98 protein-coding genes (2 of these 98 only partly in view) are annotated in these 115343 nt (G+C 42.9%); 37 read left to right on the forward strand and 61 right to left on the reverse strand.

Features of this window, described 5'->3' with window-relative positions; all coding sequences use genetic code 11:
* Both WAE59_RS19140 and WAE59_RS19145 read left to right on the forward strand, forming a co-directional pair.
* A protein-coding gene (locus tag WAE59_RS19140) for an REP-associated tyrosine transposase (RefSeq protein ID WP_337857587.1) crosses the window boundary here: on the forward strand, positions 1–266 show its final stretch. It extends 289 nt beyond the left edge of the window; the window shows 266 of its 555 coding nt (coding positions 290–555); its start codon lies off the left edge, out of view; it ends in the stop codon at positions 264–266.
* A gap of 587 nt (positions 267–853) precedes the next feature.
* Entirely contained in the window at positions 854–1954 is a 1101-nt protein-coding gene (locus tag WAE59_RS19145) for a PKD domain-containing protein (RefSeq protein ID WP_337857588.1), read from the forward strand.
* A gap of 267 nt (positions 1955–2221) precedes the next feature.
* Here the strand turns inward: WAE59_RS19145 and WAE59_RS19150 are convergent, their stop codons facing one another.
* The 7 genes from WAE59_RS19150 to WAE59_RS19180 form a co-directional block, all read right to left on the reverse strand.
* Positions 2222–2866 carry a hypothetical protein gene (locus WAE59_RS19150; protein WP_337857589.1) on the reverse strand — a complete coding sequence of 215 codons (645 nt, stop codon included), beginning with the start codon at positions 2864–2866 and terminating at the stop codon, positions 2222–2224.
* A gap of 43 nt (positions 2867–2909) precedes the next feature.
* On the reverse strand, positions 2910–3626 hold the full coding sequence (locus WAE59_RS19155; protein ID WP_337857590.1) for a PAS domain-containing protein: 717 nt from the start codon (positions 3624–3626) through the stop codon (positions 2910–2912).
* Positions 3627–3766: 140 nt separating this feature from the next.
* Positions 3767–4531, reverse strand: coding sequence for a nucleoside-diphosphate sugar epimerase/dehydratase (locus WAE59_RS19160; protein ID WP_337857591.1), 765 nt, complete (start codon positions 4529–4531; stop codon positions 3767–3769).
* Positions 4532–4667: 136 nt separating this feature from the next.
* A complete protein-coding gene (locus tag WAE59_RS19165; protein WP_337857592.1) occupies positions 4668–5291 on the reverse strand; it encodes a response regulator transcription factor in 624 nt (207 codons plus the stop codon).
* 4 nt (positions 5292–5295) lie between these two features.
* A complete protein-coding gene (locus WAE59_RS19170; protein WP_337857593.1) occupies positions 5296–6231 on the reverse strand; it encodes a sensor histidine kinase in 936 nt (311 codons plus the stop codon).
* Positions 6232–6239: 8 nt separating this feature from the next.
* Positions 6240–6539: a hypothetical protein gene (locus WAE59_RS19175; protein WP_337857594.1), complete on the reverse strand. Its 300-nt coding sequence runs from the start codon at positions 6537–6539 to the stop codon at positions 6240–6242.
* Positions 6540–6608: 69 nt separating this feature from the next.
* Entirely contained in the window at positions 6609–7778 is a 1170-nt protein-coding gene (locus WAE59_RS19180; protein WP_337857595.1) for a carboxypeptidase-like regulatory domain-containing protein, read from the reverse strand.
* Between the two features lie 76 nt (positions 7779–7854).
* On the opposite strand from WAE59_RS19180, the gene WAE59_RS19185 reads away from it, so the two are divergent.
* From WAE59_RS19185 to WAE59_RS19205, 5 genes are all read left to right on the forward strand, one after another.
* Positions 7855–8229: a hypothetical protein gene (locus WAE59_RS19185; protein ID WP_337857596.1), complete on the forward strand. Its 375-nt coding sequence runs from the start codon at positions 7855–7857 to the stop codon at positions 8227–8229.
* Positions 8226–8510: a hypothetical protein gene (locus tag WAE59_RS19190; protein WP_337857597.1), complete on the forward strand. Its 285-nt coding sequence runs from the start codon at positions 8226–8228 to the stop codon at positions 8508–8510. The genes WAE59_RS19185 and WAE59_RS19190 overlap by 4 nt, the downstream gene beginning before the upstream one ends.
* Positions 8511–8777: 267 nt before the next feature.
* Positions 8778–9974 (forward strand): ATP-binding protein, encoded by a 1197-nt coding sequence (locus WAE59_RS19195; RefSeq protein WP_337857598.1) that lies wholly within the window; start codon positions 8778–8780, stop codon positions 9972–9974.
* Positions 9975–10346: 372 nt separating this feature from the next.
* The gene (locus WAE59_RS19200) at positions 10347–11606 is read left to right on the forward strand and encodes an ATP-binding protein (RefSeq protein ID WP_337857599.1); all 1260 of its coding nucleotides are present in this window, start codon (positions 10347–10349) and stop codon (positions 11604–11606) included.
* Positions 11607–11821: 215 nt separating this feature from the next.
* Entirely contained in the window at positions 11822–12235 is a 414-nt protein-coding gene (locus tag WAE59_RS19205) for a DUF1398 domain-containing protein (protein WP_337857600.1), read from the forward strand.
* Positions 12236–12270: 35 nt separating this feature from the next.
* Here WAE59_RS19205 and rfbA read toward each other — a convergent pair whose 3' ends face one another.
* From rfbA to WAE59_RS19240, 7 genes are all read right to left on the reverse strand, one after another.
* Positions 12271–13131 (reverse strand): glucose-1-phosphate thymidylyltransferase RfbA, encoded by an 861-nt coding sequence (gene rfbA / locus WAE59_RS19210; protein ID WP_337857601.1) that lies wholly within the window; start codon positions 13129–13131, stop codon positions 12271–12273.
* Between the two features lie 66 nt (positions 13132–13197).
* Positions 13198–14073: a dTDP-4-dehydrorhamnose reductase gene (rfbD, locus tag WAE59_RS19215; RefSeq protein WP_337857602.1), complete on the reverse strand. Its 876-nt coding sequence runs from the start codon at positions 14071–14073 to the stop codon at positions 13198–13200.
* A gap of 2 nt (positions 14074–14075) precedes the next feature.
* Entirely contained in the window at positions 14076–14609 is a 534-nt protein-coding gene (rfbC, locus tag WAE59_RS19220; RefSeq protein ID WP_337857603.1) for a dTDP-4-dehydrorhamnose 3,5-epimerase, read from the reverse strand.
* A 114-nt stretch (positions 14610–14723) separates the two neighbouring features.
* The gene (locus WAE59_RS19225; RefSeq protein WP_337857604.1) at positions 14724–16118 is read right to left on the reverse strand and encodes a C1 family peptidase; all 1395 of its coding nucleotides are present in this window, start codon (positions 16116–16118) and stop codon (positions 14724–14726) included.
* Positions 16119–16227: 109 nt separating this feature from the next.
* Positions 16228–17598: an undecaprenyl-phosphate glucose phosphotransferase gene (locus tag WAE59_RS19230; protein ID WP_337857605.1), complete on the reverse strand. Its 1371-nt coding sequence runs from the start codon at positions 17596–17598 to the stop codon at positions 16228–16230.
* Between the two features lie 27 nt (positions 17599–17625).
* Positions 17626–18537 (reverse strand): nucleotidyltransferase family protein, encoded by a 912-nt coding sequence (locus WAE59_RS19235; protein WP_337857606.1) that lies wholly within the window; start codon positions 18535–18537, stop codon positions 17626–17628.
* 13 nt (positions 18538–18550) lie between these two features.
* The gene (locus tag WAE59_RS19240; protein ID WP_337857607.1) at positions 18551–19948 is read right to left on the reverse strand and encodes a UDP-glucose 6-dehydrogenase; all 1398 of its coding nucleotides are present in this window, start codon (positions 19946–19948) and stop codon (positions 18551–18553) included.
* A 298-nt stretch (positions 19949–20246) separates the two neighbouring features.
* Here WAE59_RS19240 and cmk point away from each other — a divergent pair, with 298 nt between their 5' ends.
* The 7 genes from cmk (at position 20247) to WAE59_RS19275 (ending at position 28007) form a co-directional block, all read left to right on the forward strand.
* Positions 20247–20939 carry a (d)CMP kinase gene (gene cmk, locus WAE59_RS19245; protein WP_337857608.1) on the forward strand — a complete coding sequence of 231 codons (693 nt, stop codon included), beginning with the start codon at positions 20247–20249 and terminating at the stop codon, positions 20937–20939.
* 140 nt (positions 20940–21079) lie between these two features.
* Positions 21080–22192 (forward strand): GDP-mannose 4,6-dehydratase, encoded by a 1113-nt coding sequence (gene gmd, locus WAE59_RS19250; protein WP_337857609.1) that lies wholly within the window; start codon positions 21080–21082, stop codon positions 22190–22192.
* A 3-nt stretch (positions 22193–22195) separates the two neighbouring features.
* Complete coding sequence (locus tag WAE59_RS19255) at positions 22196–22939, forward strand: WecB/TagA/CpsF family glycosyltransferase (RefSeq protein WP_337857610.1); 744 nt, start codon at positions 22196–22198, stop codon at positions 22937–22939.
* 1 nt (position 22940) lies between these two features.
* Complete coding sequence (fcl, locus tag WAE59_RS19260) at positions 22941–23873, forward strand: GDP-L-fucose synthase (protein ID WP_337857611.1); 933 nt, start codon at positions 22941–22943, stop codon at positions 23871–23873.
* Positions 23873–24952 carry a mannose-1-phosphate guanylyltransferase gene (locus WAE59_RS19265; protein WP_337857612.1) on the forward strand — a complete coding sequence of 360 codons (1080 nt, stop codon included), beginning with the start codon at positions 23873–23875 and terminating at the stop codon, positions 24950–24952. Before fcl ends, WAE59_RS19265 begins: the two co-directional genes overlap by 1 nt.
* Positions 24953–25044: 92 nt before the next feature.
* Positions 25045–26565 (forward strand): capsule assembly Wzi family protein, encoded by a 1521-nt coding sequence (locus tag WAE59_RS19270; RefSeq protein WP_337857613.1) that lies wholly within the window; start codon positions 25045–25047, stop codon positions 26563–26565.
* A 158-nt stretch (positions 26566–26723) separates the two neighbouring features.
* The gene (locus WAE59_RS19275; protein WP_337857614.1) at positions 26724–28007 is read left to right on the forward strand and encodes a sialidase family protein; all 1284 of its coding nucleotides are present in this window, start codon (positions 26724–26726) and stop codon (positions 28005–28007) included.
* Here WAE59_RS19275 and WAE59_RS19280 read toward each other — a convergent pair.
* From WAE59_RS19280 to WAE59_RS19335, 12 genes are all read right to left on the reverse strand, one after another.
* On the reverse strand, positions 27991–29157 hold the full coding sequence (locus WAE59_RS19280; protein ID WP_337857615.1) for an O-antigen ligase family protein: 1167 nt from the start codon (positions 29155–29157) through the stop codon (positions 27991–27993). The two genes, WAE59_RS19275 and WAE59_RS19280, sit on opposite strands and share 17 nt — an antisense overlap.
* Positions 29158–29165: 8 nt before the next feature.
* Positions 29166–30092, reverse strand: a complete 927-nt coding sequence (locus WAE59_RS19285) for a glycosyltransferase family 2 protein (protein ID WP_337857616.1) — start codon at positions 30090–30092, stop codon at positions 29166–29168.
* Between the two features lie 11 nt (positions 30093–30103).
* Positions 30104–31102, reverse strand: coding sequence for a glycosyltransferase (locus WAE59_RS19290; protein WP_337857617.1), 999 nt, complete (start codon positions 31100–31102; stop codon positions 30104–30106).
* Between the two features lies 1 nt (position 31103).
* Complete coding sequence (locus WAE59_RS19295; RefSeq protein ID WP_337857618.1) at positions 31104–31613, reverse strand: serine acetyltransferase; 510 nt, start codon at positions 31611–31613, stop codon at positions 31104–31106.
* Between the two features lie 3 nt (positions 31614–31616).
* Complete coding sequence (locus WAE59_RS19300) at positions 31617–32891, reverse strand: hypothetical protein (protein ID WP_337857619.1); 1275 nt, start codon at positions 32889–32891, stop codon at positions 31617–31619.
* A gap of 8 nt (positions 32892–32899) precedes the next feature.
* Entirely contained in the window at positions 32900–34351 is a 1452-nt protein-coding gene (locus tag WAE59_RS19305; protein WP_337857620.1) for a hypothetical protein, read from the reverse strand.
* Positions 34344–34988, reverse strand: a complete 645-nt coding sequence (locus WAE59_RS19310; protein WP_337857621.1) for an HAD family hydrolase — start codon at positions 34986–34988, stop codon at positions 34344–34346. Before WAE59_RS19310 ends, WAE59_RS19305 begins: the two co-directional genes overlap by 8 nt.
* Positions 34966–35661: an acylneuraminate cytidylyltransferase family protein gene (locus tag WAE59_RS19315; protein WP_337857622.1), complete on the reverse strand. Its 696-nt coding sequence runs from the start codon at positions 35659–35661 to the stop codon at positions 34966–34968. Before WAE59_RS19315 ends, WAE59_RS19310 begins: the two co-directional genes overlap by 23 nt.
* Positions 35651–37198, reverse strand: coding sequence for an aldolase catalytic domain-containing protein (locus WAE59_RS19320; RefSeq protein ID WP_337857623.1), 1548 nt, complete (start codon positions 37196–37198; stop codon positions 35651–35653). Before WAE59_RS19320 ends, WAE59_RS19315 begins: the two co-directional genes overlap by 11 nt.
* 12 nt (positions 37199–37210) lie before the next feature.
* On the reverse strand, positions 37211–39592 hold the full coding sequence (locus WAE59_RS19325; protein ID WP_337857624.1) for a GumC family protein: 2382 nt from the start codon (positions 39590–39592) through the stop codon (positions 37211–37213).
* Between the two features lie 20 nt (positions 39593–39612).
* Complete coding sequence (locus WAE59_RS19330) at positions 39613–40422, reverse strand: polysaccharide biosynthesis/export family protein (protein WP_337857625.1); 810 nt, start codon at positions 40420–40422, stop codon at positions 39613–39615.
* Positions 40423–40528: 106 nt separating this feature from the next.
* The gene (locus tag WAE59_RS19335; RefSeq protein WP_337857626.1) at positions 40529–41260 is read right to left on the reverse strand and encodes a tyrosine-protein phosphatase; all 732 of its coding nucleotides are present in this window, start codon (positions 41258–41260) and stop codon (positions 40529–40531) included.
* 263 nt (positions 41261–41523) lie between these two features.
* Here WAE59_RS19335 and WAE59_RS19340 point away from each other — a divergent pair, with 263 nt between their 5' ends.
* Both WAE59_RS19340 and WAE59_RS19345 read left to right on the forward strand, forming a co-directional pair.
* Complete coding sequence (locus WAE59_RS19340; protein ID WP_337857627.1) at positions 41524–41733, forward strand: hypothetical protein; 210 nt, start codon at positions 41524–41526, stop codon at positions 41731–41733.
* A 97-nt stretch (positions 41734–41830) separates the two neighbouring features.
* A complete protein-coding gene (locus tag WAE59_RS19345) occupies positions 41831–42634 on the forward strand; it encodes a glycoside hydrolase family 16 protein (RefSeq protein ID WP_337857628.1) in 804 nt (267 codons plus the stop codon).
* Positions 42635–42895: 261 nt separating this feature from the next.
* On the opposite strand, the gene WAE59_RS19350 is transcribed toward WAE59_RS19345, so the two are convergent.
* The gene (locus WAE59_RS19350; protein WP_337857629.1) at positions 42896–43327 is read right to left on the reverse strand and encodes a hypothetical protein; all 432 of its coding nucleotides are present in this window, start codon (positions 43325–43327) and stop codon (positions 42896–42898) included.
* A gap of 34 nt (positions 43328–43361) precedes the next feature.
* On the reverse strand, positions 43362–44012 hold the full coding sequence (locus tag WAE59_RS19355; RefSeq protein WP_337857630.1) for a hypothetical protein: 651 nt from the start codon (positions 44010–44012) through the stop codon (positions 43362–43364).
* A gap of 635 nt (positions 44013–44647) precedes the next feature.
* On the opposite strand from WAE59_RS19355, the gene WAE59_RS19360 reads away from it, so the two are divergent.
* From WAE59_RS19360 to WAE59_RS19380, 5 genes are all read left to right on the forward strand, one after another.
* Positions 44648–45259: an RNA polymerase sigma factor gene (locus WAE59_RS19360; protein WP_337857631.1), complete on the forward strand. Its 612-nt coding sequence runs from the start codon at positions 44648–44650 to the stop codon at positions 45257–45259.
* Positions 45260–45294: 35 nt separating this feature from the next.
* The gene (locus WAE59_RS19365; protein ID WP_337857632.1) at positions 45295–46476 is read left to right on the forward strand and encodes a FecR family protein; all 1182 of its coding nucleotides are present in this window, start codon (positions 45295–45297) and stop codon (positions 46474–46476) included.
* Positions 46477–46820: 344 nt separating this feature from the next.
* Positions 46821–50108, forward strand: coding sequence for a SusC/RagA family TonB-linked outer membrane protein (locus WAE59_RS19370; protein ID WP_337857633.1), 3288 nt, complete (start codon positions 46821–46823; stop codon positions 50106–50108).
* 26 nt (positions 50109–50134) lie between these two features.
* Entirely contained in the window at positions 50135–51628 is a 1494-nt protein-coding gene (locus WAE59_RS19375) for a RagB/SusD family nutrient uptake outer membrane protein (protein ID WP_337857634.1), read from the forward strand.
* Between the two features lie 30 nt (positions 51629–51658).
* Complete coding sequence (locus tag WAE59_RS19380) at positions 51659–52372, forward strand: hypothetical protein (RefSeq protein ID WP_337857635.1); 714 nt, start codon at positions 51659–51661, stop codon at positions 52370–52372.
* A 69-nt stretch (positions 52373–52441) separates the two neighbouring features.
* On the opposite strand, the gene WAE59_RS19385 is transcribed toward WAE59_RS19380, so the two are convergent.
* Positions 52442–52660 carry a hypothetical protein gene (locus tag WAE59_RS19385; RefSeq protein WP_337857636.1) on the reverse strand — a complete coding sequence of 73 codons (219 nt, stop codon included), beginning with the start codon at positions 52658–52660 and terminating at the stop codon, positions 52442–52444.
* 314 nt (positions 52661–52974) lie between these two features.
* On the opposite strand from WAE59_RS19385, the gene WAE59_RS19390 reads away from it, so the two are divergent.
* From WAE59_RS19390 to WAE59_RS19415, 6 genes are all read left to right on the forward strand, one after another.
* Positions 52975–54576, forward strand: a complete 1602-nt coding sequence (locus WAE59_RS19390) for a DUF6377 domain-containing protein (protein WP_337857637.1) — start codon at positions 52975–52977, stop codon at positions 54574–54576.
* A gap of 186 nt (positions 54577–54762) precedes the next feature.
* Positions 54763–55785, forward strand: a complete 1023-nt coding sequence (locus WAE59_RS19395; RefSeq protein ID WP_337857638.1) for a glycoside hydrolase family 43 protein — start codon at positions 54763–54765, stop codon at positions 55783–55785.
* A 194-nt stretch (positions 55786–55979) separates the two neighbouring features.
* The gene (locus WAE59_RS19400) at positions 55980–59120 is read left to right on the forward strand and encodes a SusC/RagA family TonB-linked outer membrane protein (RefSeq protein WP_337857639.1); all 3141 of its coding nucleotides are present in this window, start codon (positions 55980–55982) and stop codon (positions 59118–59120) included.
* Between the two features lie 25 nt (positions 59121–59145).
* The gene (locus tag WAE59_RS19405) at positions 59146–60939 is read left to right on the forward strand and encodes a RagB/SusD family nutrient uptake outer membrane protein (RefSeq protein WP_337857640.1); all 1794 of its coding nucleotides are present in this window, start codon (positions 59146–59148) and stop codon (positions 60937–60939) included.
* A gap of 17 nt (positions 60940–60956) precedes the next feature.
* Positions 60957–61925 carry a discoidin domain-containing protein gene (locus WAE59_RS19410; RefSeq protein WP_337857641.1) on the forward strand — a complete coding sequence of 323 codons (969 nt, stop codon included), beginning with the start codon at positions 60957–60959 and terminating at the stop codon, positions 61923–61925.
* A gap of 28 nt (positions 61926–61953) precedes the next feature.
* Positions 61954–63912, forward strand: a complete 1959-nt coding sequence (locus tag WAE59_RS19415; protein WP_337857642.1) for a glycoside hydrolase family 97 protein — start codon at positions 61954–61956, stop codon at positions 63910–63912.
* A gap of 345 nt (positions 63913–64257) precedes the next feature.
* On the opposite strand, the gene WAE59_RS19420 is transcribed toward WAE59_RS19415, so the two are convergent.
* From WAE59_RS19420 to WAE59_RS19435, 4 genes are all read right to left on the reverse strand, one after another.
* Positions 64258–65385: an FAD-dependent monooxygenase gene (locus tag WAE59_RS19420; protein WP_337857643.1), complete on the reverse strand. Its 1128-nt coding sequence runs from the start codon at positions 65383–65385 to the stop codon at positions 64258–64260.
* A 33-nt stretch (positions 65386–65418) separates the two neighbouring features.
* On the reverse strand, positions 65419–66249 hold the full coding sequence (locus WAE59_RS19425; RefSeq protein ID WP_337857644.1) for an AraC family transcriptional regulator: 831 nt from the start codon (positions 66247–66249) through the stop codon (positions 65419–65421).
* 30 nt (positions 66250–66279) lie between these two features.
* Positions 66280–67821 carry an ATP-binding protein gene (locus WAE59_RS19430; RefSeq protein WP_337857645.1) on the reverse strand — a complete coding sequence of 514 codons (1542 nt, stop codon included), beginning with the start codon at positions 67819–67821 and terminating at the stop codon, positions 66280–66282.
* A 157-nt stretch (positions 67822–67978) separates the two neighbouring features.
* Positions 67979–68287 carry an ORF6N domain-containing protein gene (locus tag WAE59_RS19435; protein ID WP_337857646.1) on the reverse strand — a complete coding sequence of 103 codons (309 nt, stop codon included), beginning with the start codon at positions 68285–68287 and terminating at the stop codon, positions 67979–67981.
* A 328-nt stretch (positions 68288–68615) separates the two neighbouring features.
* Between WAE59_RS19435 and WAE59_RS19440 the strand changes: the two genes are divergently transcribed.
* Positions 68616–69113, forward strand: a complete 498-nt coding sequence (locus tag WAE59_RS19440) for a hypothetical protein (RefSeq protein WP_337857647.1) — start codon at positions 68616–68618, stop codon at positions 69111–69113.
* Between the two features lie 17 nt (positions 69114–69130).
* Here WAE59_RS19440 and WAE59_RS19445 read toward each other — a convergent pair whose 3' ends face one another.
* From WAE59_RS19445 to WAE59_RS19510, 14 genes are all read right to left on the reverse strand, one after another.
* Positions 69131–70000 carry an Rpn family recombination-promoting nuclease/putative transposase gene (locus tag WAE59_RS19445; protein ID WP_337857648.1) on the reverse strand — a complete coding sequence of 290 codons (870 nt, stop codon included), beginning with the start codon at positions 69998–70000 and terminating at the stop codon, positions 69131–69133.
* 123 nt (positions 70001–70123) lie between these two features.
* On the reverse strand, positions 70124–71089 hold the full coding sequence (locus tag WAE59_RS19450) for a phosphatidylinositol-specific phospholipase C (RefSeq protein WP_337857649.1): 966 nt from the start codon (positions 71087–71089) through the stop codon (positions 70124–70126).
* 81 nt (positions 71090–71170) lie between these two features.
* Positions 71171–72691 carry a RagB/SusD family nutrient uptake outer membrane protein gene (locus WAE59_RS19455; RefSeq protein WP_337857650.1) on the reverse strand — a complete coding sequence of 507 codons (1521 nt, stop codon included), beginning with the start codon at positions 72689–72691 and terminating at the stop codon, positions 71171–71173.
* A gap of 10 nt (positions 72692–72701) precedes the next feature.
* Positions 72702–76013, reverse strand: a complete 3312-nt coding sequence (locus WAE59_RS19460; RefSeq protein ID WP_337857651.1) for a SusC/RagA family TonB-linked outer membrane protein — start codon at positions 76011–76013, stop codon at positions 72702–72704.
* Between the two features lie 25 nt (positions 76014–76038).
* Positions 76039–76968, reverse strand: a complete 930-nt coding sequence (locus WAE59_RS19465) for a FecR family protein (protein ID WP_337857652.1) — start codon at positions 76966–76968, stop codon at positions 76039–76041.
* Positions 76969–77024: 56 nt separating this feature from the next.
* Positions 77025–77591: an RNA polymerase sigma-70 factor gene (locus WAE59_RS19470; RefSeq protein ID WP_337857653.1), complete on the reverse strand. Its 567-nt coding sequence runs from the start codon at positions 77589–77591 to the stop codon at positions 77025–77027.
* Positions 77592–78195: 604 nt separating this feature from the next.
* Positions 78196–79140: a HipA domain-containing protein gene (locus WAE59_RS19475; RefSeq protein ID WP_337857654.1), complete on the reverse strand. Its 945-nt coding sequence runs from the start codon at positions 79138–79140 to the stop codon at positions 78196–78198.
* Positions 79133–79471, reverse strand: a complete 339-nt coding sequence (locus WAE59_RS19480; RefSeq protein WP_337857655.1) for a HipA N-terminal domain-containing protein — start codon at positions 79469–79471, stop codon at positions 79133–79135. The genes WAE59_RS19475 and WAE59_RS19480 overlap by 8 nt, the downstream gene beginning before the upstream one ends.
* Entirely contained in the window at positions 79461–79673 is a 213-nt protein-coding gene (locus WAE59_RS19485) for a type II toxin-antitoxin system Y4mF family antitoxin (RefSeq protein ID WP_337857656.1), read from the reverse strand. Before WAE59_RS19485 ends, WAE59_RS19480 begins: the two co-directional genes overlap by 11 nt.
* 106 nt (positions 79674–79779) lie before the next feature.
* Positions 79780–80874 carry a glycoside hydrolase family 16 protein gene (locus tag WAE59_RS19490; RefSeq protein WP_337857657.1) on the reverse strand — a complete coding sequence of 365 codons (1095 nt, stop codon included), beginning with the start codon at positions 80872–80874 and terminating at the stop codon, positions 79780–79782.
* Between the two features lie 10 nt (positions 80875–80884).
* On the reverse strand, positions 80885–82186 hold the full coding sequence (locus WAE59_RS19495) for a glycoside hydrolase family 2 TIM barrel-domain containing protein (protein WP_337857658.1): 1302 nt from the start codon (positions 82184–82186) through the stop codon (positions 80885–80887).
* Between the two features lie 10 nt (positions 82187–82196).
* The gene (locus WAE59_RS19500; RefSeq protein ID WP_337857659.1) at positions 82197–83882 is read right to left on the reverse strand and encodes a RagB/SusD family nutrient uptake outer membrane protein; all 1686 of its coding nucleotides are present in this window, start codon (positions 83880–83882) and stop codon (positions 82197–82199) included.
* Between the two features lie 36 nt (positions 83883–83918).
* Complete coding sequence (locus tag WAE59_RS19505; RefSeq protein WP_337857660.1) at positions 83919–86966, reverse strand: SusC/RagA family TonB-linked outer membrane protein; 3048 nt, start codon at positions 86964–86966, stop codon at positions 83919–83921.
* A 37-nt stretch (positions 86967–87003) separates the two neighbouring features.
* A complete protein-coding gene (locus WAE59_RS19510; RefSeq protein WP_337857661.1) occupies positions 87004–87837 on the reverse strand; it encodes a hypothetical protein in 834 nt (277 codons plus the stop codon).
* A gap of 172 nt (positions 87838–88009) precedes the next feature.
* Here WAE59_RS19510 and WAE59_RS19515 point away from each other — a divergent pair, with 172 nt between their 5' ends.
* The 6 genes from WAE59_RS19515 to WAE59_RS19540 all read left to right on the forward strand — a co-directional run bounded on the left by WAE59_RS19515 (position 88010) and on the right by WAE59_RS19540 (position 95758).
* A complete protein-coding gene (locus WAE59_RS19515; RefSeq protein ID WP_337857662.1) occupies positions 88010–90886 on the forward strand; it encodes a ligand-binding sensor domain-containing protein in 2877 nt (958 codons plus the stop codon).
* Between the two features lie 231 nt (positions 90887–91117).
* The gene (locus WAE59_RS19520) at positions 91118–92866 is read left to right on the forward strand and encodes a hypothetical protein (protein WP_337857663.1); all 1749 of its coding nucleotides are present in this window, start codon (positions 91118–91120) and stop codon (positions 92864–92866) included.
* Positions 92867–92878: 12 nt separating this feature from the next.
* Positions 92879–93340 (forward strand): hypothetical protein, encoded by a 462-nt coding sequence (locus WAE59_RS19525; protein ID WP_337857664.1) that lies wholly within the window; start codon positions 92879–92881, stop codon positions 93338–93340.
* A gap of 11 nt (positions 93341–93351) precedes the next feature.
* On the forward strand, positions 93352–93840 hold the full coding sequence (locus tag WAE59_RS19530) for a hypothetical protein (protein ID WP_337857665.1): 489 nt from the start codon (positions 93352–93354) through the stop codon (positions 93838–93840).
* Between the two features lie 12 nt (positions 93841–93852).
* Positions 93853–94812 (forward strand): DUF6175 family protein, encoded by a 960-nt coding sequence (locus WAE59_RS19535; RefSeq protein ID WP_337857666.1) that lies wholly within the window; start codon positions 93853–93855, stop codon positions 94810–94812.
* Between the two features lie 7 nt (positions 94813–94819).
* On the forward strand, positions 94820–95758 hold the full coding sequence (locus WAE59_RS19540; protein ID WP_337857667.1) for a hypothetical protein: 939 nt from the start codon (positions 94820–94822) through the stop codon (positions 95756–95758).
* Positions 95759–95893: 135 nt separating this feature from the next.
* On the opposite strand, the gene WAE59_RS19545 is transcribed toward WAE59_RS19540, so the two are convergent.
* From WAE59_RS19545 to WAE59_RS19585, 9 genes are all read right to left on the reverse strand, one after another.
* Entirely contained in the window at positions 95894–96796 is a 903-nt protein-coding gene (locus WAE59_RS19545) for a S1 family peptidase (protein WP_337857668.1), read from the reverse strand.
* 6 nt (positions 96797–96802) lie between these two features.
* Entirely contained in the window at positions 96803–97894 is a 1092-nt protein-coding gene (locus WAE59_RS19550) for a thioredoxin family protein (RefSeq protein ID WP_337857669.1), read from the reverse strand.
* A 21-nt stretch (positions 97895–97915) separates the two neighbouring features.
* The gene (locus tag WAE59_RS19555; RefSeq protein ID WP_337857670.1) at positions 97916–99265 is read right to left on the reverse strand and encodes a TlpA family protein disulfide reductase; all 1350 of its coding nucleotides are present in this window, start codon (positions 99263–99265) and stop codon (positions 97916–97918) included.
* Positions 99266–99323: 58 nt separating this feature from the next.
* Positions 99324–100247 carry a hypothetical protein gene (locus tag WAE59_RS19560; RefSeq protein ID WP_337857671.1) on the reverse strand — a complete coding sequence of 308 codons (924 nt, stop codon included), beginning with the start codon at positions 100245–100247 and terminating at the stop codon, positions 99324–99326.
* An 11-nt stretch (positions 100248–100258) separates the two neighbouring features.
* Positions 100259–101839 carry a RagB/SusD family nutrient uptake outer membrane protein gene (locus tag WAE59_RS19565; protein ID WP_337857672.1) on the reverse strand — a complete coding sequence of 527 codons (1581 nt, stop codon included), beginning with the start codon at positions 101837–101839 and terminating at the stop codon, positions 100259–100261.
* Positions 101840–101851: 12 nt separating this feature from the next.
* Positions 101852–105526, reverse strand: a complete 3675-nt coding sequence (locus WAE59_RS19570) for a SusC/RagA family TonB-linked outer membrane protein (protein WP_337857673.1) — start codon at positions 105524–105526, stop codon at positions 101852–101854.
* 123 nt (positions 105527–105649) lie between these two features.
* The gene (locus tag WAE59_RS19575) at positions 105650–106810 is read right to left on the reverse strand and encodes a FecR family protein (protein ID WP_337857674.1); all 1161 of its coding nucleotides are present in this window, start codon (positions 106808–106810) and stop codon (positions 105650–105652) included.
* Positions 106811–106880: 70 nt separating this feature from the next.
* On the reverse strand, positions 106881–107471 hold the full coding sequence (locus WAE59_RS19580) for an RNA polymerase sigma factor (protein ID WP_337857675.1): 591 nt from the start codon (positions 107469–107471) through the stop codon (positions 106881–106883).
* Between the two features lie 22 nt (positions 107472–107493).
* Positions 107494–107790 (reverse strand): hypothetical protein, encoded by a 297-nt coding sequence (locus WAE59_RS19585; RefSeq protein ID WP_337857676.1) that lies wholly within the window; start codon positions 107788–107790, stop codon positions 107494–107496.
* Positions 107791–108014: 224 nt separating this feature from the next.
* Between WAE59_RS19585 and WAE59_RS19590 the strand changes: the two genes are divergently transcribed.
* The gene (locus WAE59_RS19590) at positions 108015–108986 is read left to right on the forward strand and encodes a PAS domain S-box protein (protein ID WP_337857677.1); all 972 of its coding nucleotides are present in this window, start codon (positions 108015–108017) and stop codon (positions 108984–108986) included.
* A gap of 199 nt (positions 108987–109185) precedes the next feature.
* A complete protein-coding gene (nhaA, locus tag WAE59_RS19595) occupies positions 109186–110514 on the forward strand; it encodes a Na+/H+ antiporter NhaA (RefSeq protein ID WP_337857678.1) in 1329 nt (442 codons plus the stop codon).
* A gap of 52 nt (positions 110515–110566) precedes the next feature.
* Here the strand turns inward: nhaA and WAE59_RS19600 are convergent, their stop codons facing one another.
* Genes WAE59_RS19600 through WAE59_RS19615 form a run of 4 tightly spaced genes read right to left on the reverse strand, consistent with a single transcriptional unit; the run spans position 110567 to position 113912 of the window.
* Positions 110567–112105 (reverse strand): sensor histidine kinase, encoded by a 1539-nt coding sequence (locus WAE59_RS19600; protein WP_337857679.1) that lies wholly within the window; start codon positions 112103–112105, stop codon positions 110567–110569.
* 52 nt (positions 112106–112157) lie between these two features.
* On the reverse strand, positions 112158–112688 hold the full coding sequence (locus WAE59_RS19605; RefSeq protein WP_337857680.1) for a DUF892 family protein: 531 nt from the start codon (positions 112686–112688) through the stop codon (positions 112158–112160).
* A 17-nt stretch (positions 112689–112705) separates the two neighbouring features.
* Positions 112706–113068: a response regulator gene (locus WAE59_RS19610; RefSeq protein ID WP_337857681.1), complete on the reverse strand. Its 363-nt coding sequence runs from the start codon at positions 113066–113068 to the stop codon at positions 112706–112708.
* Positions 113069–113108: 40 nt separating this feature from the next.
* Positions 113109–113912 carry a PAS domain S-box protein gene (locus WAE59_RS19615; protein WP_337857682.1) on the reverse strand — a complete coding sequence of 268 codons (804 nt, stop codon included), beginning with the start codon at positions 113910–113912 and terminating at the stop codon, positions 113109–113111.
* 346 nt (positions 113913–114258) lie between these two features.
* Between WAE59_RS19615 and WAE59_RS19620 the strand changes: the two genes are divergently transcribed.
* Positions 114259–114816: a PAS domain-containing protein gene (locus WAE59_RS19620; protein WP_337857683.1), complete on the forward strand. Its 558-nt coding sequence runs from the start codon at positions 114259–114261 to the stop codon at positions 114814–114816.
* Positions 114817–115029: 213 nt separating this feature from the next.
* On the opposite strand, the gene WAE59_RS19625 is transcribed toward WAE59_RS19620, so the two are convergent.
* Positions 115030–115343, reverse strand: partial view of an Hsp20/alpha crystallin family protein gene (locus WAE59_RS19625; protein ID WP_337857684.1) — the 3' portion only. The gene runs 127 nt beyond the window's last position; the window shows 314 of its 441 coding nt (coding positions 128–441); its start codon lies off the right edge, out of view; its stop codon occupies positions 115030–115032.

A 115343-nucleotide genomic window follows, 5' to 3' on the forward strand; every position in this document is an offset into this window, starting at 1 on the left:
AGGAAAGCAGAAAAAAATGGATGATTGACTTATTCCGGGAAAATGGTAACCGAAACAGTAACAATACTAATTTTCAATTTTGGCAACAGGACAACCATCCCATCGAACTCGACAGCAATACTGATCAGTTCACGCGGGCACTGAATTACATTCATTACAATCCGGTCAAAGCAGGCATAGTAGCAGAACCTGCAGATTACCTATACAGCAGTGCCCGAGACTACCAGGGAGAAAAAGGCCTGCTAGAAATAGAAGTTTTACATTAAGCTAGGGGCTAAGCTAAGTCTGACACCACAAGGCGATAACCTAAGTCTGAAGACTTAGCCTAGTGTCCGTTATTTAAAAAGAAAGCTTAGGTTAAGTCTGAAGACTTAACCTAGTTACAAAACAAAAAGATCAATTGTCCAGCCCCCACGCCGCATATAACGCTGAATAAAATGCCAATTAAGCATAACCTCCAAAAAAGGCCTTAAAAAGCCTAGCGAAGGCGCTTCCCAGTTTTTAAGCAATGGAAAAACCTCATTTAAACGTCACTAAAACGCTTTACCACTACAACGTTTGCGTAGAAAAACAGGCAATTTTTCCAGGCTTTTTTCTCCCAATAAGCTTTAAAACAATAATTTAGCATCACCAAATAAAATCTGTAAACTTAATCGAACGCCAATGCTCTACGATCATACCTCAATTCAAAATTAATTATCCCAATCGATAGGCTCAGGAAGTAATTCCAATAGCACTGTATGCTATTGCGCCAACAATGCGGTTTCCCGCCTTGAACGGAACCCTTTTGCCTGATATGAAGCTAGATATCTCCAAAAAAATAACCAAATAAAAACACCCTTTGAACAAAAAAATGAAAAAGCTAACATCAATTCATGCAACTAAATCCTGGTTGAAAACCAGTACGCTCCTCCTGGGTCTGCTTATTCTTGCCTCCTGCGAACAAACAGAAAAAGAAATCCAGCCTGATCCACCCATCATCAATCCCCTAACCAGCTTCGAATACACGCAGGACCCGGAAAATGCCTTCAAATTTACATTCAAAAATAAATCAGACAAATATGTCCGCCAGGAATGGAGGTTTGGAGACGATACTTTAAGGACTGAAAAAGAACCTGTACACATCTATAAAGCGCCAGGAAATTACCTAATCGACCTAAAAAGCTTTTCCGAAACCGGGCACGTTTCCAGAAGTCAGGTTAAACTGACCATCCATCCCGACAGTGTTGCCCAGATAGTCGGCAACAGAGTTGGTCTGCAAAATGAAGTTAAATTCAAAATCATCTTAAAAGCACCAATTGCTTCTGTACTGTGGACCTTCAATGACCTGAAACCTGTAGGTACCAGCACTGAAATGGAGCCGGTAAAGCCTTATCTACCCGGCACCCTAAATAAGGTTACCGCCAGGGTCACGTCTACAGATGGCTCGGTAGTCACGGTATCTCAGGCCAATGCAACCATTCACGGTATTGTGAAAGACATTACCCGGGAACGTGAAGGCTATACCATTACTGCTGAAAACAATTACAGTACCGGAGAAAACTCTACAAAATTGCTGGATGGCGACATCAACAGTAAATTCGTAATGGGGGGGAGAGATGAACGTAAATTTACCTATCCGCTCGCTACTTCCATTACTTACAAAAAAGCCAGAATTGCCAAAATGTATGCTGTCGGCAGTGCCGAAAACTTACAAACCAGGGATCCAAAATCATGGGAGCTCCACGGATCTAATGATGGAGTGACCTGGGAACTGCTGGACACCAGAACCATGCCTAAAAACTTCTATGACATGATGGTCGATAAAGGTGCTACCGGAGATGCCCAACGGTACAGGCAGTTGTTCTATTTCAGCCTGGTCAATACGAAAGCATTCACTAAATATCGCTTCTCTATCACCTCCAACTGGGGCGACGCTGCTTTGCAGATCAACGAGTTCCGTTTGTTTGAATAAGAAGAAGCTGGGTCTTCTAGCTTAGGCTAAGTCTTCAGACTTAGCTTGTGTTAGGATGAGGATGTCCGAAAAGGTACGTACGTCATCCTGAATTTATTTCAGGATCTACGGACATGCTATTTAAACTATGCTCAAGCGGGGATCCTGAACTAAATTCAGGATGACGAGAAACATAGAATAGTAAATTGCACCTTTTCGGACACCCTCTTGTATTAGGCTTAGGCTAAGTCTTCAGACTTAGCCTATTTTCTTTTGCAGCAAAGCATGCTAGCCCGCAATCACCATCCGATCAAAAGTCAAGCCTTTCTCTTCCCAGTGAAATAGATAGATGATGTTGTACTCCCCCTCACTTACATAATTACCTTCCTCATCTTCAGCGCCAAAAAAGGCAACATTCAGGCTCAGCGACTGACTGTCCTTGTCAAAACCCACATGAAACTGGAAAGGTCTGGCCGCTTCCTTAAACTCCTTCGAAGACCAGATGCCTTCAGTAAAGCGCGCCTCTGGCTTCATTGATTTCAAACCCATCAGCAATTCCGGCAAGAAGAACCTGGAATAAAACTTTTCAAAATCCTTCCGGTCAAATTGAGCAGTATCTCTCTTTCCCGCCTTCCATGCCTTCAGCTCAGTTTCAGTTGGCTCAATCGAGGTCCAAACACTGGCGCTATCTACATTCAATGGGAAATCAAAAAAGGTCTCTACCCTATTCCTGTCCTGGTCCAGCAATGCCTTCTTCAGCACTTTAAAATCTTCCATCCAGCCTCCTGCAGGCTCCACATGCGGCACTACCGAATTGGTATCAGCCGCCATAGCCGTAGCTGTGCTGTCCTCTACAGTCGAAGTTTGAGTTTGCTCCTTGTCCCTGCAGGCCGACAAGACAGAAATGACCAGTATGAAATATAAAAAGCGCATGTTAGAAAATGTTTGTTTTGTACCTATACAAAACACCTGCCAACTAACCTTTTCCTACGGAAAGTACCTGCAAAACGTCGCTTCCGTACACTTCTTTAAACAATTTATTGAAATATGCCGCAGTTTTAAATCCCGCAAAATGTGCGATTTCCGAAACCGTACGGTATTTGCCGGTATCTATGGCTTCCGAGGCCACCTGTAGGCGGATGCTCCTCACCAGGTGATTGGGCGTAGTTCCCAGCAGCTGCTTCACTTCCCTGAACAATTGACGTTCACTTATGCCTAGTTCGTCGCTCAGGAGCGTGATGTTCAGATGGTTGTTCCAAAGGTTTGCCCTTACTATAGCTTCAAACTTCCGAAGCCATGGGTTCTCCGGCCTGGGCCTGTACAGCTCTGTTTTTTTACGGTGGGAGATGTTCTGTGCAGTGGCGAAGATCAGTTGATCCCGCACTACCGGAACCAAGGTCCAGGAAAGCCAGATTGCCTCTCCAGTCTTAGTCAAATGCCTGTTTTCGAAATTCACCACCTCCTCCGCAGCCAAAGCACAACCGACCCTTTCGTCCGTAGATCGCTGATCTTCAGGATGTACAAAAGAAGTGATCGGCCTGGAGAGCAATTCCTGTTCCGTATATCCCAGCGTTTTCGAAACTGCCGCGTTTACTTTTTTGAAAAAACCATCATATCCACCGACACATACCAGATCAGGAGATAGCTCTATGAAATAGTCATAATCAAATTTGCCTTTGGTTGAGCGTAACATATCATTTGTCGTTTAGTTCAGCTATATTTAGGGAGGAACTGATCAATAATACTCAAAAAACACGCACAGGCCAGGATTACTGCTCGGGAATGGCCAAATAAGGCATCCAAATGAGCAAAAATGCATTTGAATTGGAATGGTCAATCCTCATCCAAAGTAATCACCGGAAACTCTCCACCCATAGAACTGATGGTGTAGGGCCCAGCCAGGGAACCGGCGAAATCGGGCACAAACTTCAACCTTAAACACTGCCGGTCGGCCTCCCGCATCAGGCTCGGAATTTTTGCGAGTTCCCCCGGAGATATTGCCACGTAAACATCTACCACACCCGCCGCCGCAGCTTTTCTCATTTCAGACACTACCAAATCGGAGAGCTGTCCGCTCAGGTCGCTCCTGTTCTCTGCATCATAATTGATAAAACCATAAAAAGCAAGGTGTTTCTGATGGCGTACATAAGCCGCCAAACGTTTTCCAGTACGGTTATTGCCCATCACAGCGATCTTTTTCTTCCTGTAAAAACGCCTGATGAACAAGACCTGCACATAAGTACGGATGAACCGGGCACTGCTGAACACCAGCGATAGGATCAGGTAAAAACAGATCACAAAGCTTTTCGGAAAATAGCCGGCTCCTGTCAGGCCGAAGTAAGCACAGACCAGCAGGAGGTGCAGTGCAACAGTACCTATCGTCCCCAGGTAAAAATGCCGCAGGCTCCGGTGTGCGTATTGCCTGTACATGCCAAAGAGCAAGGCAGCAAACAGCCAGAGCAGGTTTCCCACCACCATGTACTGCCGGTTGAGTTCCGTGCCGGATAAAGAAAAGGAAATGACATACACCAGGTTCAACAACAAAATGTCTACCACTGGCACCAGGTATCTGGTCAGGTACAAAAAACGAGTTTGCATATTTGGTTAGGTCTGTTTTATCCCTAAGTACAGACAGACAATGATAGCGAAAAAAATAAAGATATAGTTAAACCGCTTTCTCCGTCTGAACAAATAGCTGCCCGAAATGTACCAGAAATCAAATGAAATGACAGCATCAATCAATCCACTTATTACTGCCCGCCACTTTCAGCGCTGCGGCCTTATTGTTCACGGCCAGCTTCTGATAGATATTTTTAATGTGGCTGCGGACGGTCTCTTTGCTGATGAACAGGTCAATCGCAATTTTACTATAACTCTTACCTTCGGCAATACCCTTCAGCACTTCGCGCTCCCGTTCCGACAAAGGAGAATCCTGAGGACGGTTGAAGGACTGCACCACCATCCGGGCGATGTGAAAACTCATGGGCGCACCTCCGGAAAAAGCCTCTCCGATATTCCTGATGATGTCATCGGTATCCGAATTTTTAATGATATAACCGCCCGCTCCTGCACACAAAGACTGAAACACCTTATCGCTGTCTTCCACTACCGTAATGATCAGCACAATGCATTCCGGAAACAATTTTTTGATCTTCAGTGTACCTGCTATGCCATTCATCCCCGGCAGGTCGATATCCATCAGCACCAGGTCAGGCATATCTGCCTGAAGGGATTTCAGCGCCTCTTCACAACTTCCGTACTGACCCGCTACCCGGTAGTCCCCGCTTGCATCTATGAGGGAAGCGAAACCTTCCCTGATCACGCTGTTGTCTTCTATAATTACGATGTTCTTGGTCATGCGATCAGGTTAAAGGGCTCAAAGGCACCCTAAGTTCTATACGTGTGCCCCGCTCCAGGGGCACTAATTTAAATTCAAAACGGTTTTTCTGACTGCGGCGTTCCATATTGCCCAACCCATAATGGGGCTGCCCCGGCGATACAGCTTTCCAGGTTCCATCATCTTCCAGCGCATAGGTTATGCTTCCATCCGTACATGTCATTTCCAGCCTCACCTCTCTGGCCTCCGCATGTTTAATCACATTGGTCATGGCTTCTTTAAAGATATAAATGATGTTCAATGCTGCCATCGGCTCCAGCTGCTGCTGATCGCGACATTCCTCCGCCCTGGAAGAAAAAGGCATGTCAAACTGATTATAATACACCTGTCCATAACCGGTAAGGTATTCAAACAGCTCCTGAGGGTCATCACTATTGTGGTTCAGGTTCCATAAGAAATCCTTACTTGCCGCATAGAGGTTCTTGCTGTTTCGGATGATGCTTTCTACAATCGGGTTCACTTCACGGTGACCCTTTAGTTTTTGCTGCAACAAAATCGCCTGCCTGGTGATGGCCGAAAGCGTATTGCCCGTCTCATCATGGAAATCTGTAGCTATGGTCTCCCGCATGGTGTTCAGCTGTTCGGTGCGCTTCTTCACGGCTTCATCCAGCATACTGATCTTTTGATCCTGCAGGGCCTTGATCTTGTTGCGGTCGCGGTCCTGATCCAGTTGCAGGTAGGCCAGAAAGCCCCCGAAGAAAACGCTGATCAGGCAATGCATCACCAGGGGATACAGCGGATCTCCCAGCTCCGCTTTTAGTCCGCCCAGTCCGGGCGCATGCAAGGTTTGGTAATAGATAAACCCAAACATCAGCAGATTGCTAAAGATGGCATAGGTTCCGTATTTCCTGTCGGCCCAGATGGCCCCTGCCAGGTACATGTGCAATATACTGGTGTTCACAGAGAAGATCAGTCCCGGATCCAGTCATAGATGATGAAATAGGTGACGATGGCCGTCACGGTCATCGGGATCCGGTAGTGTGCGAAATACTTAATCGAGAACAGCATGATAACAATCAGCGTCCCATTAAGCAGGTAGCCGCCAACCGGCTTTCCAATTAAAAGCAATAGCATAGGAAAAAGCAGCACGAGGGGTACCGCTACAACCGAAGCACTCACAATCACACGGAGTTCCTGATACTGCGGATGTGTTTTGTCTGCCCGGATGTGCTGAGGCAGAAAATAATCGATGATCTGGTAAATGTGCATGATTTTAAAAATCCCGTAATAAAAGTACGCAATTCGGCCAGACCATCAATTATGCCCCCCTATCAATATTTATAAAGTCCCCTTAGTAATGGTCTTATTGCCCTTGGCCAATGCATTTTCCGGCACCAGTGTGGCGCTAAAACTTCCGCTGATGGTCCTGTTTACAGGATCTATGGCAGTAATGCTGATCGTGGCAGTACCTTCAGCACCGGTAGTACTCCAGATCATGGGCGGACCGTAACCCATCCCCATAAACTTTCGCTGGGTGATTTTGATGTTCGATTCTGCCGTTCCCTTGCAAACATAGGTCCCAAGGCCTTTTACATCGTCCAGCAACAGATCCAATCGGTCTACTACTACAAAAGTCCGCACGCTCATAGTACCCGACATCTTCGACATGCTCTGTTGCGTACCTTCGCTATAGGTATACAGATGGAACTTTGAATTGTCGTATTCCGCCCCCACTTTGCTTTTTCTATATTGCTGCAGCCCATCCAGTTCATAAGAGATAAAGTAGGCACTGGCAGGATCTGCATTACTGGAAAAAAGTACCGGACTCAGGCTTTTGGCTTCACCTGCGGCCAGCGTAACCGAAAATCCCGTCGCAGTAAGGGCGGTATAGCCCAATCCCCGGCCTACCGATACAGAATACGTTCCGGCAGGTAAATCCCTGATCAGAAATGCACCTGAAGCATCTATCGTAGCATCGTACCGCTGGTTGGTCTCCACACTGTAAGCAGCAGCTGCTGCACCTGGACCGGCCGGACTGATGGTACCTGAAATACTGCCTGTTCCCTTCATCGCCGGAATTGATGGATGCCCCTGGTAATTAAAATTGATAACTTTGGCAGTCCCGGCAGTGATCTGGATGGGTACAGTGATGGGGATCAGGGTAGTTTGTTCGAGCTGAATGCTGATCTGATAGTTTCCCGGTGGCAGGGCAGTCAACTGATACTGCCCCTTCGCGTCCGGTTTTACTGAGAAAGCGCGATCTGTTTCCGTATTTTTTAGTGTAAGCGTAAAGGAGCTGTAAGCAAATGCCGGGAATATAAAGCCAGCAATGGTGCCCGTTCCAGGTACAATTACCGGCGGATTGACCGTCGGATTGCCCGATCCATCCTTTTGCGGCGTCAGCACCGTATCCGGCTTAGCCTCAGCTTCTGCTTCCGGGACGTTTTTGCTGCATGCTGCCATAACGGTAATGGCAATCAGCAATAGGTAGTAGTAAGGTCTTTTCATGTGAGCTATATTTCAGCACAAATCTAAAGACCGCAGAAACAGCACACAATCCCGCAAATTGGGGGATTTTTAAAGGATGACGGCCACAAATGAATCCCGAATCAAGAATTTTGCTGGTTACAACCAGCAAAAACATATTGATTTTGTACATCACAACCAGCAATTTGCCTTAGACATCTACCGTGTAGAAGCGGATCTGAGCAGACGCGTAATCAGCTATACGCTTGCTGGATTATCATTCAGAGAATACCTTGCCTTTACAGAAAACATGGTTTTTGATCCTATTGACCTAAAAGAAATCACAACCAATCACAGAGAAATAAGCCTCAGCGTCCTCGAAAAGATTCAACCCCTTTCTCCTTTTTACAATTATCTAAAGAATGGATATTTACCTACAACCGTGAAAGTCTTTATGAATACGTTTACCAACTCCGGGATGCCAAACTATTGAACATCCTGTCTGCAGAGGGAAAAGGCATCTCCAGACTCCAAAAACCCGACAAGATCTTTTTAGAGAACACCAACTTAGCTTATGCAATAGATCCTAATCCAGACAAAGGGAATATGAGAGATGGAGACTTCTTTATCTCGGGTCTGACCATAGAGGCGGGGGGTAAGTCAAAAACAGGCAAACAAGTTCAGCATACAGGAAATTATCTGGTAGCAGCTGACGACATTGAAACAGGCCTCGGCACTAAAGTTCCGCTCTGGTTATTCAGCTTTCTTTATTAAAGAAAAAACTGCCGAAGGAGCCGATTCGATGAATTCCTTGATCGCTCCAACACCCCATCTTCCTTCAGAAAAATGTAAGCAACAACAAAAGTTCCTTTGTAAAAGTGTAATATATAACAAAAGTTCCTTCGAATTTATGTAATTTTGAATCTGATACTAAAAGCTATGCATAGAATCGAGATTGAAGATTTATTAAAGTGGAAGCATAAATCCAACCGTAAACCACTGATTATTAGAGGTGCTAGGCAAGTAGGAAAAACCTGGTTAATGAAAACTTTTGGAAAACAGGAATATGAGCAAACTGTCTATATCAATTTTGAAAGCAATAAACTGCTTAAAGGTGTTTTCGAAGAAGATTTCAATACCAAAAGAATCCTTACTGCTTTACAGATCGAAACCGGAATAACGATACAACCAGAAAACACATTAATCATTTTCGACGAAATCCAGGAAGCACCGGGAGCGCTCACCTCTCTAAAATATTTTTACGAAAACTCACCCGAATTACATATCATTTCTGCGGGATCACTTCTTGGCGTAGCATTGAACAGACATACCTCCTTCCCAGTCGGGAAAGTAGAATTCCTGGATCTTTATCCACTAAATTTTATAGAATTTCTCATCGCCAAAGGTCAGGGAGACTTGGTGAATCTTTTAAGGAATAGCGATTGGAGCCTCATAAAGGTCTATAAAAACAGGTACATCGAACTACTAAGGCAATACTATTACATCGGCGGAATGCCCGAAGCCGTCCTCAGCTTCGTACTGGAGGAAAATTTTACTGAGGTGAGGGCTATACAAAAACGCATTTTAGAGGCTTATGAGCAAGATTTCTCTAAACATGCTCCCCATGAAATTGTACCAAGAATCCGGATGCTTTGGAATTCCATCCCGGCGCAACTGGCGAAAGAAAACAAAAAATTCATCTACGGGATCATCAAAGAAGGTGCCCGGGCCAAAGAATATGAAATGGCCATGTCCTGGTTAATTGATTGTGGCTTGGTACACAAAGTATATCGTGCAAGTAAGCCTGCCATGCCCTTGAAAGCCTACGAAGATCATAGCGCTTTTAAATTGTTCCTGTTAGATGTCGGCTTGCTGGCAGCGATGGGTGATATTGACGTCACCACACTCCTGGAAGGAAACGCCATATTTCAGGAATTTAAAGGTGCGCTTACAGAACAATATGTGCTTCAACAATTAAAGACCAACAAAGCAGTCATTACCTACTACTGGTCCGCGGAAAATGCTACCGCAGAGATCGATTTCCTCATACAGCATTCAGGCAATATCATTCCTATAGAAGTGAAGGCAGAGGAAAACCTCCGGGCCAAAAGCCTGAAGAGTTTTGTAGATAAATACGCCCCCGGCCTTGCAATCAGGACTTCAATGTCCGACTTTAGAAAAGAAGAATGGTTGACCAATATCCCCCTCTATGCACTTTCTGAATTGCTACAACAATGATTCTAATTGCTTGCGCGCACACTGGGTTAAGTCTTCAGACTTAACCAAACCCATGTCAAAGGCAACGATTAACCATGAAAAACGGAAATGGCATTTCCGTTTTTCATGGTTAATCAGTAAATCTGAGCTATGATTAAACGTGAAATACAAAAAGAAGTAGCAACTCTGCTGGATGTATTTCCAGCTATCGCGTTATTAGGTCCAAGGCAAGTGGGCAAAACTACGCTTACACGTGAACTCTTAAAAGACACTCCACACTGAGCTAAGTCTTCAGACTTAGGCCAAAGCAAACTGACGTGTTTTTTTTTGCAAAAATAAAGGTTGTCTTTTGATTTTATAAAGGCTAACTTTACTTTTACAAGAGATAAAACAATGCAAACTACACCTCGATTCATCACCAATAAATTAACTAATGCATTAAAGATAAGCCCAGTAGTATTCTTAAATGGTGCCAGACAATCCGGAAAAAGTACCCTTGTGCAAAGTCGCACGGAAGAAATTTGGCCGGGAGGCGGATTGGTAAACTACGTCACATTTGACCGTCCGACACAAATGGCAGCTGCGAGTGCAGCGCCCGAAGCTTTCCTTTCGGCTTTTGATGGCCACCTGATCATCGACGAGGTACAAATGGTGCCGGAACTTTTCCGAACACTAAAAGTTGTGGTCGACGAACTGCGGATCAGCGACAAAGCCAACATAAACGGTAAGTACCTACTTACTGGTTCTGCAAACATTCTTGCTTTACCAAAATTAGCTGATCCATTGGTCGGCCGGATGACCATACTGACGCTATACCCATTTTGTACGGCGGAAAGCTCCGGAGGAAAGGGAGATGGCCTTGAGCGCTTGCTCAAAATGGACTTTTCAGGAATTGATAATCGCGGGCTCAACTTAATTGATGCCATTAAAATCGCCAGCTACCCGGAAACGGCAACTATGGACACCAGCTCCCGCAACATCTGGTTTGACGGATATGTCAGCACCATACTTCAACGTGACGTCAAACTTCTGGCAGATCTCGAAAAAATCTCAGTACTGCCAAACTTACTCAGAATATTAGCTTCACGTGCCGGTAACCTGATTAACGATGCAGACATTGCCAGGGATGCGGGGCTCAATGCCGTAACCGGAAAGTTCTACCGCAACATCCTAAAAATGATGTTCTTAAATTTTGACGTAGAACCCTGGTTTAGAAACATCAATAAAAGACTGGTGAAATCTGCTAAAAATTACCTATCCGACACCATGATGCTTTGCTATATGCTCGACCTGAATTTGGAAGACATCTATAAAAACAAACCTGACTTATTTGGACATGTACTCGAAAATTACGTCGCAACTGAACTCACCAAGCTATTGAGTTTTAGCGAAACCAAAGCCAAACTATTCCACATGAGAACCAGCGATGGCAAAGAAGTAGACTTTTTATTGGAACAACCCGACGGCTCTGTATTTGCCATCGAAGTTAAAAAATCCGACTCCGTAGACATTCATGATTTCAAGGGGATAAAACTGCTGGCAGAAATGATACCCGAACACTTTACCGGAGGTGTAGTGCTATATTCAGGAAAAGAAGCCGTTCCTTTTGGTAAAAACCTCTGGGCAGTACCATACCACATACTTTGGCAATAATCTTCCCGCATAAAACCTAACCCAGTCACTAAATCCTTATCTTCATCTTATGAAATTTGAGAAACATTTTCCGGATGAAAAACTGAGACCTTACATTAAATATTTTGTGATCTCGGAGCATGAACAGGAAAAGCGCTGTTCAATCAAACGATTTTTTACAATTAGAGGTCGCAGGAAGATGGCAATTTTGCATCATGACCTTAAAATAAAAAGCAATGAAAACAAATCAGGAAAAAATCTTTACAGCAGTACAAATCCAATCGGCACACAGCAAAGTAAAATCAGGAGCAGACTTCCCTGCTTACATCAAAGCGATTAAAGAACTGGGCGTTACCCACTATGAAGCCTATGTAGCCGACGGACACATTGACTATCACGGCGCAGATCATCATACCGCAACAACACCTGCGAAATATGAAACGCTGACCATTGCCGATACTGCAAAAATCGAAACATTTAAAGCAGAACTGCTTGCCCACCAACAAGGGAAAACGGACTACCTGACTTTCATAAAAATGTGTGCAACATGCGGAATTGAAAAATGGGAAATCTGCATGGAACAAATGACCTGTACTTATTTCGATAAAACGGGAAATGAAATTTTGATTGAAAAAATCCCCGGAGCATAATCGCTCCGGGGATCCAGTACGTATTGAACCTGGGCCTATTTAACCAATTTCAACAAATACTGACCATAGCCGCTTTTCACCAAAGGTGTAGCGATTTTTTTCAGCTGTTCCGCATCGATGAAACCCATGCGGTAAGCAACTTCTTCGATGGCGCCGATCTTCAGACCCTGACGCTCTTCGATCACCTGTACAAACTGACCAGCCTGCATCAATGAATTGAACGTACCGGTATCCAACCAAGCCGTACCACGGCTCAGCACACCTACTTTAAGTTTACCCTGCTCCAGGTATACTTTGTTCACATCCGTGATCTCGTATTCCCCGCGAGGCGAAGGCTGTATATTTTTGGCAATTTCCACTACCGAGTTGTCATAGAAATACAGTCCTGGAACCGCATAATCAGATTTAGGACTGGCGGGTTTCTCTTCAATAGAGATCGCTTTCTTATTTGCATCAAATTCTACTACACCATAGCGTTCCGGATCAGACACCTGGTAAGCAAATACCACGCCTCCCTCAGGATCTGCACTGTCCTGAAGCAATTTAGACATCCCTTCACCATAGAAGATATTGTCGCCCAGCACCAGGGCTACTTTATCATCACCGATGAAATCAGCACCGATCACAAAAGCCTGCGCCAGACCATTTGGCAGTTCCTGTACGGCGTAAGAAAACTTACAGCCCAGGCTGCTGCCATCGCCCAATAGCTTCTCAAAATTGGGAAGGTCATGAGGGGTAGAAATGATCAGGATCTCATTGATCCCCGCCAGCATTAAAGTCGACAGCGGATAATAGATCATTGGTTTATCATAAACCGGCATCATTTGTTTACTCATGGCCAGCGTCAAGGGATGCAACCTTGTTCCGCTACCGCCTGCTAAAATAATTCCTTTCATATCGTTAATTTTTTTAAACGTTTTTATTAAGCTAAGTCTGAAGACTTAGCCTATTGTAAACCTTTACTAGGCTAAGTCTTCAGACTTAGCTTTTATCTCCCCAATACACTTTACTAAACTATCTCTCCAGTACGGCACTTCAATACCAAACGTACTTTTGATCTTGCTTTTATCCATTACTGAAAACTTCGGTCTCATGGCTTTCGTAGGATAAGCAGAAGTCGGGATTGGCCCAACCTTTACCTCTACCCCACCAATCTCAAAAATCGCTTTCGCAAAATCATACCAGGAAACTGAGCCCTCATTACTATAATGGTAGACACCATAGGCAGCATTATCAGCCGCAATGATGTCCAGAATGGCTCCGGCCAAGTCTATCGCATAAGTTGGCGAACCGATCTGATCCGCAATCACCCCCAAAGAATCCCGCTCAGCACCTAGCCTCAACATCGTCTTCACAAAGTTGTTGGCAAACTCAGAATACAACCAACTTGTACGGATGATATAATGTTCCGGCAAAGTATCGATAATATCTATTTCACCTTCCAGCTTCGTCAAACCATATACACTGATGGGTTCAGCAAGGTCATCCTCTTTCAGCAGTTCAACGATATCCCCCTGGAAAACAAAATCCGTAGAGACGTGGATCAGCTTAGCACTATGCGCCTTACAAACCGAAGCCACATTCAAGGCACCAGTTTTGTTCACCAGTCTGCAAGTATCTACCTCGTCTTCCGCTTTATCTACTGCTGTGTAGGCAGCGCAGTTGATCACATAGTCCGGTTGCTCAGCAGCAAACAGGTTATGTAAACCTTCCAGGTTCAGGATATTCCCTGTAACCTCATCCGGAAAAATCAGCCCTTCGATATTTCTTTTGGCAGCTACAGCTTTCAGGCATTGCCCCAACTGTCCACCTGCACCAAGTATTAATGTCTTCATCATAATTATTTAAAAAACGGCAATACCGCATCCTTCTCTGAGATGTTCTCATCACCTGCAGGAATGCCCCAGTCGATGCCCAAAGTTGGGTCATTGTACCTGATGCCCCCTTCAGACTCCTTATTATAACCGTTGTCACATTTGTAAGCAAACACTGCCGTTTCGCTCAGTACCGAAAAGCCATGCGCAAAGCCACGGGGGATGTACAGCTGCAGGTTATTTTCCGCAGTCAGTTCCACAGAAACCCATTGACCATAAGTCTCCGAACCTTCGCGCACATCTACTGCCACATCCAGCACACGCCCTTCAATCACGCGTACCAGTTTCGCCTGGGCATGCTCCCCTTTCTGCAAATGCAGGCCACGGACCACGCCATAGGTAGAAGCACTTTGGTTGTCCTGAACAAAATGTCCCGAAGCTCCCGTCAATGCCTCAAATTTAGGTTGATTGAAGCTCTCAAAAAAATACCCACGAGCATCCTTGAATACTGTGGGTTCTATAATAAAACAGCCTTTCAGCTTAGTTTCGGTAACTTTCATCTATTGTCTCTAGTAATGGAAGCTAAAGATACAAGAATCTTTAATAATCAACCAATGCGATGACGTTGTTGAGACATGAACCTATCATCTGTTAAAATTTTACTCCCGAAAAAGTTAATGCGTTATTGTGAATTGAAATGGCTGCCCCTTCCTAATAGGATAACCATCTAATAGCAAAGCAGGTTCCGCGATAATGGAATAGACTATGGGCTGAAAGCTAAAAGGAGGGTTAAATCCTCTGGGTAAGTCAAATGCTACATATCTGATATCCGCAAACCAATCACCGTTTACAATAGACGTATTATTGAGACTGACTTGGGGAGTATAAGATATGATATTACCATTTGGCAGGCTCATGCTACGATCTAATGATCTAATAGCCCGACCGCGAGATCCGTCTGGATTCATCAAATAATAATAAATAACTACGGAGGCATTGCTTCCGCTATTGGTTGGAATGGATACTTTCCCTGTCACACGCATAAACCTGTCATTGAAAGATATCTGAGGATGTGTAATACTATTCATATGGTTTACGCTTGTTAAGTAAAGGTCCAGTCCATTTACACGGTCAGTATTATCTATTGAACTTTTCTCGCTATATACTACAGTATTTACTGGTGTATTGTTGCTGGATGATGGAATAATGATCCAGGACTGGGGTACTACAGAGTTATAGATATTATAACTAATCCAGCCGTATCCCTGGTCCCCCCACTGTGTACCCCAAGAATTTATAAACTTGAAAGCGCCAACACTATCATCATACCCCACAAGAAGCAATGCATGGTTCATCTGTCCGTCTATATTACCCACGCTACTCCATATATGAGGTGACGATCTCTGTTGAGAAAAACCTCTATCGAAGTATGTCAAATCCGTCCTTGCGTTTATGATTACAGGATGCCCCTTGGCCAATTGATCCTTCGCATCAAGGATCGGATTCATCATTTGCCCTAGCCTCCTAAAAGATTTAATCTTGTAATTAGCAGCCTCATTGCGGGCATTTTGTGATGGCGATTGAAGGTAGTTGACATATCCCATAGTTGCCATCGTGGCCACACCTTGTTCTTTTATCAGGGAAAGTGCGTCTTCATAGTTACTTCCTTGATCTTGACTTCTATTAATTTGATTATATACATAACTTGGCGAAAATAAATTACCAAAATTCAGCCCACCTGACGACGTGAAATATGACCAGTTGGGATTCTCGGTCTTGGCATAATATCCGTGGGCGGCATATGCAATTGCCCAAGCTACACAGGAATTTTGTGGCGACTGATTACCGACGGGCGGCATCCTTGAAGATAAATCCACGCTAGACGGTAATTTATCTGCAGTTGTACTGGGTAGATTGCCGGGAAACCCCGCATAAGCAGATGCATCCATGGAACGCAACCCGGTATAAATTTGCTGCGCACGTAGTTCACCGACTAATAAAATAAATATGAAAAGCAGGAATCTCGATCTTACTTTGAGAGAAGTTCTATTAGATATGGTATAATGCATAACTTCGTATTTAACAACCAGTTAAAGCTACCCCACCTGCACACAAAAAAAAATACCCACTTTCGGGTATTTTTACAATATTTTTAACTCAAAATATCATTAGTTTACACTAATACGCATTCTCTTCACCCCTAACCGCATTGATCACCGTCATGAACACAATCTGCACATCCAACATCACCGTCCAGTTCTCCATGTACCAGATGTCATGCTCCACACGTTTCTCCATTGAGCCGTCCTCTTTGGTCTCCCCCCTGAACCCGTTCACTTGTGCCCAGCCAGTAATGCCCGGCTTCACAAAATGACGCACCATGAACTTCTCTATGATGGCACGGTATTCTTCCGTATGGCTCAGCATGTGCGGCCTTGGGCCTACTACACTCATATCGCCCATAAACACATTAAAGAACTGCGGCATTTCATCCAAACTGCTTTTACGCAGAAATGCACCGATCTTAGTAATGCGGGAATCGCCTTTCGTCGCCTGCACCTTATCGCTGTCTTTATTGACCGTCATGCTCCTAAACTTCAGGCACCAGAAAGGTTCGTCGTTGCGGCCACTTCTCAGTTGCTTGAACAATACCGGCCCAGGACTCTGCAATTTGATTAAAATGGCAATGATCGGATACAGCCAGCTCAGCACAAAAAGGATTACCAGACTGCTAAAGACCAAGTCAAAGGCCCGCTTCTTGAAACGTCCACTCATGTTTTCCAGCGGATCTTTACGCAGGGCGATCACCGGAAACTCACCACCCAAATAACTAATGGTATAGGGTGTAGCCAGTGAACCTGCAAAATCCGGAACAAATTTTACACGCAGCAATTGCTTATCAGCCTCCTGTACCAGTCGAGGAATACTTCCCAACCTGTTTGGCGATACAGACACATACATATCCACTACACCTGCAGCTGCTGCGGCTTTCATTTCAGAGACCACCAGATCGGAAAGCTGTCCGCTCAGGTCACTCTTATTTTCCTCATCATAATTGATGAAACCATAAAATTGCAAGTGTTTCTGGTTGCGCACATAAGCGGCCAGGCGTTTACCCGTACGGTTATTGCCCAATACGGCAATCTTCTTTTTTACATAGAAACGCTTGATGAAGGTCAACTGGATTACCGTTCCAATGAAACGTGTCGTGATAAAGATAACCGACAAAATCCCATAAAAATAAAGGATAAAGCTCCTGGGAAAATCCACATTCTTGGTAAACAAGATATAGATACAAAACAGGATGAAATGCAAAATCGTGGTACGGGCCGTACCACGATAAAAGTTTTGCAGTCTTTTGGAGGTAAACTCCGAATATACATCGAAGAGCGCAGCGCCAAACAACCACAGCAGGTTACCTACTATGATGTACTGACGGTTAGGCTCCAGGCCACTAATGGAAAAAGAAAGTAAATATACCAGGTTGAGCAGCAGTATGTCTACTACCGGCACCACATACCTGATCAAATACAATAAGCGCGTCTGCATATTTTTAGAACTATTTCTTATCCAAGATTAAGCCCAAAGATTCTCAGGATACGCCCCTTCTGCTACTAATTTTTTCAATTCTTCTTTCACCACAGGCGCATCTTCTTTAAAAGTTACACCAAACCATTTCGCCTTCGTTGGAATCATTTTGATCTCTCCGTTACCAGAGTTGATGCAGATGTCTGCTACTTCCGGAATCAGAAATTCCGCTTTCAAATCTGTCGTCAGATTAGCATCCAAAAACTTGCCATATTCCCCTTCAGACCAGTTTACAAAAGCTGGTGTAAAGCAGAAGAAGTTCATGCTCACTTTAGTATCCAAAGGCAATTCTTTTTCAGTATCTCCTTCTTCGGTGATGGCTTTGCCTTCTCTTTTGAAGATCGACTTGCGTTCAATGATACCTGTTACGTTGCCAGACTCATTCGTGCTGATCTCACCACGCGTTACCGAACCATTATCACTCAAAGTGTTTTTCAGTTCGTAGCCTAAGCTTGCATATTTACCATCGGCCACATCAGTAGTCAGGAAAGCATAAGCCAATTCGAAAGCTTCCAAACCATAGAAATCATCTGCATTGATTACTGCAAATGGGCCATCCAGCGCCTCTTTAGTACAAAGCAAGGCATGTTGCGTTCCAAAAGGTTTCACACGTTCCGCTGGGATCTCGCGACCTCCACTAAAACGCTCAGGACTCTGATATACATAGTCCAGTTCAATTTTGCCTGCTAATTTTGGCTCAATCGCTGCTTTGAAAGCTTCAGCGAACTCTTCGCGGATGATGAAGATCACCTTACCAAAACCAGCTTTAATGGCATCATAGATCGAATATTCCATGATGGTCTCGCCAGAAGGGCCAAACGATTCTGTTTGCTTGTTTCCACCGTACCTGCTGGCCATTCCGGCTGCCAGGATCACAAGAGAGGGTTTCTTTGTCGACATTTCTTTATTTTATTTATTTAACTCCAATTGAGGTTACTTTAAATCCTATTGCCCTGAGCTTTTCTGCGTCAAGGATATTACGGCCATCAAAAACCTTAGCCGGTTTCAGCATGCTGTCGTAAATGCGCTGCCAATCGTATTCCTTAAACTCATCCCATTCTGTGAGTACGGCAATCGCATGTGCATTTTCACAAGCTGCATATGGGTCTTCAAAAACATTTACAAACTCCCTGTTTTGCTCAGGTTTACGAGTCGCCAGGTAATCCAGATCGGCTAGGATCTGCGGTTCTTTTACCTTAGGATCGTAGACCTGAATATTGGCTTCTTCGTTCAGCAGTTCATCTGCTACATAGATTGCAGCCGACTCACGCGTATCATTCGTATCCTTTTTGAATGCCCAGCCCAGAAAAGCAATCTTCTTGCCAGAAACGGTATTGTACAGGTCTTTTACGATATTTAAAGCAAAACGTTTCTTCTGGTGGTCGTTCATGATGATCACCTGCTCCCAATAGTCTGCCACTTCCTGCAGGCCAAATGAACGGGAAATATACACCAGGTTTAATATGTCTTTCTGGAAACATGATCCCCCAAAACCTACAGAAGCTTTTAAGAATTTAGGACCAATGCGGCTGTCTGTACCAATGGCCCTTGCCACTTCGTTTACATTCGCTTCCGTTTTTTCGCAGAGCTCAGAAATGGAGTTGATCGAAGAAATCCTTTGTGCCAGGTAAGCGTTTGCTACGAGTTTAGACAATTCAGAAGACCAAAGATTGGTCGTCAGGATACGCTCTCTCGGGATCCAGTGCGCATAGATGTCTACCAATGCCTGAATCGCCTCTTTACCTTCTTCCGTCTGGTCGCCACCGATCAATACACGGTCAGGCGCTAAAAGATCTTCTACCGCGGTACCTTCTGCCAGGAACTCCGGGTTGGAAAGAATTTGGAAATTGACACCAGTACCAGTGTTCAGTAAGATATCTTTCACCGCTTCAGCAGTACGTACCGGAAGCGTAGATTTTTCTACTATAATTTTATCTGTTTTAGAAACGCGGGCAATTTGGCGTGCGCAAAGCTCTATCCATTTCAGATCGGCGCCCATTCCTTTTCCAGCACCATAAGTTTTGGTTGGGGTATTTACAGAAATGAATACCATGTCAGCTTCCTCTATTGCCTGATCTACATTGGTAGAGAAGAAGAGATTTCTTCCTCTTGCTTCTGCAACAACATCACTTAGACCCGGCTCATATACCGGAATATTTTCTGTATTTTCATCATTCCAAGCCGCAATGCGCGCCTCATTTAAATCCACAACGGTCACCTTTATTTCTGGGCATTGCTTCGCAATTACAGCCATGGTAGGGCCACCCACATATCCGGCACCGATGCAACAAATACTGCTAATTTTCTTCATTTCAATATGTTATAGGGTTAGAACGTACAATTTAGCATTAATACCGCAAATTCTAATATTACTACAATCTTAATTAAATATTAAACTAATGGACAACAACTCTAAAATTCACTTCTTTTAGCGAATTATTGCACAATAATATTGAAACGGACTGACATTTTACAGGCAAAAACCAACATTATTTAATTCGAGGATAAAAATAAGCAAAAGCTTAGTGTAAAAGATACACTAGTTAAGATTTTTTTTATCTTTGCTATCAGAGTTTCTACTTAAATACAGTTAGTTAAAAGCAAATCTTATGAATAAACTAAATACTGTGATCGCGATAGATGGCTTTTCCTCCTGTGGAAAGAGCACATTGGCCAAACAACTGGCCAAAACTTTGAAATTTGCGTATGTAGACAGCGGGGCCATGTACCGGGCCATGACCTACCATTTCATTCAAAACAATATTGATTTGCACGATTTAGATGCGATTGCCGGCTGTGTAGATACCGCCCATATCGAATTCCGCTATATCAATGAGGAGAACCGGATTTTCTTAAATGACCAGGATGTTTCAGAAGAAATCCGCAAGATGTACATTTCTGAGAAGGTCAGTAAGGTAAGCCCTATTGCTTGCGTTAGAAAGGCATTGGTGAACATCCAACAGCGCCTGGGATCGGAACACAATATTGTCATGGACGGCAGGGACATCGGCACACAAGTTTTTCCATATGCTACAGTTAAATTGTTTATGACTGCAGATCCAAAAAAAAGAGCAGAACGCAGACATGCAGAGTTATGCGCAAAGAATGAGGCCGTAAGTTTCGATGAAATCTATACCAACCTCGCTCAGCGTGACTACGACGATACCACTAGAGCCGAGAGCCCTTTGGTTTGTGCTTCAGATGCGGTGGTATTGGACAATACTGACCTAAGTATGGAAGAACAGTTTAATTTGGCACTGGAAATTATACAAACAAATGCCAAAATCAACCTTCATCAGTAAGCTTTTAACTAGAAATGAATATATTTACAAAGTTTTCACAGCAAAACTGCAAGGTTATTAATAAAAGTTTAAGTTAAAATAAACAATAAGTTAAAACCATTAGAAATCATAAAATTAAATACTTAAAAATCCATAAATCAATGAAAAAAGCGCTAATCACTGGGATTACAGGTCAAGACGGCTCTTACTTAGCCGATCTATTATTAAAAAAAGGTTATGAAGTACACGGAATCAAACGCCGTAGTTCTTTATTCAATACTGACCGTATCGATCATTTATACCAAGATCCCCATGAAAGCAATGTACGTTTCGTATTGCACTACGGCGATTTAAGTGATTCTACAAACTTAATTCGAATCATTCAACAGGTTCAGCCCGATGAAATTTACAACTTAGGCGCAATGAGCCATGTACAGGTAAGTTTTGAAACTCCAGAATATACTGCAAATGCAGATGGTATCGGAACACTAAGAATCTTAGAAGCTATCCGTATCCTGGGTTTAGTGGAAAAAACTAAAGTTTACCAGGCATCTACCTCTGAACTTTATGGATTGGTTCAGGCAGTTCCTCAATCAGAAACTACTCCTTTTTACCCACGCTCACCTTATGCAGTAGCTAAAATGTATGCCTATTGGATTACCGTAAACTATCGTGAAGCTTACGGCATTTACGCTTGCAACGGTATATTGTTTAATCATGAGAGTCCATTGCGTGGTGAAACTTTTGTAACACGTAAGATTACCCGTGCCACGGCTAAAATCGCCTTAGGTATGCAAGACAAATTATATCTAGGTAACCTGGACGCTCGTCGTGATTGGGGTCATGCAAAAGATTATGTGGAAGCCATGTGGTTGATCTTACAACAAGAAAAACCAGAAGATTTCGTCATTGCAACAGGCGTAACGACTACCGTTCGTGATTTCATTAAAATGGCATTCGGCGAAGTTGGAATTACATTAGAGTTCAAAGGCGAGGGCGCAGAAGAAAAAGGATATGTGGTTTCTTGTGATAAACCAGAATTCCAGGTTGAAATCGGAAAAGAAGTAGTCGCAGTGGATCCACGCTACTTCCGTCCTACTGAAGTAGATCTGTTGATCGGTGATCCAACAAAATGTAAAGAAAAACTGAATTGGACACCTAAATATGACCTAGCAGGATTGGTAAATGACATGATGACTTCAGATGTTCAACACTTCCAAAAAGAAAGAATGTTGAAAGAAGCGGGTTACTCAGTGAAAAACCAATTCGAATAAGGTATGCTTCCAAAAAAGCGAATAATTTCAATTGATATATCTAATGGCACTTACGATGATTTCGTAAGTGCCATTATGAATTATGCCAGAGAGAAAATCTCTTCCTACGTTTGCGTTGCCAACGTACATATGTTGGTTGAAGCAAATGATTCCGTAGAGTTTCAAAAAATCGTCAACGATGCAGACCTTGTTACTCCAGATGGAATGCCCTTAGCCAAAAGCTTCTCCATTCTTTACAAGCAACAACAAGACAGAGTAGATGGCATGAGCCTTTTACCTAGGCTGCTAAAGGAATCAGAAAAAGAAAGCTTCTCGGTCTACTTTTACGGTGGCGCTCAAGGAACATTAGATGCAACCTCCGATTTTATCAAAAGCAATTATCCGGATTTAAAAGTAGCTGGTTTATATTCCCCTCCCTTCCGCCCTCTGACGGCTGAAGAAGATGCAGAAATTGCAAAAAAGATTACTGATTCAGGAGCTAATCTTGTTTTTGTAGTATTGGGATGTCCAAAACAGGAAAAGTGGATGGCAAGTATGAGAGGAAAAATTCCGGCAATCATGCTAGGAATAGGTGGAGCCTTACCTGTATTAGTTGGCCAGCAAAAAAGGGCTCCTAAATGGATGCAAAAAAGTAGTCTGGAATGGCTTTATCGTTTAGCTCAGGAGCCTAAGCGATTATTTAAGAGATACTTTTATACAAATAGTAAATTTTTATATTTATTGACACTGGAAAAATTAGGAAATTAAAATGGAACAATCAGCGAAAATATATGTAGCCGGTCACAACGGCATGGTGGGTTCAGCCATCGTAAGAAAACTAAAAGCCGAGGGCTTTAATAATATCATTACCCGTTCTTCCAAAGAACTAGATCTGAGAGATCAGCAAGCAGTTGCTGATTTTTTTGCTACTGAGAAACCTGAATATGTGTTTTTGGCTGCGGCTAAAGTTGGCGGTATCCTGGCCAACAACATTTATCGTGCAGACTTTTTATATGAGAACTTGATGATCCAAAACAATGTAATTCACTCAGCGTATCAAAATGATGTGACCAAGCTCATGTTCCTGGGTTCTTCGTGTATCTATCCCAAGTTAGCTCCACAACCATTAAAGGAAGATTACTTATTGACCGGGGAATTAGAACCAACCAATGAGCCTTATGCGATTGCAAAAATTGCAGGCATCAAAATGTGTGATGCTTATCGTGCTCAATATGGGTGCAATTACATTTCAGTAATGCCTACAAACCTATACGGCCCTAATGACAACTATGATTTGAACAATTCACACGTATTGCCAGCCCTGATCCGTAAAGTAATCACAGCGAAAAATAATGGAGATTCTTCAGTGACCATCTGGGGCACGGGAACTCCAAAAAGGGAATTCTTATATGTAGATGATCTGGCTGAAGCTTGCTTCTATTTAATGGAGACTTATAATGAGTCAGGATTAGTTAATATCGGTGTAGGTGAAGATGTTTCTATTTTGGAACTTGCGCAACTGGTAGTAAAGGTGGTCGGATTTGAAGGTGAAATCATCACAGACACGAGCAAGCCGGACGGAACACCAAGAAAACTAATGGACGTAGGAAAACTGAATGCCCAAGGCTGGAAAGCCAAAGTATCATTGGAAGAAGGCATCGCGAAGGTATACAACGAAGTGAAAGATTTAAATTGGAATTAATGAATTCGAATAACTACGTATTGATTATGGCAGGCGGAGTAGGCAGCCGCTTTTGGCCGAAAAGCCGCAACAATTTCCCAAAACAATTTCTGGACATCTTAGGAATAGGAAAATCACTGTTGCAGTTAACTTATGAACGTTTCTTGAAGTTATGCCCAAAAGAAAACATCTTCATCGTGACAAATAGCCAGTATGAGGATATTATCTTGCATCAGTTGAAGGGCATCACTGCCGCACAGTTGATCTGCGAGCCTAGCAGGAACAACACGGCACCTTGCATAGCATATGCCTCCTTTAAGTTAAAAGGGATAAATCCTTACGCAAACATTGTTGTTGCTCCCTCCGATCACTTTATTCTTTATGAAAATGTCTTTATTGAAAAAATCCAACAAGCACTGGATTATACAGATAAAAACGAAGCATTAGTAACTTTAGGTATAGCGCCTACCCGTCCAGATACCGGCTACGGCTATATCAAGTATGAATCTGCAGCGCAAAATGGAGTACATAAAGTAGCACAGTTCAAGGAAAAACCTTCTCTGGAAAAAGCTAAAGAATTTTTAGCGGAAGGAAACTATGTTTGGAATGCCGGTATTTTCATTTGGAAAGTTGGTTCTATAATCAACGCGCTGCAAAAACACTCTTCTGAAATTCATACTCTGTTTGAGAAAGGTAACGAATCATACAATACAAAAGCGGAACGCGCATTCATTGAAGAACATTATCCAACTTCTCCGAACATCTCTATTGACTATGCGATTATGGAGCAGGCAGATAACGTTTATACCATTCCGGCAGAATTTGGCTGGTCAGATCTAGGAACCTGGGCTTCTTTATACGAAGCTGCGCCTAAGAATGAAGAAAATAATGTGATTGCCGCACAGCAAATCAGTGTAAAAGATACAACTAACAGTATTATTCATATCAATTCAAAGAAATTAGCCGTTATTAGAGGATTAGACAACTTTATTGTCGTAGATGAGGGGAATGCCTTACTCATCTATCCTAAAGCGCAGGAGCAAGAAATTAAAGCTGTTGTAGCAGAACTCAGTAAAGAGTACGGAGAGACATTTATTTAAATCTCCATCTCTTAATGAATGGTTTTACCTAACATTGCCCTATGTATTTAAATTTCAAATGTAATGTACTATCAAAAAAGCTGTTCTTATCTATGATAACAACAGCTTTTTTTTCGACCGTCAATGCTCAATTAAAAGATGAATATAAGAGCTCGATTGAACTTCACGCAATCGGAACATCAAATAGCACTGTACCTTTTTGGATGAGATCTAATCAGTTTGGATCAACTCCATTGTGCGGCATCTCGAGTAGTGTGATAGGTAAATTCTCTAAGAAATATTCCGAACTTACCCCGAATGAAGAGATTTATGGAAAAAATAAGTTAGTAGATTGGGGATTTGGTTTTGAAGGTCGAGTAAATGGAGGAAAGAGCTCAAACCTCCAATTAATCGAAACCTATGTAAAAGCCAAAGCTTCTATCTTCCAATTGAAGGCCGGAAGAACGAAAGATGTAGTAGGTTTAAATGGAGATACAAGCCTAAGTTCAGGCAATTTCGCTGTGTCAGGTAATGCATTAGGAATACCCAAAATAGAACTATCCATTCCTGAATACTGGAGAGCACCTATCTTTGATGGACTTTTCTCAATTAAAGGCAGTTTTGCTCATGGCTGGGTTGGTCCAGCCAGAATTTTAGATAGTATTGATCTATCATCGAAAGAAAAAAGAAACGTATATTACACGATTGATAATACTCCTAATACTTACTTTCATCAAAAGTCCTTCTATGGGCGTATAGGTAGAGAGGGTTGGAAATTGAATATCTATGGTGGTTTTAATCATCAGGTCTATTGGGGAAATGAAGATTCTGCATATGGTTCTAGATTCAAGTTAAGCCCTGCGCAGACTTTTCTGTATGTTGCAACTGGAAGAGCTTATGGTTCGGACGGGATACCACGATCAAAGATCGGAAATCAAATTGGATCTATAGATTTAGGTATTGACTATGACTTCGAGTCTCTAAAAGTTATGATTTATCGGCAACAATTCTATGACGTAGGAGCATTAGCAAAATTGGCGAACATTGCAGATGGACTCACGGGTTTAAGTATTGAAAACAAGAGATTTCGCGAATCAAATCAAGTTTTCCAACTCAAGAAAATCTTAATTGAATTTTTCAGTTCCAAAAACCAAGCCGGGTATCCATGGTCTACACCAACTGCTTCAGGTGACGAAGACTACTACAACAATTATTATTATATCCAAGGTTGGACATATAAAAATATTGGTTTAGGTAACCCATTGATTACTCGTAAAGATGATGCTAAGCCTGGACAAGCTTCAAGCGAATACGATTATTTCATTAATAATCGAGTTTTAGCTTTACATATAGGGATCGATGCAGATATTAAAGATTGGGAAATGAGATCAAAGATTACTTACTCCAGAAACTACGGAACCTTCACGACAAGCAAATATGGTAAGTCAACAGGGATTAAAAGAGCCCAACCTTCCGACATACTATTTAAGCCAGTGAATCAACTTTCCTTCTATACGGAAGGTTTCAAAAGTCTAAATGAAAAGTACGACATTGGATTTTCTGGAGCTTTCGACTTAGGACAATTGCTAAAACATTCGTTTGGCTTAAGTTTAAAGATTAAACGAAATATATAATCTTAAGTATTCAACGAGTAAATAACGGACTTTTATTACTCATATTGAGAAAATTACTCACTTACCAAATGCATAGTTGATTGTTCAGGGGCTTTGTAACCAATTTTTTATAAAGGCATAAAAATTGCACATAAAGCATTACATATCAGCGCATTTATATGAGAGAACTTTACAAAAAAAAAATGTATTTAATATATTTTATATTCAGTCTATCAAGTTTACTAGGATGCAAAAAACGTAGCGTAAACGAAGAAACGATAGCGTCTGAGAATGCACAAGAATCCACTTCAGTACAGGTCGACACATCATATAATATATTCCATCAGTTGACGACTGACTCTTCTTCACAATCTGTTTTCATGCATGAAATTTCACCCAAATATGAAATAAATGCACGTGGTTGGCAAGGATGTCCTAGCATTGGCTATCTGAAAGGTAGCTTGTATGTTGGGTACTATTGTGGCACAAAGGGTGAAGAGCCTGGCAATTATATTTCTGTAGCGCTTAGTGATGATATGGGCAAGTCGTGGAAAGATAATTGTCTAATTCTAGCTCGTAAAGATGAATTAGGTCGCAATTTCGACCCTTCATTTTGGAATGACAAATATGGAGGATTGCATCTTTCTTGGACAACTTCGTCAAGCTTTTGGGATGGGGCCAAAGGAGGAACCTGGCAAGTTAAGGTTAAGCGTGCAAATAATAAAATCACTATGACTACTCCTTCATTTCTCTTTAATGGGATAATGAATGTTAAACCTACTATATCAATGACAGATAGCTCAAAAATTTTATTTCCTGTATCGGGCTGGAACTTCACGGGAAATAAAATCGGCATCTTTGACACAAGTCCAACACCCCAAGAATTAAATGGAGCATTTGTTTATGAATCAACTTATGATGCAAAAACAAAGCAAATTACGAAACCAACAAAAATTTCATTGATCAATACTATATATTCAAGAACTTTTGATGAGCATATGATTGTAGATTTAGGTTTAGGAAACATGATTTGCTTGCTAAGAACAAATACTAATGGGACGTGTATTGTAAGAAGCGCTGATGGGGGTAGAAGTTGGACAACTCAAGAGCCATTTTTATCAGTAGGATCTACGACCGATAGCAAAATCTTTTTTGGAAAACTAAAATCAGGCAATATACTGCTAGTTTTAAATAACAGCACAAAAAGGGAAAAACTAACAGCCTATCTTTCAAAAGACAACGGTAAAACGTGGCCATTTAAGGTTCTAATTGATGCTAGAAATGGTGTTTCATATCCAGATGCAACAGAAAATTCTGAAGGCGAGATATGTCTAGTTTACGATTATGGTAGATCGCCAATAGGTCACGTGATATTTGCAAAATTCAGTGAGCAAGATATTATTAACGGAGACCCATCAAAGATTTTAAAGACCATGGTAAGTCAAATTAAACCGTTGCCTTAGAACCAAATCCATCAATTAATCTCTGTTTTAGCTTTAAATTGTTCGACAAGTTATGCAGTAAAATAATAGCGACCGGCGAGTATGTAAAAAAACCATTTGTTACTATGAGAATTAAAAAAAATATTAGTGCATAGACATCTTTTTCTTTCAAATAATACCAAAAGCAAAAAACATATAATATAACTCCCAAAATCCCTAGGTTAAACATAATATCAAATAAATCATTATGCATCCAAATTTGCAATCCGAATGTTTTATAATTAAAATCCATAGAAGCATATGGGCCACGACCTACAATATTTGTGCTTGAGAAACCATCCTCTTCGACTTGGGCAAACATATTAAACCATATAATCGTCCTTGATTCGGAATACTCCTCTTGACTCTTATCTCCGAAACTGAAAGTATTCTCGAACGTTGATGAAATTCGATCAAAACTTGCTGAACTACTAAAAATGGAAAAGATGGGGAGTGCGAGAATAGCTACAACACCCAATCCTAATATCCTAGATCTATTTTTCGAATCCTTCATGTTCCTAAGAAAATAGTAGACATAAGGCACCAACATCGCCAATAGCCCTGACCTAGCTCCCACATAAGCACCAGCAGCAGAGACTACAATAGCCAACTGTAGTCTATTGGTGTATAAAAAATAAAACGTGAAGATGGCACAATAATATGCGAGCTGATGTGGAATTACGAATCCCACTAAATAATACCGATCCTCTAATAGTGATTCAACAGAAAACGTATAGTAAAAAGCTATAATAAATAAAATCAACCCAACTAAATAAGTATCGTGCTTCTTAATAATTGCGACAGATTTGTCACCGGCGAATGCTAATAGCAGACTGCATGTCAAAATTATATTTATCAAATAACTTGCATTGTTTGCTAAAGTATTTGAGTCATAAAAAATAAGTCCAAATCCAAATATCAGCAATAGAAATAATTGTTTCTTGTCGTAATTTGTTTTAAATATGATATAAAGGAAAACACCGATATACATATACGGCGTGAAGTTCTTTTCTGGACGAGTTAGCGGATTCCAGCCCTTTAGAAGAATAAATTCCAGCACCTGTATAATTGGCGTACAGGCAACTAGTAAAAGATACTCAAAAGAGCTAAAAATACTTGACTTATTCTTCATTGAAAGGGTTACTTGAACATATTTACTATTTTTGAACCAATCCTGTTGAACACTCTTTTTGGACTATACAAAGATGCCAATAATACGAAAAAATAATACCGCATCATATTTCCTTGGGTGAAAGCATGTATGCCCTTTCTATAAGTTGAAAGAGAAGCCGCGTCATATTTGAGCTTTAAATTCGTTAAGAATGAACCTCCGAATTCACGCTTAAAATCCTCTAAATATTCAACATCCAGGTCATTTTTAAATCTATGCAATGAAAACTGATAATTTATATAACATTCAGCCCATCTCGTATGGGTGATACTGTTTGGATTCATCCTCATCAAGTATAAGCACTTATTGATATTAGCTAACTTACCTTTTTTTGACATCTGTAAAAAGAAATCCAGATCCTCTCCTACCCCTTTCATCTGGTATTTTCCTGCTGCCATGACAACATCCTTTCTAAAGATAATTGACGGGTGGCAAACTGCATGCGACAAGTTTAAAAGTCCATCCACGATCTCCTCATGTATAGTGGGAAATTTTCTATAATACAATTTTTCGGTATGGATATTTTCGATAAAATAAGCTACCTCCGAACCACACATGCCAATGGTAGGATTAAGATCCATGTAATTTACCAAGATATCGAATCTATCAGGAAGTGAAATATCATCTGAGTCCATTCTGATCAAATATTCACCCAGAGACAAATCTATCCCAAAATTAAGTGTATCTCCCAAACCAGTATTTGGCTTTAGATGATATTTCAATCGAGCATCGTAGCTAAATCTAGCTACTATCTCACCGGTGTTGTCAGTACTTCCATCATCCACTATTAATAATTCAAAATCTTTAAAAGTCTGATCCAATATTGACTGGATAGCATCAGATATAAGATGAGCGCAATTATACGTGGGAAGCAAAACAGAAACTTTTGGATTCATATTTAAATATGTTAATCTTTTCTAGTAGAATAATTATATACCAATTTCAATGCATTTTGATAATTTCCTTTAGAAATCAACTTTATAGCATCAACTTTTCGATTGTTAATTAAAAAATAAAGCAGTGAACGTTCGAAAAATTTAAACATCAAATATTCCTTGCTAAGTAATTTAGAAGATATAGTCTCTTTAAGATGTCTTCCCAAAGCCAATATATCTTCCAGTCCAATATCAACTTTGAATTTTGCTCTACTAGGACTTGTTATGACACTTATTATGCTCAATTGATCTACAGATAATTTAAAGGAAAGTTTATCGCTGAGTTTAAGCATAATTTTCTGAAACAATTCAACATCCAGTTCATAGTTCCTATTATTTACGGCTCCCTCATTAAGCTCATGCCTCCTATAATTCAAAAGAACCTTTTGAATATTTGCAAACTCACAAGTACCAATCATATCTATCCATAGAGCGTAATCATCATATTTTGGAAATTCCGTAGAATAGTGCAATCCATTTTCAATTAACACCCTATTTCTTATCATCATAGTGGGATGATAAAAAGGATTTTGACAAATCAAATTAGCAACAAGATTTCTGTGAGAAACTGGAGGATACTTTAGGTAAGATTTTAGATTGTCACCAAAATATTTGACCCCGGTTCCTAATAAGCCTATTTGCGTATGATCGTCCAAAATCTTCAATTGTTCTTCCAATCTTGTCGGATAAGCTATATCATCACTATCCATTCTGGCTATATATTTTGCATCTAAAGATTCTGAAAGACCAATATTTAACGAGGATATTAGTCCAATGTTCTTTGAATTATTAATAAACCGTATTCTCTTATCTGAAAAAGATTCGATTATTTCCACTGACTTATCCGTGGAGCCATCATTGATGATCAGAAAATCGAAATCTCTAAATGTCTGATTTAAAATACTATTAATCGAATCATGTAAATAATCTTCCTGATTATAAACCGACATAATCAAATTTACTTTAGGCATCTTATATTAGTCTAGAAGTTTTGGAAATTACTTTCATTGGATTTCCATACGCTACAGAATCTGAAGGAATAGATTTTGTAACTACACTTCCCGCACCAATGCTAACGTTATCGCCGATAGAAATGTTTCCAATTAGGACCGTATTGGAGCCGATATCGACATTATTTCCGATTATAGGGCAGCTCTCGTCATTTCCCTTATTACCGATAGTTGTGGAATGTCTTAGCAATACATTACTTCCAATAACTGAATTTGCATTAATTATCAACGCTGTTCCATGCCATACTTGCAATCCTGGCCCGATGATAGTTCTATCAGGAATTTCAACTCCCATAAGCCAGATAAAAATCCAATGATAAAACTTTATAAAAGGTAACCCAACAATTCTGACCAACAAATATTTATGTTGAGAAAAATACCTAGCAATTCGATAAGTTACTACAATTGCTTTACCTTTGCTATTTCCTTTATTAACACTCAAATCCTGTCTTATAGTACTATACAATCCCATTATTTACTGTTTGAAAAGTTTAGCTTTTAATAATTTAAGTTTTAATGTAATTAGCCTCCAATTAGAAACAGACTTAACACTATTCTCTCCATTCAAAGAAGCAAGCAACTTGATAATATAATCGGAAGCTAAGCCCTCTGACGAATTACCCAAATGTTGACTCAAAGTTTTACTACTCTGAGAAAAAATATATTCTGAACTAGTAATTAACTCTAGATAGGATTTCAATTCCGTAATATTTCTTGCTACGAACAATGTCTCATTATCCGCCTCAAACTTGTAATCCATCATCTCATTGTGAGGATTATAATATATAGCTGGTCTTCCTAAGGAAATTGCCTCTAATATTAAGGCACTAAATCGAGAAACCACAACAGACGATTTAATAATAGTGTCATGAACTATTCCCGGATGGGATTTTAGTAAATTAAAATTTGTAAAGTCGCCGTTATCTCGAGGATGTTGAGAAATAATATAATCAACATTTATTTCCTTACATGTCTGAATAATATCGTTTACCCAGACCTCTCTTATTTCCTCGAAAATCCCATAAGTAAAATTTACATTAATGAAAACCTTTTTATATTGCGATTGAGGATGTATTGTTAGGTTTTCAAACCGAGGATTACCAATTACAGCACATATCATACCCTTTAAATTGATATTTTTTAAGGAATTCACCCCTTGAAAGACTGGGACTGAACAATTCCGAAGCCGACCATCCTTCTCATTCAGATCGAGTATAGATTCTTGTATGCAAACTGTATTTTTATTGGCATTCAGATATTCTGCATTTAGGACTAATTCAGCCCTTCCCCAATCATTCCCTAAAACTAACAATCCACTTCTACTCTTGTCTTGAGTACAGTTCAATATGCCTCCAGTTAGCGGAATTTTATTTTTCAGTGCTGCAGTTTCTCCATTTTCATTATCTCCCACATACAATGAGTAATTTGGAGGGCTTAGTGATTCTAAAATGTTCTTAAAGAGATAAACGTGAGTGTCGTTGGAAGCGTAAAAATTAAACATTAATGACGGCTTCCTACTATCAGGCGATTTGAAAGTAGAAATATCTGATCCAGATAACATTTCTTCATACATTTCTTGAAAATCGTTAGAAATATCTTCCTCAATTAAAACTTTTTTAATTTGGACGAATTCATTTAATGAGAAATAAGAAGACAATCCAGGTGAATACCAAAAGGCAACACTTTCCGGATTATTCTCTATATAAGAATAGACAAATTTAATATTGCTATTGTAAATTAATATCGTCAAGTTACCCATTATAGTTGTACATTAATTACCATTGCTAATAGAGAAAATAAAATAAGAATCAATAATGCAGGCAATCCCACAGTTCTTTCAAAATTTAAAAAATTTATGCCTAAAGACCTGTAGGAATGAACAGCTGCATACCACGCGTAAAATCCGACATACCCAATAAGCATCCCAATAGGTATTGCATAAATACCGACATACTGTATTAAAATCAAAGATGAAACTATATACAAAATTCCAGAGACACCATCCGCAATGTGAGATATGATGTGGTTTGTCGATAGATACACCTGGATGTGCATGGCTCCAAATCGATGCATAAAAAATGCGATCCCTAACGCAAACCACATTGTTTGAGAAACAAACGGAACATCACTATGAATCAATGCCAATATTCGGTTGGAAAAAACCGCGACTATTATGAAACTAAATACGAAAACAATATGACTCAGGAACATCCCTTTTTTAACAACTCTTACTAGTTCCTTAATATCACCCTTAACCCTAAGAATCGCCAAAATTGGAATCTTACTATAAAAAGGCGCCATAGATACCTCTCTTATTTGATTGATAATCCTTAGTGCTAGGAGATAAGAGGCGACTGCAACTGTATTGCCAACTTGAGCATAAATTAATCCAGTTAGATTAGTAAGTCCTACTGACATAAATCCAGACACTCCACTTCTCCATGCCGGTTGCCAAATACTGTTAAAAATTTTTCGATCAAATGGAAGTTTGGATGCTGCATCGACATATATATTTCCATCAAGATGTCTGCATAAATACCAATCTCTTAGTGTAACCACCATAACCCAAAACTGATTCACAATCACAAGATTAAGTAAAGATGGAAAAAATAATAGTACACCAATACTGGATAAAATACTTCCGATTGAAGTGAAAGTCTCAATTCGTCTAACTAGAGCTATCTTATTTATCCCCTCTAGAAAGTTTAAATAAATTTTGCCATAAAATCCTACACAAGATACCAATAACACCACTATCCAAGATATCCAACCTCCATTAGATGTACTGGCATCTTTAATTGGCTTAATTAGAGACCAGGTACCAAAAATTGACATGAGAATAAACAATATTAACGTCAACCATATGTAAATCGACTTCATTGTTGATACAATGTTATTGAGCAATTTATAATTTGGAACTAAATCTGAATTTCCGTCAGTGTTTGAAAAAGTATCGATGCTGGTAGCTCCACCAAAAGCATAAGAAATTAATCGTGAAAACGTTTGTCTAAAACCAAAATCAGCTATACTTTGAAGTGAAATAATAGTCGAGAATAGATACCATAATACGATATCACCTGGAGAAAATTGCTTCAAAACTAGTGGTAGTACTCCAAATAATGTGAGAGCTTTGGTGGAATAACTCATCCAAGTCATTATTGTTGGTGAATTCCAAATAGCTAATTTCAAAACTTTGATGCTGCTAGACATTCTTACTGCTACTTAAATTGGAAAAGCTATTTAAATATTCAAAATCAGCAGCCAAAAGAGGATTATTATAAGCAATGAAATCAATTCCATTAAATTCTGCTGCCTCTGCGTCATTTATAGAATCACCTATCAATAAAGTATCTTTGGAATCATATTTCCATTCCAAAAATAGGTTCTTAACCAATTGCTTTTTTGGAGTCGGAGAGCCATTTATTGATTTAAAATATCTTGTAAGATCCAGCGCGTCACAAATTTGGCGTAACTCATTTCCATCTGAACCAGAAACAATATGCATTTCATACTTATCCCAGTTATTTTCAATAAATCTTACACTGTCTTTAATCAATAAATTCTCATCAATCAACGCTTCCAACATAATCTTTGAAAAGGAATTTGCATGCTCCTGAACTTGTTCCTCAGTAATCGCCTCTCCACGAATATTCTCGAAAAAATGGCGAAATTTCACATATCGGGATAAACCTCCATTCAAATTATGAAAGTCCATCAATTCCTTCACCTGTTCTTCAGGGTAGGATTTTAATACAAGGCTAAAACCATTACTCCTAATTGGCATGGAGTCCATAATTACTCCATCGAAGTCCCAAAGTATTACTTTATAATCTAAAAAATTTTTCATATAGTGCCTCAGCAATTTTAAAATCCTCTTCCCAATCAATATCAACTGACTTCAATTTGCCCATTTCATATAAAAATGGTTTATTACCAATTCTGTTATGGTTGTTCAAATAGACAGCTCTTGATGTTAAAAAGACAGCATGGTTTAATTCATACAACTGCGGCAAATCCTGTGTGCGCGGCCAAGCTAATGACGTATTATTATTAAAGATCTTCGCGTTTTCATCTAACAAAAAGTTCTTAAAAGAGGTAACGCTAATCAACGAATCAAAACCTTCCTGAAGCTTAAGCTCATAGCTTTCAATCGCCTCGTCATAATCACTTCCATCTACAAACGGAGTAGTAGTATGACCCCAAAGTATGTGCTCAGCATCCGTTATCGTAGGCACATATTTTATTAAGTCTGTCAAACTTGTGGTATCGAGGCAAAGTTCCTCCGGACGTTCAATGATTTGAACACGACTATCTTGCTCCCTATAAGATTTTGCGATCTCTATACTTAGCTCGTCATTTGTGGATAAAATAATAGAGTCAAGCAGCTTTGAGCTAATCAACTGTTTTAGCTTCAGTTCCAAAATACCACCACTAATATCACTAAATGGTCTTGTGTTCTTGCTTAAAACCCTTTGACTACCTTTACGTGTAGGTAAAAAAAAAGCAACCTTATTTGTCATAAATTAAAGAATAGATAGATCCAATGCTTAAATTTTCATACCTCGTAGGCGTGAGTGAAATCAAATCTTTTTGATAATATTCACTAAAAGATTTAAAGGCATATTCGTTTTCATCAACTAGCATTCTTTCTATTTGCGTAATTGCTGTCTCTTGATAACCATCATAGCCCACTACATAGATATTTTCGACGCCTAAATCTGCTGCTGCTTGTAATGCTAAAACAGTATGCGAGTCTGGAGCTTTACTAGGAAACTTCACAGATTCCAATTCGAAGCTTTTATCTTTCACTGGAGCCGGAATGTAAGTTCCCATCTTTCTTGGATATGGAGGGAGTACGCATTCTCCACTAAATTGCCCAAGATCATTGAATATACTTTCAAGCCTATGCCCTTCATTTCCGACTAAGCAAAAGAACTGATCTACATTAATCTCCTTGTACAATTTGGAGTTTTTAGAGCTCGCATGAATTAGACAGATGTCATCGTATTCACTAGCAAATTCTATAACTGCCTTTGAGTGTTCAACTCCAGCAGGGCCGCCACCGATAATTATGGCAGTTTTATAGGATTTAGCCGGTTTGAAAACGGATAACTCTTCATTATCTTTTTGCTTATTTTTTTGATTTTGTAGGGCTCTAATAATGCTATTAAAAGAATAAAATCTTGCTGTAACCCAATCCATAACATCCTTCTGTGGAAGGGAATTAGAGCCTGAAATCATATAAGGCAAATTCGTTCCCCACTCGTGTTTCGCAAGTAACGGTTCAATGGCATCCACCGCATTCCCCAAAGAATTAAAATCGACATCCCAACCAAACTTAGTGTTTAGAACAGCAAGCAACAATTCCATCTTAAGGTTTCCTGCACCACGGCCCATTCCTAATATAGTGGCATCAATCATTTCTGCTCCGTGTTCTATCGCAGTAAGCGTATTGATCAATCCCAATTCCAGATTATTATGCCCATGGAATCCGATTTTACAACTAGTATTAGCTTTAACTAAACTCATTGTTGATATCACATCTTCCGGATAAACACCTCCATAGGAATCAACCATATAAAAATAATCCGCTATTCCGTCGACGTTTTTTAAGTCTTTGATGAAATCGCCGTATTGATTCCATTTTGACATATACATCACATTGAAGCCTACCTCGAAACCCATTTTTTTGATCTGCTCTGCGAGAATAATAGCACTACCCAAGTTTTGAGGATCAATGGCCATGCGAACCATGTCGACCAGCCCTACGATCGGCGAAAGCAGTTCATGTAGAAATTCAAGTTTAATATCTCTCTCATTAAGGATGATAACTAGTTTCTTATTAGACTTCTTTCTTAAATCTTCGAGTTCATAAATTGGTGAATAAAAATACTTGCCTAAATAACCCTTTTGAGGCTTACTTCTATAACCGATCTCAAGATAATCAACTGGAAGATTGTTCATTGATCTTATATATTCATCTACCAATGGCTTATCAAAATCCCAATTGGTATAGTAACCTCCGTCTCTTAAAGTACAATCTAATAGCTTAAGCATAATTATAAGGGTTTAAATTTTAAATATTCTTTTGAAAAGGCTTGTCTTTTTAACTTCATTACTACCATAACTGCCATAGCCATAGCCATACCCGTAGCCATAGCCATAACCATAACCATAACCGTAACCGCTGGTTGACTGGATATCATTTACGACGATACCTATTTTATTCATCTTCTTATTCTGATAGAGATCCTCAACAATATTCAGTTGGTGCTTAAGAGTATAATTTTGTCTAACCAAATACATACAAATATCAGCATAAGGCGAAATCAATTGAGCATCTGTTACCACTCCAACAGGTGGAGCATCAATAATAACATAATCAAACTGTTGCTTTAGCTCATCGATCAGAATAGTTGTCCTATCACTCAAAAGCATTTCAGCGGGATTTGGTGGTATCGGCCCAGAACTTACGATATAGAGATTTTTATGAAGACTTACCGGCTTTACTATATCTTTTGCTGACAAACTTAGGTCGATAATATAATTTGTAAAGCCAAGATTATTATTGATGTCTAACTTGGCAGATAAACCAGGTTTCCTCAAATCTAACTCCATAAGAAGAACTCTCTTATTAGACAAAGCTAAAATGTTGCCTAAATTTATTGCCACAAAGGACTTACCTTCTCCAGACATACTCGAGGTAACCAAAATTACCCTCTGTGTCCCATCTTTAAGGAAAAAAGACAAATTGGTTCTTAGAGCCCTGAATTGTTCAGATACTGCAGACCTTGAGCTATTAGCAACTACTAGATTGTTATTTTCTTCGTTATGGCTAATCTCACCAATAATTGGAACATCAGTAATTTTTGAAATATCATCCTTTGTCTTGATTTTATCATTCAACAAATCTTGAAGATAAATTACTCCAACAGGTATTAACAAACCAGCAATAATTCCAAATAAATAGATAATAGATTTTTTAGGACTGAAAGGCTTAACCTCCGACTTCGGCGGATCTATAGTTTTTGAATTTGATATATTTGATGTTTTCGATATTGCTGTTTCTTCACTCTTCTGCATCAAGAAAATATACAGTTCATTCTTAATTTGTTGTTGACGAAAAAGATTTAAATAAGATCGTTCTATCAAGGGAACTTCCTTTACTTGTGACTCAGCAGCTTTCATTTGACTAGTGATTTTATTTCTAGTAATAATAAATCCGTCTAATGTTGTTGCCAAATTAGATTCTATATCTGCCCTAGCATTAGCAATCTCTTTATCAATTAGAATTATCGATGGATTTGCTTCAGTAATTCCAATGAGCTTACGTGCGCGTTCTAACGTTAATTCATTATATTTTTCAACTGCACCATTGAATACCATATCGGCAGGAATTAAGGCACTAGGCAATACTCTCTTATTTTTAGAATTGTCGCTCAGGTAATCTTGCAAACTTTTTAAGATACTAATTTGGGTCTCAATCTTAGCTAATTCACTGACATACTGACTAGTAGTTTGGACCAGCAACTTCGACTGTTCTGTCATATCGGCCAAATTATTTCGCTGTTTAAAGCCTTGAATGTCACCTTCCAAATCTCCGAGTTCTTTACCAATAAAACTTAGACGATTTTGTATAAACTTCACCGTACTATCGGCAACTTCATTTTTATCCTTTAAATTTCCTTGCACATATTTTTCGATCAACTTCGCTAAAATCACCTCCCCCTTCCTTGCGATAGGCTGAACTAGAGTTAAGTCGATAATTGTAATCTGCTTATTTTTAACTTCAACAGTTAAATCTCTCATCAGTTGAGCAACTCTAGAATCAATCGACATAATGGAAAAACTACATTCTTCCATTAAATCTGATTTTGTAGGATTTCGCTCAATTTTCACTATCCCCACCTTTGGAATTAGAAAAGGCTGTCCAACTCTTACGTTGGTGTCAAGCCATTCTGTAGAGATAGCTAACTCTTGATTTTTTAGAAACTTTACATTGACATTGGCTCCTCTGATTGTATCAACTGGAGATACCACTTTAACTATAATTGGAGCCTGATAAATCTCAACATCCTTAATTCGCGCATTTTTATAGTAAGTGATATTAAGATCTAGATCCTTAACCACCTGTTCCATTAAAAATCTTGTTTTAAGAATTTCAGCTTCGTTATCAACGATACTCTTAGTCCCAAATAATCCACCGAGATTCCCGAGTAGATCATTTCCTCCCATCAAACCACCGCCTTTCTTTTCATCATTAACCAATAGTCTAGCTGATATTTTAAAATTTGGTGTAGTATACCTCGCATATAGAAAGGATATGCAAAGACAAATAAATAACGACAACCCAATCCAGTACCAATTAGCCAATAGGCGACCCAAGATCTGTCTAAAGTCTACAACGTCCTTTCTTTCACGTGATTCTTTATCTTCAAAAAGTGTATTCATCTATTTTAGAGTAGGGGATGTTAGATTCTTGTAATTAAAACAATTAATACAGACAAAGCCGTACCGATCAAAGCAAAAGTCTGAGCTCTCGCTGTATTTAAGGAAGCAGCTTTACCCTTATTAGGTTCAATGTAGAGAACGTCATTTTGCTTTAAATAGTAATATGGGCTGTTAAAAATATCTTTAGAGTTCAGATTCAATCTTGCAAACTCTTTCTTACCCCCATTATCCCTAATTATCGTGACATTTTCCCTCTTACCAAAAATGGTTAAATCACCAGCAAGTCCTAAAGCATCTAAAACACTGACCTTTTCATTAGGAATTACATAGGAGGCAGGTCTGGCAACTTCACCTAATATTGTTACTTTAAAATTTGCAAAGCGCACCTGCACATTCGGATTAGTATAGACAACAGCTGCCTTTTCTTTAATTAAATCTCTAGCTTGATAAGTCGTCAAGCCTGTGACCTTAACTCTTCCAACAACAGAAAGATCAATCTCTCCATTTTTATCTACCAAAAACCCTGAGGTAGGGGGAGTAGCACCTAAGGCTGACGTAGAACCCGTGCTTGTGCTTATTGCCTGGCTTCCTACTTGGTTCACAACCATATTTGTGGTTGGATCTATCGTAAATATAGATATTGATAAGATATCATCGGACTGGATTACCGGTTCAGTAAACTTCGCGGTATTGGACAGTTCAGATTGCTGTGCAGCGCTGATATCCTGAAAATAAGCGACTTTTTTCGTGGTCTCACACGATGCCAGCAGCAATCCTGCCACCAGTATAAAACAATTGATTAGTTTTCTGTTACTCAAACGTCTCTTCATAGGTATTGATAAGGTGTTTTTTAACTTTTTAATTTAAATTACTTTAATTGGCAAACTTACCGTTTTAAATATACATTATACATACCCGTTCCTAGGTATTTCCCGCCTAGGAATTGAACAATTTCTTATTTTTGAAGGAATAACTACCCAATTTCTCATGCAGGTACCCACTTTCTACTGCTTTAGTCAGGGCATCCAGGTGCTTATCATGGTGCAAATCTGTTCCTGCCAAATCGTAAAGCTTGTGCTCTAGCAAATAATCTGCCGTACGCTTCACTTCCTTGCCATAATATCCGGTTACCGAAAGCAAGTTCAACTGGAGCAATACGCCCATGTCCTTGTAACGGTGGAACCGCGCATGATCTTTATGATAAAAGGTATAACGCTCCGGGTGTGCCAGGATTACATTATAGCCTTTGATCTGCAGATCAAAAATAACCTTCTCTATATTTGGCGTTTCATTCAGATAGGACATCTCTATCAAAATATGCTTGTTTGGCAAGCACATCAGCTCATCCCCTATTTCAAAATTCTCATCGACCATGTGCTCTGCTGCTGCGCCGATTTCTACATTCAGCTTCGCTTTTTCCAGCGCCTCTTCAATAGATGCAAGCGCTGGATTGATCGTGTCACAAGTATTCGGATAAAGCTCTTTAAAAATGTGAGGGGTACATAAAAATTTGTTGAACCCCAAAGCATTCAGCTTTGTAATTAACGCGACGGATTGCGCTACGTCCGGTGATCCGTCATCTATCCCTGGTAGTAGGTGGGAATGCATGTCTACTCCCAACCAACTGATGTCCGTTACTTGTGGCTTTTTCTTGAAAAATGAGAACATGTGGCGATTTAAATTTGAATTGTCATTAATAAAACCTCTATTTTTCAGTGGTAGACCAATTAATATCAATTTTCGAAACGAAATTACGAAAAAGAAATGCAATAATATTAGGTTAATGTTAATTTTTCTAGCAGTTTTTTTGGTTTTTTACCACAATCAGTATCAAATACTTAGCCTAAAATTTCAAAAGTGTATTTTGTACACAAAGAACCTCCAAGGTATCAGGGGTTTAACAATAAAGATATTGAAAAGTGTTGTTACAATTGGCACTCGCTATTACAACTACAAAAGAAATACAAGAGAATAAGAATACAATAGAAACTAAAGTACTTGGACAAAATGGAATATGGAGATCGATAGCTGAAGCAGGAACTTCTGCAGCAGGTGTTGCGTATCATCCCAGCGACAAAGGCATGTACAATATTGCCGCTACACTAGCCAAATATATAATTGAGCTAAACCAACCCAAGTAGTATAAGAACATGGTTGGTTACCAAATCTCCAAGTAAAATTCATAGGTTTATATTTCATTAGCCCACGGCAATGAGTTATTAAATAAGAAAATCCAATATGGCCTACCTTTTCTACTGTTCTATTCTGATTGGCATTTTTGCCAACACGTTGTCCCTAGCACAAGGGTCATACACATCAACAAAACGAAAACTTATCTGGTCAGACGAATTTAATTATGTTGGTTTACCTGACGCTAAAAAGTGGAACTACGAAACTGGCTTTATCCGTAATCAGGAGAAGCAATACTATACAAAGGCTGACTATAAAAACGTAAATGTTAAAAATGGCAACTTAATTATTACTGCGAGGAAAGAAAGGCATAAAAATGCTGAATACACATCGGCAAGTATCAATACACTGAAAAAGGTTGATTTCGAAGGTGACTTCAGGATTGAAATAAGAGCGAAGCTTCCGTACGGCAAAGGTATTTGGCCTGCGATCTGGATGATGGGAACAAATATCCAGGAGATGAAATGGCCAAAATGTGCAGAATTTGACATCATGGAATTCGTAGGGCATACACCCAATACGATACACGCAAACATGCATTGGTGGGATGCTATATCAACTAAACCCGATAGACACAGTACTAGCGGAAGTAAAACAACAGTAAAGAACCTACATAATAAATATCACATCTATGCGATGGAGCGGAAAGGCGAAAATGTCAGATTTTTTGTAGACAACTTATGTTATTTTAATATCTCTGCCCCATCAACAGCTTATAAAGATTCTTTTTCGGCCCCACTTTATCTAATGATAAATACTGCAGTTGGTGGCACTTGGGGAGGACCGGTTGACGACTCGATATTTCCGCAACGCTTTTTGATAGACTACGTGAGAGCATATAGTCTGAAATAAATCTCTAAAGGTTGTTCTTACCACAATCAGTATCAAACACTTAGCTCAAAATTCTAAAAGTATATTTCTTACACCAAGAACCTCCAAGGTATCAGGCGTTTAACAATAAAGATATACTGTCTGAACCCAAGTTTCACTTGCGATATAATAGTAATCATAATTGATAAGATCTATGACGTCGGCAATCCGGATTTTGTGATCACCTCTCCTACTGGAAAATACAGATCCTGCAAATGATCATTTTTTTGGTTCATATAAACATCAATAACTGCGGAACTGTGCGGCCTTTGATTCGATCGCCTCATTGAACTTTTTGGCATGCTCCGAACTCATAACGGCTTCCACGAGTTCAAATGAATAACTTTTTTTGTGATCATCCGATACCCACCTTCCCTTAAAGATTTTACCAAGAAGCGTCCCTAAAAAGACGCCTGAGAAATTTGGTGATCCCTGTTCCACTAAAACGACGTTCCCCTTGCTATTTTTGTAACCGTTAAGCAGCAGGTAGGAATTTTTATTATCATATTTATAGCTGCCCACAATCGGATCAGCATTCGTACCCTCATCCAATCCTTGCAGATATAAGGTTACTTTAATTGATTTATTAATCGTACCCCTGTATAGCTTTCCCGTCTGTGCAGACGCTTTTAATAAAAGAATAGAAAATAATAGTGTTAAGATGGCGCGAGTCATATTTCGATAAATTTTAGTTTATATTTTCATATCGTTATCCTGCTATCCTGTGTTTAAGAAACTTCATTTTATGATCTTCAAATTTAAAAGTCCACATTTGCGCATATTCATCACAGATCTCTTCTTCATCAGGATGTGCCTTTCTATAATCATCGTTTGAATTTGTACCATAAGAAATATTGATTTCATTGTTTTTAATTTGAATACTGTACAGGTGATAACAGCCCTCATCTTTCACTTTATGCTCAAAACTAATTCTATCTTTTTTCTCCAAATCATTTGTATTCAAATGGTTAAACAAGTAATTTAATTCAATCATATCCGTTTTTTCATAAATCGTTTTAAACGAATTGGCGAACATCTTTTTAGTAATAGCACCATTATTTACGCCGCGTTCGGCATCGAAAATGCTATCTACTTCAAAAAAATTAACAGTACTATCTGCCAATGGAAAGTCAAAAAAACTTAAGAAGACAGTTTTATCTTCTTTTGCTATCGCATCACTAAATTTATTGAGTTCCATGATTATTTTTCCACGTTCTGAATTACTTTCAGGGCTTTGATTCGATTTTACAACGGCAGCGGTATCAGGCTTGATTTCTGCTTTCTGTTTTTCTCTACGATCTGTATGGCAAGACAAGAGAACGATTAATAAAAGGCTTAATAAAAGATTTCTTTGCATCATAATATCGGCTTTAATTACGAAATTTAAACTTACATATTTACCAGGGATGTAAAATTAGTAAATAAATACGCTCATTAATGGGATATATTGACTTGTCATCAAATTTGGTTGACAGTACTGCCTCATACACCTTGGTCTCCACTTGTCGATTCCTAAAAAAGCTAACTGTAAAGCTATAGACGTATAAGACTTTATAGCTTAATACGGATAAGACAGACACTACTACTCTACACACATTGGCTTTATCTAGGACTCTGGTTGCTGTCAGTTAGGTCTCTGGTTGGTGTACAGACAAACCAGAGACCTAACTAAGACCTAACGAAGACCTAGCAAAGACCTAGGCCTGTGGAGCTGTATCCTTAGTCTAATCCGTATTTGTCGATTCCTAAAAAAGCTATACAAGGATAAGACAAGTTAACTTATAATTAACGCCTATTATGCGGCTATTCTGCGGATACTCTGCGGACATTGTGCGGGTTGGCCCGATCAGCATCCGGAAAATATGCGATAAAAATTCAACAAGAAATTACTAAATAGTAGAGATCATAAAATATACAGTTAAGTCTGAAGACTCAACCTATGATAGTGTTTTATCTGGAATAACGGGCAACTATTGCGTAAATTTGCGCAGCAAGATGAAGGACCATACACTTGATAATGAACACAACATTTTACTCCGGCTCAAATCCGGGGATCAGGAAGCCTTAAGTGTGTTGTATTATTTTTATAGTGAGGCCCTTCTTAAATACGTGCAGCGGGCAGCACGATCTCCATTTCTTGCCGAAGATGTGGTACATGACACCTTTCTGAAAATCTGGCAAGGCAGAAATAATGTAGATCCTTCCAAGCCCTTTAAGCCCTACCTTTTCGTGGTAGCCAGACACACCCTTTTAAGTCTTTTGAAGCGGGCAAGGCTAGAAGCAGCTATCCTTTCCGAAATCAAGAGCTACGCCGGAGAAGAAGATCAGTCCACCCAGCGCCTGCTGGAATACAACGAAAGTCAGGACTTAGTCAATGAGGCCATTGATCAACTTAGCCCCCAGGTGAAAAGGACATTCCTATATTGCCGGATCCAGGGAATGAGCTACAAGCAGGCAGCACTGGCACTCAATGTAACCGAAAGCACGGTAAATAAACACATCAGTAAGGCGCTTCAATTGATAAGAGCACACCTCTTGAAGCATACCGGAAAAATATTTTTATTTTTTTTCATTTGCTATTGGATGTTTTTGCTCGCCCGGAAGTAATAGTTATAAAAGCATACCTTTTTATTAGCAGCATTTTGAACCAGGACATCATCAAACTTTTTCATAAATACCTAAACAGCCAATGCAGCAGCGAAGAACTGGACAAAGTACTGGCTATCCTGGAAGCAGGTACTTTCCTTGAGGAATGGGATGTTGCTTTATTACAAGATGCTGCTCTTCAGATGGACGCTGCAGATGAGCTCCCCCTGCAAAATGAGCTGTCTAAAATGAAGTTACACCATAGGTTGATGACTGCAGTTAACCAGGGAGACAAATCCATCAGGCTCGAAAGTTCCAGCCTGATCTGGAAGCGCATTTCCATCGCAGCAGCGGTATCAGCCATCGTATTTGGCCTGTGGTTTTTTACAGTCCCTCATCCCGGCTCCCCGGCAGGGCGAGCGCAGCAGAGCGAGCTCAGTGACATCGCCCCGGGAACCAGGGGAGCGACCATCACGCTGGCTAACGGTCAGGTAATTCAGCTGGACAGCACCAAGAAAGGTGTCCTGATCGGAACAGCTTTGACATATGATGATGGCGCTATCCTCTCAAGCGCAGCGAGAGTTCCTGAATTAATTTCAGGAGGTCAACTAACCGCCAGTACAGCCAAAGGCCAAACCTACGAATTCACTTTACCCGACGGCACGCAGGTATACCTAAACTCCGATTCTAAGCTTTCCTTCCAGGCCGATATGCACAAGCGCCTGACCAGAAAGGTAACACTGCTTGGTGAAGGTTATTTTAAAGTGGCTAAAGACAAATCCCATCCCTTTATTGTGGAGAGCAATGGCCAGCAGGTCAAGGTACTTGGGACAGTATTCAACATCAACAGCTATGCTGATGAACCGGACCGCAAAACAACTTTAATTGAAGGAAGTATTGAAATCAGCAGCTCAAAAAACAAATCCCTGCTTCAGCCAGGCCAACAAGCTATTGTAAATGATTCAGGCGCATTGGCTGTTGCCGAGGCAGATACTGAAATGGCCACAGCATGGAAAAACGATAAATTCATATTTGAAGATAACGACATCCAATCGGTGATGCGCGTGCTGAAACGCTGGTACAATATAGAAGTGGCCTATTCCGGACCTTTACCCGAGCTCAGCTTTGGAGGCAAAATATCACGGTCCAATAACCTGTCCAGCGTGCTCCGGTTTTTGGAAACTACAGGAGGTGTCCACTTTAAATTGGAAGGACATAAAGTCTACGTACACAAATAAACAATGTTAACTAAACCAAAAGCTATGGATAAAAAACTACGACTGTAATCATACCCGAAGAGCGGACAGGGCTCTTAAAAAAAAGACCAGGAGCAAAACTCCTGGTCAGTTGGCCTGTCAACGAAAATAATCAACTGATACAGCTGCACCTCAGCCCTGGAAAGTCAGGGTGCTGCTCAAACCAAACTAAACAAACTTAATGATAATTGCTTTTGAAAGCAATCGTTAGGGTCTCTCGTGGACTAAAATGAGTTTAGTTTTAAAAACCTAACGACAAAATGTTTCGAATCCGGATCAAGAATCCTGGTATATGCCAACCGATATACCATAAGACCATATTAATTATGCGGTTAACCATCGTACTCTTAGTAGCCTCCTTCATGCAGGTAAGTGCCGCCGGCTTTGCACAAAAGGTGAACTTATCTACTTCAAAAGTGTCCTTAAAATCTATATTGGCCAGTTTGAGCAAACAGACGGGCTATGATTTTATCTATGCAGAACAATTGCTCAAAACTGCCGGACCAGTGACGATAAAAGTAAAAAATGCAGACTTGCCTGACGTGCTGGAACAAATATTCAGTACACAGCCATTGAGCTTCGTGCTGGACTCCAAAACGGTGATTTTGAAAGCCAAAGAAAAATCATATTTGGAACGCTTAGTTGAAAAATTTCAGGAAATCGATGTCAACGGCAGAGTACTGGATGAAACTGGCATTCCCATACCCGGAGCGACCATCAAAGTTAAAGGAAAATCCAACACCACCGTGTCGGGACTTAACGGTGAATTTACGCTCAGGAACATCACAGAATCAGCTATCATTCAGATCAGCTACCTGGGTTATGAGCTCCTGGAGCTAAAAGCCAGCACCAGCATGGGCAATGTGGTACTGAAAACGGCGACCAGCAAACTGGATGAAGTACAAATCCAGGCCTACGGCACCACCTCAAAAAGATTGAGTACTTCAAACATCAGCACCGTCAAAGCAGAAGACCTGGAGCGCCAGCCTGTTGCGAATCCCCTGCTGGCCTTAATGGGCAGGGTTCCCGGCCTGCAAATTTCGCAAAGCAATGGTAATCCCAACAGTGGCGTTACCGTGCGTGTGCAGGGACAAAACAGTATTTCTAATGGAAATGATCCATTTTATGTGATTGATGGCGTGCCATACCCGCCACAAATGCTGGCCACCGCCCTCAATGGCGGTAATCTTGGTAACTCAGGAAGGACACCCGGCAACCCGCTAAGTTTTATAAACCCGGCAGATATCGAGAGTATAGACATACTCAAAGACGCTGATGCTACGGCAATCTATGGTTCCCGTGCCGCCAATGGAGCGATTTTGATCACGACAAAACGTGGAAAGGCCGGTGAGATCAAAGTAGATTTCAACCTGCAAAGCGGCTTTAGTGCCTTCACCAATAGATTTGATAAACTAAGTACCGAACAGTACTTAGAAATGCGCAGAGAAGCCCTTAAAAATACCAACACAGCAGCAACTGCTGCCAATGCTTACGATATTTTGAACCTCTATGGGTACGACAACAATCGAAATGTCGACTGGCAATCAGAGGTACTGGACAAGAAGAGCTCATTTTCCAACTTTCAGATGAGCATTTCCGGCGGGAATGCGAACACACAATATGTCCTTGGTGGCGGATACATCCATCAGGGTTCTTTCCTGCCCGGCGATTTCCGAAATGGGAAAGCATCTGGCCATTTCAACATCAATACCAGCTCAAATAACCGCAAATTCCAGGTCCAGTTTGGGGGCAGTTACCTCAATGACAACAATACCCTTCCCAGTTCCACCAATTTTGTGGCAGCTATTGTTCCGGCATTGTCGCCAAATGCGCCTTCCCTATACAATGCAGATGGAACCTTGAATTTTGCACTGGATGCTGCCGGACTTTCCTCCTATCTATATGGCAACAACCCACTGGCATCCCTCTCCGCCATCAACATCAATAAGACCCGTAACCTGGTGACACATGCAGACCTGAGCTACGAAATCATCCAGGGCCTCCAGCTGAAGGCCAACCTGGGGTACAACGACCTCAGCTCAAACGAACTGGTCACCACGCCGCTATCCAGCTATCAGCCTTATGTGAGGCCTTTTGTAAGCCGGGCATCTCAATTTGCCAATAACGCAACCAGGAGCTGGATCGTGGAGCCGCAACTGAACTATAAGCTGAACAGGGCCTGGGGTGAGTTAAATGTCTTGCTGGGTGCCAGTGCACAGCAGAACCAAAGCGAGGGCCAGATTGTAAATGCCTCCGGTTATGTCAGTGACGAGTTGATGCAGACCATCATCGGCGCGACTACCCTTGAAGGTGCCGGAACGGTGTCAACAGCCTATAAATATAGCGCAGCTTTTGCGAGGATCAATTACAATTATCAAAACAAATATTTGCTGAATTATACCATCCGTAGAGATGGGACGAGCCGTTTTAGTCCTGAATACAGGTTTCACAATTTCCAGGCCATAGGTGCAGGCTGGATATTTACGGAGGAAGCAGGCTTAAAAGAAAGTCTGCCATGGCTGAGTTTCGGAAAGCTCAATGTAAGCTACGGGACTAGTGGTAGTGACCAGATCGGTGACAACTTATATTTTGCTACTTATGGCGCATCTGCACGGACTTATCAAACCATTCCTGTACTCTCACTCTCACGTATAGCCACACCAAACTTACATTGGGAAGAGACCAGTAAACTTAACTTCGGTCTTAAAACAGGCTTCTTCAAAGACCGTTTGCTGTTTGAGGTAAATTATGCCCATAACCGCTCCACGGATCAGCTGCTATCCTATTTCGTTCCATATTACTCCAGTGGCTTTGGTACGGTAAGCAGTAATTTTCCTGCTGTAGTGCGCAATACCAGCTGGGAGTTTGCGCTAAACAGTACAAATATTCGAACACAGGACCTGAGCTGGACAAGTGCTTTCAACCTGACGGTCCCGAAGAATACTTTGGTGTCTTTTCCTGACCTGGCAAGTTCATCTTATGCATCAAGACTGGTGATCGGAGAATCGGTAAACATCAGCAGACAGTTTCATTTTCTGGGGGTAGATCCGGCTTCCGGACAGTACGTATATGCGGACAGCAAAGGAAACCCGACAATGAACCCCAATTCTGCAACAGATTATGTTTCCGTCGACTTAAACCCTAAGTTTTACGGAGGTTTTCAGAACACCTTCAATTATAAAAGCCTGTCCTTCGATTTTTTGTTTCAGTTCATGAACAAGAAAGCTAAAAACGAATATTTTACCACAACACTCGCTGGTGCGGTGGCAAACAATCAGCCGGATTTTGTCACAAACCGCTGGCAAAATCCCGGGGACATCGCAGAACGGATGCTATATACGACCAGTTCAAGCGTTTCATTTAACAATTCCTACTTGTATAATGATGCCGGGTTTACCAGTGCTTCCTATATCAAACTGCGCAACGCATCCCTCTCCTGGAAAGTACCGGAGACATGGGCGAAGAAAGTATTTCTGAGAAATGCGGCTCTTTTTGTACTGGGACAAAACCTGCTGACGATTAGTGATTATTACGGCAGGGATCCAGAATTCAATTCAAACACGAGCTACCCGGCATCCAGAACCTTCACATTTGGTGCGAGGCTGGGATTGTAAATTAACAACATTTAAAACCTAAAGTCATGAAATCAAGAATTTCTCTAACTATACTCACAGGCTTGATGATCTTCAGCACGGCCTGCAAAAAACTGACTGACGGAGGTTTGCCCAAAAACCTGCTGACTGACGAAACAACATTTACCGCAGATGCTACTGCCATTGCTGCAATTACCAATACCTATGCTACTTTTAGCAACATGAACATCCCTGCTGATCCCTTTAAAAGCATTGGGCTTAGGGCCGGGCTATCTGCAGATGAGTTGACATTCTTTGCCAACTATCCCCCATCCACATCTGGTTACGACGACTTGCTAAAATATTATCAAAACGCGGTTACGCCAGCAAACGCAACACCATGGGTACAGTGCTATTCGTTTATCTTCAATGCCAATGTAGCGATCAATAGCCTGAATATGTCGACCACACTCACAGCCCGGGTAAAGGAGCAATTACTCGGCGAGATGAAGTTTACCCGTGCATTCATGTATTTTTATCTGGTCAACTTATATGGCGATGTACCCTTGGCTTTGTCTCACGATTTTACGGTAAACCAGCGGATCGGACGTACGCCCATAGCACAGGTCTATCAACAGATGATCCGCGACCTTACTGAAGCTCAGGCAGTGTTGAGCGAAGGTTATGTGGACGCGACCTTATTGGCTTCTTCTACTGAACGTATACGGCCAAACAAATGGGCAGCTACAGCGCTGCTGGCACGCTGTTACCTCTACACAGGAGATTATACAAAAGCAGAAGAGCAGGCGACAGCGGTCATAGGCAATACTGGCTTATACCGATTGCCGGCATTGAACGAGGCTTTCCTGAAAAATAGTGTGGAAACCATTTGGTCTACACAACCGGTAGGTACGCTTACGCTGGCGAATACTGCTGAAGGCAGGGTATTTACCCTAACTGCCTCGGGGCCCAACACCACCAATCCCGTTTACCTGAGCAGCCAGCAAATGGCGGCTTTCAGTCCCGGCGATCTTCGCGGCACAGTAGGTTATTGGGTAGGATCCGTCACGGCCTCCGGACTAAGCTATTTCTATCCCACAAAATATAAAATCGGAAGTACCAGCACAGCAACGGCTGAATACTCCATGATGCTTAGGTTAGCGGAACAGTACCTGATCCGCGCAGAAGCTAGAGCACAGCTTGGAAAAGGAGCTGCAGCGGCAGAAGATTTGAACGCACTGAGAACCCGTGCCCGTGCTGCGCAGACCACAGCTGTTCCAAATCCATTACCGGCAATACCTGCCACATTATCTCAGGTAGATCTCTTAGCAGCAGTGCTGAAGGAAAGACAAGCTGAATTGTTTACCGAGTGGGGACACCGCTGGCTGGATCTGAGAAGATCGGGAACTATAGATGTAGTGATGAATGCAGTGACACCGCTGAAAGTAACGGCTTCTTCTACGCCGAATAACTGGAACAGTGCCTATGCTTTATACCCGATTCCACAGGCAGAGCTTGACCGCAGTCCATTGCTGGTTGGGCATCAAAACCCCGGTTACTAACCCCATTGTTCAATTAATTTAAATCAGATCATGAATTCATTCACTAAATATATCATTGGGCTATTTTCACTGGCTTTGCTAGCCTCCTGTGAAAAGGATATGCCCAAATTTTCAGCACTGGCCTCTTTAAATGTGGCAAATGCCGTACTGAGCGGCAACAATGTAAAATTGAATACCAATGTAAGGGACAGCGCTACCGTTAATGGCTACAAGCTGTTTCAGCTCAATGCCAGCCAAAGCACTGGCATCAGGTTGTACCCTACGAATAATCCTTCAGTATCGTATTACGATCAGTCGCGCGAGATTGTCAATGGAGGGATCTATTCCTTATTTTTAACTGGAACAGCTACGGCACCAGAGGCAGTATTTGTCAAAGATGAAATTCCACCTTTCAGTCAGGACAGCATCATCCGGGTGAGGGTAGTCAACTGTTCGCCGGGCAGCACGGCTTTGAGCCTAGCTCTTGCTTCGGCCCCCGCGGCAAATATTTTTAGCGATTTAGCCTACAAGCAATTGAGCGCATTCACTACACTCCCGCTAAAAACAACAGTCCCCACAGGATCAAATGCCTTCCAGATCAAAAACTCAAGCGGAACTGTATTGGCCACCTATACCCTGCCCGCAAGCGGAGTGATCAGCATTGCATCCTCACGGTTTAAATGCATCACTTTAGTCGTCAAAGGACAGGTGGGTACGACTACCGGGGCTAATGCATTTGGGGTTTATGCCATGTCAAATTATTAGAGGTTTATTAAAGGGTTAAGTCTTCAGACTTAACCCTTTCCAAGCCGGTAATTTAAAACAGACTCTACCTCAATACATCAAGCCAAACAACCACAACGGAATTTTATTGCCGGACCCGATTTCCAGATCATCTGCGGCGACGTAAGAATTACTAATGCCGGCGATTTGCCTGAAGGTTTTATCTGCTCCTCCAACCTCGAAAGTATGCATCTCGTCAACCGTAAAATCACCCGCTTTTGCTAAACTTACGGTATGTCCTGTATTTCTAAATTGGTTTAAAAAAAGCACTCCCTTCTACTTCCGGTATTTGAAGGGCTAGAGGACAAGGCTTCAAACAGATTTGGGTTATCCAGCAAAACCTTGGAAGGTTTCTCTATTACTCCCATTCCTTTGCCCTCAAGATACACCTGCTGAATCAATTTGGCCCGTTCCAGATAATGAAAATACTGAATTAACGTACTCCTTCCATATCCATATCAGATTACATTTCAAATGTAAACAAAACGTACAAAATCCAGCCATCCAACACCATAGCATTTTGGATAGCTGTCCTTTTTACGTAGTTTTATCTTTCCAGGGTTTTATTTTTTTAAAGTATTAGGATGATAAGAAGACAGATATTTTTAACGATCCTATGGCTGTTTACTGCCATTTCGGGATATTCAAATGGTCACATAGCAGACAGTTTATGGCATGTTTTGAAGCATGACCTTGCTAAAGACAAGTATTACGTGCAACAAAAAGAAAACAAAATTAAGCAACTAAAGCTAGCCCTGTCCGCAGCTCCGAATGACCGGTTTCGGCCACAATTCGATTTACTGTCAAAACTATTCGGTGAGTACAGCGCATTTCGCTTTGACTCAGCCATCGCTACTGCTCACAAGATGATTGCATTGTCCAAGAAATATGAAGATCGGGAAAACCTATTTCAGAGTCAGAAAGCATTTACAACATTGCTGGTCAAATCCGGATTTTATAAAGAGGCATTTGAATCCCTTTCTGCAATGGATACAGCGCATTTCACTAAGCTCAACAGGTATGAGTTTCTACTTTTGCGCTCGGGTTTGAATGTAGAGATCAGCGCCTATAATAATGATGCCTTTTTCTCAAAACGCTATAGCGCAGTAGGACAAAGAGACTACGATGAGGCCATGGCGATGCTAACCCCTGATGAAACGGAAAAAACGATCAACCTGGCGTTCTCCGAAGGCCCTAAAAAACCTCCGGTAGAATTTTATTACAAATACCTCAACAATAACAAGTTCACAGATCATCAGATAGCGATGCTGGCAACCAGGGTAAGTTTTGCATATAGCAACCAAGACAAACTCATGCTGCTGACACTTGCAGCGATTAAAGATCTCCGATCCTCCATAAAGGAAACTTTTGCGATATTTTTACTTGGTCAGGAGCTATTTAAACAGGACAGGAATAGTGATGCCTATCTCTGCATGAACGAAGCACTAAAAAATGCATCCTTTTATGGCACACGAAACCGCGCCGCACAGATCGAACCAATACTTCCATTAATCGTAAACGGACTGATCGCGGAAGAGCACCATGAAAAGCGCATGCTCTGGATAGGCATCGGGATCTTCCTGATCGTTGCTGTTGTACTGGTTATTCAGCTGGTCTTACTTCGCAAACAAATGATCCGTATTAAGCTGAACGAGCAGATCATTCAGCAAAACAATAAGGAACTGAATGAACTGAACGGTAAACTTTGGGAATCTTCAAGAATCAAAGAGGAATTAATAGGCCTGTTTCTAAATACTTGCTCTCTACATATTGAAACACTGGAAAATGTAAAGCGCAAAGCACAACATAAAATAAAAACCGGAAAATATGAGGAAGCGGTCACGATGCTGGCAGACATACCGATCCAGAAAGAAAGGAAAAACCTGTTCAAGACCTTAGATAAAGTGTTCGTTACCCTTTTCCCGAATTTTGTAACTGCATTCAATGCATTGCTAAAGCCCGAAGAGCAGATATTTCTTAAAGAAGGAGAGGTATTGACAGCCAGCCTACGGATCTATGCCTTGATGCGCCTCGGGGTCACTGACATCAAGGCGATCGGGCGAATATTGGATTTTACCGAGAATACGGTATACACCTACAAAACCAGAATCAGAAGTAAGTCAACGTTACAACCTGAAGCATTTGAACACATGGTTATGGGTATAAAATTCACGGATGAGCGTTGATATCCCGCCTAAATGGGTAAAAAAAAGGCATATGGGATCTATATAATTCACGACACAAACAAACATAAGTATTTGTTAAAAAGACATTTACACAATAAGCGGACTTGATATTTTTCATACGCATCCAGCGACCTGCGCTCAGCGGCGATAGGTCCCTATATTTGCAATAATCAAATATTAATCCGTATGAGAAGAATGCTACTCGCTTTGTTTTTTGCTGCGCTCCATTTGCTTGCACCCGCCTGTAAGAAAAAATCAGATCAAAGCACTACTGCCATTGACCCTCCTGCACAGGGAGTCAAATATTTCAGAAATCCCATTATTTCCGGGGACCATGCCGATCCCTTTGTTGCCCAAAAAGATGGCTATTATTATTTCCTGTCGACCAGGGGTGGACATATATCCATTGCAAAAACACCTGCAATGTCCCAGCTTAACAATGCCGTAGACAAAATTGTATGGACTCCCGCGCCCAATACGCCTTATGCTGTCGACATATGGGCTCCGGAGCTTTATTTCCTCGATGGTAAATGGTATCTGTATTTTGCAGCTGCGGAACGTGGAGTAAATGACAGTAACCGCATGTTCGTTCTGGAAAACGCGAATCCGGATCCTACGCAAGGAGTATGGATCTATAAAGGCCGCATATTTGATGCAGCCGATGACCAATGGGCCATCGACGGAACAATATTGACCATTGCCGACAAAAGATTCCTGGTCTGGTCCGGATGGGACAATCCTTCAGAAAAATATAAACAATCCATTTACATTGCCCCTATGTCAAACCCCTGGACCATCAGCGGAGGCAGGGTGAAGATATCTGCGCCTACAGAGGTATGGGAAAAATACGAGCCGGCCTCCATGGGTATTGGTGTCAATGAGGCACCTATAGTTTTGCAGCGTGATGCCAATAGTCCGGTATTCATCATTTTCTCCGCCAGCCGATATACAAGCGACAACTATTGTCTTGCCCAGATTCAATTGAAAACCGGAGGAAATCCATTGGTTGCCGAAGACTGGATCAACAAAAAGCAGGTTTTTGCCAAAAGTGATCAGAATGGAGTTTATGGGCCCGGACACAACGGTTTTTTTACCAGCAGCAAGACCGATGCGACAGGTATGACCAAGACCGAGCACTGGTTTGTCTACCATGCAAGAAACGAGGCCAACCAGCCCAACCTTCACGAAGTTCCAGAATGCAAAAATTGAACTGGAATGCCGACGGTTCTCCAAATTTTGGTACGCCCACAAGTATCAACACCATGATCCCCTGTCCCATAGCTGAATAAGCCTCAATAGCAGATTTTCCATACTGTGCCTTCCAAAAGAGGGCGAGATGGATCGCGTATGCCTATTTGACCTGCGCAAATTCACACACCAATCCATAAACCAATCCATAAATTATGCAAATAAAACTTCTATTAAACCACCTGATCAACCGGTACAAATACCGGTTGATCAATCAACGTGCTTCCCTCTTGATCTTATGCACTTTGCTTGCATTTGATTTAACCGCGACAGCAGGCAGCAGAACTGATGGTTTTTCGGCTCCGGCCAGCCCATCGGCTTATCGCTTTCAGCAGCAGATCAGCGGTCGGGTTACCGATTCGGTAGGAAAACCCTTACCGGGGGTTTCCTTAACCATCAAGGGCAGCAAGAATGGCACCACCACCGACACAAATGGGGCCTACCAAATAGCGGCAGCCGCGACTGATGTCTTGCAGGTAAAAATGCTTGGCTATATCGGCCAGGAAATCCTCATCGGGGATCAGACCCGAATAAACCTGGTCTTAAAGGAAGAATCTTCTAACTTGGATGAAGTTGTGGTCGTGGCCTTTGGGGCACAAAAAAAGCTGACCACCATAGGTGCACAGAGCAGCCTTAAAGTGGCCGACCTTAAGCAGCCAGTGGCCAACATTTCCAATTTAGTGGCTGGCCGGGTTGCTGGTATCGTCGGCGTACAGCGAAGCGGCGAACCGGGTTACGATAATGCCGAGATCTATATCCGTGGTATCTCTACCTTTACCAGCAGCTCACCGCTGATCTTGGTCGACGGCGTAGAAAGGTCTTTCAATAACATCGACCCGGAAGATATTGCGAGTTTTAGTGTCCTGAAGGATGCTTCTGCTACAGCGCTATACGGGGTGAGGGGAGCCAATGGCGTGATCATCATCCAAACCAAAAAAGGACGGGGAGGTAAAACAGCGGTGAACGTTCAATATGATCAGGGAATGACCGAATTCACGCGTTTGCCACAGTTTGCAGATGGCATCACTTACCTCAATATTGCCAACGAGGGATACAGAAATAGTTTCCCCAATGATCCCAATCCCAGATATTCTGCCGAGCGGATTGCCGCGACTGCAGCACAGTCGGACCCCGATCTGTACCCCAATGTAAACTGGATGGACGTGATCTTAAACCCAACTGGTCAGAATCGCCGGGCAAGAGTGAATGCCAATGGTGGCTCCGACAAGGCTCAGTATTATCTTTCCGTTGGCTACTATGATGAAACCGGGATGTTCAAAACAGATGAACTGGCCAATTACAATTCCAGCATGAAATTCGGCAGGTTCAACTTTACCTCCAACCTGACCCTCGATGTCACAAAGACCACCAAGGTAGACTTTGGTCTGTCAGGCTGGATCAGCAATGGCAATTATCCGGGATCTGGCACGGGCAGCATATTCAATGCGGCTTATTTAATGACACCAGTTACCATCCCCGACCGCTACTCAAATGGGCTATTCCCAAAAATAAGAACCACTACCATATTGAATCCATATACGCTCCTTACGCAAGCGGGTTATGTGACCGAGTTCAGAAATCAGTTGTGGAGCAACCTGCGACTGACACAAAACCTCGATTTTATCGCAAAAGGCTTATCCATCACTGGAATGTATTCATTCGATAATTACAACACCCATCGCCTGGCGCGGACAAAAACTGTAGATGGCTATCTGGCAACCGGCAGGAATGCTGATGGAGAACTCATTTTTGAACAAACTGAGGTCGGTACCAATTATTTGGGCTATGACCGCAGCAATGGGGGAAGCCGCCAGTTTTACCTCGAAAGCGCCATCAACTACACGAAGACGGTAGACAAGCACAACATTACCGCGATGTTGCTCTACAACCAGTCTGACCGCGTAGAGGCTTTTGCCTCAGATTTTATCAGCTCCATCCCTTTCAGGTACATGGGCCTTGCAGGAAGGACGACCTATGCATTCGACAACAAATACCTGGCTGAACTGAATTTTGGATACAACGGCTCGGAGACATTCGCACCCAAGAAGCGCTTTGGGTTCTTTCCTTCATTTGGACTGGGCTGGGTAATCTCCGAGGAAGCTTTCTTTAAAAACGCAAAAGATGATTTTTCTTTACTAAAGCTCAGGTTCTCCTATGGCACAGTCGGAAACAGCAATATCGGTGGCAGACGTTTTGCCTATATCAGCACCATTACCGGGCAGGGCGGATACAATTATGGACAAAACAACATCAATAACAACATCGGAGGGATCAATTTCGGTGATTATGCAGTGGATGTATCCTGGGAAAGGGCAACTAAATACAATGCTGGTATAGAACTAAAAACGCTGAAAGACGCGCTTTCGATCACTGCTGACGTGTTCAGGGAAAACCGGTCCGGAATCTTCAGACAGCGTGGAGACATGCCGCTCGCTGTGGGGGTGGCCAATCTGCCCTATGCCAATCTGGGTAAAGTAAGCAATACTGGTATAGATGCTACCGTCGACTATCAGCAGAAACTGGGAAGCCTCAGTTTAGGGATCAGAGGAAATATCAACTGGAACAGGGCGATCAATATTGACGATGCCAATGCGCCCTATCCTTTCCCATGGCAACAGCGAATCGGACGAAAGCTAGGCCAGCGTTTTGGTTATATCGCGGAAGGCTTATTCCAGTCTGATGATGAGGTGGCCAACAGTCCATATCAAACAGGGGTCAACAAAGCAGGCGACATCAAATACAAGGACCTGAATGGTGATGGTAAGATAGACACTTACGACCAGGCCCCTATTGGCTATGGCAGTATTCCGGAAATCGTTTACGGTTTCGGACCTACCATAAACTGGAAAAACTGGTCGCTGGCCACCTGGTTTAAGGGCATCAGTAAAGTAGACATCTCCCTGAATGGAGATGGCTTCCAGCCTTTTGCCCTAGGAGGAGAGCGCGGCAACTTGCTTAAGGAAGTCAGCAACCGCTGGACGCCGGAAAATCCGAGCAGTGATGTACTCTATCCGCGCATCACCTATGGCAGCGACAATATGAATTATCAGGGCAGTTCATGGTGGACAAAAAACGGATCTTTCCTGCGCCTTCAGACACTGGAACTGAACTACAACTTTTCAGGGAAGAAATGGTTGTCCAAAATTGGGGTTTCCAACCTAAACATTTACGCCATAGGATATAACCTGCTGACATTTAGTGAATTTAAAATGTGGGATGTAGAACTGGGCGATGGCAGAGGCTCACAATATCCATTACTAAAGACCTACAATCTGGGTTTGAGGTGCTCACTTTGATCCACTAACATCTAAAGACAAAACAATGAATCGACATATCAAATTAGTACTGATCACAGCTGTGTTACTCAGCACCCTGCATACCGGCTGTAAAAAATTTCTGGAACAAGTTCCCAACGATAGAATCACGATAGAGGAAGTATTTAGAAAAAAAGCATCTTCTGAACAATTCCTCGCCAATGTATACAGTTTCATACCTGATGAAGCACACCCCATCAATTCTACGCCCTGGATAGGTGCTGCCGATGAAGCTGACCTGACCTGGACGAACAATGGCATATACCAAATCAATACAGGCAACTTAAATCCCTCAAATGTGCTGTACGACCGCTGGGGCAATTATTACCAGGGCATCAGATCTGCCACCTTTTTCATGCAGCACATCAATGAAAACATAGAAATCAGAACTCAGAATGGCCAGCAGCTCATAGACCAGTACCAGGCAGAGGCGCGTTTCCTGAGGGCGTATTTTTACTTCCTCCTGATGAGGCAATATGGCCCGGTTGTACTGGTTGGAGAAGAGGTAATCCCTCCCGATGCGCCGGCATCTACACTCCAGATCCCACGAAGCCCATTTGACGACTGTGTCAACTACGTTTCCAGCGAACTGGACAAGGCTGCGGAGGTACTTCCATTATTGCCACAGCGCAATGGCCAGACCAGTGATGCGGAATACGGTAGGATCACCAAAGGAATTGCATTGGCAGTGAAGTCAAGACTATTGCTGTATGCTGCCAGTCCATTGTACAATGGAAACACGGATTTGGCTGCTTTCCGAAACCAGGACGGCAAAGCCCTCATCTCCCAGACTTACGATGTCCAAAAATGGAAAAGGGCTGCAGATGCTGCGAAGGCAGTTATTGATCTGGGGATCTACTCCCTGTATAAAGATCCTGCGGGCAACACCCTCAAGTCCCTGGATGGCGTATTTTTCAACAGCTGGAATACGGAACAAATCTTTGTGAGAAAAGGCAATGACCTGGGACAATGGGATGTACACTGCATGCCCAGACAGGCCGGAGGATGGAGCGGAGTCGGGCCAACTCAGGAAACGGTAGATGCCTATTTCATGGCTGATGGTCTTTTGCCGGCTGAATCACCACTGTACACGGAATCTGGCTTTACTACGGTCAATGGTGCTGAAGTTTACAACATGTATATGAACCGTGAGCCGCGCTTCTACCATGGTGTGACCTACCACAACAGCAGATGGCAAGGGGGAACCATGAATGCTCCGGCCGCCATCAGCTTTTTTGCAAGTGGCCCCAATGGCAGAAACGGGCATCCGACCGACTTCTCCAAAACAGGTTACCTGGTTCGCAAAAATGTAGGCCCGCAAACCAACATAGGTTCCGGAGGAAACGGACAGGTGCAATCCAGGGTCTTCATCCTTTACCGACTTGCAGAAATATACTTAAACTATGCAGAATCGCTCAATGAGTTTGCTTATGGTGATCCCGATGCACTCAAGTATTTGAATGCGGTTAGAGAACGTGCCGGTATCCCCACATATGGGTCTGCGGCCAATCAGGTGCCGGTCCCAGCTGATCAGCTCCAGACCAGGGCCAGGATCCGTGCCGAACGCAGAATAGAACTTGCCTACGAAGGACACCGCTTTTTTGACATCAGGAGATGGAAGATAGCCCCGCAGGTAATGGGTGTATTGCATGGAATGGATGTCAGCAAAGACGGGAACAACTTCTTTAAGCGGGTGGCCACGACTACGCCACACCTCTTCAGACCAGCTTATTATTGGTGGCCAATCACGCAATATGAAATCGACAGAAACCGCATGATCGTTCAAAATCCTTCCTGGTAATTTAAATATACAATCAAATGAAAAGTTCAACATACAAAAAATTACTCCTGCTAGCTGGAATGTGCTATTTTCTGCAGGGTTGTAAAGATGAGATCAATCTGCCCAGTCAGGATGAATCAATTTATGATCAAATCTATATGCCGCAGGCTGTGAATGGGCCGGTCAGCAAAACACTGGTGATGAAGGAAGAAGAGCAGAGCCTTATTTATGGCGCCAATGTTGGCGGAAGGGGCTATCCCAAATCCGACATCAAAGTTTCTTTTTACCTGGACGCCGATAAGTTAGCCGCTTACAATACTGCGAACCAGACCACACTGGAATTGCCTCCTGCGGGCTCGGTCGTGTTGAGTGCCAATGACGCCACCATCAGGAAAGGAGCGCTGGCCACCGAACCGCTTAAGCTGCGTATCAAAACAAACGGCAACAATGCCCTGAAGCTGTTTAAAAATTACCTGGTTCCCATTAGCATCAGTTCCGACTATAAGATCAATGCCAATCTGCAAACCACGTATTATTTACTGAGGTCAGAGCCCGACATCAGCCAATATCCGGACTACGACCGTTCGGGCTGGACGGTGATTGGATTTTCTTCTCAGGAATCCAGTGGGGAGGGACCCAATAACGGCAGGGCCATATTTGCGTTTGACAACAATGTCAATACCTTCTGGCATTCACAATGGACGGGCAATGGTGCCGTATTGCCACATTATATTACCGTAGATATGGGCAGCGTAAAGATGGTTCATGGTTGTAATTTTATCCAAAGACAAGCCAGTGGTGCCGATGGCAAGGCCAACCTGATGGAAATCCACTACAGCAAGGATAATATAACTTGGCAAAAGGCTGCAGATATTCAGTTACAGGCCTTACAATCGCTTCAAAAAATATGGTTGCCTGAATTTGTGGAGGCCCGCTACCTCAAATTCGTTATCGTCACCAACCATAGTAAAGAATTTTCCAATATGGCAGAAATCGGTGCCTTTTAATCAAGATACGACCTACAAAAAACATTTCATGAGAAGAATTAATAAAGAAATCTGTTGTTTAATTTTAATATTGCTAGTCGCGGGCCATGTGATGGCACAAAAGAAGACACTCTCCTCTCCTGACGGGAAACTGAAGGTGTCCATTGCCATCAGCGATAAAATCTATTACAGTATAATGGCAGAGGGGCAGCCCTTGCTCAGCAACAATCACCTGGCCCTTCATTTGTCGGACGCTGCGCTGGGGATCAATCCGAAACTTGTCAGCAGCAAGTTGTCGAAATCGGAAGAGACCATCAGGCCTCAGGTGCCATTGAAGTTCTCCAGCGTAAAAAGTACATTCAATTCCCTGCTTTTGGAGTTTAAGGGTAATTATGCTGTTGAATTCAGGGCTTATAATGAGGGCCTGGCTTATCGGTTTAGTACGAAAAGGAAAGGGGATATCCAGGTGTTGAATGAAGATTTCAGCATCAATTTCCCAGCTGAGTATGCACTCCACCTTCAGCAAACCGGTCATTTTAAAACTTCCTCTGAAGAATTGTACAGCCAGGTCGCATCTTCCAGCTGGACATCCGATAATCGGATGTCCACGCTCCCGGTATTGATCGATACCAGGCAAAAATTCAAAATATTGATCAGTGAATCTGACCTGTCAGATTATCCCGGACTATTTTTAAAAGGAAATGGTAGAAATGGCGCTGTAGGAACCTTTCCCAAAGTACCTTTGGAGTTCGGGCCAGATGGTGACAGAAGTCAGAAAATCTTAAAAGAGGCCGACTACATCGCACAAACCTCTGGTACGCGTAATTTTCCATGGCGTTATTTTCTGATTACAGAGGATGATAAGCAGCTCTTGGAAAATACCATGACACTCAAATTGGCTCCAAAAAGTGTAATTGGGAATCCGGCCTGGTTACAGCCGGGGCAGGCCAGCTGGGAATGGTGGAACGACGCTGCGCCTTACGGTCCGGATGTAAACTTCAAGTCGGGTTACAACCTGGAAACGTACAAATACTATATTGATTTTGCTGCAAAATACGGGCTGAAATATATCGTTATGGATGAGGGCTGGGCAAAAAGTACTACAGATCCTTACACCCCTAACCCAGCAGTAGACCTGAAGGAACTGATCCGTTACGGTAAAGAAAAAAATGTAGGTATCATTCTTTGGCTGACCTGGCTGACCGTTCATCATCACATGGACCTGTTTGAGACTTTTCATACCTGGGGTATCAAGGGGGTTAAGATAGATTTCATGGACCGCAGCGATCAGTGGATGGTCAAGTACTATGAGGATGTTGTCAAAGAGGCAGCCAGAAACGAGATATTTGTAGATTTTCATGGTGCGTTTAAACCCTCCGGACTGGAATATAAATACCCGAACCTACTGACCTATGAAGGTGTGCGCGGTTTAGAGTACATGGGAGACTGCAGGCCCGACAACAGTACCTATTTGCCATTCATCAGGAATGCCGTAGGGCCTATGGATTTTACACCAGGTGCCATGATCAACATGCAGCCCAATGTTTATCGTGCAGAGCGCCCCAACGCTGCGGCTATCGGCACACGTGTCAATCAGTTGGCCATGTATGTCGTTTTTGAAAGTGGTTTGTCTATGCTGTGTGACAATCCGACTTTATACTATCGGAATGCTGATTGTACCGAATTCATCACCAGCGTACCAACAACCTGGGATGAGACCAAGGCCCTAGTAGCCGATGTAGGCAAAATTGCTGTTGTGGCAAAACGAAACGGAAAACAGTGGTTCATCGGGGGAATTGTCAATGGACAAGAAGAAAATCGAGAAGTGATACTGGATTTTGACTTTTTGGAAGCAGGTAAGCGTTATACCATGACCTACTTCGAAGACGGGATAAATGCCGGACGCCAGGATATGGATTACGTCCGTAAGACAAAGACAGTTAGCAAAGGCGATAAAATGACCATCCAGATGGTACATAATGGAGGTTGGGCTGCCAGTTTGAAATAGTTTTTGGTCAAGGAACGAGCGATCGCAGGAGGCAGATCATTGACCACAATATTTGATTTCAACTGGAGATTCTTCATTCTGCATTTTTTTACAGCAGAAAAACATCAAAGTTGCAGGAATAAAAAGCAAAATTGGCAGTATGAGGATGTCCGAAAAGGTACGTACGTCATCCTGAATTTATTTCAGGATCTACGAACATGCTATTTAAACCATGCTCAAGCGGGGATCCTGAACTAAATTCAGGATGACGAGAAACATAGAATAGTAAATTGCACCTTTTCGGACACCCTCATTGACTTAGCCCAGATTCCGTCCACCCAGATTCCATCCGTCAGGGGCTGTACCTCAAAAAAGCCTTGCTTCGCGATTGCGCTCCCTCACCTCTTCTTCAGTACGCAACATGAAGTTTTCTTTTACATTATGCGCTGCCATAGCCTGCACTTCTTCCACATGGGGACGAAGGTTGGCTTCATAGTCTCCAAAGGCGCTGCGGTAGTTTCCTTCATGTTTCAGCAGGGCATCTGCCAATGCAGCCGCGCCGCACATGGATAAGGATGCCCCCTGACCCGCAGCAGGCGAAGCGCAGTAAGCCGCATCGCCTACCAGCGCCACCCGGCCTTTTGACCAGGCAGGCATTTTGATCTGGCAGAATTTGTCGAAGTAAAAGTTACCCGATTGTTCCACCTGCTCCAGTAACTCTGCAATTCGCCATCCTTTACCGCTAAACTGATCCTGGATCATCTGGCGCTGCTGTGCCGTATCCCGATAATCGTAAGGGACCTCTTCATGAGCAACATAGGTAAATATAATATCTGTCTTATTGTTGTAGGCGTTCAGCATCACCGACCTGTAAGGCATGCGGTACAGCTCTGCTGTCCGTTTCGGCACCAACAAGCCGGGAACAATACTGATGGAGAAATAGGCTTCAAGAAAAACAGCATAGTCGCTTTCCGGCCCAAACCAAAGCCTGCGGATATTGGAATGCGAGCCGTCAGCACCAATCACCAGGTCGAAATTACCTACAGTCCCGCTTCTGAATGTCACCGCGATACCGGAATCTTGTTCTGCCAAAGCGCTGACGCTATCGTTGAAAATAAATGCTACTTTGTCGCCCAGGTCGCCCATCACGACCTCCACAAATTTATCACGCTCAATTTCAATTTCATCGTCAGCGGGCTGTTCTTCAGGCTCGCCATTAAGCACCAGGCTGCCTTCCGTGACATCATCCATATTTTTAAAATCGATCCTGTCCACACCCAATTGATGTGCCTTGAACTGCGCATACAGTCCCATGCGTTTGGCGATGCCGATGGCATCACCCACCAGGTCCACTGCGCCACCTGCGGTTCGCGGTGCGGCAGCCATTTCGACTACCGTTACCTGGTAACCGATATGGTTCAGCCACCATGCCGTTGACAAACCAGCAATGCTGGCACCGGAAATCAGTATCTTTTGATCTTTTATTGCTTTCATGCTTTTAGGATTTAAAGCACAAAACTGGCAAAGCTAAACCTGCGAGGATAGAACAATTGCGACAAAATCATCGGCAAAGCTGGCTCGCCTGACTTTCGCCTGTCTGGCAAATGCCGCAGCTGTCATCCCGGAATACCGCTTGAATTCCCGGTTGAGGTGTGATTGGTCTGCGTAGCCCAGCTCATGGGCCAGTCCGGCAATAGGCGTATCCGGCGCGCACCACAAGCGGTCACGCACCTGCTCGAAACGCATCAGCACAGCGACATCCTTCACCGTATGTCCGCTTGAGGCTTTGAATTTCCTTTCCAGCGTCCGCACCGTGGCATGCGCAGCCTCAGCTACCGCTGTTACCGGCAAACTGCCCTTGCTCTGCAACATGGCTTTACCTGCTTTAGCTAATAATGGATTGTCGGCCAACAATGATTGCTGCTCCACAAACCAGTTGCTGACCAGGTTCAGTCCCTCTGCAATCTTTTCCTGTTCCAATAGCGCGGCCATCTCATGTTGCAATGAAACGATGGGATGGCTTAAACTACTGGCAAGGCCGTCTTTTATGGGTGTCAGGTTTAGGAGCTCATACACAGCCCAGGGATAACACTTCACACCTATGATCTTCAGCCGGCCTTTTGCATAAAATTGTACCGTTTTCCCAAGGAGCCCTACAATGAAAGGAGAAGGCATCAGCTCCCGCTGGCCGCCTTGCTGTAAAGTCAGCTCAGTGCCAAAATAAAAAATGACCTCTGCGTTTCCATCAGGTAGCACCTCAAATGCCGAAGGCTCCGAACCGAAGTCTCGCTCCAGGTACCAGAAGCCCTGTATCCGGTCGCGCATCCCGACCGGTGGCTGTAGTTCAAGGTGCTGCATGATTAAGTGACCAATATCCTTAGAAAGCTATCAAGCTACCTCCTGGGAAAGGTAATCCGCTACTTCTCTATTTTCTGAAGAAAAACTTATTCCAATTGCAATCTTTCTGCGGCGATCTGAGGCATAAGGCCCTAGATATGCCAGGTCCAGTATTTGGTCCAAAGCTTCCTGTGCTGTTCCATCCCTTTTCAATTCCATCACATAAATATAGCGGTCAGTCTGTACTAGAATATCACAACGACCTTTGCTGCTATGCACTTCAGTTTGCACATCTACCCCAATCTTTTGGAATGTGAGTAAAGTAATGATGTGGAAAATAGATTCCGTATCAGCACGCCAGTGATCGTAAGGAATGCTGGAGATAACCGCATTCAAGGCTTTGATGATCCCGGCGATATCTCCCCCCAGAATAGAGAGCAATAAATCACCGGTTTCTTCAGAAGAAGTGTTGGGAAAAACGCCTCTGTATGCACTCAATAAATTGTCCAATAAACTATCCTTGACTTCTAAATTGGGGTAACCTAAAGTGTAATTCCGGGTAGTCTGATCATAACTTTTGATGGTGAGGTAGCCTGTCTGAAACAAAAGTGGTACAGACAGCATATTTGCAGGATCAAATTGACTCAACTTGTTCTCATTACTACTTACCCTTTCAAAGTCGTATTCACCCTTAGCCCTGATCCCCTTGACCAGAAATGTTGGCGAACCTGTAGCAAACCAAAAATTTCTAAACTCCCGCTGTTTCATAAAGTTCAGTAAAGAAAAGGGATTGTACAAAGTTTCCCTGCCACCCCATGAATATCCGTTATAGCGTTCCTTAATTGCTACCAATAATTTCTGAGGGTCCACACTAAGTTCAGCAGGATAAGTAGCTAATTCTTCTTTAAAGTTCGCTTCTAGTTCTTGTTGCGTAATACCCAGCAAGTTATTGAATTGCCTTCCCACAGTAATGTCTTCCAGATTATTCAAATCAGAGAAAATACTCACCTTACTAAAACGGCTCACGCCCGTGATTAATAAAAAACGAATATGTGCATCTGCACCTTTAAGTACGGAATAAAAATTACCCATGATCTCCCTGTGTTCATTGGCCTTAGGCAGGTCATCCAGGTAATCTATGATCGGCTTGTCGTACTCATCCATGAGAATCACCACTTGACCTTTTAAGGAAGCTTTTCCTATCAATTCCCTAAACTGCTGATCGTAACTTTGAGCCGTTAAGCTAATGTTAAGTTTCCCGGCTGCAATTTCCAAAGCATTGTAAATAGCCGGAATCAATCCCATCGTATTGACGCCGATATCGGAAAAAGAGATGTGTATCACCGGATTTTTTTTCTCCCAGTTCCAGTGGTTTTCTATCCAAAGGCCATCAAACAATTTCTTGCTACCGGAGAACAACTCTTCGATGGTATCTACCAATAAGGATTTCCCAAAACGTCTAGGTCTGCTTAGGAAGTAATATTTTCCCGAATTTACCAGATCATAGATCAGTTCAGTTTTATCTATATACAAAAATCCACCTTCCCGTATTTCACGAAATGATTGTAAGCCTATCGGATACTTTCTGGTCATAAACAAAGATAATGTTTTTGCAGAAGGAAACCGACTGCGCCGCAGGGCTGAAATTTCAAGTAACAGACCTAGCGCTATGGAGCTATGCCAGGAATTGCGTATTTTATGTAGGTTAAGTCTGAAGACTTAACCTACATAAAATATAGCTTGCTTGCTATTAAGTACGCTGGATAGCATCAAAACTCCATGTTCTGTGAAAGCATAGGGGTAAATAAGTCCTACCCCCTCTTTTAATTTTTGAGGTCGCAAATTGCGACCTCAAAAATTCGGATTCTTCCTGTGTAAGATGAAACATAAAATCTTCAGGAAATCTATCAGGATTCCGTCGAACCTGTTCATTCAGTCTTTTAGTCTCAACACCATAAAGCTCTGCCAAATCACTATCTAACATTACCTTCTGGTTTCTGATCATATAGATCTTACTTAAAACCACCTCGTCTGGAACTCTGACAATTTCATCAGTCATAGTTTAAAAATTTTTTTTTGAAGATTTGTGAGATTTTCTCGCATTTTAAGACAATATCTTCGACCTGCCGAATAGAACCGCCTCCCAATTCGATCATTTTGTTGAGCTCAACAAAAAGGTCTGGAACCGTATTAACGCTTATTTCTTCCGATTTTATCATATTTGATAGTTGATGACCAAACTTAATAACAATAACCAAAACAACCAATTATTTCTCTAAAATTAATATTTTGGTGTGTTTTAAAAATATTGACTGATATTACAGAAATTTGGGATTAATAATCAAAAACGAGATAGGTTGGGAAAGCCCTTAACTTTATATTTAAGAATGAAAGAGATCATATTATTAATAGTCCTCACATTATTCAGCAAAATTTCATTTGCTCAGGATAATCTAAAACAAAAAATTAATCCAGCCATCAATTTCAGAATAGAGCGGATGGAAAAAGGTGAGATAAAGGCCAATCACCTTTCTTTTAAAGTTCACTTTAAGAACTTAAAGTATGAGCCAGTTAAACTTTTAGACCTTTTTGATCCGCTACCGATTTTCTTTGAAATACTAATCACTAAAAATGATGGAGATAACATATTTCTGCCCGGTGCAGGCAAACTAGATTTCGGTCCGGGAAATACATTTAAATATATTGAGCTAACTCAGGGAAAATCTTATATAAAAACCTTGAATGTAAGTCAGTTTCTAAAAGAGAACAATAAAATACTTTCTCCAGGGAAATATAAAATAAAGATTTCATACCATAATCAATATGGCTCAAATTGTATAAAAGGTTGGTTTGAGGGTAATGAAATACCTATTACCGTTAAGTAGACGATCTGATCAGTGATTTACAGCTTTTCTATTTCTTCCTGAGAAAGGCCGCTCATTTCAATAATGTCTTCAATTGAAAATCCTTTAGCCTTCATTTTTTGTGCAATGTTCAATTTTTCTTCGGCTCTCCCCTTCTCAATTCCCCGCTCTTCTGCTCCTGCGAGCACAGCTGCGTTGTCCCATTTGCGTTTCAGATCCTCGTCATACATGCGTTGTTCCTCCTGACTTAAGTTAACGTATTCGGCGGCACTGTAAAGCTGTTCAAAAATCGTCTTCTCCAGATTATCCGGGAGTTGCTTCATCCTTTGCATGTTCTTCAAATGATAGAGCCATTTGTCCAACTCAGTACTGCATTGCTCCAGTGTCTTTACAAAATTAAGCAAATCTATATAGGTGTAACCCAATTGATCATAAAATATTTCACCTGTATCCCGATAGCAGAGACATACATCATGCAGGTACCTGCCATTGGAAATCAGCCTCTGAGGCATATGATCTGGTTCCGGCTGATCCAGAATAGCGACGAAATAAACTTCTGAAATATCATACTGCCATTCTTTCATCCCTCCCTTTGGAGCTTCTTCACTAATGAGCCTGGAAGTATAAAAGATACTTCGTTTTTTAAAATTGATCGGCTTGCTGTGCTGAATTTCGATCAGGAATTTCTCTCCCTTATCGCCGGTACAGAGCAGATCGAACACCGCTGCCCCTTCCTCTTTGTTGTTGCCATGATGTTCGTTTTTGTTGTAGACCAGGTCAACAATCACCTTTCTGTTTTCAAATACTGCGTTCAGCAAATTGATCAGTAAGGCCTTATCGGAATCCGTTCCGAAGATTTTTTTAAATGCAAAATCGACCAGCAGGTCGATGTAACGGTTGTTATTCATTTCGTGTAGATTTATACACAGCGAATAATCCCATATTTTAGGAAACCGGCTAAATTCTGGCAGAAAAAAAGGCTACCAACCTGTGGTAGCCTCTGCAAATAGACCAGGGGTTAAATGATCAGTTTAAAAATTTTTGTTGACGATCAATTGCGCTTTAGCCTGATCCACGAAATCCATGGGGATGACACCATACCTGCCTGAAGCATTATTGGTGAAATACTGGCTAAGCTTTGGATTTACATAATTGGCCACTGCATTAATGTTTGGTATGCTAAAGATACCAGGCTGATAACCGCTTGCGTAGTTGATGTAAAGCTTGTTCGAACTGTCGTTTTTTGCTGCGTTCAAAAGTCCTTCCACTGCAGTCCATTTATTGGCCAAATTGGTAACCTTGTAGGCATCCTGAATTCTGATCCCACCGTAGCTGTTGCTGATGTCAAACGTGGTATTATCAGCCCAGGCAGTCGCATTGATGCCCTTTGTGCCGATAAATCTCCTGATCAACTTGATCTTGCCACGTAAGGCACCTAAATTGGGCAGGGCATCAGTTAAATCCCATTTACCTGGGTTCTGTTGCGTATAGGTGTTGAAAGTGGCTTCAAATGAACGGGTGGTATTGGAATAGTCATACTCTTCTTTAACGCTCATCAGAATGGTTTCCGTAGGATTTGCATTCAAAAAGTTAAGACAGGCATTTACTACATCCTGAAAATTCAGGTTCTGATAAATTGCTCCATGATGAATTGCGAAGCTGTCATCAATGTGCCTGCAACGAATATCCAGGTAGCGTACCCCCATGTTCAACTGTGCGGCGATTCCCACATTCTGGCATTTTGCAGTGCTCGAAATTGGTTCGAAGAGGGCCCCTGAATCGTGGGTCCCGGGAATGGATAAGCGTGCTATTGGGGTAGTATTTGGCAGGCCCGACATCCAGTTGGTCATTAATGGTGCCATTGCCTGTAATTCTACCTCAGCCGCTGTTGCCGTGCTCGCTTTAGCGGATGGGCTTACCATTGGTGTTTCCTGCTCCTTTTTACAAGCAGAAAATGAGCAGGCCAATACGGCCAGGGAAATAACTAATTTTTTCATAATTTTTGAGGATGATATGTTTGATCTATTTGCTAAAAATTAAGGGTTTGGAAATGCGGATAGCTTTGGATGAACATTCGCTTACCATCCGGGATTTTGTTTGATCAGACCACCACTGTTGTCAATTTCGCGTTGGGGAACCGCCCAAACATCATGTACCTGCGGATTAAATGCCCGGCTTTTCCAGATCACATTACCACCAGAATCGTGCAATGGCAGTTTATATACCGCTTCTGCATCGCCCCACCTGACCAGGTCGCGGTGCCGATCTGCCCATTCACCCGCCAACTCATTTCTACGCTCACGTTTGAGATCTGTGATCGTCATGCCTGTTTTCGGTTCCAGATTGGCACGCTTGCGGATCATGTTCAGTTCTGTGTCGCCGGCACCGGCACCACTGATATTGATGGCTGCTTCTGCCTTAATCAGCAATACCTCTGCGAAACGCATCAAAGGAACGTTCAGGTCAGTAGTTCCGTTATCGCCATTTGGGTTCACATGGTTTGGAATCGGGTTTGCATAGCTAAAGGGCTCCATATATTTCTTGAACTGATAATCGGAAGTCGCACCTGCATCTTTTGTAAAAGTACGCTCCGCCCCAAAGAACATAAACTTATCCCCGGTTTTGAGGATGCTGGCCTCACGTCGCAGATCGCCGGTTTCAAAAGAATCGTACAGTTCCTTTGTTGGCAAATAATAGCCCCAACCGTTGTATATGCCCCAGGCCTTATTGGTGAGCATTACCCCCGGCAACTTGCTGCCCCATCCTGTTCCTCCGCCACTTGGTGTACACACGACAGACCAGATGTATTCTTTAGACCAGTTGTTTGCCGCTTTGAAAACGTCTGCAAAATTATCTACCAGCTTGTGCTGACCTGATGTGATCACCATGTCTGCATACTTTGCAGCGTTGGCATAATCTTTTTTATACAGATAGACCTTGGATAGGTATGCCCATGCTGCTGTCTTGTGGGCCTTTCCATAATCGGCGGCTGCCATCTGTGTAAATACGGGCAGCTGATCTGCAGCCTTTAAAAACAGGTCGATGATGTAGTCATAGTTTTCGTTGACATTTGCAGCTCTCGGAACCGGAATCGCAGGGTCGGCATCAGGTTTCACTATCGGTACTCCTGCTTTGCTATTGCCATAGTTGGCCGCCAGTTGAAAATACACCAGTCCAGCGTTGAAATACGCATCACCGATAATTGCCTTTTTGAGGTTTTCATCCATGGTGATATTTGGCACATTGATGATGATATCGTTGGCTCTTTTGATGATCGCATAACGTAAGCTCCATTGTGTTTCGGTATATCCGCCGCCAATATAATTGCGGTTGAAATCCTTGATGTTATCGCCTTCCGGCTTGTTGCGGCCGGTTACCATATCGTCACTCGCATTGATGAACCAGAACATCCCACGTCCATAGAATTCCTCCGCATTGTAGTTTGCATACATGCCGGCTTGCGCCTTCACTGCATCTTCTTTGGTTTTCCAAAAGTTTTGCGCCGAGGGAGCACCTTCAGGAATAATATCTAATTGTTTGCTGCATGCTGTCAAGCCCAATGTGGCGGCCAGTATGAAATATTTAAATCTTGAGATCATGATAAAAATTTTAAAGTTTTACACTTAGTCCAATAAAAAAGCTTCTGGCCTGTGGATACCTGCCCACATCCAGGCCATTGTTGTCCATCCCTATTTCCGGATCAAAACCGGTATAATCTGTAATGGTAAAGAGGTTGTTGGCCGTGGCATAAACACGAATCCCGCCGGTCTTCATTTTTGAACTCAGCGATTTCGGTAAAGTATAACCGAGGGTCAGGTTGCGCAAACGCAGATAAGAGCCATCTTCGATATAAAAATCGGATGCATTGAAGTTGCCGTTTGCATCGGAAGTAGAAATGATGGGCACCTTGCCACCAGGGTTTTCCGGCGACCATGCATCCAAAATACCAGCCAGTTTATTGTAGGATGGTCCGCTGGCATTGTAGGTAGTACGCTTTACCGCGTTGAAAAGCTTGTTGCCCTGCACACCTTGCGCAAAAATATTCAGATCAAAGTTCTTATAGCTGGCGTTAAAGCTCAAACCAAAAGAGAAATTTGGATAGGCACTTCCAGCGTAATATCTATCCTTTGAATCAATGGAACCACTTCCGTCTATGTCCTCAAACCTAAAGTCGCCTGGCTTGGCATTGGGCTGGATTTTTTGCCCATTGGCTCCTTGATGTGCATCTACTTCGGCCTGGTTTTGGAAGATGCCATTTGTTTTCAGCACAAAATAACTGTAGAGCGGTTGCCCAACAGCATTGACCAAGGGCGCCAGTTCATTCCTGAAATTGGTAGACACCGCGATATTCTGCATCCCTGGTGCGAAGGCCAGTATTTTATTTTTCAACCTGGTAAACGTTCCATTGATCGAATATTGAAATGCCGCATCTTGCTGATTGTTGAAGGTCAATCCAAGTTCTATACCCCGATCCCTTACCAGGCCTGCATTAATGGTCTGTGTTTCCAAACCGGCGGTGCCCGGCAAAGGTCTGGTCAGGATCATCTGATCGATCTCTTTTACAAAATAGTCGGCATTCAGGCTCAGGCCACTGAACACAGAAAGATCCAGTCCAAGATTGGTCTGTTTGGATTCAGCCCAGGTCAGATCTTTATTCGCCAGTACGTTTTGTGTGTACCCGTTTTGCAGGGCTGGCGTTTGTCCGAAATACCCTTGCGCCGCACGTAACAATGGATTTACCGCATCTGCAGATAAACTGCCCAAATTCCCTAAAATACCATAGCTTCCTCTTATTTTTAATTCATCGAGCCAACTCAGGTTTTTCAGGAAATCTTCTTTACTTAGCACCCAGCCTAAGGAAGCAGAGCCATAGTTTCTGAAACGATTTTCTTTTGTCAGGAGCGATGAGCCGTCCCTACGACCAATCAGGGAGAGGAGGTATTTTTCTTTGTAGTTATAATTGACACGCAAAAACAAGGATGAAAGTGCCTGTGTATTATAATAGCTGGTAGATGGCTGTACAACGGTAGCATTGACCAGGTACCGGTATTGTTTAGATTCGTCATCGAAACCAGAGCCGATAGCTTTTACTCCGTTGTTTGTGGTTTTCTGGTAGGTATAACCCCCGGTTGCATCCAGTTGGTGTGCAGCAAATGCAGTTTTATAGTTCAGTACCTGTTCAGCCAAAAGATCGCTGCTTAAATCAGAGCGTTCCTCCAAACTATTGCTCAGCACCGGTTTCCCAACTTCCGGACGTTTTGGTATAAAGTTTTTATAATAGGCATTGGTTTTGGTCAGGCTGAAGTTTGACCTGAATGTGAGACCTTTTAGCAGATCGATCGTAGCATAGGGATTGATCACCAGCACATTGGATGGGTTGCTGATGTCTATACGCTGTAGTTCGGCAACGGGATTGACGATATCTCCATAGTCACCGGCATATTGACCGCCCGGCAGACCTGCAAAACTGCCATCGGCATTATAAGGTGTTCCATTAGTCGGATAGTAAATGGCCGATAACAAGGCCCCTGTATAGTCGCTGCTGGTATTGGCACCGTTGCCGTTTGTACTGCTGTAAGAAAGCTGCTCGCCGAGGGTCAACCAATTGTTCAGTTTATGAGATGAATTGATCCTGAAATTATAGCGCTGTGTCTTTGTGTTCAGTACGATACCCTCTGCGTCACGGTAATTGAAACTCAGGTAGAAATTAGATTTGTCGCTGCCCCCACTGATTGCCGTATTGTAATCCTGCAACATGGCTGACCTGAAAACCTCATCCATCCAATTGGTACGGGTGATTTGGCCGTCGGGGAACAGGGCAGGATTAAATGCAGGCAGTAAAGTACTGCCGCCATTTTTGGCCGCGGTCTGTGCAACCTGCGCACGTTCCTCTGCATTTAAAGGATCCAGTTTACGCCAGGCGCTTTGGCTACCAATCTTGCCATCTACAGTAATCTGCATTTCGCCCTTCTTGCCTTTTTTTGTGGTAATCAAGACCACACCTCCAGATGCCCGGGCTCCATAAATTGCCGCAGAAGCATCTTTAAGCACCGAAATCGATTCGATATCATTCGGATTGATCTGTGGAGTCCCGGAGAAGATGGAACCGTCTACTACATAGAGCACACGCTCACCATTGATGCCGCCCATTCCCCTTACGTTGACCCGGGGCGGAGAAGTAGGATCACCGCCTTCGTTGGTCACAATGACGCCAGGGGATTTACCTGCGAGCACATCACCCACATTGTTTAGCGATCTGGAACCCAACTGATCTAAAGACACAGTGCTGATCGCTCCCGTTAGGGTCTCTTTCTTTTGTGAACCATAACCCACTATGACCACGTCCTTTAGCAGGCTTGGGGCTTCAGTCAATTCCACATCGATGGTTGTGCTACTGCCTACGGTCATTTCCCTGGCCTGATAGCCCAACATGGTAAAGGACAAGACCTCTCCTACATTGGCATTGATCTTATAATTACCCCTGTAGTCGGTTAATGTAGCACGTTCGCTCCCGATCACTTTCACAGATACTCCCGGCAATGCCGCACCTAATGAATCCTTTACGGTTCCCGTAATTTCCATTCTGGCAACTTTTGAACTAGGCCTGGTCAATACGATATAATCGCTCTGCTCCATTGCGTAGATTCCCAATTGGTCCAGCAGCGTTCTTACCGGATATTTGTGATAGGCTTTCGAGAAAAAAGCCTTGTTCTGAATCAATTCGTCCGGATTGTAGACAAACTTTAAACTATTTTCCTGTTCAATCTGCTGAACGATGGCCAGGACCGTTTGTCCTTTATAAACCCGCAGGCTTATTTCGGTATTTGCCAATTTTTGCGCCATCAGGTTAGAGGCGAATGCTGCGTTGCTAAAAATCAGCATGGCAAAAAATACCGCATTAAATAGAGGTGTTTTCATCATTTTAAGTTGTTATCTGTTTGTATGTTTATTTATAAAGGATATAAGTTTGTTGGTCAGGTGCTACTTTATACCTGAGTTGGTGCAGTTTGCAAATCAGGCTGAGCATTTCGGTGATGCTAAGCGAAGAATTGAATCGGGCTGTGGTTTTTAACTTCGAATCAACCGATGGATCCAGTTTCAACTTTACATTGTAGACATAGGCCAGCTTCCTGGCAACCTGGCTAATCGTACTGCCATTAAAGTGGATCGGAACAGTTTTCACTTCCGTGTTTTTACTCAGCGTAAATGTTTTTGTGCCCTTGTGGAAAAGCAATTGGTCGCCCCGGTTCAGTAGTCCAAGTGTTTTTCCTTGCCTGTCGACAGCCACCTTTCCCGTGCTCACGGCTACCAAAATATCATTCTGTTTAGCGAAAGATTTCAGCAAAAAGCTGGTCCCTAATACCTTTACAGCTAATCCAGTAGATGTAGCCACGGCGAACCGCCTTTTCTCATCGTGTTTCACATCAAAGAAGGCGGCACCCTCTCTAAGAAAGACCCGGCGTTCGCTTTTCGTAAATTGCTGGGGATAGGCAAGGGTAGAATATGCATGAAGCGTTACTGCGGAACCGTCGGGCAAACTCAGCAATTTAGAACTTGATCCGTTGCGCACTACAATCAGGTCTTGGTCGGCCTGACCGGGCTTATTTTTGGTAAGCCAGAGGGTACCGAGCACAATAAGCAGAACTGCCGCAGCCGCCTGGATCCAGGGGCGGTACAATCTAACTTTTAGGATCGGTCTGGTCCTGGCCTGTAAAGTTTTTTTAGCCAATGAGCCGAGCCGTTGTTTTTGATCAGCACTAAGCTTTCCCTTGAACTCGATGGAATTGTACCATTCATCCACCAGACTTTGTTCCTGTGCTGTTGCTGTTCCCCATAAATACTTTTCGAGAAGTTCTTTCGCTTTCTTTTCCTTCATTGCTTAGAAGTCAAATGGAATCGAAAAAAGTACCAGCAGGATTTGTTATCCGTAAATTAACTTTGCGTTAAGCAGTATAAAATCAGCAGTTGGAGATAAGAAAGTGATTTTTTTAAAATTTTAACTGCGGTGCTCAATTGGTTTTTAACCGTCTGCAGGGAAATGCCCAGCTCAGCAGCGATCTCCGGATTGGATTTTCCTGAAATTTTGCTCATTCTAAAAACAACCTGCATCTTTTCGGGCAGTCCCTTTACGGCCTGGTCTATTTCGCCCTGCATTTCCTTATACATCATGATGCTTTCTGCCTGCAGCTCTAAAGCAGAATCGGCTAATCTTATCAAGTGTTCCTGATGGCTTTGCCGAATGGAGTTGGCCTTATAGTAGTTCAATATCCGATACTTTACGGCCTGATGCAGATAAGCTGACAATGATGTTTCTACATTAAGCTGCTGCCTGTTTTCCCAAAGATAGATGAGCACTTCCTGCACCACATCTCCCGCCACATCTTCATCGCCAACTTTGCCGTAGGCGAAATCGAATAACTTTTCCCACCAAGCCTCATAGATTTCATCCATGGCTTTGGGATCATTGGCCTGCAGATCGGAGAAAAGCTGTATGTCCAAAATCGAATAATTTGAATCCCGACAAATCTAGCTTTGGTATATTCCGTTAATATTAACTGCCAATAAACAAAAGATAAATCGTCAGGAAACTTATAAAGGTGCCTTCGGACAAATGAGGTAGGTGATAGGCTAAATCTGAAGACTTAGCCTAAGCTATTGTCAATTCTAGTTTACAACTTTTCTATTTCTTCTTGGGAAAGGCCGCTCATTTCAATAATATCTTCAATTTGAAGATTTCGGAGATAGTATCTACCTCTTTTCGGGCCAAAGTGTCCAGTCAGTTTTCACCCAACGCTTTCTGGATCCCCTGGACCTGGCGCTAGGTATTTCTGACTGATAAATGTGCTTAGATTAGCGTTAGTAGCGTCCCTAATTCAGTTCTCTATAAGTCTCTGTTTAGAATCCAGATTTTACCCCATTTTCAGTTCACTGAGCTTTCTGAAACTGCTCAGTGGAACAGGAACGCAGACCCCATATGAATGATGATTCAAAGCCTTTAAAATCAGTCAAGTGGATACTTTGGCTGAATTAGTGGACATTTTGCAGCAAAATGGCTGAACAGCGGATTTCAAAATCAGGTGGACAGTATTGCCGAAACCTCCACTTAGTCACTGTGCCCCGCAGAACTCAGCCTCCCTACCCGCTCGAGCCAAATACGCTTGTATTCTTCTTGATAATCTGCTGAAAGGAAGGAGCGATCAATGAGCTTAAAGACCTTATCATGATCAGCGGTAAACTTCTTAATAACCCGTGAAAACACTTTTGAATCTATTCCAAGTGAATCTGCCAGGTTACTAAAATCCTGAAACTTCAAATTCCTTTTACGTCCGCTTAAAAGCATCGCCGTGTCGTCCTTATCCTTTGGGAACACCAAGCTACTGTTGATCAGATCATAAGCAGGTGAAAGCACAATTTCGTCTTCCTTATATAAAATGGAAAAGTTCTTCATATGCATATCACTGTTGCCGCTCAGAAAAGAAAACACCAACAGCTCGAAATAATTGAGCAGGTCTAAACCCCGATTTGTGCAATAGGCGTTAATCAACTTGCCACAACGCTCGTAGGAACTATCATATTTTTGCTCCGTCTGAAAACCACCTAGCTGACAAAAATCTTCTGCATGTATTTTAATGTTTCCTTTCCGATCGAAGCGCTTGGCAACATAAACCATTTTACCATCAGACATGGGGATCAGACAATGACCACAAGTTTTAATGTGGAACAATTCTGCAAGGTGCATGGTGAGGTCCTCCACTTCGGGCATTGCAGCAATTTCTGCATTTTGAGGTTTAAGGATGTATTTTCCCCAAAGACCTACGATGGTAAGCCGCTTTCCCGCCTTTGCAGGCTCCAGATCTAAAGACAATTTGGGCTGGACACCCGTGATGGCAATCCGCTTGTTAATGGTCTGAGCAGTAAGCTCATCCAATAGTTTCTGATTCAACTTAAGCTCCGGCAGTTCTGCGCTACCAAAAAACTTTTTACAGCAGGACTTATGATAACCGGATCCTGCTTCAACCGGCTTGTAGCAGAAAAAGCAATTACTCATTGTTGTCCTCCTCTCCTATGGGCAATACAGTTACGGCTCCTATAGTATCCCTGCATAGGGTAATTAATAATTCAAAACGATCCGTCCCCTTGATGTTCCAGTGCTTACTAGCGACATCAAGCAGCCAACCTTCCGGAATGAGCCCATCAAAAAAGGAAAACAGTATTTTGCTGTGTTGAGGATATGGGCTCAAAGGCAGTGTCTGGCTTATAGGCTTAGCTTTTTCATCCTTCAGGTACGCCTCATCGTAGCTAAAAGTATAACCCGTATCATTCTTCTGCAGAATCCCTGCAAGGTGCTCAGCATACATTACTTTCGCCTTAGTTGTCATGATCTGGCTCCTTCTCAATCACACCTACCTGTTTACCGAACATCTTCAGCACCTCGTTTACTTTATCTAGCTGGACCGTAGTTTTTCCACGCTCCAATTCCCTCAAAAAGCGTAGTCCGACACCTGCCTTAAAGGCCAGATCCTCCTGCGATAATCCGTGTTTCTTTCTGGACTCTTTAATAAATTTGACAATAGCATCCATATACTGTACCCTTTCGGGTACAATATAGCGATATTTAATTAAAATATACCCTATCGGGTACAATTATAGTTAAAATGACGAAAAGGATACCCGAACGGGTACAATATCATTGAAAAACCCTCACATAATCTATCACATACTTTTGCGGGAAGACAGTAGCCGCGTTTGGTGCACCTGGCCAATTGCCACCAACCGCAAGGTTGATGAGCAGGAAGTAGGAACGCCTGAATTCATCTTTGTTGGCACCTGTGGTATCAAATGTATAAAACTGCACATCGTCTAGATACCATTTTATAGATCGCTCCGTCCATACTACAGAAAACACATGAAACTTATCGTAAAAATCTCCCGATGTCAGGGTAGTAGAACCACCGATATATTTATGTCCACCGTCCTCATAATGTACGGTTCCATGAACGGTGTTGTCTTTTCCGGCGCCACCGCCTACCATTTCCATGATGTCAATTTCTCCGGAGAATGGCCATGGCGTAGTCCGGATGTTTGCACCCAAAGCCCAAAATGCCGGCCAGATACCCTGTCCTTTAGGTAATTTTGCCCTGAAATCGATACGCCCGTACAAGAAGTCTTTTTTTGCTTCTGTGGTTAATCTGGATGAAGTATACTCCTTGCCCCCGAAAGATTCTTTCCTTGCCGTAATGGTTAAGTAACCATTACGTACCCTGGTATTTTCTTTACGATAGTACTGCAATTCCAGGTTACCCCAACCGTCGGTGCCGTTTCCTTCTTCAAAGTTCCAAAACTTGTCATCCAGCGCTGTGCCATTAAATTCATCCCGCCAAACCAGGGTCATTCCCGGATAACTTTCTGCAGAGACATAACCGGTATTGTCGATCACTTCATTTTTATCAACCGTAATTTGCTTCGTGACTTCCATGGACTGATCGCCTGCATAAGCGATGACCTTCACGGTATAGACGCCACTTTCTGCATATATCGTGTAGGCCTTCCCATCTGCAGACCTGATACTTTCGTTGGCGCCTTGTCCGAATGAGAACAAATAACGATCAGCGTTACTCGCAGTGGCAACGAAATCTACCCTGCCGGAACCATCATCACTTACAGTAGCTACCAATTGTAAACCAGTGGGTGCTACCGCTTTTGCTTCCTTTTTACAGCTCAGGTTCAGCATCAGCAGCGTCAATATGAGCAACGAGTTTCTAAAAAATGCAGGTGTTTTCATATCCTTGGTTTTATTGTACGTAAAAGGGAATATTCGCGGTGGCAACTTTATTTTTGCCATCGGCAACATAGATAAATAAACGATAAGCACCAGGTGCTTTAGGGGCAGTCAGGCTAATTTCACCTTTACCGATCGACTTTAGCACCATTTTTAACGCTTCTGGTTTGTCTTCATGATCACCGCCCTCGCCAACCTTTGTGGCTTCCGGCAACAATTCCCAACGGTAACTGAGGGCATCGTTGTTGGGATCAAAAGCATCTACCGCTGCGTGATAGGTCGTCCCGGGTTTAAGGTAAACGCTTTGATTTGCTCTTTTGCTATCCAAGGTAAAACCATAAATGTGCGGCGCTCTGTTTTTAGGATAGGCTCCGGTCCAAAGATACTGCATCACATCAATCACTTCACTTTCTTCGCCTTTGGCTGTAAAAAGACCATACCATGTGGGTGTTCTTTCTTGTTTCTGTCCCCATAAAAACACATATGAGCCCAAACAATTCGCCTGATCTCTTTCAACAGAATAAATGTACCGGCTTCGGTAAACCGCTGCTTTCTCACTGCTGCTTTCTTCCACAGGTGCATTCCATTTCGTTTGCAAGCCTTCCCAGTGACCTGTGGGTCCCCATTCGGTCACCATGTAGGGACCGGTCCAGCCTGTAGATTTAACCCTTGCCGGCAACACACTTAAATCGGCGTAGGTATTAATGGATAAGAAATCTAAATCTTTGGCATCTGCCTGGATATGATCGATCTCTTTCTGATTGATTCCTGCGAGTACAGTCGTAGCCGGGTGATTGGGATCCAGTTCATGAATCATCTTTGCGATGTCATTCACCGCCTTCCAGACCCTCGGATTTGTATAAGAAAGGTTTAACTCGTTCCCTATTCCCCAACTTAACATGGCTGGATGGTCTTTATACTTCATCACCTCAGCTTTTGCTTTCTCAAATTGCTTTCTCACCGCTACGGGATCATCATAATTAAAACCATGACGTTCCGGAGCTACCCAGAGCCCCATCATGACCGTCAGGCCATTTTGCTGTGCAGAATCTAAAATCTCTTTAGCGCCATCGGTTCCCCAGGTGCGTATGGAGTTACCACCATTTGCGGCAACCCGATGAAAGTAAGCAGTTCCGCCGGCACCTTTAACAAAGTAAGGTTTGCCGCCGCGCAATAGCTGAAATCCTTTTTCAGTTTTTTTAACTTCTACTTTAACGGGCTGGAGTTTTTCGCCAGCTGGCAACTGCTCTACCGCAAACAGCCCATTACAAATTGTTGCACACATGGCAATAGTGCCAAAGAGTATTTTCTGCATCTGCTTTCTATTAAGGATTCGGCGTTAGTTTTCTATTTCTCTCCATTTCAATCTGGGGAATTGGGAAGAGGTTGTAACTTTCTTTGTAAACCCTGTTTTCTAATACGACTTTGCTGTAGGTTAGGGTACCGTTTGTATTTTTAATTACGTTCATTCTGTATACAGGCTGATTGAAGAATGTCATTCCTGTTTTCCAGCGTCTCACATCATATACACGGTGTTCTTCGAAACAAAGTTCTACCCTACGCTCGTTACGGATCTTAGTTTGCAAATCGCCCTTAGAAAAATTTCTGGTTAAAGGTGGCAGTCCTCCTCTTCTTCGTATCTCGTCCAGGGCATCGTAGACACTTGCATCCGGGCCGCTGAACTCATTTTTCGCTTCAGCATAGTTTAATAGAACTTCAGCATAGCGCATGTAAATCCAGTCGTTATCACCACCCTGATATACTGCATCAGCAGTCATGTTTTTTTCGTCGATGAACTTACGCAGGCCGTAACCGGTTTTGGTTCTGTCGCCATTGGTGCGGCTATTTGCATTACCATCAGGAAAAACACTGAGATCTGCACTTTGGAAGGTTTCTACGGTGATCCCTTTGAATTGCGAACCATTCATTAACATGGCTTTATCCAGGCGGGTATCCCGGTTGGCATATGGATTTTGCGGGTCGTAACCAGAACCAGCCTGATCAGGACGCAGGCCTGTTGTTTTCATTTCAAATGCATCTACCAGATTTTGTGTCGCATGGAAAGCACCCCAGCCGCCCCAGCCTGTAGGCGTAAAACTCATGTGTAACATCCAGGCACTTTGGTGTGTACGGTTTGGACGTCCGAATTTTTTAGCAAAAATCACTTCTTTGTTTCCGGTTTTCGTCATGAACAACTGGTAATAGTCTGGATACAAAGTATATACAGAGGGCGACATGTTCATGACCTCCTTAGCTGCTTTTGCCGCATCATCCCATCTGGAAACGACGTTGCCCGGATTGTTAAGTGGACTGGCGTGATACAGTAATACCCTGGCTTTTAAAGCTAATGCCGCACCTTTTGTAGCCCTGCCCAAATCCGCATCCGGATAGGTTGGCGACAATACCGCAGCTGCTTCATCACATTCTTTGAGGATAAAAGCCACACACTCATCGTAAGTATTTCTTGGAACTTCCAGGTCGTCACTTGCATTTTGTTCTGTGATGATCAAGGGTACGCCACCAAAAGATTTAACCAAGTCTGCGTAAGCAAATGCCCTCAAAAATTTAGCTTCTGCTTTTAAGCGATCTTTTAAAGCGGTATTGGTAGTTGGCACTCCATCTATACGCGCGATTAAAGTATTGGCCTTTCTGATCAAAGCGTAGTTGACCGCCCAAAGCTGTGTACCCATGGAGAAATTTGAGTTCAAATCACCCGCCTGAACCCTGTTCATCGGCAAATCGTTGTGCCCTTCGATGTCATCTGTCATCATATCCAGGGTAGCAAAACCGCGTGCCCAATCCTGGTCATAACCGAAATCACGACGTTCGAAACCACTTAACATGGTGCCATAGATATCGCTCACAAACTGAGAGGTAAGGGTAATGTCTTGAAAAACGGCAACATCTGATACGAAATCTATCGGTTTAATATCCAACAGGTCTTTTTTGCAGGAGAAAGTGGTCAGCGTAACCAATATCACGCCAACCAACCATTTATGTCTTTTAATCATTTCTTTTCTTTTAATATTCATTTCAACGATTGGTTATTAGAACTGTATATTAACCCCAAAGGTGTAGGTCTTTTGTTGTGGGTAATACCTGCCTATGCCATTGGTATTCTCAGGATCCAGATTGATGAGGTCGGTAACCGTAAATAAGTTCTGACCCTGAGCGTAGAGCCTCAGACTACTGGCGCCGATCTTGGACAAAAGCTGATTCTTAAGCGTATAGGCCAGCTCTACGTTCTTTAAGCGCAAATAGCTGGAGTTTTGAACCCAGAAACTGCTGACCAGATAATTGTTGCCATTGGTGTTCAGGCTCAAACGTGGAAGCGGTGCATCAGGACGGGCTGGCGTCCATCTGTCTAACCATTCTGCATTTACGCGGCCGCCATTGTGGAAGGCCCAGGCTGCATTCTGCGTAAACAGTTGTTGAGACTGTGCTGCTCCCTGCAACAGGAAGTTCAACTCAAAGCCTTTATAATTTACACCACCATTGATTCCGTAAAGGACTTGTGGTAAGGAACCATTTCCTAAATAGGTAATGTCGTCATCGTTGATGACCCCATCTCCATTGATATCCTGATATTTGATATCACCTGGCCCTGTGGAAGTCAGGTACGCACTGTGTTTTACTGAAGCTGCATAATCTGCTGCATCTTTAAAAATACCGATTGCTTTGTAACCATAAATTCCACCGTTTGGTCTTCCTGTAATGCGTCTGTAATCCGGAATATTTGATGCCTCTGCAGCCTCTACAATTTTGTTTTTTGCATAGGTAAAGTTACCACCAATGAAGTAAGAGAAATTGTCAGACAATTGCCTGGTGTGGTTTAAAACTACCTCCAAACCTTTATTATCTACGATACCGAAGTTTTCGCTGGGCAAAGCCGCCCCAAAACTCAAAGGAACAGATAGCGCTCTGGTCGCTAAGATATCTTTTCTTCTTTCCTTGAAAACGGTTACGTCTACACTCAATTGATTTTTGAATAATTTAGCTTCGACCCCTGCATCCATTTTGACAGAGGTTTCCCAGGTCAGGTTTTCATTGGCAATGGCACCTGGCGTGAGACCTGTAACGAAGGTACCGCCAAAAGGATATACGTTTGGCACCAGGTTGTAACGGTTGTAATAACCAAAACGACTAGGGATACGGTCACTTCCCAATGTTCCGTAAGACGCCTTTAGTTTTAAGAAATCTACAAATTTCAGATTTTGCATGAAACTCTCCCTGGTCAACAACCAACCGGCAGAAAATGCAGGGAAATAGCCCACTCTTTCTTTTGGCGCAAAGTTCTCCGACTCATCTCTTCTCAAACTCGCCTGAAAAAGGTATTTACCATCAAAATCGTAATTGATACGGAAGGCCGCACTACGTAATGCGGTTTTATCTTCACCATCGCTCAATACTTCATTTAATGCCGGACCAAAATTCAGAATTTGTAAGGCAGAACTCTCGTAGGAATTTCTGGCTGCGTAAATTCCGGTACCCTGATTTTGTTTTTGCAATACCAGTGCTAAAGCGGAAATGCCATGTTTTCCAAACCTTCTATCATAATTGATATGGCCCTGTAATTCGGTACTTTGACCTTCACCATATCCTTTGGAAAGTGATGATTTAGATTCTGCGTTGATCGCATAGGTACCATCGTTATTTCTTACGTAAAGCGGCACCCATTGGTTCCAGGTTTTGTTAGAGTTGAAGTTCTTATCGAACGCCAGGACACCTTTAACAGACAGGCCTTCTACACCAGGAATTTGCTGTACAACCTGAAAGTTGCTCATGAAGAAATTGGCATTGTTTCTATTGTAGCCGCTTTGTTCGCTAATTAAGGCCAGGGGATTTGGATATACGCCTGGTGCAGCTAATAATCCATTAGAAAATCTTGCTGGCTGCACCGGTGGATTACGCATGGTGTGCTCAAAAATATTATCTATGCTGGCTGGCGGAGATTGCTTGTTTTCTACCCTTCCAGATAAATCGACAGAGATTTTGGTCGTTGAAGTTGCCTGGATGTCGACATTACTTCTAACATTATACCTACTATAATTCAATGACTTATATAAACCATCTTCATTAAGGTATCCAAATGAAGTAAAGTATTTGATTTTTTCGCTGCCACCGGAAAGTGACAGGTTGTGCTGCTTTCTTGGTGCAGTGCCTCCAAGGACTAAATCCATCCAGTCGGTGTTCGGGTCTGCATCAGGATTTGATCCATTTCTGAAAGACTCCAAACGCTCTAAGGAAAATTCTGGTGTGGCTAATGGATTGTCGTTTAACTTCGCTTCGTTATATAGCGTTGCGTATTCGTAAGAGCCTAAAGCATCTGGTAATCTGGTTACCTTAGAGAAACCATAATTGAAGGAATAATTTGCACTGAGCTGTCCGGCTTTACCTCGTTTAGTAGTGACTAAAACGACACCATTTGCTCCTTTGACCCCAAAAATTGCCGCAGAAGAAGCATCCTTTAAGATACTTACGCTCTCGATCTCATTGGGATCCATCTGCCCGAAATCACGTCCGGTACGAACCACTCCGTCGATGACAAACAGGGGTTCCATGCTACCACCACCAAAAGTAGAGTTACCTCTGATGAAAATTTGTGTACCATCGGCACCCGGCTCTCCGGAGGGTTGTTTGGTAATCACCCCAGGCGTACGACCTGCTAAAGCATTACTCAAATCGCCAACAGGGGTCTGTACCAATTGTTTGTTGTTTACGGTCGCTACAGAACCGGTTACATTGCTCCTTTTCTGCGTACCAAAACCGACTACAACAACATCGTTTAAGGTGTTATCCGCATCATCCATCACAACGTTAACTGCTTCCGATTTGGTCACAATGATTTCCTGACTGGTCATCCCCACAAAAGAGAATACCAGGGTTGAACCAGCTTTTGGTACGGTGATGGAATATTTACCATCTGCTGTGGTAGAAACACCCGTGTTGGTTCCCTTAACCACCACGGAAACACCCGGAATTTCCAGTCCTGTTTTGTCCTTAACCACTCCAGAAATGGCAATGCCCTGAGCGAATGCCTCTGTAAAGGCAAGCGAACAAATCAGTAATACGATCAATAGTCGAATTCTTTTCATATTTATATTTGGCTTTAATTAAATAATAGGTAGCTGCTTATTTTTTCACAAAACGCATGGTATGCACGGTCTCGCTTACTTTTCCTGAACGTAGCACCATTTCGTTGGCTGTGATAGAAATAATACGGTAATTGTTAGAAGAAACATCGGTTACACCGATAAATCTGGTTGGCGGCGTATTGGGGATCGTTATGGTAGCAAGGCCTGCTCCTTCTACGACTGTACTGAACGTAAATGCAGATTCATAGGATCTATCGCTGCCACAGTTGTAGTTGGGATTTACGTTTCCACCGTTAAAGGTTGCGCCATGCGCATTGTAAACCACTTTAAAGGCATTGTTTGCAAATGAGAAGGTATAATCGTCATCTAGCTGACAGTTGGCCAATGAGCCCCCTCCGAAATATTCAGCCGGATTGGCTTCCCTGCCGACAATAACCGGCGCCGAGGAATTTCCGTCTAATTTCCAGGCATGGGCAGTTAATAATTTAAAAGCTTCATTATTCAGGGTTGGTGTAAAATCATCCTGCTCAACCACAATTGGCAGCGTCGCGATATCATATCCACCCTCGCCATAGGCATATAATTTTACATTATAGGTTCCCTTGGTAATGAAATAAGCTTCAATGGATGAACCGCCGCTCTTTAAGCCTTCGTTTAAGCCGAAGTCCCATTGATAACGATAAGCATTTTGAGAAGTGCTTTCTAAAAGGTAGGTGTTTACTTTACCCTGTACCTTGGTCACGTTAAAAGAGGCCTTTGCAGAGGTCCCCAATTTGCCGGCGTAATCCTCTTCTTTACAGCCAGAGCTCATGAGAAAAAAGAAGGCTACCAGCGGAAGACAATATTGTCTTACAAACAACTTATAGTTCATACAATTTATAATTTGGTTAATGATTTGATACAAAAGTATCTGTAAAAGGGCTTCGCTTCCAAATTTTCAGCCCCTACAAAACTACATCAAAACCGCTTAAAATAACCTTTAAAGCCAGTTTTCACCTACTACACCTGAGAATCGAAAGATTTTACCTATTTTTAGTCTGTTGATGAAAAGCCAAATATTTTTCCTACTCCTGTTTGCTCTGAGCACATTGGGTTTTGCGCAAAATCCGATAGGGATGCCTGACATCGTAAATTACGATAATACTGCATACAGTGCCGGCATCCACAACTGGGATATCCAGCAGGATCGCAATGGTGTGATGTACTTCGCCAATGATGAGGGGCTGCTTACCTTTGATGGCAGCCGATGGAAAATATATCCATTACCTAACAAGACGATTGTACGCGCTGTCAAAATTGGTTTTGACCATAAAATATATGCCGGAGGTCAGGGCGACTTCGGTTTTTTCTCCCCAAACAAAAATGGAAAGCTGTTTTTTACCAGCTTGAAGGGAAAAATACCTAAAATGCATCGGTCATTTGCTGACATTTGGAATGTGCAGAGCGTTGGAAATGCCATATTTTTTCGTGCGGAAAACAATATTTTTAAATGGCATGACGAAAAAATCACCGTTTTAGGAACGAAAACGAAATGGCTTTACATGGGCATGGCCAACAATACCATTATTGCTCAGGAAAAGGACAATGGACTGTTAAAGCTTTCGGGGAATACCTGGTTGCCTCTTCTGACTGATCGTATTCCTTACGATTTCATCGTAAGTTCCATTTCCCAATTTGGTAAAGACACCATTTTAATGAGTTCATTTGCACATGGCCTGCATACGGTAGTAGGTGGACAAATTACTCCCGTAAAAGCGGCATCAAGTATTTCAAATATCAGCAGTGCCTATAAAATAGATGATCATTCCATCGCTATAGCCACGCTCTACAATGGCTGTTACCTGATGGATACCCGCGGGAAATTGATCTACCACCTGTCTAAAGGTTCGGGACTGCAAAACAATGCTATCATCAGTCTCTTTAAAGACAGCAATAGCAACATCTGGCTGGGCCTTGCAGATGGAATCAGCTTTATTGCGAATAATAATGCCATCAAACACATCAATCCGGCGATCTTCGACAATGCGGCAGGACACACTGCTATAATACACAATAACACATTTTATGCAGGCTTATCGAATGGTTTCTATCGTCTGCCCCTGACTGGTGAAACAGACATCAGCACGACCCAGACTAATTTTGCTGCTGTGCCCAATGCTTATGGACAAGCCTGGGGAGCAAACATCATCAATGGAAAATTGCTATTGGCCAGGCACGATGGCGCTTTTGAATTGACGGAGAAAGGGATCAAAGCAATTTCTACTGCGCAAGGCTATTGGAATTTCGTCAGCTATAAGCCGGGAAATGCGGCCAAACCTGTTGTGCTTGCCGGCAACTATAACGGCATTTCCATTTTAAATGAGGTCAATAATGAGTTTGGTATAGCTGGAAATATTAGCAATTTCAGCGAGTCTTCCAGATTTGTTGTAGCCGACGGAAAGAACAACATATGGGTTTCCCATCCTTATAAGGGGGTCTATAAAATAGCTCTGGCAAATATGCGCAGTAAAAGTGTGACGCTTTATACCAATAAAAAAGGCTTGCCATCCACCTTCAATAACCACATCTACCAGGTTAAAAATAAAATTGTAGTGGGCACTGAAAAAGGTGTTTATGCGTATAATGCACAAAAAGACAGCTTTGAAATCTCAAGCTATTTTGCACCGGTTTTTGGCAAAAAGTATGTGAGGTACCTCAAAGAAGATAGTGCGGGAAATATCTGGTTTATTGAAGAAAAGAAGCTCGGTGTGGCACAATATAACGGCAAAACTTATAAGCTGCTTTACATTCCAGAGCTCAATGGCAAAACTTTAGGTGGATTTGAACACATTTATTGCGTGGACAAAAACAATGTATTTATAGGCGCAAAAAAGGGCTTCTACCATATCAATTACGAAAAATACTTGGCTAATGCAGGCAGACAACACGTGCGCATCAGCTTGGTTAAAGCTTTCGGTAAATCAGATATTGGATTGTTCGGCGGTTATTTTGGCGAGGTAAATGAAACTGCGGAACAGAAGGGATTGCCCGAAGTGAAACATGGCTGGAATTCATTTCACTTCGAATATTCCTCCACCATCAACAGGAACAAGGAAAATACTTTCTACAGCTGTTACCTGAAAGGATTTGACGAGACTTGGTCGGCGCTCGACAAAAAGACCGAAAAGGACTATACCAATTTACCTGCAGGTCATTACACCTTCATGGTGAAAACACAGGATAACCTTGGCAACGAATCGCCTGTAGCGACTTATGAGTTTGCTATTCTACCGCCATGGTACCAAAGCATTGTTGCCTACCTGGTGTATGGCTTGATTTTCTTAGGCATCATTTACCTGGTGTACAAAAGGCAACAGCGAAAAATCACCAACCAGCAAATTGCATTTCAGAAAGAACAAGAGCACATTAAATACATGCACCAATTGGAATTGGATAAGTCTGAAAAGGAAATCATCAAGCTGAGAAATGAAAAGCTGGAACTTGAAATTGACACCAAAAATTCGGAATTGGCTTCTAATACCATGCACCTGGTACAAAAAGCAGATATGATGTCCAAGATCAAGCACGAGCTCTTCAAGCTGAAGAATGAACTTAAGGACGATAGCCAAACCGCCGACTTTAACAGAATCATCAGGCTGCTCAATGCCGAAGAAAAATCTGATGAAGGCTGGGAACAATTTTATGTCCATTTCGATAAAGTGCATGTGGATTTCATCAAACATCTGAAAGACAAATTCCCGTCCATTACCAGTAATGAATTGCGCTTGTCTGCCTATCTTAAAATGAACCTGTCTACTAAAGAAATAGCCACCTTAATGAAAATATCGCCCCGGGGTGTAGAAATTGGGAGGTACCGATTGAGGAAAAAACTCAATATTGCAAGTAACGTGAATTTGTTTGAGTTTTTTAATGCGGTGTAATGAAAAATTTAACTATCGGGTTAATCCGATAAAAAAATCGACCCAATTTAAAAATATACCTGAGGGTCTATCCCTTGGCAAAACATTGCCTAAACCTGCGTGATCACGCATCACTGCTTTCGGTGATTTTAAAAAATACCTATTTATGGGTATTGTCCCAGGCTTGGTTCCCTATATATCTTTGATTCAAATCGTAGGGATTTATATATTTTTTACTTAAAAAACCACCACATGACCAAACAACTACTTTTTTGGAAGTCTCTTCCTGTACGCTTGTTTTTGTTCTGCCTGTTCGGCAGCAGCACCGTTTTTGCACAAGGATATACCCGCAAAAGCCTCAGCATTCTGTTCACGGAATTTGAAGATGGCAAACCTATTCCTTCTTCCTATTTCAACCAACTTCAGGTGTCCGACCGCCACGATTTCAACAACATTGGCACTAAAATCATTCGGCCGGGCATTTATTCCAATGCGGCATCAGCCTACTCCCAGGCAGAGCTGACCCAAAAAATTTATGCAGACCGGATTCCCAACAGGATTCTCGAACACATACTGATCGATCCGGTCAGTCAGACCATGACGGTAGCTAAAGTGCAGGAACGAGGGTTATACAATGCTTCCGACAATGAGATGGTACTCGCCCAGCACTCGGCCAGAGGATTTGATTTCCTGAAGGATGCCGGCGTAAAATTACTCAGCAATATCTATTTTGTCGTCATTAAACCCACAAGCTATACCACCAGTTACAATGCCTCCAGCAAGGGCACTGACCACGTGGTCAGTGGGATCAGCTACCTTTACCAGCTAGACCTGGACTCTGCCTACATGGCTGGCAAATTTTGGGATGATTTCTATTTTGATAAGCCGAACGCGACATTATACAACAAACTGAAGAACCACCAGTTTCCACTGAAATATACCTCAAGTGCGTTCAGCGTAACCGTGAGTGATCTAGACGTGGCCAATAAGGTAAGCTCTGCGCTGCAAATGTTTAGCAATGCCCTGGCCAACAAACAGGCTACTGCAGATGCCAGTACACTGACCAGAAAGTCGCAGTCGGAAATCTATACTGAACTTAGCCAGAAAATCTATAGCCAGTCCATCTCGTCCATAGAAAGCGGCAGCGATTTTCTTATGAGGGGCGCTGTATTCAAATCGCACCCACTCCTGTCCAAAATGGGAAAAAAAGAAAACGTCAAAACCGACCAGTTGTTTGAGGTCACTGAAAATGTGCTGGACGAAAAAACAGGCAAGGCCCGTGAAAGACATGTGGGCTTTGTACGTGCAAAATGGGTTGCCGACAACCGTCAGCGCAGCAATGGGACTTCCAAGCCTTCATCCTTCTATCGGGTTGCCTCTGGTCCAATCCGCAAGGGCATGCAATTGAAAGACTACTCTGCATATGATAAAAACTGGACCATCGGTGCCAGCTACAATACCGACACGATGTCTGTATTGGGCGGTTATTACCTGAATTTTGAATACATGACCCGCGCGCTGCCAGGACTGAATGTCGGTGTTGATGTAGGCTATAATCCAAAACTCGTTACGGAAAGCCTGGAATATGCCGGCGATCCGGATTTTGGCGCGCTAAAGGCCGAAGCACTGGTAGGTACGCTCACATTGAGACAAAACTTCAGTTACCATCGCCTGGTGATCACGCCTACTTTTGGGGCTCTTGCTGCATACAGCACCCTCAAAAATGGCACAGGCTTTACCGTTGGCGGTGAAGACCTCACTTCTTCCGTAATTAGCGAAAAGTACAAGAAAGTGACGGCATACCTCTTTGGATTGGTATACGGTGGAGATGTTGGTATCAACCTTGGCCGTACCCTCCAACTCAGGGCCGGGATCCGCTTTGCAAGTGTGATGGATGCCACCTACAACGAGGCGGACGATGCCGAATACGAATTTAACGACTTCACGCCAACCTACAAAAAGCAAACCTTCACCTTTGGCCTCCGTTTCGGAAGGCTCTAATACGCAACAAGTATGAAAGCAATTTTTTCTATACTCTTTAACCTGCTTTTGCTCTCCGCCTGCGGAAGCAAAAGCGGACTGGTAAGAACCGGGGCCTTCTATGACATTCCGGCAAAGTTTGTACGCAGCTCAGCTGGCAAAGACTTCTTTATAGCCTATGGCAAAGGGCTAGATGAGCAGGAATGCCGCAACGATGCCAATCGTAAACTGCTCAAAACGCTCATTTATGAAGGTTCCAGAGAGGGTACTCAAATTCCTCCGGCGCTCAGCAGCAACACCTCCATCGCAGCTTTTAAAGCAGAAGAACAGCGCCTGCTCTCCCTGTGGTCTGCCAATGAGGCCCTGTTAGAGAACAAGGGCAGTCCCGTAAACCGCATGAAGCAGTCCGAAGAAAAAAACACGGTACATCAGCTGTCATTTGAGATCGGAATAGACCGCAACCTTCTGAACACTGAATTGGCAAAGTTTAAATAATACATATGAATATGAAGACAATCTGCAGCTTCCTGCTTGGCCTCATGATGGCCACAGTGAGCTACGCACAAAAAGATAAAAACAAGCTCATGGACGATGAGTATGAAGTGAAGTTCCTGCGAACTGCAACAGAGGGCAGCATCCTGTTCAAAGTTTACACCTATGGGAAAAATGAAGAGGCCTGCCTGGAAAACGCCAAGCGGAATGCAGTAAAGGCGGTACTCTTTACAGGAATACCAGGATCTGATCTGCAGAAACCTCTGGTTACTGCTGCCGGGGCGGTTGAAGCGCACAAGGACTTTTTCAATGCCTTCTTTCAAAAGGGGGGTAAGTACCTCCAGTATGTAGCGCTCTCCACCGATGGCTCTATAGAGGCAGAAGACCGCCTGCGGGTGGGCAAACTCACCAAAATAGGTGTAGCTGTACTCGTGCAAAAGGCAGCCCTGCGCAAACAAATGGAAGATGCCGGGGTGATCAAGTCTCTGGGCAGTGGATTTTAAACCTATAAAAAGATGAAAAAATTATTCAACATATTATTGCTATTGCTTTTCCTGACTATTGAGGGCTATACCCAGGCAAAAAAACCGACGATCATGGTTCTGCCCTCCAGGCAATGGTGCATCTCCAGGGGTTATTTTACGTCCTTCGATAATTTTGGGGCCATAGAGAAAGTGCCCGATTACCAAAAGGCATTCGATGAAAATCCCAACCTGCTCCTGGTCATCTCCAAAATAAATACACTTTTTGGCGACCGTGGATACCCTTTGAAAGACCTCAGTCAGACGCTTTCCTCCATCAGTAAAGGCAATGCAGAAGATATGGCCTTGAGCATGGACCGTGAGAGCGCCGGAAAAGGCGGCCTGGCCGAGTCGCTGTTTGATAAAATCAGAAACACCGCTAAGGCAGATATCCTGATTGAGATCCAGTGGACGGTAAACAGCTCTGGTCCGCAAAAATCCGTAACCTATATCATGCGCGGACTGGATGCCTACACAGACAAACAAGTTGCCGGCGCAGAAGGGACAGGCCCTTCTTCGATCTCTTCAGACCTGCCTGCTCAGCTGGAAGAAGCCGTTCTGCAACATATCGACAATTTCAATGCCCGCCTGCAAAGCCATTTTGATGAGCTCTTCGCCAATGGTCGCGAGATCAAAATAGAATTGAGGAGGGATGCCAAATGGGCCAAGAACTTTGAATCTGAATTTGGCTCAGAAGAGCTTTCCTTTTTAATTGAAGACTGGATCGCAAAAAACAGTGTAAAGGGACGCTTTACTACCGACGAAGCCACAGAGAACAAACTGGTATTCAGTCAAGTTCGCATACCCATGTACGATGACAATCAGCGAGCCATTGATGCCAGAAGTTATGGACGTAACCTACAGCGCTTTCTCAGGGCAGCCCCTTTCAATATCGAAGCCAAGATCGTAACCAAAGGACTAGGGTATGTACAATTGATTTGCGGACAAAAATAAGAAGACCATGATAGCATCATTCAGAAAAATAATGCTGGCAGCACTATTGTTGCTGACCAGTTCAGCAGCATGGGCAGAGCGGCAGACCGACATCAGTCTGCTGCCCGTAATGCAAAATAGTAAGGGAGAAGTAGACGAAACGGTATCGAGCGCATTGCTCAACAAGGTAAAGGACGAGCTTACTGCCCAAGGCCTTGCCGCTGGAGAGGGCTCCAGATTTATCCTGGTCGTCAATCCCGAACTTAGCGATAAACAACAAAATGGGCAGCAGCTCATGTTCAGTTATACCTTACAGTTTAGCGTAGTAGACCTCATTACTGATAAAACCTACAGTAGCTTTAGACAGCAAATGGGCGGTGTAGGCAAAACTGAAGCACAGGCTATGATGGATGCCATACGCAGATTGGATTTGTCTAAAAGCAAACTGCAGAGCTACCTGGACAATTCCGTTGCCAGCATACTCAGATATTACCAGGCGAATTGCAAAAGCATCATTGAGAAAGCGAAGTTATACATGGCGGCAGGGAAGTATGATGCTGCACTGGGCCAATTGGCATTTATACCCGATGTACCAAAATTAAGTTGCCATGCGACCTACAACCAGGTTTTACTTTCGGCTTTAAAACAATACACTGCTTACAAATGCCATGCGCAACTTGTGGAAGCCAAAAGGGCCTGGAGCTTAGATCCTACGCTTGAAGGTGCCGCTGCAGTATCTGCCGTTCTTAGCGGCATCACCCTGAGTCCAGATTGTAAAAAAGAGTATGAAGTCCTGCTCAGCAGCATAAAGTCTAAGCTGGAACGAGACCAGTTCGATGAAAAAGAGTTTACCAAAACTGTGTTTAAAAGCTACGTGGATATTGAACGCGATTCCATAGCCGCTGCCAAGGATATCGCGGTAGCCTACTATCAGAACATGTACTATAAAGACTATTACCGGTTGTAAAGCATTGGTGCGATAACAAAATAAACCATGAAGTACGAAAATGAGCTTATTCGTACTTCATGATTATCTGAAGCAACACTATAAAAACCCCGCCCCTGGCGACTTATTTAGTATGCTAGATTTTCGGGTAAGGGATTAAAAACTCTTGCGCAGAAGCGCCTTTAAGGATTTAACCGGAACTGTGTTTTTTAAGACCATTTGAACACTCTGGTTCATTTCACTATGCAGCAGCATTTTTGTGTTGGACACTGTTCCCACTACATTTCCGCAGACATCCAGTACAGGTCCGCCACTGGAGCCTGTGGCATAATCGGCCGAGATAGACATCATTTCCCGAAAGAATTTTTGGCCGTCCCCTCCGGCGTCTTCCAGGTAATGGTTGTTGACTATACCTTGCGAAAGGTAATAATGCATGCCTTTGGGATGTCCCAGTACATAGACCGCATCACCAACTTTTGCAGGACTGCCTAAAGCAAGGGCAGGCAATGTTGCACCATTGGTTTCCAGTTGCAATACTGCCAGGTCATTTGGTTTTGATGCCGCCAGGATATTTTTGACAGCATAAGTACGGCCATCAGCCAGTCGTACAAAAAATCCTTCTGGCTTATTGCCATCTTTCATGAAGGCATATTGAGCCATGACGTGGTAATTGGTAATGACGATTCCCTTCGGGTCGATGATATATCCAGAAGATTCACTCAGATGCGTATTGGAGCAGCGTGGACATTTATAGGCGCAGCCTGTGATCACCGTTGCAAGCTTCACTTTCTCATACAAAGCATTTCCTGTCAAGGCTTTTTTAGCTGGCCTGATCAAATTTACTTCAGCGAGCGCTGTTGAATCTGTCAGTGCTTTTTGAGCATACTCAGCAGTGATGCTTTGGGTTTTGGCGAGCACAGCATCCACAGATCTGAGATAGCTTCCCAGAAGCTTGGCATCGTTGGTTACATTTTGTGATTTGGATAGGCCCGGAACCAATGCCAGGCTGATGGAAAGCACCAGGACCATAAGGTTCCCGGTGCCTGATGTTTTTATCATCTTCATCTACTTGATCGATTCTGCCATGATTAGGTGTCTCTTGCCCTCCTTGGAAAAAAAGTCTCCGGATTTTTCAAAAAAGGCTTTGATGGACTGCTTTTGAGCCGGACTAGCATTAGCCGTCTGCCTGGCCAGCACACCATCCAGAATGCCCCGGAATACATCGTCGGACGGAATGTTCCAAATGTTTCGGTCGTAATATGCGATCAATCCGTCAAGATCTTTCCTGCTTACATAAAGGGCGGCTTGAATGATGTGTCTTTCTGTAAGATCTGGCTTTAGTTTCAGTAAGCCAATGGTATAGGCCACATCTTCCACCTCCTGCGGTGTATAAAAAACGCTGTATTTTGCCCCATTTTCCATGGCTATGCAGTACATATCTTTACGGACTTTGTCGAAAACGATCCGATTGATGATCTCCGTGCCCATTGCCAGATCTAAATTCGATTTGTACATCATCATTTTTCGAAAAAATGGGCTGCCAAATTTCGTAGTACCCAATGCAATGTTTAGAAAATCCGGACTGAAGCGTTCGAAATCCTGAGCACGATCAAAAATTTCCTGCAACACTGGCGAAGGGTCTTTGGAATTCTGATAAAGTGCGAGTGCATAAGGCAGTCCCGTAGTCATGCTCTTGTTTGCTTCATAGGCAGCCTTGATGGCATTCAACGAATTTTTAGGATCAAGCGCAGTTTTTACTTTGTCGATAAACTCTAATGCAGTGGATTTACCTACTACTCTATTGAGCTCATTTCCCTGAGCATCCAACAACAAAAAAGTAGGATAAGCGGTTACGCCATATTTTTTGGCAAGTTGTAATCCTTCTCCTTTTTCCATATCAAACTTTACCGAAACAAACTTTGGGTTGAAATAGTCGCCAGCTTCCTTTTTTGGAAACTCCTCTTTTGCCATTTGGAGACAAGGCATGCACCAGGTAGTATAACAATCGACAAGGATCAGTTTGGGACTGGCGGGATTAGCTGCTTTTCCCATGGCTTCTTTGAGACTTATGGTCTCGAAATTGATACCCTGGGCTGACAACATTTGCGAATAGCAAAACATGATGGTAAACAGCAGGGATGTGATGGTTCTTTTCATTTCAGACAAATATAGTTTGGCTTATAATTTTGATGTAATCAGGGCAGCTAATTTTGGATCAGAGGGTCTTGGTGCATCAAAACTCACTGTTTTTCCTTGTTTATCGAACAAGATGAAACGCGGCACTGATTCCAGTTCATAGTCCTTCAAAATCGTGCCCTGGTTATTAGAATACAAATGTAATCCAGACAGCTTTTTCTCTTCGATCATTTGCTTCCATTTGGCTTGATCTGTATCAATCGACAGGCTGATAAACACGACATCTTTTCCTTCAAAAGATTTCTCCAATGCTTCCAGGGCAGGCTGTTCTGCCAGGCAGGGCTGGCACCAGGTTGCCCATACATCAATCAGGACTACTTTGCCCAGATTATCTGAGAGTTTGTGCATTTTGCCATTGCGGTCCGGGTAAGTAAAGTCGATCCAGTTACCCCCGGCAACCTGTACACCCGCACGTGCCAAAAGTACCTTCATCTTCGTGCGCTGCTCTTCGTTCAGCATGTCACCCTCAAATTTTTTAATAAAAGCGGCCCTGTCCTGCGATGCACCCTTTTCTGCCTGAGCCAGGATATAACTGGCCTTTAGATTTTTATCGCTGATACCGGGAGGCAGCATTTCTCCGGATATGCCTTGTTCCTGGTTATAGATGACGTGTTTGGCGAAGGCGAAATATTGCATGTACCTAAAGGCGATAGGGAGTGTCCAAAGCGCTTTATCGGAAAAAGTTTCATTTTTAAACCAGTTCGCATAGACTGCAGGGAACTTATCTTTAGATTCGAAACTGAAGCCCATGGCAAATGGCATCACCAGGTCAAATTTATAGCTGTAGGGCAGCATGAACTTCGCTTCCTTGTCGAAAGCCGCATTACCGGTGTTGATGTTCTTCACGAAGTTTTCAACCGGTCCAGCCAAAGAATCCAGCAATTTCGCCAGTCTGTCCTGTGGCAGCAAACGTGCTGATTTCGTATAACCGTATTTGCGGATCGGAGCGATCATTTTGTACCAATCAGCAAAGACCTGGTTTTCCTTGCTTAATTTTCCTGAATAACTCACCTGACCATCGCCGGCATCTAGCGTCAGCGCCTCAGCCTTGCGCAGATAAACCGGATAATGCTCATCAAAAGCCCCAATATAGCGGATGGCATTTTGATCCGCAGGAGTCACATCCACCCGGAATATACCCGTAGCTTTGTCTATAACCGGCTCAGCGATTGCCTTCAAATCGCCATCACCATCAGACTTGGTAAAGAAGATATTACTTACATTCTGATGATTGGGCATCTCGTACCGGAATTTTGTTTGCAATACGGCATTCTGGGCCCAGGCAGATGCCGACATCGTCAGCATCGCTAATAAAATACTTGTTTTTTTCATTTTATGGTTTAATATGGGCATAGCGAAATCGCTATGCCCGGTTAGTTACTTTTTGTGCTTAGTTTACGGGGATCTTCATATCTGCCAAAATCTGACGGATGATGCCATATTTGGTCATGATATTCGGATAGGTACCATAGAGCTGCCTGAACTGCGCATCTGTATTCGCCAACGAAGCTTCCAGGTAGAGCGACACATCTATCCAGGTTGTATAAGGCGTGTAAGACGTGTTGCGGGGGTCCGACGAGAGGAAGCCCAGGGTCTGCAGTGAAGCCACAGTTCCTGTAGGCAAGCCTGTCACAAACTGGGAAAACTGCCATGTCCCCATGTTATAAATGTCCCGTGTCGCAGCAAACCTCCGGCTTACAGTGTAGAACCTGTTTAGGAGATCATCGTATTTTCCGCTCAGGACTGCATTGGTAATCAATGCGCGCATCACAGCGCCCTTGAAACGCGCTTTGGTTGCTGCATCCATTGCAGGGATCTTCGAGGCTTCGCCAATCAACACCGTATTGAAGGCTTTAAATGCATAGTTACCGAAAGCATTGCTGGTGAAAGACTCCAGGAGCAATATACTGGGTACGTGTACGTCCTTCGGCAAGACCGAAATGATCTCAGCTTTGAAAAAGGCAAGTGCAGCCGCAACATCCGCTTTTTTGCAGTACTTGAATGTACGCACAACAGGAGGTGCCCCCACTTGCTCTACGCCCAGGGCATAATTCATGGACAGGACTTCATAGTAGGTGTAGTCCCTGCCAAACAGGTCCTTGCGTTGCTGAATGCCGATGGTATCATTGATGTAAAATGGGATGCCGGTTTCTTTAAAAAACTCAAACCGGGCATGTGTACTGGCATCGCCTGGATCGTCTTCTACGACCAGCCAGTTTTTATCATAGTCAGGAATTACAGTACTTTCTTCCTTCCTGCATGCAATCAAACCTATGGAAAGGGTTAGGACCGCAATATATAATTTGCTTTTCATGTGCTGATTTGTTAAGGTTGAACATTACGTACCGGCCTGATTAAATTGGTCAGGGCACCCCTGTTGAAGTCTATGGCATAGCCAGGAATGGGTACCTGCCATGCAGCCGCATCCTGGGCAAAGGAGTTTAAGACATAGTTTCCATCAGGATTGTGGGATTTCGTCTGCGCATCGTAAGTATAATTAGGATGCTTGATATTGAAACTTGAAGGCAAGGGATACTTTGCGTTAACGGCATATCTCCTCAAATCAAACCAGCGGTGCCCTTCAAAACAAAGCTCACGACGGCGTTCTGCCCTGATGAATGCGACAAGCGCTTCGTTGGTTTGAGGAAGTTGTGCCAGGCTGGCATTCTTAACCCTTTTGATGCGAAGTTTCTGCAGTTCTTCTCTGGCTTCGGCATCAGAACCTTTCATGGCAAAAGCTTCTGCACGGTTCAATATGATTTCCGCATAACGGAAGGAGAAGGTACAGGATACCTGGACCGGATCATTATAGGTCTGGAAGGTACGGTACTTTCCTGGGATCCAGGCCTTGCTTTTTGCCGTTTTCCTGAAAAAAGCCGTCCGGCGCATGTCATCAGTAGTATATGTATCCGCCAGGCCGCTGGAAACCTTAAATGAGGAAGCTTTATTGTCATCTCCATTCCAGGCACTTGTGGAATCGGTCAGGAAAACTACAGGAACCGAGTTGGGTCCCATAGTGAAAATGGACTCGGTTGAATTCCGATATGTAAAATTGGTATTTTCAGCATATTGATTGAGGTCAATCAGGCTGTAGCCCAGATTGTCGAACCCGTCGCTGCTCTCCAATGCTTTATCATATTGTTCTGTAAAGAGATACACCCGACTTTGAAGCGCTTTCACCGCAGCAATACCGACGCGAATTTTATTGGCAGGATCGTAGCCCGCCAGGAAGACTGCCGCCTTGTCCAAATCTGCTATGATTTGTTTGTAGACCACCTCGTTATGATCGCGTTTGAAATAAGCATCGTCAATCTTTTCAGAAATTTTTAAAGGTACGCCCTCGTCCGTAGCGGCCGTACCGGTACGGTAAGGTGAACCATAAATATTCTGAAGCAGAAAATAGTAATAGGCACGCAGAAACAAGGCCTCTCCCCTGATGTGCATCAGATCTTTGTCTTCAGCATTCTTTTCCGCTAATCCCTCAGCCTGGAAAATGATGGCGTTTAATGCTCCGATCCTTTTGTATACCTTTCTCCAGAAAGTCTCTTCCCATTCCAGGTTCTGCACATTGGCATTTGGCTGCTGACTCCAGTTGTGAAAGCCGGAGAGCATGTTGCGCGGTGTCTGTTCAAAGGGCTCTACGTAGTTTGCAAGAGATAGCTCACTGTCATCGTCCATGACATGTAGCCATGGTGCCAGAACCCCTTGATTTTCATTGAGTGTAGTGATGGTCGACTGGCTATAGACGGAAAAAGAGAAACTTGGAAGAAAAGCTTCCCCAATCATTAATTTATTGAGGTCCTCTGTGGTTTCCGCATATTTGAGGTCCCTCGAATACTCTTCGAGGAATTTCTTGCATGAACTCATCACCAGGATACAGGCTAAAAGCACAAATATTTTTTTCATGTTCCTATATTTTTAAAATGATACATTAATGCTCCCTGCGTAAGTTGGCCTTACAGACAGGTTGATATTTGGTGCCGAACCCGATTGTGAGGGATCCTGGCCTTTAAGCATTTTATTGCTAACAATAAATAAATTACTTCCGGTAATGCTCAGGTACGCAGATCCAAGTCCCAGTTTCTTTGCAAAGGTCTCCGGAACGTTGTAACGGAAGGATGCCGACTGCAGCTTGATGTGATCGCCACTTACTAACCTGATATCGGAATTGTCGTACATGTCATACACGCTTCCTGCAAATGAGTATTGTGTCGCAGGATAAACGCTCCACCAGGGTTGGTTAACCAAATTATTGGCCTGGAGACCAGGAATATTGGTGTAGGCCTCATCGCCGGGACGGCGCCATCTGTACACAAATTCTTTACGCAGATTTTGTTGCGGATAGGCGATGTTGGTTCCATATCCTGAAGCAATCTTCAGCATGCGGATCTTATTGCCGAGGGAATAAGTTACATTCAGCGACAAACCAAAATTACGGTAGCCGAAATAGTTGGAGATACCACCCTGAATGAAAGGCTCACGACGGCCGGATTCGCTCATCACGGCCAGGTACACGTCTTCTTTTTTCATTTGTGAGTACTGGTTGCGGTATTGATCTGCCAGTTCATTCTCTGCACCATAAAATATCGGTGATCCATCTTCATGACTTAAGCCCTTAAACTTGTAAGAATAGAAAGTGTTCAGCGGTTTCCCGGCCAATTGTATAGAGCCATTCAGGAAGTTGTTGTAGGTGACATTGTCCAATAGGACATTGTTGCGGTTGTTGATTACCCGGTTTAAAACCTTATTCAGGACCTGGCCCAATTGCGGATCAATTCTCCATACGAAACCACGACGGGCTTTGTTCAGACCAACGTTGTTAATTGCGTTGATCCTGAAGGCCAGTTCTACCCCTTTGTTCTCCAGTGTGCCGCTGTTGATCACATAAGTTTGCACCCCGTTGATTTCAGAAACCACTTTGTTGAGGAAGGCATCTTTGGTCTTTTTGTAGAAAAAGCCAACAGAACCATTCAACTTGGCACCAAACAGGGAGAATTCAAGCTCCGCATTGGATGAAGCCGTACGCTCCCATCTCAGATCCGGGTTTGGGAAGTTGTTGATGGTAGCATATTGAGAATTGTAGTAGACATCTGTAACAAGTGCCTGCTGAATGACCATACTGGAACCTTGTCCGGGCAACATGTTTCCTTGCCATCCCCAGGAGCCTTTCAAAGCAAGCTCATTTACCCAGGAGGCATCGGCAGCAACATCATTTTTCATGTTCCATCGTCCTGAAACAGCCCAGATAGGCAGGAAACGGTTATTGGACCTTCTACCAAAAAGGTTGGACTGCTCACCTCTGATGTGCACATTCAGCATATAACGATTGTCCCAGGAATATCCTCCTGTACCATACCAGGCCAATTCGTTGGTTAATGTCCGGTCAAAAGTTCCCAGGGCAAGTTTGTTCTGCATCCACTGCCCATAATATCCTGTATAGGTAGTTGGTACATAATCAAAATAGCCCCCCATTTCCGGAAAATACCCCCTCTTGGCCATTTTAAATCCTTTGTATTCAGAAGATTTGGTTTCGATACCAGCTGCAAAAGTCAGCTCATGCTTTCTATCTTCTCCCAGCGTAGTCGTGTAGTTGGATTGTAAACGTGCGGTGTAATTGTTATTCCTGGTTTCGGTTTTTGTCAACTCACCACCTACAGGCGCCATGTCATTTCTTAGCTGCTGGTCGGCCCTGAGTTTAAAGATGTAATAGGAATTTTTGGTGTAATACAATTCCTGATTGGTGTTGCTGATGCCATAGGCAAAAGTACCTTCCAGGTCGAAACCTTTAAATGCCCGATATCTAAGCACGGTTCTTACGTTGGCGCCGATGCCCTCCAAATGGTCATTACTGTTGTCGCGCTCATTCAGGATATTGTAATTATAGCCTAAATTAAAGGTATTCACACGTGGATAGTAAAATAAGCTTCCATCAGGATTGTTTGCCGGAATGGTGCGACTCATATTGTAAGCGTAATCCATCACACCAAGATCTGAGGGACTGTAGTTTCTGGTCGAATAATTTCCAGTAAAGGAAATCTGTGCCATGAATTTCTTATAATCTGCTGTGATGTTCAGCATGGTCGAATAACGCTTGTTATTCTCTCCCTTAATGACACCATTTTCATCCTGATAGCCCAGAGAAGAGTAGTATTTAACGTCCTGCGATCCTCCGGACAGATTTAACGTATGGTTGTGTGAAAAGGCATCCCTTGTCAGCAGGCCCATCCAGTCGGTGTTCACGCCGGCATAGTAATCACTTTGTCGTTTGAACTCATCATAACCAATGCGACCAGCATAATAATCCTGCAAAACAGCCTCGTAGCCAGACCATTGTGTAACGCTATTGTATTGCATTTTGCGCTCTACCATTTCTTTGGAGACATCCATCCGCTCCGCTGAATTCATCATGTACATTCCACGGTCAGAATATCTCGGGCGGCGTGCAAAACCTGAACTCATAGAATAAGAAATCATGGGCTTGCCAACTTTACCTTTCTTGGTGGTGATGACAATGACACCATTTCCTGCTTTGGCACCATATAGGGCTGTGGCTGAAGCATCCTTCAGTACGTCGATCTGTTCGATGTCCTGCGGGTTAAGGCCGGCAATGGCGTTGCCCAATAAGTTTACGAAATCCAGATCGTTGATCTGGGCAGGATCTACATTCACCGGATCAACCAGGACGATACCGTCCAATACCCAAAGCGGCTCCCGGTTTCCCAGTATAGTGGAGGTTCCGCGGATTCTTAATTTAGGAGTGGCACCGACCTGACCAGAATTCTCCATGTAGATCATTCCGGGCACCCTTCCTTCCAATAATTTATCGATGGTGTTGATGCCTGGCGTGAGGATATCCTCCATATCTACCGTCGTTACTGCACTCGTCAGTTTCCTGCGGTCGATTTTTTGGTAACCGGTATTGACGACCACATTGACTTCCTTCAGATCAGATGCCTGCATCGCCAGGCTAACTACTCTGGCGCGTTGCGCTGCTATTTCGAGTGTCGCATAACCAAGCATACGGATTTCCAGTACGTCATTGGCGTATTTGCCTGGAATGACAAAGTTTCCATTCTGGTCTGTGCGGGTGCTGTAATCAGATCCCTTTACCTTTACGGTCACCCCATCCATAGCTTTGCCTTCCTCGTTGGTCACTCTACCCTGAACCGGGCTATCAAAACCATTGGAAGGACTCACGTATTCAGACTTGTTGTCGAAAATGATGATCACCTTATCTTTGATCTCAAAAGTGAGCGGCTGATTGGCAAATAGCGCTTTCAGTGCATTCGATAAAGATGCATTGTCGAGCTTTAAGGTGACGGGTTTGGTTTTTTTAAGGATCTTATCATTGTAAGAAAAATCGTATTTCGTTTGCTTGCTAATGGCTTCAGCTGCTTTGGCGAAAGAAGCGTTTTTCAGGTTCAGTGACACCGTCTGTGCATGCAGTTTGCTGGTTAATTGAAATGAGCATAGAACAGACAAAACAAGCAAAAACTTTATCAATTTGGATGATGTACCCGCAGCTTCCGGATTCGACCGGTCCGCGTACTGCGTACATCCCCCTTTGTCCTTGTGGAAAAGGAAATAGTTCATAATTTTGTTGTGGTTAGTTGTTTGGTGGTTGTTGAATTAATAATGCCAGACACAGCTGAGTTGGAGGTGTCCGCACACCTTCAGCTCTTTTGATCTGCGCTGGTCCAATAGTTCTGGTACTTTTTATGGCATAAGCTTTAGACTCCTTCCTTTCACATTAAATTTCAAATCAGTTATTTTTTCGAGCGCATGTAATACGGTAGACAATTGATTGTTTCTATTAATGGAGGCGTGAATTTGAATGTCATTTGGAATGCCGGCGTAATTGATATCCAGATCGTACCAGCGGCTGATCTGGCGAAGGGCTTCCAGTAGTGGAGTGGCTTTAAACCTAAACTCTCCATCTTTCCAGGCGGCAAAAAGCGCCGCGTCTACCTCCCTGGTTGCCAATCCGTTTAAATCCAATGTAGCTTGTTCACCAGGATGCAGCTGAAGGGGATTAAGATTCCCTGCAGGCTTCAACTGCACGCTGCCTTCGATCAGGGTAGTTGCAGTTTTGGGCTCGTCTTTGTAAGCGTTGACATTGAAACTGGTTCCCAGCACTTTGATCTCCTGCCCTGCACTACGTACGATAAAAGGGTGGCTGGCGTCGTGAGAAACCTCGAAATAAGCTTCTCCGCTGAGTGCTACAATCCGCTCTTTAGCACTGAAGTTAGTGGGATAAGACAGTGAGGAGGCTGCATTGAGCCACACTTTAGTTCCATCGCTGAGCACTACTCTGTACTGGCCGCCCATTGGCGTACTTAACGTGATATTTTGGTTCGACTGGTGATCTTCCACCAGTGCTCCATCTTTGTAACGGATCGCCGATCCATCAACAACGATTTCCTCTTTAGCACCATTTAATTGAAGAACAGTTCCGTTTCCCGTAACCAGTGTAGCACGACTGGTACCCGGCAACACGTCATTGCTATACGCCTTTGAGGCGATGCTACGCTCAGCGCCGGATCGGTTGACGAAATAGGTTGTAAGCGAGAGCACCAGCAACACTGCAGCAGCAGCGGCAAATTTGGGGATCCATGAATGAACAGCCGTCTTCCGCACTGTAGCAACCTTATTCATGCGCGCTTGAATGACTTGCCATGCGCGATTTTCTACTGTCTCAGCGCGGTGATGAAGGTCGGAAAAAGCCTCAATATCTGATTCGAAATAGGTTTTCAATAGCCAATCTGCCTTGTCTTCCTCTTGTTGGAAAAACAAGCGCAGTTGCGACAACTCATCTTCAGTGAGGGTCTTATTGATGTACTTTTCAAATAATTTGTATTCTGTTGAATGTTTCCCCATATATCCCTGGCCAGGTACGGCCCTATATAAGCAATACACATGAGAAAAAAAAAATAGCACCTCTGAATAATTATTTTTTCAAAAACACTGGTAATAAGGCTATTAAAATTTGAACAGATTGAGATTTCAGAATTGTCTTCAGTTGTTTGTTGGCCTTTTGGAGGTGGTGATTGATCGCAGACACACTGATATTTAACTGTTCGCTGATCTCCTGATAACTCCTGCCATCTATTTTGTGCAGGATATAAATGTCCCGCTGTCTTTCCGTCAACCTGCCGAGCGCCATTTCCAGGAGTGTTTTTGCCTGAGCAGCATCATCGGCATCAGCTATGGGATTGTAACTGGCCTCAGGATCCATCAGGTTACGCAGGGACTGGTCATACAAATTTTTCCTGAAGACATTTTTGGAGAGATTGGTTGCCATTTTAGAGAGCAGGGCGCTAAAGCTCAGTTCGGGATCAATCATTTCCCGGCTCGACCAAATTTTCATAAAGACATCCTGGAGCACGTCCTGGGCCAGTTCTTCAGATTTCAATAAATAAATCAGTTTACTGGCTAACCTGCGGGCATAAATTTGATAGAGTTGATTAAATGCATTCTCTTCTCCGTCCCGCAATTTCCGCAACAGTTCCTTTTCATCGCTGACAGGTAATATCTTCACTTAAATGACTGACTTAATTGGCCTAAGTTAGAAAAAAGTTATGAACATTTTTTAAGCACTGAAGAATTTCCGACTGAGCTAAATCCAATTGATTGACTTCATTCCTTGAAAACCTATGGCGGCTGCCGGGCCTCCTAAACTCGCCGTCTATAGTACCTACCATACGCAGCAGGTCGGTCAGCAGCAAAAACCAACCATTTTCAGGTATCCAAATCTTGATGACATTTATATCAATTAAATGAGATTGATAGTGGTCATCCAAAAGGCTTTGTTTGGTTTGCTCCTGTTTATTGTAAATGATAGCTAATATGACTGCCATAATTTTATATCAAATCCTAGAATTGGAATACCTGCCTCCATATGGAGCAGGGTAGAAAAATCCTCTGAGCTGCAATTTTGCAATTAATATAAATTAATAAATCACTGGGCTTGAAAGAAAAGAATCAGTACCTTAACCCTGCCTTTTGCCTCATATCAATATATTTAGCACTTGCCATCCCTTAAGCCTGTTCCAAAAATGAGTTATAGAAGGTAATGACCTTTATGAACGAACAGCAAACCCCGGATTTTAAACAGCAACTTTTCGAGTACCAGAAACGTATTGCGAATATATTAGAGAGTTTTACAGACGCCTTTTTTGAACTTGATGTCAATTGGAATGTGACCTATTGGAACAAAGAGGCAGAACGCATCCTAGATATGCCGCGGACAAAAATGATCGGAAAGAATCTATGGGAAGTGTACTCAGATGCTATTCCGCTAAAATTCTATTCCGAATATCACCGCGCGATGCACGAAAATCTTGCGGTAAGATTTGAAGAGTATTTCCCTGCAAAAGAATTGTGGATAGAAGTAGCTGCTTTTCCTTCAGGAAGCGGTCTATCCGTATATTTCAAGGACATCACCGAAAAAAAACAGGCTCTCGATTTGTTACAAAGGGAAAGACAAAAATATGTGGATTTGTTCAACTTAAGTCCCCTACCCCAATGGGTTTATGATAAAGAGACACTCAGCTTTCTTGACGTCAATGAGGCTGCCATAAGGCAATACGGTTATACTCACGAAGAATTCCTGAGTATGACCCTGAAAGACATCAGACCTGCAGAAGATGCAGGGCTGATCGAGGAAATCGTAGGCTACAAGGTCGTAGAAGGCAAAGCTGATTTAAGCCTGCTTCGACATGTCAAAAAGAACGGTGAATTGATTTATGTGAGCGTGAAGGGCGATTGCATCCAGTTTGAAGGGAAAAAAGCGAGGCTCGTGATGGTGGTAGATATGACAGAGGAATTTTATGCTAAAGCTGCAATGGAAGCACAAAATTTGCGTTTGAAAGAAATCGCCTGGATCCAATCCCATCAGATCCGTGCGCCGTTGGCGCGAATATTGGGACTGGTGTATATACTCAATCAAGAGCCGGCTGACCTGGCAACTATAAAGGACTTTCTCCCAATGCTACAGTTGTCGGCAGAGCAATTGGATGCAGTACTTAATGAGATTGTGGACAGCTGTCAGTAATTCATGGGAATTACTGTGGCTGTGCTGATAACAGGGATTGCGACGGCGGCATAATTCATTTCTGGCCCCGGTGGCTTATGGGAGGATGTCTCAGTAGCCTTCGGGTACTCTGAAGACGATGCGTTTGGGAATGTCCGTATGGAACAATTGTAATGCCCGATTTTTTCCTAAATTCGCGAAGTAGCTCAAAGCGTAAATCATGACCAAAAAATCCCCCATAGAAAAAATAATAGCCCCGGTAAGCCGCTTTATCCATTTGGAATATACCAGTGGCATTGTGCTTTTATTTAGTGTGATCATTGCCATCATCTGGGCAAACTCCGCCTGGCATGAAATGTACCACCATATCTGGGAGATTGATTTTTCTATTGGCTTTGATACTTATGTACTGAAACATCCCCTGCATATCTGGATCAATGATGGACTCATGGCCATATTTTTCTTTGTTATAGGACTGGAGCTAAAAAGGGAATTCATGGATGGGGAGCTTTCCTCATTCAGAAAGGCGATATTACCTATGAGTGCTGCTTTGGGGGGCATGATTGTACCGGCCCTGATCTATTTTGTGATCAATAAAGGCACGCAAGCAGATCATGGATGGGGGATTCCCATGGCGACTGATATTGCTTTTGCGCTGGCGCTCTTGTCGATGGCCGGCAAGCATGTGCCCACTTCCGTCAAAGTCTTTCTCTCGGCACTTGCTGTAGCGGATGATCTTGGTGCGGTACTGGTGATTGCCTTCTTTTATACCTCTGGGGTAGATTTTACCGCCTTAGGTATCGCAGGTATTTTCCTGGTAGTTTTGATCGCTGGTAATAGACTGGGAATCCGCAGCAGTATATTTTACCTGGTACTTGGGATAGCTGTTTGGATCGGATTTTTACTTTCTGGTGTTCACGCTACGATCGCAGGTGTATTGGTGGCATTTACCATTCCTGCTGTGACAAAAATCGACGAAGTAATTTATTCCACCAACCTAAAAAAGCTGACCTACGAATTTGAACAGGAGATTCCCAGCAACAGTACACTGACCACTCCTCAGCAGCATCAGACCATTCAGCACGTAAAAAACCTGAGTATGGCGGCAGAAACCCCCTTACAGAAGATTGAGCATGCTTTGCATCCTTGGGTAGCCTTTGGAATCATGCCATTATTTGCCCTGGCCAATTCCGGGATCGTGATCGGTGCCGACTTCCTCAGTTCCATCATCAATCCAGTTTCAATTGGGGTTACCGCGGGTCTTGTTATCGGCAAGTTTGCAGGCATCCTATTTTTTACCTGGCTAATGGTTAGGACCGGCATGGGTGCGTTGCCTGAAGGCGCCAACTGGCGCCATATTATTGGAGTGGCTTTGCTTGGCGGGATAGGTTTTACCATGTCATTGTTCATTAGCGGTCTGGCTTTCAAAAATCCTGAATTTGTGGAGCAAGCAAAATATGGTATCCTCATTGCCTCTATTTTGGCGGGAATCATGGGAAGTCTTGTCTTGAGGAAAAGCGCGCACCAAAAAGCAGTAAGGATGTCCTGAACATTCTTTTTTTGCAAGTCTCTTCATTAAGAAAACTTAACTCAACAAGCTTTTAAAAAACGGGCAGGCTAAAAGAGAAACTGGTGCCAAAGCCGAGGCGACTTTCTAACCAGATCCGACCGCCGTTACTTTCCACAAACTCCCGGCATAGGACCAGTCCAAGTCCCGTTCCTTGCTCTGCGGCGGTACCGGGGGCTGAAAACTGGTTACCGACTTCCAGCAGCTTCTGTTGATGCTCAATAGCGATTCCTGTACCCTGGTCAGATATGGTAAAAATCACTTGTTTGCCTTGAGGGACAGCATCTATTTCCACCTTAGATCCTTCATAACTGAATTTGATGGCATTGGAGAGCAGGTTGCGCAGCACGGTGGCTACCATCTGCTTGTCGGCCTTAACTACTAATCCTTGGCGCTTTTCGAAGTGCACGCTGATCCCCTTCGACTGCGCTAAAGGTATCGCCAGTTTTTCTGCTGCGGCAAAAAGTTCTGAAACCAGAATCTCTTCGGGAACCGGCTTGAGCAATCCGGTCTGTAGGCGCGACCAATGGAGCAAATTTTCCAGTAAGCCATAAGCTTGTCTGGCCGATTCGTGCATACGGGCCGCCATATGCCCGATCTTGACCCGGTCTAGTGTTCCTGAGTTCTTCGAAATGAGTTCGCTGTAGGTTAGTAATGCAGTGAAGGGGTTTTTAAGATCGTGTGCGATGATAGAAAATAGTTTGTCCTTGGTGTCAACCAGTCCCTGCAATTGCTGCTCTGTTTTTTTCAGCTCTGAGGCCAATGTCCGGTACTTTTCTTCACTCTCCCCGAGGTTTTTGAAGATGAGGTCGGTAGGCCTGATGAAAGCTGTTTCTACATTTGCTTTATAGATCAGGATAAAAGAAATCAGTTTTGCATAATGCCCGATTTCGTTGGCAGTACTATAGTTGGATATGTACAGTGTGAAGCAAAATTCACTCAAAATGGTAAAAAACAAAGAGATGAGTAGCAACTGGTAAATCTCCGGGCTGAAAAAACGTTTCAATTTAATCAGTAGGTATACGGAAATTGAAAGAATGACAACCACAGCATATTCTGCGTAGATCTTAAAAGGTGTTTGGCCGACACCTTCTATGAAGGAAACCGGAAAGATCTGCCATACCAAAATTGAGAGCATAATCAGCAATGCAGCAAAGAAATAACCCAGAAAAACCAGTTCAGGATTGAAGCGCTTATGCTTCTTTAGCAGTATTAAGCCCACTACAAAGGTCAGGGCTTCCAGCGTCCTTGTGGCAATCCAAAACTGATTGGCCGGAAAGCCGGAGACAGGAATCATGGTCATGCCTTTGAAGGTAAGGGTGTGCAATAAGTCCAGTGCACCGATAAAGAGATAGGATATGCCCACAAGCTGCAAGAAAACATTGTCCTGCATCCTTCGCGAATTCCAGGTGACGATGAATACGGCAAAGGCGACAACGATCGAGAATAATTCTACAAAGGTATGGAACAGCAGGTAACTCTGTAATTTGCTGAAGTAAAACACCAGAATGAGAAATGCAATAGCAAAGCAGGTTCTGTAATTGTTTCTGAATATCCTGAGGATGTGCTGCAAAAAATGTCGATCTTATTAATCGACAAAGATAAACATATTTACATAACGTTACCTAATTGGTGATGTATTTTGAGGAGATCAGCAGTAGCAGCGTACGGTCAGCCTTTGCCTCCTCATAATTGTCCTTTAGGAGCTGGCTAATGTGCTTATTTTTCAACCCTACAGCCGCCATACGCAGTATCTGAAAAGAGGCCATTTCTACACTCTCAATGTTCTGTAGGTAAAAAATAATAGACAGGTCCCTAAGTTCAGGCTCACCACGCTGTTCGTTGATGGCTTCAAAAGCATCCTGGATCAAACCCGTGAGTCCGTGAATACTTCCTTTTGAGACTTCAGCATCCAATAACGAGTAAATGACTTCCATTCTGGCTATCTGCTTTTCAACGTCCGATACCGTCTCTAAAATGGCATTCCTTAGGTCTGCGAATTCTACTTCCTCAGCAATTCCCGGTAGTTTTGATACCAGATGTAATTTGGCTCCATAGATCCGGTCGAGATGTTTGATGAAAAACAGCTTGAGCTTTTCGGATCCTAGCTGTATTTTTTTCCAGGAGCTATTTTTTTGGGGGTTTTCTTCACTCATAATTACAATGCAAGCGCCTAATTTATGAATTCTTTGACTTTTTTGACGAGCTTATCTATATCAAACGGTTTATTCACATAACCATTTGCCCCACAGCTTTGAGCCAGTTCGGGAACATTGAGTTCAGCAGATACCAGGAGCACCGGTATAGATTCCAGATCCCTTTCTTTCTTGATCTCTGCACAGATCTGAGCCCCTGTTTTCGGAAATCCCACTATTCTCACGTCGAGCAATATCAGGTCTGGATCAAGGATTTTGATGTGTTCAGTGCTGATTCCGGTGTTGCAAAGGACGCGTTCATAACCTTCATCTCCGAAGATGATGTCCAAAATGGAGAGAATGTCTTTATCGTCATCAATCACTAATATCTTTTTCGCCATTTTTTGGTTGTAGTATTTAAAATTAGGTTTAGTATCTTTTCTAGAGCAGCTCGGAAACATGAATCCCATAAACCTCCTTAAATAGCTTGCTGAAATGACTTCTCGAGTGATAGCCGGCAATGCTGGAGATTTCTTTTATTGTCCTGTATTTTCCGGAAGCAATGGCTTCCCATGCCAGTTGCAAACGTATGACCCTCACCAGTTTGTTGGGGGTAATGCCCAGAATACTTTCTACACGTCGAAATAACTGTCTCTGGCTAACGGCCAGTTCATTGCTGATCAGGGCGAGGTTGAGCCCTGGTTTTCCAGCATATCTTCTCACAATGGTTTCAAAATGATTCAGCCACAACTGGTCGGCATGTGTGGGTTCTTCAATGTGCTGCGGCACATTTATGACTTTTAGCTCCGATTTGAGTTTTTTTTGATGGTCTTCATTGATCATTTCCAGGATAGCGGAAATCCGGTCGTATTCTTCAATACGCTTTCTGTACGTAATGTTCTTGGCAATAGCAAATATCAACCTGTCCCTGGGTATGGGAACCGATGTCCAAGATAGCCACACAATGCTTCCATCTTTGGCGAGATAACGGTTCTCGAAGTTCAGCAGGGAATGACCTTCGGTCAACCTGAGGCGTTGCCGACCAGTGAACTCTCGGTCTTCAGGATGGATGAAGGAACTGATGGGAACTGAAAAAAGTTCCTCATAAGTGTAGCCCAAAGTTTCCGATACCGCAGGATTTATTTTCTTAAAATAGCCATCAAAACCAGCGATACACAACCAGTCTGGTGTAATTTCGAAGAAGTACTCTAAATCGAAAACAGTATGGGTATCTAACTTATCCATGCCAACTCATTATTTACCATAGCCTTCTATCCTTAAATGATTGGTCCCTTTATGTTCAAGCCCAATGCAAATTTTGAGCAAATTGTTTTAATTAATGAGTACTGATGCGATTATGTCAATTTTGATCACATATTCGGCAGTTTTGTGAACAGCTCCTGCTCAATTATTCCAGAATTGGCCAAATTAAGTAGTGAGCTAGCGTACGCATAATTCGGTATGGGAAAAAACATGTATAGAGATGTATACAGGGTATTGGTAATAACCTTGATCATTTTAAACATTTAAAATTTATTGAGGTTATCTTTCTGAATATGGCCATGAAAACTAATGCAGCCGCCTATAACCTATGAAACAATTCGAGGAAATTAAGACCCTGTTGGGCGAATCAAACACCTATTACTTAATTGCTGTCGACATGAATGCCAATTACAGCTACCTGAATAAGCATTATGCCGAAATCTTTGAACCGATCCATGGGAATCTAGTTGGAAAACATTACGCCATAACGATGCATCACGATGATCAGCAAACCTGTAAAGTGGTCTCGCAAATGGCCTTTATGTATCCCGAATCTATTTTCCCGGCTACACTTCGCAAACATGATGGTTCTGGTGGCTACATCGTTACCCGGTGGGAATATAAAGCCATGTTCGATAGCCTGGGTGCTCCCTCAGGTATTTTTTGCATCGGGCACGATATTACAGAATTGCTGAAAATCAGTGGAGAACTCCATCAGGCAAAAGAAGAAAATGCGCATGCTGTCCGCTTGCATGTGGCAAATATTATGGGGTTGGGGAAGATCATTCAGGAATCTACAGATGCCAAAGACACCAGGGATGCCGCCAAAATGCTGGTCCAAAGTGCCGTCGATCTTGACGATGTGATCCGGTCGCTTTACAAATAAAGGCTAACCCATCCGGATCAGCCTTTGGGGATATAACATATTTTGTAATACTACCGCCGATCCATTAAAAAAGAAATTTGTTCGAAAAATGGGAGCACTGATCTTGAAACATCAGATCTGATCCCCAGGTCTTCATCTTCAAAAAGCTCAAACATTTTTTTATTATCCAACAAAAAGGGCCGCCCTGAGGCGACCCTGGTTGCGATTGTCTTTTTACTGGATTTCGATCTGACGTGTGATCATTTTGGCTTCCTCGCGTTTCGGAATATCGATGCATAGCACCCCATCATTATACTTGGCCTCAATGCCTTCTGCATTGGCACTGTCGGGGATGGTAAAGGCGCGAACGAAGGAACTGTAACTGAACTCGCGTTTTGCGTAGCTCCGCTCTTTTCCTTCATTTTGGTTGACTTGCTCAACAGCTATGCTCAGCACATCTCTTTCGAGTTTCAGTTTAAAGTCTTCTTTTTTCAGGCCCGGTGCAGCAAGCTCTACATGAAAGTGATCTGCGGTCTCGCTGATATTAG

The sequence above is a fragment of the Pedobacter sp. GR22-6 genome (assembly GCF_037402555.1).
Lineage (GTDB): Bacteria > Bacteroidota > Bacteroidia > Sphingobacteriales > Sphingobacteriaceae > Pedobacter.

Coding starts and splice junctions, on each gene's coding strand:
- WAE59_RS19145 (WP_337857588.1), top strand. CDS start 854: ATGAAAAAGCTAACATCAATTCATGCAACTAAATCCTGGTTGAAAACC.
- WAE59_RS19150 (WP_337857589.1), bottom strand. CDS start 2,866: ATGCGCTTTTTATATTTCATACTGGTCATTTCTGTCTTGTCGGCCTGC.
- WAE59_RS19155 (WP_337857590.1), bottom strand. CDS start 3,626: ATGTTACGCTCAACCAAAGGCAAATTTGATTATGACTATTTCATAGAG.
- WAE59_RS19160 (WP_337857591.1), bottom strand. CDS start 4,531: ATGCAAACTCGTTTTTTGTACCTGACCAGATACCTGGTGCCAGTGGTA.
- WAE59_RS19165 (WP_337857592.1), bottom strand. CDS start 5,291: ATGACCAAGAACATCGTAATTATAGAAGACAACAGCGTGATCAGGGAA.
- WAE59_RS19175 (WP_337857594.1), bottom strand. CDS start 6,539: ATGCACATTTACCAGATCATCGATTATTTTCTGCCTCAGCACATCCGG.
- WAE59_RS19180 (WP_337857595.1), bottom strand. CDS start 7,778: ATGAAAAGACCTTACTACTACCTATTGCTGATTGCCATTACCGTTATG.
- WAE59_RS19185 (WP_337857596.1), top strand. CDS start 7,855: ATGACGGCCACAAATGAATCCCGAATCAAGAATTTTGCTGGTTACAAC.
- WAE59_RS19195 (WP_337857598.1), top strand. CDS start 8,778: ATGAAAACTTTTGGAAAACAGGAATATGAGCAAACTGTCTATATCAAT.
- WAE59_RS19200 (WP_337857599.1), top strand. CDS start 10,347: ATGCAAACTACACCTCGATTCATCACCAATAAATTAACTAATGCATTA.
- WAE59_RS19205 (WP_337857600.1), top strand. CDS start 11,822: ATGAAAACAAATCAGGAAAAAATCTTTACAGCAGTACAAATCCAATCG.
- rfbA (WP_337857601.1), bottom strand. CDS start 13,131: ATGAAAGGAATTATTTTAGCAGGCGGTAGCGGAACAAGGTTGCATCCC.
- rfbD (WP_337857602.1), bottom strand. CDS start 14,073: ATGATGAAGACATTAATACTTGGTGCAGGTGGACAGTTGGGGCAATGC.
- rfbC (WP_337857603.1), bottom strand. CDS start 14,609: ATGAAAGTTACCGAAACTAAGCTGAAAGGCTGTTTTATTATAGAACCC.
- WAE59_RS19225 (WP_337857604.1), bottom strand. CDS start 16,118: ATGCATTATACCATATCTAATAGAACTTCTCTCAAAGTAAGATCGAGA.
- WAE59_RS19230 (WP_337857605.1), bottom strand. CDS start 17,598: ATGCAGACGCGCTTATTGTATTTGATCAGGTATGTGGTGCCGGTAGTA.
- WAE59_RS19235 (WP_337857606.1), bottom strand. CDS start 18,537: ATGTCGACAAAGAAACCCTCTCTTGTGATCCTGGCAGCCGGAATGGCC.
- WAE59_RS19240 (WP_337857607.1), bottom strand. CDS start 19,948: ATGAAGAAAATTAGCAGTATTTGTTGCATCGGTGCCGGATATGTGGGT.
- cmk (WP_337857608.1), top strand. CDS start 20,247: ATGAATAAACTAAATACTGTGATCGCGATAGATGGCTTTTCCTCCTGT.
- gmd (WP_337857609.1), top strand. CDS start 21,080: ATGAAAAAAGCGCTAATCACTGGGATTACAGGTCAAGACGGCTCTTAC.
- WAE59_RS19255 (WP_337857610.1), top strand. CDS start 22,196: ATGCTTCCAAAAAAGCGAATAATTTCAATTGATATATCTAATGGCACT.
- fcl (WP_337857611.1), top strand. CDS start 22,941: ATGGAACAATCAGCGAAAATATATGTAGCCGGTCACAACGGCATGGTG.
- WAE59_RS19265 (WP_337857612.1), top strand. CDS start 23,873: ATGAATTCGAATAACTACGTATTGATTATGGCAGGCGGAGTAGGCAGC.
- WAE59_RS19270 (WP_337857613.1), top strand. CDS start 25,045: ATGATAACAACAGCTTTTTTTTCGACCGTCAATGCTCAATTAAAAGAT.
- WAE59_RS19275 (WP_337857614.1), top strand. CDS start 26,724: ATGAGAGAACTTTACAAAAAAAAAATGTATTTAATATATTTTATATTC.
- WAE59_RS19280 (WP_337857615.1), bottom strand. CDS start 29,157: ATGAAGAATAAGTCAAGTATTTTTAGCTCTTTTGAGTATCTTTTACTA.
- WAE59_RS19285 (WP_337857616.1), bottom strand. CDS start 30,092: ATGAATCCAAAAGTTTCTGTTTTGCTTCCCACGTATAATTGCGCTCAT.
- WAE59_RS19290 (WP_337857617.1), bottom strand. CDS start 31,102: ATGCCTAAAGTAAATTTGATTATGTCGGTTTATAATCAGGAAGATTAT.
- WAE59_RS19295 (WP_337857618.1), bottom strand. CDS start 31,613: ATGGGATTGTATAGTACTATAAGACAGGATTTGAGTGTTAATAAAGGA.
- WAE59_RS19305 (WP_337857620.1), bottom strand. CDS start 34,351: ATGTCTAGCAGCATCAAAGTTTTGAAATTAGCTATTTGGAATTCACCA.
- WAE59_RS19310 (WP_337857621.1), bottom strand. CDS start 34,988: ATGAAAAATTTTTTAGATTATAAAGTAATACTTTGGGACTTCGATGGA.
- WAE59_RS19315 (WP_337857622.1), bottom strand. CDS start 35,661: ATGACAAATAAGGTTGCTTTTTTTTTACCTACACGTAAAGGTAGTCAA.
- WAE59_RS19320 (WP_337857623.1), bottom strand. CDS start 37,198: ATGCTTAAGCTATTAGATTGTACTTTAAGAGACGGAGGTTACTATACC.
- WAE59_RS19325 (WP_337857624.1), bottom strand. CDS start 39,592: ATGAATACACTTTTTGAAGATAAAGAATCACGTGAAAGAAAGGACGTT.
- WAE59_RS19330 (WP_337857625.1), bottom strand. CDS start 40,422: ATGAAGAGACGTTTGAGTAACAGAAAACTAATCAATTGTTTTATACTG.
- WAE59_RS19335 (WP_337857626.1), bottom strand. CDS start 41,260: ATGTTCTCATTTTTCAAGAAAAAGCCACAAGTAACGGACATCAGTTGG.
- WAE59_RS19345 (WP_337857628.1), top strand. CDS start 41,831: ATGGCCTACCTTTTCTACTGTTCTATTCTGATTGGCATTTTTGCCAAC.
- WAE59_RS19350 (WP_337857629.1), bottom strand. CDS start 43,327: ATGACTCGCGCCATCTTAACACTATTATTTTCTATTCTTTTATTAAAA.
- WAE59_RS19355 (WP_337857630.1), bottom strand. CDS start 44,012: ATGATGCAAAGAAATCTTTTATTAAGCCTTTTATTAATCGTTCTCTTG.
- WAE59_RS19360 (WP_337857631.1), top strand. CDS start 44,648: ATGAAGGACCATACACTTGATAATGAACACAACATTTTACTCCGGCTC.
- WAE59_RS19370 (WP_337857633.1), top strand. CDS start 46,821: ATGCGGTTAACCATCGTACTCTTAGTAGCCTCCTTCATGCAGGTAAGT.
- WAE59_RS19375 (WP_337857634.1), top strand. CDS start 50,135: ATGAAATCAAGAATTTCTCTAACTATACTCACAGGCTTGATGATCTTC.
- WAE59_RS19380 (WP_337857635.1), top strand. CDS start 51,659: ATGAATTCATTCACTAAATATATCATTGGGCTATTTTCACTGGCTTTG.
- WAE59_RS19390 (WP_337857637.1), top strand. CDS start 52,975: ATGATAAGAAGACAGATATTTTTAACGATCCTATGGCTGTTTACTGCC.
- WAE59_RS19395 (WP_337857638.1), top strand. CDS start 54,763: ATGAGAAGAATGCTACTCGCTTTGTTTTTTGCTGCGCTCCATTTGCTT.
- WAE59_RS19400 (WP_337857639.1), top strand. CDS start 55,980: ATGCAAATAAAACTTCTATTAAACCACCTGATCAACCGGTACAAATAC.
- WAE59_RS19405 (WP_337857640.1), top strand. CDS start 59,146: ATGAATCGACATATCAAATTAGTACTGATCACAGCTGTGTTACTCAGC.
- WAE59_RS19410 (WP_337857641.1), top strand. CDS start 60,957: ATGAAAAGTTCAACATACAAAAAATTACTCCTGCTAGCTGGAATGTGC.
- WAE59_RS19415 (WP_337857642.1), top strand. CDS start 61,954: ATGAGAAGAATTAATAAAGAAATCTGTTGTTTAATTTTAATATTGCTA.
- WAE59_RS19420 (WP_337857643.1), bottom strand. CDS start 65,385: ATGAAAGCAATAAAAGATCAAAAGATACTGATTTCCGGTGCCAGCATT.
- WAE59_RS19425 (WP_337857644.1), bottom strand. CDS start 66,249: ATGCAGCACCTTGAACTACAGCCACCGGTCGGGATGCGCGACCGGATA.
- WAE59_RS19430 (WP_337857645.1), bottom strand. CDS start 67,821: ATGACCAGAAAGTATCCGATAGGCTTACAATCATTTCGTGAAATACGG.
- WAE59_RS19435 (WP_337857646.1), bottom strand. CDS start 68,287: ATGACTGATGAAATTGTCAGAGTTCCAGACGAGGTGGTTTTAAGTAAG.
- WAE59_RS19440 (WP_337857647.1), top strand. CDS start 68,616: ATGAAAGAGATCATATTATTAATAGTCCTCACATTATTCAGCAAAATT.
- WAE59_RS19445 (WP_337857648.1), bottom strand. CDS start 70,000: ATGAATAACAACCGTTACATCGACCTGCTGGTCGATTTTGCATTTAAA.
- WAE59_RS19450 (WP_337857649.1), bottom strand. CDS start 71,089: ATGAAAAAATTAGTTATTTCCCTGGCCGTATTGGCCTGCTCATTTTCT.
- WAE59_RS19455 (WP_337857650.1), bottom strand. CDS start 72,691: ATGATCTCAAGATTTAAATATTTCATACTGGCCGCCACATTGGGCTTG.
- WAE59_RS19460 (WP_337857651.1), bottom strand. CDS start 76,013: ATGATGAAAACACCTCTATTTAATGCGGTATTTTTTGCCATGCTGATT.
- WAE59_RS19465 (WP_337857652.1), bottom strand. CDS start 76,968: ATGAAGGAAAAGAAAGCGAAAGAACTTCTCGAAAAGTATTTATGGGGA.
- WAE59_RS19475 (WP_337857654.1), bottom strand. CDS start 79,140: ATGAGTAATTGCTTTTTCTGCTACAAGCCGGTTGAAGCAGGATCCGGT.
- WAE59_RS19480 (WP_337857655.1), bottom strand. CDS start 79,471: ATGACAACTAAGGCGAAAGTAATGTATGCTGAGCACCTTGCAGGGATT.
- WAE59_RS19485 (WP_337857656.1), bottom strand. CDS start 79,673: ATGGATGCTATTGTCAAATTTATTAAAGAGTCCAGAAAGAAACACGGA.
- WAE59_RS19490 (WP_337857657.1), bottom strand. CDS start 80,874: ATGAAAACACCTGCATTTTTTAGAAACTCGTTGCTCATATTGACGCTG.
- WAE59_RS19495 (WP_337857658.1), bottom strand. CDS start 82,186: ATGCAGAAAATACTCTTTGGCACTATTGCCATGTGTGCAACAATTTGT.
- WAE59_RS19500 (WP_337857659.1), bottom strand. CDS start 83,882: ATGATTAAAAGACATAAATGGTTGGTTGGCGTGATATTGGTTACGCTG.
- WAE59_RS19505 (WP_337857660.1), bottom strand. CDS start 86,966: ATGAAAAGAATTCGACTATTGATCGTATTACTGATTTGTTCGCTTGCC.
- WAE59_RS19510 (WP_337857661.1), bottom strand. CDS start 87,837: ATGAACTATAAGTTGTTTGTAAGACAATATTGTCTTCCGCTGGTAGCC.
- WAE59_RS19515 (WP_337857662.1), top strand. CDS start 88,010: ATGAAAAGCCAAATATTTTTCCTACTCCTGTTTGCTCTGAGCACATTG.
- WAE59_RS19520 (WP_337857663.1), top strand. CDS start 91,118: ATGACCAAACAACTACTTTTTTGGAAGTCTCTTCCTGTACGCTTGTTT.
- WAE59_RS19525 (WP_337857664.1), top strand. CDS start 92,879: ATGAAAGCAATTTTTTCTATACTCTTTAACCTGCTTTTGCTCTCCGCC.
- WAE59_RS19530 (WP_337857665.1), top strand. CDS start 93,352: ATGAAGACAATCTGCAGCTTCCTGCTTGGCCTCATGATGGCCACAGTG.
- WAE59_RS19535 (WP_337857666.1), top strand. CDS start 93,853: ATGAAAAAATTATTCAACATATTATTGCTATTGCTTTTCCTGACTATT.
- WAE59_RS19540 (WP_337857667.1), top strand. CDS start 94,820: ATGATAGCATCATTCAGAAAAATAATGCTGGCAGCACTATTGTTGCTG.
- WAE59_RS19545 (WP_337857668.1), bottom strand. CDS start 96,796: ATGATAAAAACATCAGGCACCGGGAACCTTATGGTCCTGGTGCTTTCC.
- WAE59_RS19550 (WP_337857669.1), bottom strand. CDS start 97,894: ATGAAAAGAACCATCACATCCCTGCTGTTTACCATCATGTTTTGCTAT.
- WAE59_RS19555 (WP_337857670.1), bottom strand. CDS start 99,265: ATGAAAAAAACAAGTATTTTATTAGCGATGCTGACGATGTCGGCATCT.
- WAE59_RS19560 (WP_337857671.1), bottom strand. CDS start 100,247: ATGAAAAGCAAATTATATATTGCGGTCCTAACCCTTTCCATAGGTTTG.
- WAE59_RS19565 (WP_337857672.1), bottom strand. CDS start 101,839: ATGAAAAAAATATTTGTGCTTTTAGCCTGTATCCTGGTGATGAGTTCA.
- WAE59_RS19570 (WP_337857673.1), bottom strand. CDS start 105,526: ATGAACTATTTCCTTTTCCACAAGGACAAAGGGGGATGTACGCAGTAC.
- WAE59_RS19575 (WP_337857674.1), bottom strand. CDS start 106,810: ATGGGGAAACATTCAACAGAATACAAATTATTTGAAAAGTACATCAAT.
- WAE59_RS19585 (WP_337857676.1), bottom strand. CDS start 107,790: ATGGCAGTCATATTAGCTATCATTTACAATAAACAGGAGCAAACCAAA.
- WAE59_RS19590 (WP_337857677.1), top strand. CDS start 108,015: ATGAACGAACAGCAAACCCCGGATTTTAAACAGCAACTTTTCGAGTAC.
- nhaA (WP_337857678.1), top strand. CDS start 109,186: ATGACCAAAAAATCCCCCATAGAAAAAATAATAGCCCCGGTAAGCCGC.
- WAE59_RS19605 (WP_337857680.1), bottom strand. CDS start 112,688: ATGAGTGAAGAAAACCCCCAAAAAAATAGCTCCTGGAAAAAAATACAG.
- WAE59_RS19610 (WP_337857681.1), bottom strand. CDS start 113,068: ATGGCGAAAAAGATATTAGTGATTGATGACGATAAAGACATTCTCTCC.
- WAE59_RS19615 (WP_337857682.1), bottom strand. CDS start 113,912: ATGGATAAGTTAGATACCCATACTGTTTTCGATTTAGAGTACTTCTTC.
- WAE59_RS19620 (WP_337857683.1), top strand. CDS start 114,259: ATGAAACAATTCGAGGAAATTAAGACCCTGTTGGGCGAATCAAACACC.